Source organism: Vibrio nomapromontoriensis (genome assembly GCF_050337205.1).
GTDB classification, from domain to species: domain Bacteria; phylum Pseudomonadota; class Gammaproteobacteria; order Enterobacterales; family Vibrionaceae; genus Vibrio; species Vibrio nomapromontoriensis.
The window spans coordinates 1-115,343 of record NZ_JAKJSS010000013.1 but is presented as its reverse complement, the minus strand read 5'-3'; the positions used below and the strand labels follow the sequence as shown (position 1 = coordinate 115,343).

Genomic DNA, 115,343 nt, shown 5'->3' with positions numbered 1-115,343 from the left:
GTTTTTGCATCGGTTTCTGTGGTGATTCTACCGAGGTAATGAAATTCTTTAGTGCTTTTATTTTAAAGTCTTCATGGCGCTGAGTGCTTAAGATGTTCCCATCCATGTCAGCGATAAATAGTCTTGGTCCACTAGAGTTCCGGTGGTTGTTTTTCCGTGTCGGGGGTTTATCAAAACGATAAATGATTTTTCCCAGATTTTTTTGACCATCGAAGCGCTTTTCGACGCTATCGCGTAATTTGTATAGCCGTTCAAGATGTTCACCTTGAACTTCACGGGCGACGCGTGGATCGAGGTGAGGTAAAGAGAGGACGGCGATGAGTACCAGCAACATGGTAAACCAGAAAATAGCAAAAATTCGCCCATATAAACTAGTAAAATTAGGAAGCTTCATCGTTACTCCTTAACAAACAGGTAGCCTCGGCCACGTAGCGTCTTGATTCGAGGTTTACCGTCTTGTTTTTCTGGTAATTTCTTTCTTAAGTTAGACACGTGCATGTCGACTGCGCGATCAAAGGCGGATAGCCGCTTTCCTAATACATCCAGGCTGAGAGCTTCTTTCGTCAGGGTTTCACCCGGCTTTAGAACGAAGTAATGCAGTAATGCAAATTCGGTACTGGTAAGTTCTATAGCTTGACCTTGGCATATGGCCTCCTGTTTGCCAGGGAAGACCTCAATGTCATCGAAGCGAACACAATCACGATTTGGCTCTGCTTGGGTTGATTGTGTGCGGCGTAAAATAGCTTTAATGCGTGCTAGAAGCTCTCGATCGCTAAAAGGTTTAGGCAGGTAATCATCGGCACCAAGTTCAAGGCCAATCACACGATCAATCTCTTCGCCTTTAGCGGTTAGCATTAACACTGGCGTTTGCCATTTTTCTCGAAGCTTTTTCAATGTGTCCATACCATTAAGACGTGGCATCATGACATCCATCAGCACGATATCGATATCGTGGTTCATCGCCTCCAATCCGGCTAAGCCGTCATTGGCTTCGCTGACCTGAAACCCTTCAAAGCTCAATATGTCTTTTAATAAGCTTGTGAGTTCGGTGTCGTCATCAATAATTAGAATATTCATCATGGGGCCATCTCTTAAATACGGACTACGTGGTAATAATAATGCGTTAATTATTGTAAATATCTATCTTTACGATTCTTTACGCTCTGCGTGCGTTGCTTTACGTAGCAAGTTCTATTCTATACTCAAGCGCTGCAAAGCAAATGGATGCAAACGCAGCTACCCTCACAAAACAAAGGTATTGATTATGAAACTGACTAAAAAATTGGTTCTTGCTGCAGCTATTCTTCCATTAACGTTCGCGACGGCGAGTGCATTGGCCTACGGTGGTAAAGGTGGTAGTCACCACGGTAAGGGGGGTGATGGTCAATGTGGTGGTTTCGACCGTAACATGTTTAGCCAACTTGATTTGACGGATGCGCAGAAAGAACAGATGAAAGAGATGCGCAAATCGATGAAGTCAGAGATGAAAGCTAAGCACAGTGGCAACATTGGTGTTAAAGCAACAGAGATGCAAGCTCGCCATCAAAAAATGCAAGATGTCGTCCTTGCTGATACATTTGATGCCACAGCAGCCAACGAACTCGCTTCTGAAATGGTAGCTCAACAAACTGAGCGTCGCGTTAAAATGATGGAAAAACAACATGAGATGCTCAGCATCTTGACGCCAGAGCAAAAAAACAAGCTTAAAGAAGTACAGCAAGAGCGCATGCAAAAGTGCGTAAGCAAAATGGAATCAAGAGCGGCAAAGTAACGCTGTTTCTACTAATAGACTTCACTTAGCTTCGCTGTGGATATATTTTAAAAGTGGCCAATTGGCCACTTTTTCTATTTTTGTCACTAATAATAAGTATACTTGCGTCATGTTGAGCTAAAACGTCACGGAAGATGAAAAACAGTTACGCAAAACTCGTCACAATGGCAGCTTGGGCTGCAACCATCATTGCCACCCTTCTATTGATTACCAAAATTATCGTGTGGTGGACTACGGGCTCGGTGAGTTTGTTAGCCTCTGTGATCGATTCCTTACTTGATATTGCTGCCTCAGCGGTCAATTTAGTCGTCGTGCGGTATGCACTTCAACCCGCAGATAAAGAACATACTTTTGGCCATGGTAAGGCGGAGTCTCTTGCTGCGTTGGCGCAAGCGATGTTTATTTCCGGTTCTGCTTGCTTCCTTATCCTTAACGGGATTGACCATTTTTTCAGGCCAACCGAACTTCGTTCGCCAGAATTAGGTATTTATGTCAGCCTCTTTGCTTTAGTGGTGACATCTGGGTTGGTTGCTTTTCAGCGCTACGTAGTTAGAAAAACGGGCAGTCAGGCCATTGCTGCTGATTCGTTACATTATCAAACTGATATTTACATGAATGCCGCTATCATGTTGGCACTTGCTTTGAGTTGGTATGGAATTGGTCAAGCTGACTCCGTCTTCGCGATCGGAATTGGTGTGTTTATTTTGATTAGTGCCTTTAAAATGGCGTACACCGCCGTTCAATCTCTATTAGACAGGCAGCTTCCTGAGGAAGAATTACAGCAAATTCGACAAGTGTGTACTGAAGTGGAAGGGGTATTAGGTGTTCATCAGCTAAGAACACGCATGTCTGGCCCTGTTCGTTTTATTCAGTTACATCTTGAGTTAGATGATTTAATGCCATTAATTGAGGCGCATCGAATTGCCGATGAAGTTGAAGAAAAATTGATGGTAGCGTTTCCTGAATCGGATGTACTTATTCATCAAGACCCTTACTCTGTGGTGATCAAAGACGAAAAACAGCAGTTAGAAGCGGATTGGTAGGATGGGGAAAAAGGGTGATAGATTGCAGTTGTGGCATAACGAAAATTGATTGTCTATTGTTGGGGCTCGTGATAAAAAAGTGCGATTCTGATGTGAATCAACACAATTTAGCCTATAAACTGTAATACTCTTACATAAGTAATAAAGTTACGTCGTCAATGTTTTGGGGAACAAGACAATTTTACGAAGCTGATGCGATGAAAAAGCAGCAGAAGCGATGTAAACGTAGCGAAAACAATAAGAATTCCGTATGTCGCGAAGTGCGCCATACTTAAATTGAAATTAGATTGCTAAATCGAGGGTGAGCATGATTAAGAAAATCGGTGTTTTGACAAGTGGTGGTGACGCACCTGGTATGAATGCTGCGGTACGCGGTGTGGTTCGTACGGCTTTGTCAGAAGGCGTAGAAGTATACGGTGTTTACGACGGTTATTTAGGTCTCTATGAAGATCGCATTAAGAAACTAGATCGTTCTAGTGTTTCTGATGTTATTAACCGTGGTGGTACATTTCTAGGCTCTGCACGTTTCCCAGAATTTAAAGAAGTCGAAGTTCGCGAGAAAGCGATTGAAAACTTGAAGAAGCACGGTATTGAAGCGCTAGTGGTTGTGGGTGGTGACGGCTCTTACATGGGCGCGAAAAAACTGACTGAAATGGGCTACCCATGTATCGGTTTACCGGGCACGATTGATAATGATATCGCTGGCACAGATTACACTATCGGTTACCTGACAGCACTTAACACGGTTATTGATGCGATTGACCGTCTACGTGATACATCGTCTTCTCACCAACGTATCTCTATTGTAGAAATCATGGGTCGTCACTGTGGTGATCTGACACTGATGTCTGCTATTGCAGGCGGCTGTGAGTACATCATTACACCAGAAACTGGCCTTAATAAAGAGCAACTGATTAGCAATATTCAAGATGGTATTGCCAAAGGTAAGAAGCACGCCATTATTGCGTTAACAGAGCTTATGATGGACGCCAATGATCTTGCTAAAGAAATCGAAGATGCAACAGGTCGTGAGACTCGTGCAACGGTTCTTGGCCATATTCAGCGTGGTGGTCGTCCTACAGCGTTTGACCGAGTACTGGCATCTCGCATGGGTAACTACGCGGTACACCTATTGATGGAAGGTCATGGTGGACGTTGTGTTGGTATTCAGAAAGAGATTCTTGTTCATCACGATATTATTGATGCGATCGAGAACATGAAGCGCCCTGTACGCGATGATTTGTACAAAGTTGCTGAAGAGTTGTTCTAATAGTTATATCAACCAATGAGTCATGTTCACTTCTACTTTTGGAGTGAACATACCGTTGGAGAGCATTGTTCAGACATAAAAAAAACCGCTGATAAGTCAGCGGTTTTTTTTATGTCTGATTCAATAGGTGGCGTCGTTGCTGACGCTCACCTATTGAGCAATAAGCTTATGCTTTTGCTTTTGCCGCTGCTTTTGCGATAGCTGCAAAGCTTTTCGCGTCTAGTGCAGCGCCGCCAACTAGAGCACCATCGATGTCTGGTTGTGCGAAGTAAGCTTCAGCATTTTCAGGCTTAACAGAACCGCCGTATTGGATAACAACGTTCTTCGCCACTTCTTCGCTCTTTGCTGCGATGTGTGCACGGATAGAAGCGTGGATGCGTTGAGCATCATCAGCTGTTGCTGCTTTACCAGTACCGATAGCCCAGATTGGTTCGTATGCGATGATTGCACCGTTAAGTGCTTCAACACCTGAGTTGTTGATTACTGCGTCGATTTGACGAGCACATACCGCTTCCGTTTCGCCCGCTTCGTTTTGAGCTTCAGACTCACCGATACAGAAAACAGGTGTTAGGCCATTTTCTTTTAGGAATGCAAATTTCTGAGCGATGAACTCGTCAGATTCGTTGTGGTATTGACGACGCTCAGAGTGACCAATGATGATGTGAGTTGCGCCAAAATCTTTCAGCATTTCTGGAGACATATCACCAGTGAAAGCACCACTGTTGTTCACGTCAGTGTTTTGAGCACCAAGGATGATTGCGCTACCCGCGTCAGTTAGCGTACGCTCTGCAAGGTCAACGTAAAGTGCTGGTGGAGCAACGGCTACATCAACGCCAGTTACGCCTTCAAGTTCCGCATTAAGTGCAGTAAGCAGATCCGTGACCATTGCTTTGCTGCCATTGAGTTTCCAGTTACCCATAACTACAGGTTGACGCATAAGATTTTCTCCAAAATCAATGTTTTTAAAAGTACGAATGTAAAAAACAAACGTGAATACGAAAGAATATAACAGATTAATTCATGTAGATCATGATTGGAGTCATGACTTTCTCGCTTTCATGAATCGTTGTGAGTATGCCCATCATCGTGACTTGGTAAACAGAATAGTAGATTAGTTCTCGGAATTTTCCTTTTAGCTTGCTATACCTTGTCGCTTAGCTCTCAATTCAAAGGAAAGATGATGCCAAATCTGGTAATGGAATATTCAAATACGGCTGATCAACGCTTGAATATACAAGGCTTACTGGAGGACTTGCATCAAGTTACGCTACACTGTGGCTTGTTTGAAATGGACTCAGTTAAGTCTCGCTCTCTACGGTGCCACAATTGGCTCATTGGCGAGCATGGTGACAGCGAAGATTTTGTGCATATTAGTTTCGAGCTTTTATCGGGTCGAACGGAAGAGCAAAAGCGAGAACTGTCGAGGAAGTTAATGGATGTCCTCAAGCAGCAAGCCGGGCATTTGAAAAGCTTGACGGTGAACATACGGGACATGGATAAGTCGTGTTTCCAAAAAATCAGTCAGTAAAGTGAGAATAGGTAATGTCGTTTAAATCACTGCTATTTTCGTCACAAGGGCGAGTTGGCCGTAAAACGTTTTGGGTATGGAACGTTTGTTATTATTTGAGTATTGTGGGTTTTGCACAGGGCATGAACGTGTTAGCGCCTGGGGCTATCCATATTTTGTTGCCTGCGTTCTTATTGGTTATTTTGATCCCGGATTTGCTAATTACCGCAAAGCGATGGCATGACCGTAATAAATCGAGTTGGTGGTTGCTACTGAATATTCCTTTGGTGATAGGGCGTTTAAGTCTACCTACTCTGGACCCGGCTACCGCAGCGCAACCTTCATTACTGCAGAACATGATTTCTTTAGCAGCGATTGGCTGTGGACTGTGGATCTTAGTCGAGTGTGGTTTTTTAAAAGGCACGTCTGGCGATAATCAATTTGGTAAAGACCCAGTCTAAATACTGCATTTGTTTAAATACTAAAAAGGAAGCGAGTGCTTCCTTTTTTATCGCCAATCTTCTTTTTTGTTGAACGGTAAAATGGTCGCTTTTGGTTGACCGTCGCCCAGTTCGCCATTGAGTGCTTGTGAGAACTTCATAAATTGTCGATGCAGCTCTTGTCGCAATAATACGTTGGCATGAATAGGGTTGTTGGCACGTTTAAGCACTCGTTCAATGTGTGATTGTTGTGCTTGCAGGCGAGGTTGCATTTCTGTTGAGCAAGACTCTATCAGCTGCTGACACAGGTTTTGACGTAAGCGACTAAGTTGCTCGGGATTGTGCTTTGCCATTGCCGCAAGCTCATCGAAAGAAGGCAGCATAAGTGGATCAGCCATGATTCGTCCTCATCTAACATTGCTCCATGCATGTACAATGAGGTTAGGAGTTATTGATCAAAGTCACAGTTTAATTGTGTGCTGTCTCAATAATAAGACACTGAGAGCTGAGAGCTGAGAGCTGAGAGCTGAGAGCTGAGAGGTTATTGCTGAGTGAAACGATAGACGCAGCGTCGTGCACCAGAGACGATATGTTCATCTCGTTCGACACGGGTGTTTTCGCCAACAAGAGACTGAAAGACATTGAGTTCAGATTGGCATAGGGCTTTGCATCGGCTCGCTGCTTTACAAATAGGGCAGTGGTTTTCAATCAGAATAAAGCTTGAATGATCTTTTTGATATTCTGCCATATAGCCATCCTTCTCACGTAATTCGGTGAGTTTGATGATTTTACTTTCGAGGTCGCTGAGCCCTGTCAATTGCTCGGCATAGTTAGCGAGAGTGTTTAATTCGCGCTCTTTTGCCACTTTTTCTAGCCCTTCTGAACCAAACACCGTTTCAATAGCATCAATAAATTGAACCGTGAGGTCGGCATGTCGATCGGAGAAGTTCGCGTGACCTTTGTCAGTTAAAGACCAATGGCGGTTAGGGCGACCCACTTTGACCTTCACATCTTCGATGTGTAGTAAGCCGTCATTTTCAAGAGACTGAAGGTGTTGTCTAGCCCCCATGGTGGTGATATTTAGCCTGAGTGCAACGTGCTTTGCCGTGACCGCACCTTCGCGCTTGATGATATCGATGATGTGATCAGTAGCTTTCATGTCGTGGTCCGGTTGCTCGATAGTGTAGTGATAATCAATAACTGATGCTATTATGGCCGATACGCTTTATAAAGCAAATTATTTACTATCAACTAGATAGCAATAAAAAACGCTGCCGTTGCAGCGCTTTTTCGTTAATACGTCGACACTACAGAATAATGCCTCGGATCTCAGGATCTTTTCGCTCTAGGTAGTGAATCGATTTAATGCGACGAATGGTACGACAGCGACCACGAATCAGTAGCGTTTCAGTGGTAGCAATATTGCCTTGGCGTGTAATTCCCTCTAACAGATCACCTTTGGTAATTCCTGTCGCAGAGAAAACCACATTATCACTACGAGCCATATCTTCCATTCTTAGTAAGACATTCGCTTCAACACCCATTTCTTTACAACGCTCCAACTCAAGCTCACCTGCTTTACGGTTTTCTTCGTTGTCGCCTTTTACTTCGTGGCGAGGTAGTAAGCGAGCGTGCATGTCGCCATCCAGTGCGCGAATAACCGCAGCCGATACTACACCTTCAGGTGCGCCGCCAATGCAGTACATTACATCGACTTCACTGTCTGGCATACAGGTTAGGATTGAAGCGGCCACATCACCATCTGGCACCGCAAAAACACGAACTCCCATGGCTTGCATTTCAGCAATAACGCTATCGTGTCTTGGTTTAGCGAGTGTGGTCACGACCAGCGTATCTAACGGCTTACCTAGTGCTGCAGCAATATTCGTTAAATTATCGGTTAGTGATAGGTTTAGATCGATAGCCCCTTTAGCGCCAGGGCCGACAACCAGTTTCTCCATGTACATGTCAGGTGCTTTTAAAAAGCTGCCTTTTTCTCCAGCTGCAAGCACAGCCAAGGCATTTGACTGTCCCATTGCTGTCATGCGCGTACCTTCAATTGGATCTACCGCGATGTCAACGGCATCGCCACCAATGCCAACCTGCTCACCAATGTACAGCATTGGTGCATCATCAATCTCACCTTCACCGATAACGATTTCACCACTGATGTCGGTTTTGTTCAGTAGGGTACGCATTACTTCAACGGCAGCACCGTCAGCGGCGTTTTTATCGCCACGTCCTAACCATTTATAACCAGCCAGAGCGGCACCTTCGGTAACTCGTGAAAAAGCCATCGCTAAATCGCGCTTCATATTGACTCCAATAGATGAAAGTTGACAAAAGAATTTACGGCGCGAATTTTAACATACCAAGAAGGAAACGTTTGCTTTTTTGTTTGATACTGCGCAAAGCTGAGTGTGGTTAGTGGATTATTTATCGAAATAGACGTAGGAGACATTGAACGATAAGGGTTAGTTACGATCAGTCGGTATGGTTTAATTACCTCTTTTGTTAGTTTGCGTTGTTTTTTTGACCGAATAGTGAAAAATCTGCAATATAGGGCGTGTCTATCTTCTCGAGGCTGAGTAGAATGGGGCAACGTAGAATGAAGCTATTTCATTACATAGAATTTAACAAGGTAGGCCGAGATGTCTTTTGAAGTACTGGAACAACTAGAAGCAAAAATTCAAACTGCAGTTGACACTATCGCTCTTCTTCAAATGGAAGTTGAAGAGTTGAAGGAAGAGAAAGTTCAACTGGCTAGTCAAGCAGACGAGCTGCGTAGCAGTCGCGAAGAACTTGAACAAAAGGCTGAAGTTATGCAGCGTGAGCACACCCAATGGCAAGAACGCATTCGTAACCTACTTGGTAAAATGGACGAAGTAGAATAAATCGTCAGTCTCTTAGATTTGTGAAAAGCACTCCTTGTGAGTGCTTTTTTTCTATTTAGTTGGTCGAACCAGTCAGACTATTGCGATCTCACGCTTTCGCTCACAAGTTGAACACGTATACTAGCGCAAAACAGGCAAAGGATAATTGAGAATGAAAACGCGTGATAAAATAGTGCATGCCGCCCTTGAGTTATTCAACTCAGACGGTGAACGTAACGTGACGACCAACCATATCGCTGCTTATATCGAGATCAGTCCCGGTAACCTGTATTATCATTTCAGCAACAAGCAAGAAATTGTTCGCGATATTTTCACGCTTTATTCTCAGGAGTTGATCGAGCGGTTTACGCCTGTTCAAGGGCAGCAAGAAAGCTTAGCGTTGCTGAAGCATTACCTCAATTCGATTTTTACCCTGATGTGGAAGTACCGTTTTTTCTACGCTAACTTGCCAGAGATCTTACAGCGAGACGAAAAGCTGCATGAAGAATACATCGTCGTGCAAGAGAGATTACAAGGAAACTTAGTCAATATACTGCGTGCCTTTGTTGAGCTTGAATTACTTTGCTTAAACGAGAAAGAGCTAAAGTCCATGGTGACGACATTACATATGATGGCCGTGGGTTGGTTGAGCTATCAATCTGCTATGTCTCCCAAGACTAAAATCACGGAAGAGGTGATTCAACAAGGGATGCTGCACATGATTAATGTGGTTAAGCCAGTAGCGACATCAAAAGGCCAAGAGCAGCTCGCGCTGCTTGAAGATGGCGTAAAAATGATGGGTGGCGCGAGCGCTTAGTTAGCAGCGACACACTGTTCGCTCATGTCATATAGCCAATTCGTATTTCAATAAACCCTGCTGCCAAAGTAGGGTTTATTGTTATTCAGTCGCAACTATTTCCGATGAAAGGACGCAAGATGCACTACGATGTTTTTAATGGCGACGCGGATGGAATATTGTCGCTATTGCAACTGAGGTTGTCAGATCCCAAACCGGCTAAACTCATCTCCGGTATTAAGCGTGATATTGCGTTGCTTGAGCGCGTACCTCTTCAAGAGGTTAGCTCGGTAACGGTACTTGATATCTCGATGGATAAGAACAGAGCGGCACTCAATGCTCTGTTAGCTCATCAGGTCCCCGTCACCTATATCGATCATCACAAGGCAACACAGCCACCAGAGTCGGCGTATTTGACCCGCCATATCGATCTCGATGCGAACACTTGTACGGCCTTAATCGTCAATGACCAACTTGCAGGGCAACATCGATTATGGGCAATCACTGCGGCGTATGGAGACAATATGATTGCCAGCGCGGAGTCACTGGCGGATAAAGCAAATCTCAGTGATGTTGATAGGCATTTTTTGCGTCAACTAGGCACCTTGGTTAACTACAATGGCTACGGAGAAAAGCTGGAGGATTTGCATGTTTCTCCGGTCGATTTATACCAACAGCTATTACGCTATCGAACGCCCTTTGCATGCAGAGAAGATGCCCATTCCCCGTATTACGTATTATTAGCAGCATTTGAAAAAGATCAGTCGGCACTGAGTCAAGCGACGACGCTTTTTGATTCTGACACGCTCCAAGTGGTGTCGCTACCTGCGACGGCGGCGGCAAGACGTATGTCAGGGACGTATATCAATGAACTCGCCAACCGACACCCTTCGCGTGCGCATATTACGTTAGTAGAACGAGAGCAAAGAGGGAGTGATGGACAGGTCTGTTATACCGTGTCGGTACGTGCGCCATTGAACAATAAGCAAGGCGCCGCTGCAATCTGTAGTCAATTTGATACAGGGGGAGGGAGAGAAGCCGCGGGTGGGATTAATCAGTTACCGCGAGCTTGCATCCAGCGACTTATTGATACGGCATTGGCTTATTACCAGCAATAAACTATCAGTAACAAGCTACCAGTAAGGCTTACCTGTAAGGCTGTGCTTGATTAGCGTTTTAGCCAGCTTTTCGGGTTTTGAACTTTACTGTTGCGACGAATCTCAAAATAGAGCGAGGCTCTTGATTGCCCACCCGTGTCACCAGCCAGTGCGATGGTTTCTCCAGCGGCGACTTTGTCCCCTTCTTTTTTGAGTAGCGTTTGGTTGTAGCCATAGAGTGTCATGTCACCTTTGCCGTGATCGAGCAACACTACCAGCCCATATCCCCGTAAGTAATCAGCAAATACGACCGTGCCCGAGTAGACAGACTTGATGGGCGTGCCGTATTTGGCGGAAATAACCATGCCTTTCCAGCTTGCTTGGCCTGTTTGCTTGGTACCAAAGTTATGTAAAACGCTGCCTTTGATTGGCCATGGCAGTTTGCCTTTTTGTCTGGCGAGTCCATCCATGGGGACTTGATTACGTTTGGCGGCTTTGACAATCTCGGCTTTTAGGCGGGTTTCATTACGCTGCAATTCAGTTAAGTAGGTTTTATCACTGGAGATGCTTTTCTTGATCTTGCCGAGTGTGCTTTTCCGGCTACGTTGATTTTTTGCCAATGTATCGCGTTTGTCTTTTTGTTGTTGAAGCAGCTGCGCGATTTGGTTGCGCTCTAATTCAAGGGCTCTTTCACTTTCAACAAGTTGTTGTTCCGTGGTGGACAGTTGTTCTAATGTGTCGGCCCGAGCGGCAGCAAGGTGCTGATAGTATTGACTGATGCGATCATCGTTGGAGTTGTTATTAAACATACTAGAGGTATTACGGTTCTGCTTGGTGATGTAATACGTCTGTACGAGCTCAGCTAATATTTTTTGCTGAATCTTTTTTTGTTCAGTGAGGGCAATAACACGCTGATGTAGGTTATCAATATTTTGATTAGCCGTGGCCAGTTGGGAGGTGGTGGATTGAATATTCTTTTCAATGTTCGAGATGCCAATCTCTTGCTCACGTAACGACTTTTGCAGCTTATCTAGCTCTTTTTGTTGCTGGCTTAATCCCTGCTGTTGACGCTTTATCTCACTTTTTACACCAGAAAGCTCATTTTGGCTCGCGGCGCTGTTTAGTGGTGCAATGGCCGTAGCAACACCAATAATGAGGGTCGTGAGAGCAACAAGGAAGTGCGTCTTGTGATTAGAGTGCATGTCGTATCCGCTGAGAGAAGAGGGCAAGTCCGTCTTAGGTCACTACTTTATTGAAAAGCGATAATAGGTGCAAGCATACAAAAACGCCGACGCATAAGCATCGGCGTTTTATCAGACTTGTGTCATTACTTTACAAGAATGTCGCCTGACATTTCAGCAGGAATGCTCATGCCTGTCATTGATAGCATGGTTGGTGCTAGGTCTGACAGTTTACCGCCTTCTTTGAACTCGATGTCCTTGTTACCAATATAGATAAGAGGAACAGGAAGATTGGTGTGAGCCGTATGAGTGCCACCGGTGACTGGGTCAACCATCATTTCCGCATTACCATGGTCAGCCGTGATCAGCATTTGACCATCCACTTCTTTGATGGCTTCAACGATTTTCGCAACGCTTGCATCCAAAGCTTCAATCGCTTGTTCTGCGGCTTCGTAAACGCCAGTGTGACCAACCATATCTGCGTTTGGATAGTTACAGATGATAGTGTCGTATTTGCCTGACTTAATAGCCGCAACCATTTTCTCTGTCAGCTCTTCAGAGCTCATTTCTGGCTGTAGGTCATACGTCGCCACTTTTGGAGAAGCAACAAGCTGACGCTCTTCGCCGTCAAATTCGTTCTCAACACCACCATTGAAGAAGAAAGTCACGTGTGCGTACTTCTCTGTTTCAGAGATACGTAGTTGAGTCTTACCTTCTTTAGATAGCCACTCACCGTAGGTGTTTTCTAGAGATGCTGGTGGGAATGCGCAAAGCAGAGGGATATCTGCTGCGTATTGCGTTAGCATAACAAAGTCGACTGCTGGGAATACTTTACGCTCAAAGCCTTCAAATGCAGGAACGAATGCACGAGTGATTTCACGAGCACGGTCAGCACGGTAGTTCATAAAGATAACTGCATCGCCATCAACGATAGCAGCAGACTCTTGACCTTCAGCACGTAGCTCAGTTGGCGCAACAAACTCATCGTTTTCTTCACGAGCGTAAGCCGCTTCTAGACCAGCAACAGCCGAGTCAAACGTGTAGGCACCTTCTGCTTGAGTAAGCAGGTCGTAGGCTTTTTCAACGCGATCCCAGTTGTTGTCTCGATCCATTGCGTAGTAACGACCAACAAGAGAAGCCACACGGCCTTTACCAAGCTCAGTAAAGAGCGCTTCAAAGCGTTTTAGTGAACCTTCAGCACTGCGTGGTGGCGTATCACGACCATCTAGGAAGCAGTGTAGGTAGATTTTTTCAGCGCCACGCTCAGCAGCCATTTTAACGGCAGCGTAAATGTGGTCCTCGTGAGAGTGAACACCACCTGGAGACATTAGCCCCATAAGGTGAACCGCTTTACCTGCGGCGATGGCTTTATCCATTGCAGCAGCGAGTACTTCGTTTTGACCAAATTCACCGTCAGCGATAGATTTAGTAATACGAGTCAAGTCTTGGTAGACCACTCGGCCGGCACCAATATTAGTGTGACCCACTTCAGAGTTACCCATTTGACCATCTGGAAGACCGACGTCCATACCAGAAGCTGAAATAAGTGTGCGTGGATTGTTTGCCCACAAGCCGTCCATTACTGGAGTTTTTGCGTTGTTGATTGCGTTGCTTGCGTTATCTTCACGGTATCCCCAACCGTCAAGAATGACTAGAGCCATAGGCTTCTTAGCTGACATAGTTATAACCTCGTCGAATCTAAAATAACTTTACTGAAAACAAATTAGCGTAATTTTACTACACTTTTTAACCAAAACAGTAGTGGCAGATCAAATATTGTTTGTGATTACCGTAGCTTGTTTTCAGTTTTTTGAAAGTTAATTGCACACATTAATTGTTGTAATGAGGTAATCATAGACACAATGCGTCGCTGATTCCTTAAATGCTTAGCCATTAATAGCGCAGATGTAGGAGACAGACCAATTGTTTTGCGCTATTGCTGCAATAGCGAAAGAGGGATCTCAATTATTTATTCGAAACAAGTTCCCCCCTCGCCAGAGGGCGGCGAAGCCGTTATACTCCTCGTCTGAATTTCATCTTCAACTAATTAAGAGCGCAAGCTATGCAAGAGTACTTAGATTTTTTACAACAAAATATGATCATGGCCGTGGTTTGGGCCGCACTTTTTGTTGCTCTGATTGCCAACTTCGTGAAGTCTGCCAATGCAGCGTACAAAGAGATTTCAGCCGCGCAGGTGACTCAAATGATGAACCATGACAGTGCACTTGTTGTGGATATTCGTTCAAAAGACGATTTCAAACGTGGTCACATTACTGACGCTGTTAACGTACTTCCTTCTGATATCAAAGCTGAATCTACGCCTAGCCTTGAAAACAAAAAATCAGACCCAATCATTGTGGTATGTAAGACGGGTCAGACTGCACAAGAGAGTGCAAACTTGCTTGCTAAATCAGGTTTTGAACAGGTTTACGTGCTTAAAGGCGGCCTGTCAGCTTGGAGTGAAGCAAACCTGCCGCTGATTAAAGGTAAGAAGTAACCCTAGTAATTGAGTGTTTTCGCGGCATTTCTTACCTAGGGATGTGATAAATGCCACGGAATTAGCGGTTCGCCTAGTCATAAAACATCGGCTCGGCTAGTCTGCCAGACAACTCAAAAACGGTTTCGTTAATTTTAGACGTATTATAAAGGATATTCATCATGGCTGAAGCAGCACCTCAAGAAGCACAACAGAATTTCACAATTCAACGTATCTTTCTAAAAGATCTTTCTTTTGAAGCGCCGAACTCTCCGGACATGTTTCAAAAAGAATGGAACCCAGACGTTAAGCTAGACCTAGACACGCAAAGCCGTGAACTAGGACAAGGCGTTTACGAAGTGGTACTTCGTCTAACGGTTACGGTTAAGAATGCAGAAGACACAGCATTCCTTTGTGAAGTTCAGCAAGGTGGTATTTTCACAGCTGAGCAAATGGAAGCAGGTCAATTGGCACATTGCCTTGGCGCTTTCTGCCCGAACATTTTGTTCCCTTATGCTCGTGAAACAATCTCTAGCCTAACGATGAAAGGTACGTTCCCACAATTGAACCTAGCACCAGTTAACTTTGATGCATTGTTCATGAACTACCTTCAGCAGCAAGCTCAAACAGAAGATCAAGCTGAAGCGTAATTCGCTGTGTATTGCAGGGCTATCGCTTTGCAAGAACGAGTAATCTTTTTGAAAATGCACAGCGCCTAGCGATGTGCATTTTTTATTTTTACGGTTAAGGTTAAGCTTTTAGAAGACGCAAGTCTGAGAGACTAAACTGTTAGCTGTGGCTTTCAAATTATGACGTGGTGGTGTTATGAGTAACGCATACGGGAAAGAAATTTCAATGACAGTCATTGGCGCGGGCTCCTATGGGACATCGCTGGCCATTTCTCTGGCACGAAACGGTGCAAATGTAGTCATCTGGGGACATGATCCTGAGCATATGGCTCGCCTAGAGGCAGATCGAGCGAACCATGACTTTTTGCCAGGAATAGACTTTCCTGAGTCACTCATTGTTGAATCCGATCTTCAAAAAGCGGTGCAAGCCAGCCAGGATTTACTGATTGTTGTTCCGAGCCATGTATTTGGTGTTGTGCTAGAGAGCATGAAGCCGCACTTACGTGAAGACAGTCGTATTTGTTGGGCAACCAAAGGGCTCGAGCCTGAAAGCGGTCGCCTTCTAAAAGATGTCGCCAGCGATATTATTGGTGATGGCTACCCTTTAGCGGTACTTTCTGGTCCGACGTTCGCAAAAGAGCTAGCGGCTGGAATGCCAACAGCTATTGCCGTTGCGTCGACCAATACTCAGTTTGTGACTGAATTGCAGGACAAAATCCATTGCAGTAAAACGTTCCGCGTTTATGCCAACGATGATTTCATCGGCATGCAACTAGGCGGAGCAGTTAAAAACGTGATTGCGATTGGTGCTGGTATGTCGGATGGTATTGGCTTTGGTGCCAATGCACGTACGGCACTAATCACCCGAGGTTTAGCTGAAATGACTCGCTTAGGTGTCGCTATCGGAGCGAAACCTGATACCTTTATGGGAATGGCAGGACTTGGCGACTTAGTGCTGACATGTACTGATAACCAGTCTCGTAACCGTCGCTTTGGCTTAGCATTAGGTCAGGGTAAAGATGTCGATTCTGCGCAAACGGAAATTGGCCAAGTGGTTGAAGGTTATCGTAATACTAAAGAGGTTTGGTTATTGTCACAAAGAGTCGGTGTAGAGATGCCAATTGTTGACCAAATCTATCAAGTATTGTATCAAGGAAAGGATGCGATGCTTGCTGCGCAAGATCTACTAGCAAGGGATAAAAAAGCAGAGAAGCAATAAGCGTTGTAAAATAAGCGCTGAAGCATATGCGTCATCGCTTTGTGTGTTACGTTTACATTGATGTTACGCAAACTAGTGAAGTTACGACGCACGGCTTTTAAGGCTAGATACTACTCTTAGGACAGAACATGAAACACTGTGAAAAACAAAAAGTATGGCAGTGCATTATAAAAGAAGCGCGTAAGCAGTCGGAAGAAGAGCCGATGTTGGCGAGCTTTTATCATGCCACAATCATTAATCATGAAAGCTTAGGGGCGGCATTAAGTTATATTCTCGCGAATAAACTTAAGACCGCGTCTATGCCAGCAATGGCGGTACGTGAAGTGGTAGAGCAAGCATTTGCAGCCGACCCTTCGATTACCGATGCTGCGGCTTGTGATATTTGTGCCACAGTGAATCGTGACCCCGCTGTCTCTATGTATTCGATGCCGCTTTTGTATCTAAAGGGATTTCATGCCCTGCAGGGTTATCGCGTCGCCAACTGGTTGTGGAAGCAAGGGCGAGTTGCATTAGCCACGTATTTACAAAACCAGATCTCAGTGGCGTGCCAAGTGGACATTCATCCTGCGGCATGTATTGGTAAAGGTATCATGCTCGATCACGCGACAGGTATCGTCGTCGGTGAGACGGCGGTGGTCGAGAATGACGTGTCGATACTTCAAGATGTGACCTTAGGTGGTACAGGAAAAGAGGGTGGTGACCGTCACCCTAAAATTCGCGAAGGCGTGATGATAGGCGCTGGTGCCAAGATTCTTGGTAACATTGAAGTTGGCGTAGGTGCAAAAATTGGTTCGTGTTCAGTGGTACTGCAGGCCGTCCCTGCGCATACCACTGTCGCTGGGGTGCCTGCTAAAATCGTTGGTAAGCCTAAAACGGATATGCCTTCTTTAGATATGGACCAGCAATTTAATGGTAAGTCACAAACTTTTGTCGGTGGTGATGGTATCTAAACCTTAGTCAAACCCGCGATATCTTAATGGAACGTCTCAGAGGAAAAAGCTCAGTGTAAGCACTGGGCTTTTCGTATTTTTACCGCGTATAAATACGCCAGTATGCCGCCCACAACGTTACCCACCGCTACGCCAATGAAGAGCCCTTCCAACGAATACCAGTAATTGCCAATCGCCGCGGCGGGGAGTGTGAATATGAACAAACGCATCGCACTCCACATAAAGGCCTTATTCGGTAAGTGAAGCGCATTGAGTCCGCTGCCTAACATCATGATAATCCCCTGGAACCCGTAGCTAAATGGAACAACGAGCAAGTAATGCCACAGGATTTCCCGTACCGCCGCTTCTTGAGAAAACATGGCTGAAATCGGAATACTGAGTGGCACCATCATAATAAATACCATCAGCTGAAATAGGATTGAAAAACGCATGCTGAGGAATAACCCTGAGAAACTTCGCTCCGGTTGTTTGGCACCAAAGTTCTGCGACATAAAAGGCGTTAAGGCTGAGCTTAAAGAAATGAGGACCAGAATGAGTAAAGACTCCACTCGTTGCGCTGCGCCATAAGCGGCGATGGCAGCCGTGCCGTGAACGGAGAGCATCTTCATTAAGATAGCGCCAGAAATAGGCGACATCGCAGTGGATAAAGCAGACGGAGTGCCAATTTTCAAAATAGCTGCCCAGTCTTTTAGTAGAGCGGCGGGGTTAATTTTCCCCAGCAGTTTTTCGCGTTTAGTTAAGACGAAAAGCGAACCCAGCAAAGCGCCAAACCAAGCAAAACCACTGGCAATGGCGGCACCTTGAATACCGAGTTCAGGGAACGGACCTATGCCAAAGATGAACAGTGGATCCAAAATACCGTTTAATACTCCAGAGAGCATCATGATTTTAGCTGGCGTTTTGGTATCGCCTGTGGCTCGAATGGCACTATTACCTGCCATCGGGATAACCAACAGTGGGATAGTAAAATACCAAATCACCATGTATTGGTCGATGAGTGGAATGATATCGTCGCTGGCACCTAGCATGCGAAACAGCGGATCAATGGTAAATAGCCCAAGCGTAGAGGCGAGGGTGACCAAGATAACCGCAAGAATGAGACCATGAGTGGTAAATTGTGCGGCATTGCGAGTATTACCTTGTCCCAGTAGTCGACCAATGATCGTAGAAAGGCCAACACCAATGCCCATGGTGATGCAATTCACCCCAAATGTGACGGGAAAAGTAAAACTGACCGCGGCGAGTGACTGGGTACCCAGTAAAGCAATGAAGAAGGTATCAACGAGGTTGAAAGCTAAGATTGCCACCATGCCAAACACCATGGGAACCGTCATTTGCTTGAGCACTGTGGGGATAGGGGCAGAGAGCAGCCCGTGCTTATCTTGCATAGAATTCATCGTTGATGAAACAGGGGCTTAGGATACAGGAATTCCATAAATCGTGCGAGAATCACATGGATCCTTATCTCTTGATGGTGGCAAAGCTCAATTTCGTTATTTTTGTCACAAATTTTTGACGTCTGCCCCTTGGGATCAACCCAATCGCCCCCAACATAATTATCACAAGCCGAATTAAGGCATTCTCAAGCTAACATATTAATTAATTCAGGAGACACGACCGATGAATATCCGTCCTCTACACGACCGCGTGATCGTTGAGCGCAAAGAAGTTGAATCTAAATCTGCTGGTGGCATCGTTCTTACGGGTTCTGCTGCAGAAAAATCAACACGTGGTACGGTGCTGGCTGTAGGTAATGGCCGCATTTTAGAAAACGGGTCAGTTCAAGCATTGGACGTTAAAGTGGGTGACACGGTTATCTTCGCTGAAGGCTACGGCACGAAAACAGAAAAAATCGACGGTAAAGAAGTCTTGATTATGTCTGAAAATGACATCATGGCTATCGTAGAATAATTAAGTAGACGTTGAGTAATTTTTTACTCTAAACAAGCTATCCACTGAATTTAGATAAGGAAATAAACAATGGCTGCTAAAGACGTTAAGTTTGGCAACGACGCACGAATCAAAATGCTAGAAGGTGTTAACGTTCTAGCTGACGCGGTAAAAGTAACACTTGGTCCTAAAGGCCGTAACGTGGTACTAGACAAATCTTTCGGTGCACCAACGATTACTAAAGATGGTGTTTCTGTTGCGCGTGAAATTGAGTTGGAAGACAAATTCCAGAACATGGGCGCACAAATGGTGAAAGAAGTCGCTTCTCAAGCTAATGATGCGGCGGGTGACGGAACCACGACAGCAACCGTACTGGCTCAATCTATCATTTCAGAAGGTTTGAAAGCCGTTGCTGCTGGCATGAACCCAATGGATCTTAAGCGCGGTATCGACAAAGCAGTATTGGCTGCGGTTGAAGAGCTAAAAGCGCTGTCTGTTGAGTGTAAAGATACCAAAGCTATTGCTCAGGTGGGTACGATTTCTGCAAACTCTGACGCGACAGTGGGTAACATCATTGCTGAAGCGATGGAAAAAGTAGGCCGTGATGGCGTTATTACCGTTGAAGAAGGTCAGGCTCTACAAGATGAGCTAGACGTAGTAGAAGGTATGCAATTTGATCGCGGTTACCTATCTCCTTACTTCATCAACAACCAAGAAGCTGGCAGTGTTGATCTAGAGAGCCCGTTCATTCTTCTTATCGATAAGAAAGTATCGAACATCCGTGAACTGCTACCAACACTAGAAGCGGTTGCTAAAGCATCTCGTCCACTGCTAATCATTGCAGAAGACGTAGAAGGTGAAGCACTAGCAACGTTAGTTGTGAACAACATGCGCGGCATCGTGAAAGTGGCTGCTGTTAAAGCTCCGGGTTTCGGTGATCGTCGTAAGTCTATGCTACAAGATATCGCAATCCTAACTGGCGGTACGGTGATTTCTGAAGAAATCGGCCTAGACCTTGAGAAAGTAACATTAGAAGACCTAGGTCAAGCTAAGCGCGTAACGATCACTAAAGAAAACTCCACCATCATTGATGGCGCGGGTGATGAAGTGATGATTCAGGGTCGTGTAACACAGATTCGTCAGCAAGTTGAAGACGCGACATCTGATTACGACAAAGAAAAACTTCAAGAGCGCGTAGCGAAATTGGCTGGCGGTGTAGCGGTGATTAAAGTAGGCGCTGCAACAGAAGTTGAAATGAAAGAGAAGAAAGACCGTGTTGAAGATGCACTTCATGCAACACGTGCTGCTGTTGAAGAGGGTGTTGTTGCTGGTGGTGGTGTTGCACTTATCCGCGCGGCATCGAAAGTTGCTGGCCTTGAAGGCGACAATGAAGAGCAAACAGTGGGTATCCGCGTAGCACTTCGCGCAATGGAAGCACCAATTCGTCAAATCACAGCAAACGCAGGTGATGAAGAGTCTGTGGTAGCTAACAACGTGAAAGCGGGCGAAGGTAACTACGGTTACAACGCGGCAACAGGTGAATACGGCGATATGATTGCAATGGGTATCCTTGACCCAACAAAAGTAACGCGTAGCGCACTACAATTTGCCGCATCGGTTGCGGGTCTTATGATCACAACTGAAGCAATGGTGACTGACGCACCACAAAAAGACGCACCAGCGATGCCTGACATGGGCGGAATGGGCGGCATGCCAGGTATGATGTAATTCATCAGAAAGTGCCTACAGAGCCAGGGGGAGACCTCTGGCTTTTTTTGTGCCTGCTTCAATAATAATCAATATCATCGCTAACATGTTACAGGATATGACAATATACTGACATTACCTATGGTTACCAACCATAGCATCGTCTATAGTTATGAAAGACAAACGATAATGTCAGTGGAGACAAAATAATGAAAAAAGTCGTATCAGCCATCGCAGTGGCAGCAGCACTATCTATTTCCCCGATGGCGCTAGCAGATAGCACGCCAGTTATGTTTTCATCTTTAAATGGATTTAATGCACCCGATGCCAATGCAGTTGGTGGTGTTCGTTTATCTGTTCTTCACGGTCAAGTGAATGAAGTGAAAGGTGTCGACTTCTCTGTGTTAGGTATGTCTGAAACACAGCGTACAACCGGTGTAAACTTTGGCCTTTTCTTTGGTGCTTCTAAAGTGACTCAAGAAATGAAAGGTGCGTCACTTGGTATCTTTAACTGGAATACAGGTTCAACAACAGGTGTTAACCTTGGTATGGTCAACGTAACGAACGACGTAAAAGGCCTGAACTGGAGTGCGGTGAACTACTCTGAAGGTAACACTATGGCTGATATTGGTATCGCCAGTTTCTCTAAGAAATCTAATTTCCAATTGGGTATTTTTAACAAAACGAATACTATCGACGGTGTTCAGATTGGTCTAATTAACTGTGCAGACAACGGTTTCTTCAAGTGCTTCCCAATTGTTAACTTCGCTAAATAGTTTTGATTCACTCGGTGTAATAACACGGAGTTAATTGCCAAAGCGTGAGATAAAAGCCCCGAATACTCGATGTTTCGGGGCTTTTTTATGCCTATATTTTTACTTTCTACGTTTTGAGCGTCGTTGGAAGGTTTGGTGGACACCGCGGCGTAAGCTTTGAAAGCTGCTCTCTGCTTTATCGACACCAAGTAGTATAGTAAGTGCCAGTAAAGTTAGGATGATGGAGGCCTTGTAATGCCCTAGCCCAATCATCATGCCCAGACCAGCAAGCAGCCAGATGACAGCAGCAGAAGTCACACCGTGGATTTTGCCATTTTCAGACATCATGACTCCAGCGCCTAAAAAGCCGACACCAGTAATGATTTGTCCTAATACTCGGGCTTGATCAAGGGTATTTGGGGATAAGGATATCGCCATTGACATGAAGAGGTAGGTGCCAGAGAGCACTAAAATGGATGTTCGGATGCCAACGGGTTTACCACGTGTTTGCCTTTCAAGGCCAATAAGTGTGCCATTGAGCATACAGCATGTCAGTGCCTGCCATGAGAATGGACCTAAATCGAAAAACGCTGCTAATTCCACAAATATGCTCCCCTCAAAAAAAGCAGTATCTGTTTATTAGACCGGGCAGGCGAACAAATAAATTTTGTCGAGACGAAAAACGTTATTCAAGATGAAGATCGAGTGGCGTCTTGCTGGTTTTGCCTCCCTCTTCACGAGTCAGTTTGGGAACTAAATAGCCGGAGACACGCTCGATTAATCCATGCATTAGCTGTTTCGCTTGATGATCGTCGACAAAGTAATGCGCTGCGCCTTGCACTTTATCAAGCACGTGCAGGTAGTAGGGCAGTATTCCGCTATTAAATAGGGCATGACTCAGCGCAACTTGGCTTTCAACACTGTCATTGATGCCTTTTAGTAACACGCTTTGATTAAGTATTGTGACGCCCGCTCGCTTGATGTGCTGTATTGCTAGTGATAGGGCGGGATTAATTTCGTTAGCATGGTTGATGTGTGTAACCAGAACGGTATTTAATCGAGTCTGTTGTAGCATCTCACACAGTGATTCTGTGATGCGATCCGGAATTACCACTGGCAAACGAGAGTGAATACGCAGTGTGTTAATGTGCGGGATAGATTCTATATGCTTGATAAGCCATTCGATATCTTTGTCCTTCGCCATTAATGGGTCGCCACCAGAGAGAATGACTTCGTTGATTTCTGGTTGGTTGGCAATATAGTCCAGCGCTAACTGCCAGTTTGCTTTGTTGCCCTTATTTTCTTCATAGGGAAAGTGGCGTCGGAAGCAATAGCGGCAGTTAACCGCACAGCCACCTTTGACTATCATTAGGGCGCGACTTTGGTACTTGTGCAGTAATCCGGGTACCACTGACCCTTGCTCCTCTAACGGGTCTTCGGAATACCCAGCGTGGACCTCAAACTCTTGGCTCAATGGCAGCACTTGTTGTAAGAGTGGGTCGTACGGGTTGCCTTTTTCCATTCGCTCGACAAAGCTTTGAGGGACACGCATCGGAAATAGTTTCCTTGCACGTAGGCCGCTTTCCCATGGCGCCGTATCAATTTCTAGTTGTTTAAGCAACTGATACGGGTCTGAGATCGCATTGGATAGCTGTTTGAGCCAGTTTTGCTCAACAGAAACAAGATTTCGGGTTATGATAGGCGACATTAAATTTTAACTCGAAGAATACTAAGAGGATACAATGGCTACTGTTAGCACTAATGAATTTAAAGGCGGTTTGAAATTAATGCTGGATAACGAGCCTTGCGTGATTCTAGAAAATGAATACGTGAAGCCAGGTAAAGGTCAAGCATTTAACCGTGTTAAAATTCGTAAACTACTGTCTGGTAAGGTGTTAGAGAAAACATTTAAGTCAGGCGAGAGCTTTGAAGTCGCTGACGTCATGGATATCGATCTAGATTACCTATACTCAGACGGTGAATTCTACCACTTTATGAACAATGAAACATTCGAACAAATCGCTGCAGACGTAAAAGCGGTAGGTGACAATGCGAAATGGTTGGTAGAAAACAACCCTTGTATGATTACACTTTGGAACGGCACGCCGATTTCTGTTACGCCAGCTAACTTTGTTGAGCTAGAAGTAACAGAAACCGATCCTGGTCTAAAAGGTGATACACAAGGTACAGGTGGTAAGCCTGCAACACTAACAACGGGTGCCGTTGTACGTGTTCCACTATTTATTCAAATCGGTGAAGTGGTAAAAGTTGACACTCGTACTGCAGAATATGTAGGCCGTGTTAAGTAATATTACTTTCGAGATTAAAAAGGTCGCTTAGGCGACCTTTTTTTATGTTTGGGGCATATTCATGCTGAGTACATATTTATGTTGGAGATATAGAAGGCGCTATTCTTGCGGGCGCCAACTTAATGCACTCGCAACCGTACCGAGCGCAAGGGTGTTCATTTCTGCATCGGGTAGGTTGGCTAGTGTTTGAAGTGTTATCGCGCCATTGGTTTGCGCGGCGGCAATTTCTTGGCTGCCTCTGCTAAAACTATAACCAAGCGGATTATCGACACTCATCAGTAGCCCTTCACCCTCGTGAATAGATTCAACGTTAAAGTGTGTACTGCCGAGTCGAATGAAGCCGATTTCTTTCTTCGCCGTTGATAAGCTGATGGCTTCGGACTTTCTTGCCATCTCATACTCACCAATCGCTTGACCCGCTTCACTGATCTGACAAATGTACGGCCCGTTACCACCAAACGAAAAGCTGCCGAGATCGACGCTCGTGCCACCGCCACTACAAACAAGTGTCCAAGTTTCCCCGCTGTCAGTGCGCGTGACTTCTGCAACCATGTCTCCTTCTTTACTATTAATGGTATTAAACCAAGAACTAGTGGAAGCACTACGTGAGTATTTTCCGTGATAGAGACCCGCTATATCAAATGAACCTTCGGGGCCGAATCCCCAAAAAGTACCATCGGTTTTTAGCGTGAGTTCTGGCTGTGTTGAAACCGCGTCTGATTTTTTCATATCAACGGTGCTACCACACCCAAAAAGAGCACTGGAAATAACCAGTGCGCAAATAGACTTTTTCATTGTTACATCTCTTTTTTATTATAAATCGGCGCGGATTGTATAGGGGGAGGAAATGAAGGAATGTAAGAGATTGTCTGAATGGATGATGGCTCACACAGTGATAGATAGTAAAAAGGGTAGCGAATTCGCTACCCTTTTCTGGCATTTTGAGCGTTAAATCATAAAGATAAAGATCACTGCTAATGCGCTAATAAGACCTGCAAAGAAATAGCACGCAATCTTACCTGCCACACCTGCGTGAATTTTTAGATCATGCATACCATGGTGAAGGCGGTGCATTGCATGCCACATTGGTAGGGCGAGTGTCGCGATGACAAAGAGAGCACCGATAAAGCTAGTGGCAAATCCAGCCACGCGCTCATAGCTTAATGCTTCTGCGTCGATGATGCCCATGGGCACAAGGATACCAAGAACAAGAATAGTAACAGGAGTAATCATGGCAAACCATGAGCCGCCTGCACCAAATAGTCCCCACCATACGGGTTCGTCTGAACGTTTAGGGTTTTGGTTAATCACAGTGGTCTCCTTAGACGATAATCAGCACAATAAGAGAAATCGCTGCAACGGCAGCCCATTGTGCGAGCACGATGGTTTTCTTTTCTACCGCTTTACCTTTTAATTTAATCGGCATGACTTGCGGCATCATGCTAAAAAAGGTTTGAGCGTGGAATAAGCTGCCCGCTAGTGCAACAATGTTGATGGCAATCACGATTGGATTGGCCATAAATGCTAGCCAGCCTTGCCAGGCCTCTGGTCCTTTCACCAGCGCCCCTAAACCAAAGGTTAGGAAAATTGTGAATAGAATCAGTGGCAATACCGTGGCTTCACGCAGCATGTAGAAACGGTAGAAAGGGTGATTTTTCCACCAAGTGCGTTTTATTTCACGAACGTACGGTTTTCTATTGCTCATGGTTATGCCTCCACATTCTTTGGTGAGCCATCAGGCTTAAGCATGGCAATAACAAAGTCTTTTGAAGATTCAATTTTGCCTTGGTTTACCGCAGCAGCCGGATCGACATTTTTAGGGCAAACATCCGAGCAATAGCCGACAAAGGTACAACCCCATGCGCCATTTTCACCGTTAATTAGCGCCATGCGCTCGCTCTTGCCATTGTCACGGCTATCGAGGTTATAGCGATGGGCAAGTGTCAGAGCGGCAGGGCCAATAAACTCAGGGTTTAGTCCGAATTGAGGGCAAGCCGCGTAACAAAGGCCACAGTTGATACAGCCAGCAAACTGTTTGTATTTGGCCATTTGCTCTGGCGTTTGCAGGTTTGCGCCATCTTCTGGGGTACGGTCATTGCCAATGATATAAGGTTTAATGGCTTCTAGGCGCTCAATAAACGGCGTCATGTCGACAATCAAATCTTTTTCGATTGGGAAGTTTGCTAATGGCTCGATGGTGACGCCACCCGTGTAGTCTCGTAAGAAGCTTTTACAAGCTAATTTAGGCACACCATTTACCATGATGCCGCAAGATCCACAAATCGCCATGCGACAAGACCAACGGTAAGATAAGTCTTTGTCTAGGTTATCTTTGATATAGCCAATAGCGTCAAGTACAGACATGGTTTCATCAAATGGGACATCAAACATCTGCATGCGAGGCTCAGAGTCTTTCTCCGGGTCGTAACGCATGATTTCTACTTTTTGAATGCGATTTGCTGACATTATGCTTGCTCCTCTGCATTGTTTTCTTGAGCAGCTTTTGCTTCGGCAGCGGCAGCTTTCTCAGCAGCTTCACCGTAAAGGCGCGCTTTAGGTTGGGATTTGGTGATTTTCACGTCGCTATAATCAATGCTCGGCGCGTTGTCTTCTTGGAAGAAAGCGAGAGAGTGTTTTAGGAAGTTTTCATCATCACGTTCTGTGCAGCCATCGTCTAAACGTTGGTGCGCGCCACGGGATTCTTTACGCAGAATGGCGGAGTGCACCATTGCTTCTGCTACTTCAAGACCGTAACCGACCTCGATGGCATAAAGTAAATCTGTGTTGAAGACTTTTCCTTTATCTTTAATGCCAATATTTTTATAACGCTGCTTAAGCTCAGCAATCTTGTCAAGTGTCGCTTGCATGAGATCTTCTTGACGATAGATGCCACAACCCGCTTCCATGGTATGACCCATCTCAGTGCGGATATCTGCCCAGTTTTCGTCACCATCTTGGTTGAGTAGGGCGGCAATGCGCGCTTCAACGGCTTCCACTTGTTTCGCAATTGCTGCGTCATCCCAGCCTTTAAAGGCTTGTGCACGTTCAACGGCTTGTTCACCTGCAACACGACCAAATACAACAAACTCAGCCAGTGAGTTGGAGCCTAGTCGGTTAGCACCGTGAAGGCCAACAGATGCACATTCACCGACTGCGAATAGACCTTGTATACGCGTTTCACATTGACCATTGGTCTCGATACCACCCATGGTGTAATGGACAGTTGGTCTAATTGGGATTGGCTCTTTGGCTGGATCAACGTTGACGTAAGCTTTGGCAAGTTCACAGATAAACGGTAGACGTTCTTGTAAGTACTCTTCGCCAAGGTGACGCAAGTCTAGGTGAACCACATCACCCAGTGGGTGTTTGATGGTATTGCCTTTTTGCTGCTCATGCCAAAATGCTTGAGAAACTTTGTCACGAGGACCCAGTTCCATGTATTTGTTTTTCGGCTCGCCTACTGGTGTCTCAGGGCCCATGCCGTAATCTTGTAGGTAACGGTAGCCGTTCTTGTTGACGATAATACCACCTTCACCACGACAACCTTCGGTCATCAGGATACCAGTGCCCGGAAGCCCTGTTGGGTGGTATTGCACGAATTCCATATCACGTAGTGGCACACCATGACGATAAGCCATTGCCATACCATCGCCAGTCACAATGCCGCCGTTAGTGTTACAGTGATAAACACGACCAGCGCCACCCGTTGCGAGTACAACAGACTTCGCTTTAATGGTCACGAGTTCGCCTTCCGACATATGAATGGCAATCAGACCTTGGACTTCGCCTTCCACAACAAGTAGATCAACCACAAAGTACTCATCAAATCGTTTGATTTGGTCATATTTCATTGAGGTCTGAAAAAGCGTATGTAGCATATGGAAGCCGGTTTTATCTGCAGCAAACCAGGTTCGTTCCACCTTCATGCCACCAAAACGACGAACGTTGACTTCGCCATTTTCTTTACGACTCCAAGGGCAGCCCCATTGCTCCATTTGGATCATTTCTTTGGTTGCGCTTTTGACGAAATACTCAACAACATCCTGTTCACAAAGCCAGTCACCACCGCCAACGGTATCGTTGAAGTGATTGTCTAGGCTATCTTCATCCTTGATTACAGCGGCAGAGCCACCCTCAGCCGCGACCGTGTGCGATCGCATCGGGTAAACTTTCGAGATAAGAGCAACTTCCATGTCAGGATTTGCTTCAGCGGCTGCAATAGCAGTTCGAAGACCAGCGCCACCAGCGCCGATGACTGCGATATCTGTGGTAATTGTCTTCACAGTTATCCTCCAGTGTGAGAGCGAGTTGAACTCGCGGGTGATAATTAGCGCTTAAATAAGCAGATAAAAACTAAGGGCTATAGTAGATAAGGCGCAGGGTAAAAAAATTGATTGAGTTAGGTTTTTTCATCGGAAATGCAAAGAGAGGCATAGTATTTATATGATGTGTGATTAACGTCACTTATAATTGTGGGGTATCTTTAAATTTGTACAATTATCAATAACTACAGCTAATGAGTTTGATTATGATTTACAACGACTGGCAACCTACAGCATCAATAGCTTTGCTAAAAAAACGAGCAGAGATTATTCACAACATGCGTCAATTTTTCTTATCAAGAGATGTCATGGAAGTGGAGACGCCAGCCATGAGCCATGCCACGGTCACGGATGTGCACTTGCAAACGTTTGACACTGAATTTGTTGGGCCAGGTTATGCAGACGGCAGGCGCTTGTATTTCATGACTAGCCCTGAATTTCATATGAAGCGACTGCTGGCGGCGGGGAGTGGCTGTATCTATCAGATAGCGAAGGCTTTTCGCAATGAAGAGAGCGGCCGTTACCATAATCCAGAGTTTACTATGTTGGAGTGGTACCGCGTTGGGTTTGATCATCATAAGCTGATGGATGAAATGGATGAACTATTGATGTTGGTATTAAAGGGAGAGAAAGCGGAGCGAATGACGTATCAACAAGCGTTTATTCAAGCACTATCCGTTTGTCCACTTACCGCTTCTATGTCTGAGCTTCGCGCCGCTGCCGGGACATTAGGCTTGTCTGATATTGCTGACAGTGAAGAGGACCGTGACACCTTATTGCAACTGCTATTTAGTATGGGCGTCGAAAGCCAAATTGGCTTGAACTCTCCCGCTTTTGTTTATGATTTCCCTGCTTCACAAGCGGCATTGGCGAAAGTGAATGCTAATGACCCAAGGGTGGCCGATCGCTTTGAGGTGTATTTCAAGGGAATCGAACTTGCCAACGGCTTTCATGAGTTGGATAACCCTAAAGAGCAACTCGCTCGCTTTGAGCAAGATAACCAAAAGAGGGTAGCAATGGGCTTACCTGTTCAACCGATTGATCATCATCTGATTGCTGCATTAGAGGCAGGGTTACCGCAATGTGCGGGCGTAGCGCTAGGGATTGACCGGCTGATTATGCTGGCTATCGGTGCTGAACATATCGATCAAGTGACGGCCTTTCCATTTCCGATAGCGTAATGTTCCTTAGCATCATTCGTTCCACTATTTTTAGCTTAACTGACGAGTATACCTGTACCAGTAACGGCGAGTAATGCACCTAGCCACGCGTAGCGGTTAGGTCGTTGCTTGGTGTATAACCAAAGTAGTGGTAATACCATAATAGGTGTTGTCGAAGAAAGCAGCGCCACCATGCCAACATTACCCGTTTGCAGTGCAAAGAGAATGAGCGTCATGCCAACAGCCATGGCAAGAAACCCGTTTAATGCAGTAATGCCGAAGATGGGCAGGGTAATTGGGTTGATACTTTTGGCAAGTCTCGCCCCAGTTAACCAAAATAGGCTATGGGCAATAAATGCTGTAATCATACGAATCGCAGATGCGGCAATAGGGTCGATAGCTGTTTGCATCACGGGTTTTGCTATAATCCCCCCAAGCGCCTGACACAGTGCCGCAGTAATACCGAGTGCGACACCCACCCAAACCTTTCCCTGAATCTCCTCTAAGCGACTTGCTGACGGCTTGGCCTGTTTACGACCAAAAAAGATAGCGGTGGCGACCCCAGAAAACACTAAAACCGAACCCATCAGTTCAATGGTATTCATGGTTTCAGAAAAAAGAAAGTAACCGAGTATGGCGGAGAAAACAGCGTGACAAGAGAACAGCAAACCCGCTTGGCGTGGTCCCATTCGATTTAAGCAAGCAAATAAGGCGGTATCGCCAATAAAGATCCCGATAAGGCCCGATAGTGCCATGGGGGTAATATGCGTATAGGCAACGCTTCCCCAGCCATTGGTGAGCAGTGCCATGGTGGTCAGTATGCAGGCAGTGCACCCCATTCTCCATCGACTATAGGTAAAAGAGCCGAGGTGGCGCGCTGGCGTGACAGAAATAATACTGGAAACCGCCCACAAAAAGGCGGCAATAAGCGCAAACCACTCAAACCCCATGAGTTTCCCTATTCAATTCGAAATCCTATCGCTAAACAGGTTGTACTATGCGGTGTAGTAAAGTGCAATGAAATCCCCCCGTTAGGATGGATTTCATTGCTGCCAAAGTGCTCGACTAAGTGCGATATCGTGCTTAGGTTAGGATCCAAGCTGCGAGATAGACGATGAGTAGGCCAACAACGCCTAGGATAAGCCCCATTTTTGCCATGTCTTTGCTTTCAATTAGACCAGTAGAGTAGGCAAGCGAGTTTGGAGGGGTGGAAACAGGAAGAATCATCCCTAAAGAGGCTGAAAATGCGACAACGACGAGCAGACCTTGTAAACCACCAATAGTGGCCAGGCTTTCCATTGAGGCGCCAATGGCGGCAGCGATAGGCATGAGTAAGTTTGCTGTGGCAGTATTCGACATGAAGTTAGCCATTAACCAACATACGACAGAAAGTGTTAGCACTACAGCCATTGGCGATAGTGATTCATAGTCGATAGCGTGGGCGAGTGCTACGGCGAGTCCGGTTTTATCTAAGCCAATGCCAATAGCAATCCCCCCTGCCACTAACCAAAGCACATCCCAGTTAATGAGCTTAAGTTCTTCTTTACCCATGATCCCTGTCAGAGTAAATACAGCAAGAGGAATAATGGAAACCACATAGGTATTCATACCGTGTAGCTTGGTCGTCATCCAAAGCAAAATGGTGGTGGCGAACGTAGCGTATACCACGATAGCTCGCCAGTTCTTTTGGAATGACCCATTTAGCTTTAACACCATCTTATCCTGTGAGGATGGGAAAAAGCGTTGTAATAAAAACCAAGCAATGGTCAGTTGAATGATGACAAAAGGCAGCCCCATCATCATCCACTGCAGGAAGTCGATAGTGTTCTCCCCTGTGAGGTATTGCAATGCTATCGCATTGGGTGGCGTGCCGATTGGTGTCGCGATCCCCCCTGTATTCGCGGCAATAGGAATACATAACACTAAGGCTTTGATGCCAATGTCACCTTTAGGGGCAGAAGCGACAATGGGACCAAGCAATGCCAGCATCATCACGGTGGTGGCGGTATTAGACATAAACATCGAAAAGACAGCGGTGATCAGCATTAAACCCAGCATGATAAATTTCGGCTGCTTACCAAAAGGCTTAAGTAAGACGCGTGCGAGGTTGTTGTCGAGTTCGTATTTAGACGCGGCAATTGCTAAGGCAAAGCCACCCATAAATAAAATAATAATCGGCGATGAAAAAGCGCTAAAGATGTCGGTATATTTCATCAACTCACCTAAGTCGTGTCCCGCTGGTGGCGTGCGAAATAGGTGCAGTCCTTTATCTGAAATCATCACCAGTTCTAAGGCGATGATAAGAATTGAGGTGGCAAAAACAGGAACAGGTTCTAGAACCCAGAGTAGCGCTGCAAGCAAGAAAATAGCGAGTAGTCGATGTTGAATAAGCGTGAGATCGTCGATGGGGATGGCATCAATAGGCATCATTAACACACCAAGGGGAACCATGAAGCAGATCAGGAGCCGGATCAAAACCCCGTTATTTATCTTGGGCATAGGCAATATCATCTCAAATCAAAAATTCATCTAACAAATAGATTAAAAGATAATCGCCATAGGGTCTTCGACTGAGGTTAGAGTTTTGAAAACATAGAGGATTTTTTAGTGAGATTATTGTCTTACGTCAACAATTCGTATCAAGCAGAATCGTTAAGAAAACTGAGAATAAGGCAATAAAAAACGGCGCAAATTTGCACCGTTTCTTTTGATTGGCCTAGTTATTTACATACTTAGCTAGTTAGCTGTCGCTACGTTCTGCCGCATGAGCATAAGGTGTGCCCATAACGGTAGGGGTGGTATTCGCCATCGTCTCATCAAAACGGATGCGATTGTGGGCAAACAAGTTAATGACTGTTGAGCCCAGCTTAAAGCGACCCATCTCTTCACCCTTTTTCAATACAACTGACTTATTACCTTCAGCAGGGTAGTCCCAAGTGTGAACCGAACTTCCTGTTGGCGGTGTTACAGTACCTGCCCAGATCAGCTCAATGCTGCCGACAATCGTTGCACCGACAAGAACCTGCGCCATTGGGCCAAACTCAGTATCAAAGATACATACCACTCGTTCGTTGCGGGCAAACAGGTTTGGCACATTCTCTGCTGTGAGCGGGTTGACCGAAAACAGGTCACCAGGCACATAAATCATTTGGCGTAATGTACCGTCGCATGGCATGTGTACGCGGTGGTAGTCGCGAGGAGAAAGGTACAGCGTCGCGAATTCACCATCGGTAAACTCTTTAGCGAGCTCTTCACTTCCGCCCAATAGTTCTTGTGCCGTGTAGTGATGGTTTTTAGCTTGGATTAGCTTACCATCTTTAATTGGACCAAATTGGCTCACACACGCATCTGCGGGGTGGGTGATGACAGACTCACCTTCTGCAATTGGTCGAGTACCAGGTTTAAGTTCACGAACGAAAAACTCGTTAAAAGTTTCGAAGTGAGCCGGGTCTGAGTACAAAGCCTCATCTAAATTGACGTTATATTGTTTTACAAACCAACGAATGATAGCTGTCGTTAGACCACCAGCTTTTGCTGATGCTAGTTTACCGACTAAACGGGTTAAACCGTGTTTTGGTATCCAATATTGAAGTCCAACTTTAATCTTATCCATTGCTTACTATTCCAACATTAATTGAGTATTTCTAATTCAGGGCGCGAGATATTAATGTAAATCTCACAAAATGTCAGTACTTAGTCCAATTCCAGTGCTGACGTTGTGCGTGATGGCAAACTCGCTGCATGAAGACAAACGTAGATTCTTAATCAACCAAGATCCGCTTTCTTGTTGCGCGAGTATTGTCGATTGGCTTTGTTTTCACCCATGCTTTCCAAAATTCGGTGATAGTTATCAAAGCGACCTTTATCGATGTTACCGTTTTCAACCGCTTCCCTTAGAATGCAGCCAGGATCGTCTAAGTGTTTGCAATCTCTAAACTTACAGCCACCTAGGTAAGGGCGAAATTCGACGAACGCTTCGGTAATTTCATGAGGCTCTAAGTGCCACAGTCCAAATTCACGAACCCCTGGAGAGTCAATAAGATCGCCCCCTGACGGGAAGTGATAAAGCCTGGCGGCCGTGGTTGTGTGTTGGCCTAACCCTGAGTTCTCAGAGATCGCGCCTTCTTCAATTTCTAATTCAGGCATGAGTGCATTGACTAAGCTTGATTTGCCTACACCAGACTGCCCAACAAAGATGTTCACTTTATCTTTGAGGTAGCTTTCCAGTTCTTGGATTCCTTCGCCGGTTTCTTTACTGACAAAGGCAACGTCATAGCCAATGCGCTTATAAGCGTTCAAAGAGGCATAAATATCAGCCTTGTCGTCTTCTGAAATCAGGTCAACTTTGTTTAAAACCAGCAGAGGCGCAATTTGCAACGTTTCCGATGCAACAAGATAGCGGTCAATGATGTTAAACGATAAATCCGGCGCAATGGCAGAGACAATAACCATTTGGTCAACGTTGGCTGCAACGGGCTTTAGACCATCGTAATAGTCTGGACGGGTGAGTATTGAGCTGCGCGGCTCAACGGCCTCTACAACACCAGAAATACCATGCATCGATTCAATGCCTACACGCCATTTTACATGATCGCCAGAGACGAGAGACTCAATGCCACGTCGTAAATTACAACGATGAACCTCTTGAGTTTCAAGATCTTCAATGTCGGCATGTTGGCCAAAGCGAGTAATCACTAAACCTTGTTTGACCGCTCCTAGCATGGTTTCATCCCATTGAACGGTTTCTTCTTGTTTAAGTTTTTTGCTTTGGTTGCTGCGTACTCGACGCACTTGACCTTTGGTTAGTTTTTTCTTTTTCGCCACGATATTCTATGATGCCAATGCATCAAACCATTTGGGTTACTGAAATTTATTTCGGTATAGTACCTCTTTTAGCGGAAAACAAATAGACGAGGGCGTTATGTCTTTTAGCGATCAGAATTTAATCTGGGTTGATCTCGAGATGACAGGACTCGATCCTGAGCAACATAAAATCATCGAAATAGCGAGTATAGTGACAGACAGTCAATTAAATATTCTTGCTGAAGGTCCAGTGATTGCGATTCATCAGCCTGAGGCTGAGTTAGCAAAAATGGATGACTGGTGCACGAATACTCATACTGCGAGCGGGCTCGTTGCTCGTGTGACAGAGAGTACGTACACAGAGCAGCAGGCAATTGCAGAGACGATAGCGTTTTTAGAGCAGTGGGTACCAAAAGGGGTATCACCTATTTGTGGCAACAGCATTGGGCAAGATCGTCGTTTCTTATACAAGCACATGCCAGAGCTTGAGGAGTATTTCCACTATCGTTACATCGACGTGAGTACCTTAAAAGAACTAACTCGTCGTTGGAAGCCAGAGATTTTAGATGGCTTTAGCAAACAAGGTACGCATTTGGCACTTGACGATATTCGTGAGTCGATCGCTGAACTAAAATACTACCGTGGAACTGTTTTCTCCATTTAGTTGAATCTTTATTGGAATCGTAGCGGGGTTGATTTGCTCTAGTTTCTAGAAAAATAAGGTGTTTTTGTGTGCTTTTTCATCAAACAGAAAAAAAATGAATGTTTTTTATCGATAGGACTTGCATCACAAAAAAATGCTCTTATAATTCGCAGCCCTGAACGACGAAACACGTTCAATGCGATACTAGCTCAGTTGGTAGAGCGCAACCTTGCCAAGGTTGAGGTCATCGGTTCGAACCCGATGTATCGCTCCACTTTCTCTTGGTAGAAAGTGACAGTTCTCATCGTACTTAACGGTGACTACAACTCGGACGCGGGATGGAGCAGTTTGGTAGCTCGTCGGGCTCATAACCCGAAGGTCGTTGGTTCAAATCCGGCTCCCGCAACCATATTTAATCAATAGCGTTTGCTGTTGATATGCGATACTAGCTCAGTTGGTAGAGCGCAACCTTGCCAAGGTTGAGGTCATCGGTTCGAACCCGATGTATCGCTCCATTTTCTCTTAGCAGAAAATRACAGTTCTCATCGTACTTAACGATGACTACAATTCGGACGCGGGATGGAGCAGTTTGGTAGCTCGTCGGGCTCATAACCCGAAGGTCGTTGGTTCAAATCCGGCTCCCGCAACCACATTTARTCAATAGCGTTTGCTGTTGATATGCGATACTAGCTCAGTTGGTAGAGCGCAACCTTGCCAAGGTTGAGGTCATCGGTTCGAACCCGATGTATCGCTCCATTTTCTCTTAGCAGAAAGTGACAGTTCTCATCGTACTTAACGGTGACTACAATTCGGACGCGGGATGGAGCAGTTTGGTAGCTCGTCGGGCTCATAACCCGAAGGTCGTTGGTTCAAATCCGGCTCCCGCAACCACATTTAATCAATAGCATTTGCTGTTGATATGCGATACTAGCTCAGTTGGTAGAGCGCAACCTTGCCAAGGTTGAGGTCATCGGTTCGAACCCGATGTATCGCTCCATTTTCTCTTAGCAGAAAGTGACAGTTCTCATCGTACTTAACGGTGACTACAATTCGGACGCGGGGTGGAGCAGTTTGGTAGCTCGTCGGGCTCATAACCCGAAGGTCGTCGGTTCAAATCCGGCCCCCGCAACCATATTTAGTCAATAGCGTTTGCTGTTGATATGCGATACTAGCTCAGTTGGTAGAGCGCAACCTTGCCAAGGTTGAGGTCATCGGTTCGAACCCGATGTATCGCTCCATTTTAGCGCAGTTTAACCCTATAGAGGTTTAGACCTTGCTCTTCTTTTGGTAGAGCAAGTGTTGTTAGTCGCTATGCTTTCTTGTTTATAGAAAGCCTAAAGCAGCATTCCATATAAGCAAAGTTGAGAAACTTAGTCCTTTCGCTGCCGCTCTTTCCTAATGCTGAGAAGCATCACTCCAAAACAATTTAGTTAGTTTGTAACGTTATTTTTAAATAGGCGGCTTTGCCTATTTAATACGTCTACGCTGCTATTCCTGTAGTTATTCAACCCTGTGGATGTAGGTTAGCGCCTTTTTCTACGGCACACTTACATTTAAATTAACAGACTTATCCACACCTTATCGTATGTGGATAACTTGGTTGATAAATTGTTTTTACTCGATATGTTAGCTAAGTGCTTGAAAGATCTTTACAGTAATTAGTCTGCAGGCAAGTGCGATCTGACCGTTTAAGTTATTGTTTATAAAGTGGTTTTGTCGGTTTTTACGTCGAGAGATACTGTATTTAAATGATCAACAAGTGACATTTATTTGATCCTAGTCATATATTGCGTCTGTGTTTAACCTGTTTTCACAAGCACATAGCACGAATGAAATTTTTGTTTTTCCACAAATTCAAATTTGAGATGTTAGTCAAGAAAATTTATTTGATTTCTTGTCAATGCCGATATGAGACTGCTTGATGTTATGAATCGCGTGGTAGACCTTTTTGTATGATTCGAATAAGACGTTGGTTTCTGCTATCAATTTTGTTTAGTGACAATTTATCTTCTTGAGAACGTAACTTTTCTAGTGCCCAGTCGATGTGAGTATCCAGCAGCGTACTTTCCCCCTTAAGGTTTTCGAGTAGGGCAATGTAATCTGCTTGGAAGGGAGCATTGCCAATCGCAATAATGATATTTCTTCGCCACTGCTCATGTCCTATCCGCCTAATAGCCGATCCTTCCATGTTTTTTAAAAACGTAAGTTCATCCCAAGCTATTAGCGACTTTAAGTCAGGCTTATCGAAGATTGGACGGCGCTGGAAGTCGACTTGCTTACTGATGTCTGAGAATCGATTCCACGGACAGACCAATTGGCAATCATCACATCCGTATATTCTGTTGCCAATCGCATCTCGGAATTCTTCTGGGATAATGCCATCATACTCAATAGTTAAGTACGAAATACATCGCCTAGCATCAACGACGCCATTGTCTAAAATCGCGTTAGTTGGACAAGAGGTCACGCATGCTGTGCATTTGCCACACTGGTTTTCGACGGGTTTATCGATAGGTAGTGGTAGGTCGATAAATAACTCGCCAAGGAAAAACCAAGAGCCGGAGTCTTTGTCGAGAATTAAAGAGTGTTTACCCGTCCATCCCAATCCGGCCTTTTCTGCTAGGGGGCGTTCGAGCACGGGAGCGGAATCGACAAATGGTCGGTAACCTAAGGCGCCGACTTCGCTTTCAATCTTTTGGCCTAATTTTTTTAATTTGTTACGAATGAGTTTGTGATAATCCCGACCCAATGCATAGCGACTGATATAACCAGTATGCTTGTCTTGCAGATTACTGGCAAAGTGTGCATCTTCAGGTAGGTAGTTCATACGCACACTAATGATACGGCATGTATTGGGGTGAAGCTGGTCGGGATGGAGACGCAAATCTTGGTTTGACTCCATCCAGGCCATTTCACCATGATAGCCTGCAGCCACCCAGTGGCTAAGCGATGCTTCTTGATCTTCTAAGCAGATATCACTAATGCCTGCTTTTTGAAAACCCAGCTCTTTCGCCCACTGTTTGATGTCGTTGGCAAGCTTATCTAAATCCATCACGATCACTCTATTTAAAAAGGACGCGTATTCTATACTCAAATCTGTTTGTATCCAAAGTATGAGTAGAAAAAAGACATATATCCAAATTTGTCGGGGAGTTGATGGGTAATTACCATCACTTTGTAGGGATTCACCGCTTTTAATGGTAAATTTTCTAATTACTTACACAACAATGCTTGTCTACAAAAAGCGACACAGTTTACTATTTCACCTCGCAACCGACGTATTCAGAGAAAAATGTGATGAACACTAAAAAATTTGCCTTAGCTGATGAAGCAGCCACTGTTTTAATTGGAACTAAACTCGCTAATCTCTGCTCAAAACAAACAACCATTTATTTACATGGTGATCTTGGGGCGGGGAAAACAACGTTTAGCCGAGGGTTTATTCAAAGCCAAGGGCATCAAGGTAATGTGAAAAGCCCGACTTATACGTTAGTGGAACCTTATCAACTCAAACAGTGGAATATTTATCATTTTGATTTGTATCGTTTGGCGGATCCTGAAGAACTGGAGTTTATGGGCATTCGTGACTACTTCTCTGACGATGCAATTTGTCTAGTGGAGTGGCCAGAAAAAGGCGAGGGTGTATTGCCTGCCGCTGATCTTGATATTGACTTGAGATACGTAGGAGAAGCGCGTGAAATCACATTTACCGCAAACTCTGAATATGGAATTCAGCTAATTAGTCAATTGGAGTTAAATTGATCAATCGTTTGTTTAGCCGCATGAAAATGTTCATGCTGGCCATCGTCATTCTTTCCCCTACGGTTGTGTGGGCGAATACGCTTGAAGGGATACGGGTTTGGCCATCTCCGGATGAAACTCGAGTCGTTATTGACCTTAAGTCAAAGGCTGATTTTAGCTATTTCTCTTTATCTGGCCCAAGCCGTATTGTGGTGGACCTTAACAATACGACGCTAAATACTACGTTGCCACTTAATGTGACAGATAGTCCAGTACTGAGCAAAGTAAGAAAAAGTTCTCCTCCAAAGAAGGGTACTTATCGTCTTGTTTTTGAATTAAAGCAGGCACTAACTCCTCAGTTATTTACCCTGAACCCAACACCTGGCGGACAATATGGACACCGTCTTGTTATCGATCTTCCTCATGGAAAAGCGACTCAGGCGAAACCTACTGCCGTTGCAAACAGTAAGACAGCCGTCAGTCGTGATGCGTCACAATTACGCGGCACGGCCGATATTGTTGTTGCAATCGACGCCGGACACGGTGGTGAAGATCCTGGCTCTATTGGGCCGACAAAAAAATATGAAAAGCACGTGACGTTGAGTGTCTCCAAAAAACTCGCGGCGCAAATTGATGCGATTCCGGGTATGAAGGCGGTACTGACTCGACGTGGCGATTATTTCGTTAATTTGAATAAACGTTCGGATATTGCTCGTAAAAATAAAGCACACCTGTTGGTCTCTATACACGCCGATGCTTTTCGAACGCCACAGCCTAGAGGGGCATCAGTATTTGTCCTGAATACCAGAAGAGCGAATACGGAAATTGCCCGTTGGGTAGAAAACCATGAGCAGCAGTCAGAATTACTCGGTGGTGCGGGTGAAGCGTTAGCGAAGAATTCAAATGACAAAAATGTCAGTCAAACTTTGCTTGATTTACAATTTAGTCACTCTCAAAAAGAGGGCTATAAAGTCGCGACTAAAATACTAAAAGAGATGGGGAAAGTGGCTCACTTACACAAAAAAGAGCCGGTCAATGCTAGTCTTGCTGTGTTGAAGTCACCAGATATACCATCAGTATTAGTTGAAACTGGCTTTATTTCCAATCCAGGTGAAGAACGTTTGCTTACGACGCGTAGTCACCAAGATAAGCTAGCTCGAGCATTAGCGAAGGCGTTAGTTCAGTATTTTGAAGCGAATCCGCCAGAAGGCACCTTGTTTGCGAATAAAGGCCAGCAACGTAAGCACTCGGTGAAACGTGGCGAGTCGTTATCAGTGATTGCCCAGCAATACGGTTCTTCTGTTACGGCGATTAAATCGGCGAATAAACTGAAGAGTAATGGATTGGCTGTGGGGCAAGTTTTGACTATTCCAGGGAATAGCACACCAGTAAAAGTCAGCAGCAAAGTGAATACCGTAGAGACAAAAGTGATTACACATACGGTGGCTAAAGGGGAGTACCTTGGTAAAATTGCAAGCAAGTACAAAGTGTCAGTTGCAGATATCAAGCGCGAGAATAACCTAAAGTCGGATACGTTACGACTCGGGCAAAAACTGAAAGTATCGGTCAGCCTCAAAGACTTGCCAGTCAGAAAGCATACCGTTAAGCGGGGGGAGTTTTTAGGTAAGATTGCTTCACGCTATGACGTGACGATACAAAGCATACGAGAGGCGAATAAGTTACGTTCAGATCAGCTCGCTGTTGGGCAGGTTTTGATTATTCCTAATAGGTAACGTGCAGCGTTGACTATGTTTATATTTTGATGACTCGGAGTAGTGGTGTGACAATAAAAATTCTCCCAGCTAGATTAGCAAACCAGATTGCTGCCGGAGAGGTCGTAGAAAGACCTGCTTCGGTGATAAAAGAGTTAGTGGAGAATAGTATTGATTCTGGTGCGACTCGCATTGATATCGACATTGAAAAAGGTGGCGCAAAGCTCATTCGAGTTCGCGACAATGGCAAAGGCATTGTGAAGGATGAGCTACAATTAGCTCTCAGTCGTCACGCGACATCAAAGATCCATACTTTAGATGACCTAGAGGCAATTGTTAGCTTAGGCTTCCGTGGTGAGGCCCTAGCCAGTATCAGTTCAGTATCACGACTGACATTAACTTCAAGACCTGCCGCTCAGGAGCAAGCGTGGAGTGCCTACGCTGAAGGGCGAGACATGGCGGTGAGTTTGAAGCCAACAGCCCACCCTATTGGCACAACGGTAGAGGTGCTGGATCTTTTTTTCAATACGCCAGCAAGACGTAAGTTTTTGCGTACCGAAAAAACGGAATTTACCCATATTGATGAGTTATTAAAACGCATCGCACTAAGCCGTTTTGATGTGTCTATTAACGTTAAGCATAACGGTAAGTTAGTCCGGCAATATCGAGCGGCAAAAAATGAAGCTCAGGCTGAAAAGAGAATTGCATCGGTGTGCGGCGCGGCGTTTGTTCGTCATATGCTCAGAATTGAGCTAGAACATCACGACCTAAAGCTTCATGGTTGGATTACCACACCAGAAGGCGGGCGGGCGCAAAACGATCTTCAATATTGTTATGTCAATGGACGGATGATGCGGGATAAGCTGATTAATCATGCTATCCGGCAAAGTTACGAGTCGAGTTTGTCTGCGGAGCAATATGCCGCCTTCGTATTGTTTATTGAAATTGATCCCCATCAGGTAGATGTTAACGTGCATCCCGCTAAGCATGAAGTTAGATTTCATCAAGCAAGACTGGTGCATGACTTTATTTATCAAGCGCTAAGTGATGCGTTAGTCCAAGCAAAATCAATAGATCTACCTCAAGTATCCACTTCTGGGTTTACCCAAGATGTGAGTGAAGCTAGCTCAGATGAAGCATTGATCGAGCAGACAAATGAAGATGTGCGGAAAAATCGCTTAAGCGCAGATTCTGTTGCTGAGACGGTGATTAATGCAGTGACCAGTACTCCCGCTTACCCTGGGCGGAGTGATTATCGCCCTAGTATTGAGCCCCAAACCGATTCTTTATCTAAAACTAGGCCCCAGCATGGAATTTCAGAGCGCTCGCCATCTAGCCCGTGGGCATCAGAAAGGTCATCGGGTAGTGCTTCAGGCCGTTCTGGCTCAAGGAACGTTGAGAGTCCACCAAGTATTGCAGAGGCAAAAGTGTATCAAGCACTATTGCAAACCCCTGATTTTCCGGAGATATCTAACGACTCAGTGATTGAAACAAAGAGTACGCCGACGACCGTTGAGCATATTGGTAAAGCGGTATCGGTTATTGGGTCGCGTTACCTCTTGGTTAAGGCGGAGCCTGACTGTGCCCTTATTTCATTGCCTCGAGCTGAATTTTATAAGCTGTTTGCGCAGCTGGATCCGAAAAGGGCTTCGTTAACGATGCAGCCTTTGCTTGTTCCGTTGTCATTAAAAGTGAATGATAGCCAGTTGAAGTTTGTTGAGTCTCAAGTGGAATTTTTGTCATCTTTTGCGATTGATATTAAAGTTAGAAACAAGCAAACCGTGATGGTAATGGGCGTTCCTTCTCCTCTTCGACAGCAAAATTTGCAATTGTTAATTGATGAAATGCTGTCATACTTGGCAACCCTTGAGCAGCATGACCTCAGCCCAAATGGACTGAGTCTTTGGTTAGCAAAGAAAGTGCTGCAAGTGAAAAGTAGTTACACATTATCGGAATCCGTCCAATTACTCAGTAATTTGGAGCAGTTATACGACGGTAAGCTACCTTTGAGCGATACTAAGTTTGTTCGTCCTGTCGATTTTACGGCCACAATTGCAGCGTTTTCATCATGAGTCAGAAATTACCGTTAGTTTTATTTTTAATGGGTCCTACCGCATCTGGTAAGACCGATCTTGCGATACGTCTTCGTCAGCAATACCCCGTTGAGATTATCAGCGTGGATTCCGCCCTAATTTACAAAGGCATGGATATAGGTACTGCTAAGCCTGATGCTGATGAATTATCGGCAGCGCCTCACCGTCTTATTGACATACTCGACCCAAGTGAAGCTTATTCTGCAGCGGATTTTCGACGCGATGCATTGGCAGAGATCGCCAAAATACACGCGGAAGGAAAGATCCCCCTTCTTGTCGGCGGCACAATGCTTTATTTTAAGGCGTTACTGCAAGGGCTATCTCCCTTGCCAGCTGCCGACCCTGAGATACGTAAGCAATTAGAGCAAGAAGCACAAGATAAGGGTTGGCAAGCTCTCCATGATGAACTTAGGACGATTGACCCTGTCTCAGCTGATAGGATTCATCCTAATGATCCGCAGCGTCTTTCTCGTGCGTTAGAGGTATATCGAATATCAGGTAAGTCTCTGACTGAGTTAACAGAAGTGAAAGGGGATCCTTTACCATTTCGAGTGAAACAATTTGCTGTCGCGCCCAAAGATCGCGCTTTGTTACATAAACGAATTGAATTGCGTTTCGATAAAATGATACAAGCAGGTTTTGAAGATGAAGTAAAAGCATTATATGCTCGAAAAGATCTTCATCCCGATCTACCATCTATTCGTTGTGTCGGATACCGACAGATGTGGGAATATTTAGATGGGGACTGTAGTTTTGATGATGCGATATTCCGCGGAATCTGCGCTACTCGTCAATTGGCTAAACGTCAGATTACCTGGTTAAGGAGTTGGGAAGATCTGGTTTGGCTAGATAGCGAACACATTGAGAGTTCAATGAAAACTCTCACAGACGCCATAGCATCCGATGGCATTAACTGTGTATAATGTAGTCGCTTTTGTATATTTGTACCCAAAAAGGAACTGAGTTTTGTTTTCAAAGTGAATTGTTGTTCTATGATTATAAAACTAACGGGTATTTCATTGGTTTAGCTCAGATGCAAAGGCCACACAACTCGTAGTGTACCAATAGCTAAATAATTAAAACTAAAAATATTAATATAAGGAAAATAAAAATGGCTAAGGGGCAATCTCTTCAAGACCCATTCCTGAATGCGCTTCGTCGCGAACGCATTCCTGTTTCGATCTATCTTGTAAACGGAATCAAATTACAAGGTCAAATCGAGTCTTTCGATCAATTTGTGATCCTATTGAAAAATACCGTCAACCAAATGGTATATAAGCATGCGATTTCGACTGTTGTACCTGCACGTGCGGTGAGTCACCATACGGGCGAGCGTCCAACAAATGATCGCCAACAAGAGAAATCTGAAGATTAATACTCTATCTCGTACAGTAAACATCATAAATAGGAGTTGGTAGCTTGTTTGACCGTTATGAATCGGGGGAGCAGGCTGTTCTTGTTCATATCAACTTCACGCAAGAAGGTGAGTGGGAAGATCTCAACGAGTTTGAGATGCTGGTGTCTTCAGCTGGCGTTAACAACCTGCAGGTTGTGACAGGTAGTCGTCAGTCTCCTCACCCGAAATACTATGTTGGCGAAGGAAAGGCTCAGGAGATTGCACAAGTTGTACAATTAACTGGTGCTGACGTGGTGATTTTTAACCATGCACTTTCGCCGGCCCAAGAGCGTAATTTAGAAGGTTTGTGTAAATGTCGAGTATTGGACCGAACGGGTCTGATTCTGGATATTTTCGCTCAACGTGCGCGAACCCATGAGGGTAAGTTGCAAGTTGAGCTCGCGCAGTTGCGTCACATATCCACACGATTAATTCGCGGTTGGACGCACCTTGAAAGACAAAAAGGTGGTATTGGCTTACGTGGTCCAGGTGAGACTCAACTTGAGACTGACCGACGACTACTGCGTGACCGAATCAAAACGATTTTGCGTCGTTTAGAGAAGGTCGCGAAACAGCGTGAACAAGGCAGACGAGCCAGAAACCGAGCAGAGATCCCGACGATTTCTTTGGTGGGTTATACCAACGCAGGAAAGTCGACACTGTTCAACTGTATTACTGAAGCGGGCGTGTACGCGGCGGATCAGTTATTCGCAACGTTGGATCCAACACTCAGAAAAATTGAATTGGCCGATGTAGGTACTTCAATTCTTGCTGACACAGTTGGATTTATTCGTCATCTTCCGCACGATTTGGTCGCGGCATTTAAAGCCACACTGCAAGAAACGCAAGAAGCAGACATTTTGTTACATGTTGTTGATGCAAGTGACGACCGTTTTCGTGAGAACATGCAAGCTGTTCATGACGTGCTAGAAGAGATTGATGCTGGTGATGTACCGGCTCTAGTCGTGATGAATAAAATAGACAATCTAGAAGGCCAACGTCCTCGTATTGAGCGAGATGACGAAGGACTACCGAGAACCGTTTGGGTTTCTGCCATGGAAGGGCAAGGAATTGAACTGTTGTTCGAAGCGCTGACTGAGCGTTTAGTGAGCCAAATGGTTCAGTATCAATTGAGAATTCCGCCACAGTATCAAGGCCGCATTCGTAGTACATTTTTTGATATGAAATGTATTCAGCGGGAAGAATATGATACAGATGGTAACTTGTTGATTGATATTCGGATGCAACAAATAGATTGGTCTAGACTTGAGAAGAGAGAAGGGGCAGTTTTGAGTGACTTTATCGTTACTTAAAGGACTGCTACAGTATAACGTCATAATAATGATGGAGCTTCCTAATGGCGTGGAATGAGCCTGGTAATAATAATGGAAACAACGGCCGCGATAATGACCCTTGGGGCAATAATAATCGCGATGGCCGTAAGTCCGGCGACCGTAATCAAGGTCCGCCTGACTTAGACGAAGTTTTCAATAAGCTAAGTCAAAAGATTGGTGGTAAGTTTGGCAAGAAAGGTGGCGGTGGCCCATCAATAGGCGGTGGCGGAAGCGCAATCGGCTTTGGTGTTATTGCATTGATTGCCGTTGTCATTTGGTTCTCCTCTGGTTTCTATACCATTGGTGAAGCTGAGCGTGGTGTTGTTCTTCGCCTTGGTAAATACGATCGTATCGTTGAGCCTGGCCTGAACTGGCGCCCACGTTTTATTGATGATTATCAAGCCGTTAACGTTCAAGCTATTCGCTCTTTAAGAGCATCAGGTACGATGCTGACACGCGACGAGAACGTCGTTAGTGTTGGTATGGATGTACAATACCGAGTATCTGACCCATATAAATATCTCTATGTGGTAACCGATGCTGACGACAGTTTGAGCCAAGCAACGGATTCGGCGCTTCGTGCCGTGATTGGTGATTCATTGATGGACAGCATTCTTACGAGTGGTCGTCAGTTAATTCGTCAAACGACACAAGATACGCTGAACAACATCATTGATAATTACGATATGGGCCTAACGGTAGTTGATGTCAACTTCCAGTCTGCTCGTCCACCAACACAGGTACAAGATGCGTTTGATGATGCAATTTCTGCCCGTGAGGACCAAGAACGATTTATTCGTGAAGCTGAAGCTTATAAGAATGAAATCATTCCTAAAGCAACGGGTCGTTCTGAGCGTTTGAAGAAAGAAGCTTTAGGTTATTCAGAGCGTATAATCAATTCTGCACAAGGTCAGGTTGCTCAGTTTGAGAAACTCCTTCCTGAGTATTTGGCGGCACCTGAAGTGACTCGTAATCGTCTCTATTTAGATACGATGGAGCAAGTCTACTCGAATACGTCGAAAGTGATTATTGATTCTGAATCAAGCGGTAACTTATTGTATTTACCTATTGATAAGTTGGCAGGACAAGAGTCTTCAAGTAAGACGAAGAAGTCGCAGTCAGCGTACGATGAGATACAGTTAGATGCACCAACAACAGAAAAGCCGAATAACACGACGACCTCGCGTGATTCGAACGCACGTCAAGGGAGATACTAATAATGCGTAAATTAGCAATACCAGTATTAGTGGTCACGTTGGCGTTAATGCTAATGTCCCTGTTTGTTATCCCTGAAGGAGAAAGAGGCATTGTGATTCGTTTTGGACGTGTTCTAAGCGATGACAACAATGTATCTCGTATCTACGAGCCGGGCTTACACTTTAAAATGCCGTTGTTTGACCGTGTACAAACGCTAGATGCACGTATTCAAACAATGGATGGTCGTGGTGACCGTTTTGTAACGTCTGAGAAAAAAGACGTGATTATTAACACCTACGTTAAGTGGAAAATCGAAGATTTTCGTCAGTACTACTTGGCAACAGGTGGCGGCAACGCGTTGACGGCAGAAGCACTACTTGAGCGAAAAGTGACAGATGTGCTTCGTTCAGAAATCGGTTCTCGAGATATCAAGCAAGTGGTATCCGGTCCGAGAGATGCAACGAATGTACTGCCTGATAGCATCGACAGTGAAGAAGTGACGACGGAAGCGGCAAAACAAGCGTTAGAGATTGATGGTGAACGTGACCAAATTATGGAAAACGTTCTAAGTGATACTCGTGAAAGTGCGATGAAGGATCTTGGGGTTCGAGTGGTTGATTTTCGTATTAAGAAAATTAACTTACCAGATGAGATCAGTGAGTCAATCTACCGCCGTATGAGAGCTGAGCGTGAATCAGTGGCTCGTAAGTTCCGTTCTCAAGGACGTGAAAAAGCAGAAATCATTCGAGCACAAGCAGAGCTTGAAGTGGCGACTATGCTAGCCGAAGCGGATAAAACAGCGCGTGTAACGCGAGGTAGTGCCGACGCAAAAGCGGCAACAATCTATGCAGAAGCGTATAGTAAAGATGCTGAGTTCTATGGCTTCATTCGTTCTTTAGAAGCCTACCGTACCTCGTTTGCGGACAAGAGCGATATCCTTGTTCTTGATCCTAAGAGTGAGTTCTTCCGTTACATGAATGACGCTAATGGTGCGCCAGTTAAGTAACTGAAACGGTAAAATTTGCTACGATAAAAGGCCTGTCTCAGACGGGCCTTTTTCTTACTTGGAGAAAAACATGACCACATCATTTTGGTTGGCGATTGGCTTGGTATTAATTTTTGAAGGGCTTGGGCCATTATTGGTACCTAAGGGGTGGAGAACTATGATAGGCCAGTTAGTGTCCCAGCCAGATAACCAACTGCGGCGTGTAGGCGGTTGCCTAGTTGTTGCTGGCGCAGTGATCGTATTTATGCTGTCTTAAGCTGAGTCAGGCAAACAAATTACAGATAGATTTTATTTATAAAAGACAGATATTTAGAACTGTGTTAGCTATTAATGTCCAAAAAATGACTGCACAAAGTCACATTTCGATGCTAGAATCCTTTTTTAACTAGCAATCAGATTGGAAAGATGGGAAATAACGTAGTCGTTCTGGGCACCCAATGGGGTGACGAAGGTAAAGGTAAAATCGTAGACCTTTTAACTGAAGATGCAAAATACGTGGTTCGCTATCAAGGCGGTCACAATGCAGGTCACACTCTAGTCATTGACGGTGAAAAAACCGTTCTTCATTTAATTCCATCAGGTATCCTTCGCAATAACGTTAAATGCGTTATTGGTAATGGTGTTGTTCTGTCTCCAGATGCACTTTTAAAAGAAATGAAGCCGTTAGAAGAACGTGGTATTCCAGTACGTGAGCGTCTTTTCATCTCTGAAGCTTGTCCTCTAATTCTTCCTTACCATATCGCTATTGACCAAGCGCGTGAAATCGCTCTAGGTAAAAAAGCAATTGGTACTACGGGTCGTGGTATCGGTCCTGCTTACGAAGATAAAGTGGCTCGTCGCGGTCTTCGCGTTGGCGATCTTTTCGATAAAGAAATGTTTGCAGAAAAGCTTAAGAAAGTAATGGAATTCCATAACTTCCAACTAGAGCATTTCTACAAAGTTGAAGCTGTAAGCTACGATGAAGTTCTTGAGCAATGCATGGCTTATGCAGACCTACTAACCTCAATGGTTATTGATGTTACTGACGAACTAGATGCAGCGCGTAAGCGTGGCGACAAGATCATGTTTGAAGGTGCACAAGGTACGCTTCTAGATATCGACCACGGTACTTACCCGTACGTAACGTCTTCAAACACGACTGCTGGCGGTGTTGCTGCTGGTTCTGGTTTTGGTCCTCGTCACATCGGTTACATCCTTGGTATTACTAAGGCTTACTGCACTCGTGTTGGTTCAGGTCCATTCCCGACGGAATTGTATGACGGCCTAGATAAGCAAGACCCTGTTGGTAAGCACCTAGGCGATGTTGGTCATGAATTTGGCGCAACGACAGGTCGTTTACGTCGTACTGGTTGGTTTGATGCAGTTGCTATGCGTCGTGCGGTACAAATTAACTCTATCTCTGGTTTCTGTCTAACGAAGCTAGATGTACTAGATGGCCTAGAAGAACTGAAAATCTGTACTGGTTACAAGATGAAAAATGGTTCTATCCTAGAAGTTTCCCCAATGGCTGCTGAAGCGTTTGAAGAAGCAACGCCAATTTACGAAACGATGCCTGGTTGGTCTGAAACTACATTTGGTGCAACGTCTATCGAGCAGCTTCCACAAGCCGCTCTGGATTACATCAAGCGCATTGAAGAGCTAACTGGTGTTTCAGTTGATATCATCTCTACAGGTCCTGATCGTAACGAAACTATCGTTAAGGTTCACCCTTTCGAAGTATAATTCGAAGACTGAATTGATGAATAGAAACCAGCGCTTGCGCTGGTTTTTTTATGTCTACAAGTTTGCTCTAACTGTGATCTTCTGCCATTTTTTTGACATCGTTACGCTTATTGGGTGCTCAAGTGGCAAAATTTTGCCGTTTTTTTGTGGTTTCCATTAAAGTGAACTCGATGTTTGCCGATAAAATGGGAACAGCGGCTTATTGAAGCCGGCGTGGTCTTTGGGATATGAGGAAATGATATAGTGATGAGGCGACACAAAATAACAGCGTTGATTTGTCTGTCGTTACTTGGCACTTGGAAATCGGCTCAAGCTGAAAGCGTCGGTGCACCAGTCCCAATCTATTCTGAAGATCAGCTGATTAAACTGATTAGTGAGAACCGCCACCTTGCGAGAGTGAAAGCGGATAACTGTCAACTTGTTGAAGATATTATGGCGCGCGCCACCCGCATTAACCTGCCTTCTTATGAGTTCTTATATGGCGATATGTTAGCATGGGGCGTTTGTGTTCCTCAGGATGTTGAGCTTGGACTTTACTATATGGAAAATGCAGCTCATCAAGGATTGCCTGTCGCGTTAGAGCAGTTAGGGCGTTATTATTCTCGAGGGACATTTGTTCAAGAGGATAAAGAGCGAGCGATCCCTTATTTCCGTGAAGCGGCATCCATGGGCAACATAGACGCAAGGATTCAACTCGCCGAGTTGTTGTTGCGTGATTATGGTAGCCCAAGAGATTACGAAGATGCCTACCGCTGGCTTTATAACTCAGTAACCCCCGATAATTTGAAGCATAAGCGAATCTCGATGCTACGTCGGGGCTTAGAGTCACGCATGCCACAGAATATTATTGCTCGAGCGAAGCGTCGTAGCGATTTTTGGTAAACCCTGCTGTACGTTTTAGCTAGAGAATGATAAACGATTTCTGTAGCTTATCCCCCCAGTCAGTTATAATCGACCTATACCTCCCCTCAAAATAGGTCTGACTATGTCGAATAAGCCTAGCGAAAATCGTGTCGACGATCCCTTTGCCGAAAGAGAATCCCAAAACTACGAAAACCCCGTTCCGAGCAGAGAGTTCATTGTTGATTTCTTAAAAGGTGTCAACGTCCCAATGAACCGTAACGATCTGTTTGAATCGTTAGGCTTGTCTGGTGAAGAACAATATGAAGGGTTACGTCGTCGCCTGCGTGCAATGGAAAGAGATGGACAGCTAGTCTTTACGCGTCGTCAGTGTTATGCCTTGCCGGATAAGCTTGAAATGATCAAGGGTATCGTGATTGGGCACAAGGATGGACACGGTTGGGTAAGGCCAGAAGGCAGCCTTAACAAAGATCAGGATGTATTATTACCTCATCATCAGATGCGCACTTTACTGCATGGTGACTTTGTACTTGTTCAGCCTACAGGTAAGGATAAGCGAGGGCGTAAAGAAGGTCGATTAGTTCGAGTACTTGAAGAGCGTAAAGACCATATCGTAGGACGCTTTTTCTTGGAATACGGCTACGCTTACGTGGTTTCCGATGACTCCCGTATTAGTCATGATATTCTTATTCCTAATGAACATCGTAACGGCGCTCGTATGGGTAACGTTGTGGTTATTGAAGTGACCGATCGTGGCGCTAAGTCTCGGAAAATGGCTGGGCAAGTGGTTGAAGTTCTTGGTGAAAATATGGCGCCAGGTATGGAAACACAAATTGCTATCCGCGCCCACCAGATCCCGCATGTTTGGCCTGTAGAAGTCGATAAGTATGTCGCACAGTTTGGTGAGTCAGTGCCGGAAGAGGCCAAAGAAGGCCGGGTGGATCTGCGTGAATTACCATTAGTCACGATTGATGGGGAAGATGCTCGAGATTTCGATGATGCAGTATATTGTGAACGTAAAAAAAGTGGTGGTTGGCGTTTATGGGTAGCCATCGCCGACGTTAGTTACTACGTTCGCACAGATTCTGCGCTTGATAAGGAAGCAATAAAGCGCGGCAACTCGGTGTATTTCCCTTCTCAAGTTGTTCCTATGCTACCGGAAGTACTTTCTAATGGACTTTGTTCACTGAACCCGCAGGTTGATCGCTTGTGTATGGTGTGTGAGATGACCATTTCGGATACTGGTAAGCTATCGGGTTATAAGCATTACGAAGCGGTGATGAACTCCCACGCGCGACTGACCTACAATAAAGTGAGTGATATTCTAGAAGGTGATACGGAGCTCAGAGAGCGTTACGATCCAGTCGTCCCTCACCTTGAAGAGCTACATCGCATGTATCAGGTGCTGAAAACTGCCCGAGATCAACGTGGTGCTATTGAATTTGAAACAGTAGAAACCAAGTTTATTTTCAATGCGGAAAGAAAAATTGACCGTATTGAGCCTGTCATTCGCAACGATGCCCATAAGATCATCGAAGAGTGCATGATCTTGGCTAATATTGCGTCTGCTTCATTAGTGGAGAAGGCGAAAGAGGCCGCGTTATATCGAATTCACGAATCTCCAGGAGAAGAACGACTTACCGGCTTCCGAGATTTCCTAGGCGAACTAGGTCTGAATTTGACGGGTGGGCTAGAGCCTTCACCTACCGATTACGCAGACTTAATCAAACAAATCCGTGAACGTCAGGATAAAGAGCTGATCCAGACCATGCTACTTCGCTCAATGAAGCAAGCGGTCTATAACGCTGATAATTGTGGCCACTTTGGTTTGGCGTTGAAGCGCTATGCGCACTTTACTTCACCGATTCGTCGTTATCCTGATTTGTTGCTTCATCGTGCGATTAAGTATCTGATTGCCAAAGAAGCTGGGCGTAACCAAGATCGTTGGACGCCGACAGGCGGCTATCATTATTCGTTTGATGATATGGATTACTACGGTGAGCAGTGTTCGATGACGGAGCGTCGTGCCGATGACGCCACGCGAGATGTATCGGATTGGCTCAAATGTGAATATATGCAGGACCATGTCGGAGAAGAATTAGATGGCGTTATCGCCAATGTAACGGGCTTCGGTTTCTTTGTTCGCCTAACAGAATTACATATTGATGGATTGGTCCATATTTCCAATCTCGCTAACGATTACTATCAATTTGATGCAGTAGGGCAGCGATTAATTGGTGAAAGTTTCGGTGCGATTTATCGACTAGGTGATGCGGTTAAAGTGAAAGTTTTAGCGGTAAATTTAAACGATAAGCAAATCGACTTTGAATTAGTCGGTACAAATCGTAAAGTACGTGGTAAAGGAAAAACGGCGAAGAAGCGCGTTGCGGAAGCACAAAGCAAAGCCAAAGCGAAGAAGCAAGGTGTCGCGAAAAGCAGACGCTCCGGCAAAGCAACGCCACTAGTCGAGCCAACGAAGCGCCCGGACGGCAAAGAACAAAAGTCGCCCTCTAAGGGTTCCAAAGCAAAACCTGGGAAAGCTCGAAGTAAGAAACCTCGAGTGAAAACCGGCGGCGCGAAAAAGAAATAATATTTCAAGGTTAAAACCATGAGTAATGAATTTATTTACGGCATTCATGCTGTAAAAGCAGTATTAGAGAAAGACCCTGCACGCTTTATTGAAGCTTTTGTTCTAAAAGGCCGTCAAGACGATCGCTTGCTACCTTTGCTAAATGAACTAGGCCAAATTGGCTGCTCGATTCAGCAAATGGGGCGGAAAGTACTTGATGACAAAGCAAGCGGTGCGAACCACCAAGGTATTATTGCCAAGGTGAAACCCGCGAAGCAGTTAAATGAAAACGACTTAGATACCATCTTAGCCAGTCATGACCAGCCATTATTTTTAATTTTGGATGGCGTAACAGACCCGCATAATTTGGGTGCTTGTTTACGTAATGCGGATGCAGCAGGTGTTGCGGCTGTGATTGTGCCAAAAGATAAATCTGCGCCATTAACGGCAACAGTAAGCAAAGTAGCTTGTGGGGCGGCGGAGACTGTGCCGTTGGTTCGAGTCACCAACCTTGCAAGAACAATGCGCGCACTGCAAGAACACGGTGTGTGGATCGCGGGTACGGCTGGAGAGGCGACGCACGATGTCTATCAAGCTAAACTGACAGGCCCTCTAGCCATCGTTATGGGCGCGGAAGGGGATGGAATGAGACGACTTACGCGTGAAACGTGCGACGATCTTATTAAGATCCCGATGGCTGGCTCTGTATCGAGCTTGAACGTATCGGTGGCATCTGGCATCTGTCTGTTCGAAGCGGTGAGACAGCGTTCACTTACGAAGTAAGCGACCGTTATAAAAATAAAAGGTCAGCGTATGCTGACCTTTTTAGTAATGCGGAGGAGGGGTTTCTTCCGATGGATCAGCAAGATTCGGCGAATCCATATTCTTCACTTTACCAACGACATATTTCATTTGGTCTTGCATCTTACTGATCAACAGCTGCTGTTGAGTCAGCGCATCATTGAGCTCTTCAATCGTTTGTTCTTGAAATGCAATTTTGCACTCCATATCGTTGATTCTTTCTTCTAGTATTTCGTAACGCTCTTTAGTCATTTGATCACTCGTTAAGGGACCACGCCTGCACGACACCAGCAGAGGAGGCGGAGAGTACCTGTTGGTTATCTTTGAAGGCTGCATCATACACTACCCCTCTTGGAGGGCGCACATCTTTTAGCATCTCTACATCATAGCTATTAATTTTTTCTCCAGAATCCGTGTCCCAAACAATTAAGCGTGATGACGGTGAACCTGTTGCTAGTCGCTGCCCGTCATCAGAAAATCGTGCTGCTGAAAAAATCAGTTGTCGTGACCAACTGCTGAGTTGACTTTTTTGTGTGCCCGTCTTTAAGTTCCAAATAATGGCGTTGTTTCCGGTGTCAGCGGTCAGTGCGTAAAGACCATCACGTTGCAATTCCACCGTCCCTACACGCTGCTCATGAGGGAAGTGATGCAGAATCTGCCCTGATTCAGTACTCCAAAAATAAGCATTATGATCGTTTCCGCCTGTGAGGGCATATTTTGCATTTGGAGATAAGGCCACAGAATTCACTTTTTCTACGTGAGCAAGGAACTCTAATCGTCTTCCGGTGACTAAATCGATGAAAATTGCTTTACCATTACTTAACCCAAGTAAAACTTCTTCGCCATTGTTACCAATGGCGATATCTTGGATTAAACCATCAGCAATAGACCAAAGCCCGGTTGATTGAGACCAAGCAAGGTCCCAAATAGCAAAGTTGGTTTGAGTCGCGGTGACAGCAAAACGTCCATTGTCAGAAAAGCGAATGAGTGAAATGATGTTTTCGTCTGGATCTTGGATACCAAGTTTAGCAAGTAGCTGATTCTCTTGAAGATCCCAAAGCTGCAAATGTTGTTGTTTAGAGTACAAGAGGGCAAATCGCGCATCTTGGCTAAGTGCAAGGCTAGTTGAACCTTCTAACGCAAGATCCCAACGTTTCTCAGCTTTATTGGAGAAAAAGCAGCCATTTAACAGACTGATGACAATTAAGTACACTACAGAATGAGATATTATTCGCATCATTACCGATATTCCACATTGAGTCTTGAGCCTAAGCGAGTATATTTATAGTTCTTGTAAGATTTAAATAGTGACTAGATTTAAATAGTTACGCATAGCGTCTCGAAAAACAAGGCGAATTGCTTCGACTAGCTGCTAAATCTATAGCGTGTCCATAAATTGGAGAAAAGAATGAAATCAATATTTAAAGTGTCGCTACTTGCAGCGACGGTTATGTTGGCAGTAGGCTGTCAAAAAGAAGAGCCGAAAGCAGAGCCAGCAGCACAAGAGCAAGTGCAAGCGGAAACAGGCAAAGCGGTTCACTTTAAAACGGAAGATGACAAAGCCGCGTATGCAATCGGTGTATCTTTCGCAACCTACCTAAGTACAAGCATTGAAAAGCCAGCAGAATTTGGTATTGAGCTTAAAAAAGAGTTGGTCCTTAAAGGCATCGAAGAATCATTTGCTGGTAAAGAGACATTGTCAGAAGATGAAATCCGAGCAGCATTGGAAGGTCTAGATAAGCGCGTTGCAGAAACGATGCAGCAACAGGCTGTAGAAAAAGCAGCGGCTGCACAAAAAGCAGGTGATGACTTCCGTGCTGAATTTGAGAAGCAAGAAGGCGTAACAAAAACTGAGTCGGGTCTTCTTTATCAGGTAGAAACAGCGGCAACAGGCGATCAGCCGAAAGAGACGGATACCGTTGAAGTACACTACAAAGGTACGTTGATTGACGGTACTCAATTTGACAGCTCTTATGAGCGTGGCCAGCCTGCAACGTTCCCTCTAAATCGCGTTATTCCGGGTTGGACGGAAGGTGTGCAACTGATGCAAGTCGGTTCAAAATACAAGTTTGTTATTCCACCTGAGCTTGCGTATGGCGAACAAGACACACCGACTATTCCAGCAAACTCGACACTTGTGTTCGAAGTGGAATTATTGAAAATTGATGGCGAGAGCGCTGAAGCCGCTCAATAATTGGCCATGAAAAGTATATTAAGGCTCACATTGGTGAGCCTTTTTTTTCTTTTTAATTTCCCTAAGGGCAAAAAGACTGCACTTTTTTTGCCCTAAATCACTTGTTGAAGACTTACTTAGGTGAGTACTTCAAATTATCTGATAAACTTACATCAATTTTTTTAGTATCGAAGGTCAAAGCACTGTGACTGACATGGTTAACGCCGATATGCTGCTTGAAATGGAATCCGTCGATGTGGCGCCATTCACTGAGCATGACAAAATTATTCTTAAATCTTACGAAGCGGTGGTTGATGGGCTGGCAAGTCTCATTGGCCCTTTTTGTGAAATTGTTTTGCACTCGTTGGAAGACTTGAATACCTCTGCGATTAAAATTGCTAATGGGGAAAACACAGGGCGCCAAGTAGGCTCACCAATCACTGATCTTGCGCTGAAAATGCTAAAAGACATCGAGGGTTCAGAACGAAACTTCTCACGGTCGTACTTTACTCGAGCAAAGGGCGGTGTTTTCATGAAATCCATCACCATTGCTATTCGTAATGGTGATAACCGTGTTATTGGTTTACTGTGTATTAACGTTAACCTAGATGCGCCATTTTCTCAGGTTCTACAGTCATTCATGCCAACGCAAGAAGCAAAAGACGCGGCTTCATCGGTTAACTTTGCCAGTGATGTAGAAGAGTTGGTCGACCAGACGGTAGAGCGCACCATCGAAGATATTAACGCCGATAAGTCAGTATCGAATAATACCAAAAATCGTCAAATTGTTATGGAACTCTATGACAAAGGCATATTTGATATTAAAGACGCTATCAACCGTGTCGCCGACCGTCTCAATATCTCGAAACACACGGTTTACCTGTACATCCGTCAGCGTAAAACTGAGGATGAAGAATCGTGACCCGCTTAACCTACACCTTGGTAGTGAATGGCTCGGTTTATGGAGAGCAGTCCGCGCGTAGTGCGTACTTATTTGCGTCAGCATTGATCGAGAAGGGCCATCGACTTACCAGTGTCTTCTTTTATCAAGAAGGGGTGCACAACGCGTCTCGCTTAACCGTGCCAGCGAATGATGAATTTGATTTAGTCTCTGCGTGGCAAGCTCTAGCTCAAAAGCACCAGGTGCGTCTAGAGACTTGCGTTGCCGCTTCATTGAGGCGGGGTGTGGTTGGTAGCCAAGAGGCGACACAGCATCAGCTTGATGGAGATAATCTTGCTGATGGCTTTGAGTTGGCAGGATTAGGGAGTCTAGCGGAAGTCATGCTGACGCAAGATAGAGTGGTACAATTTTGACTATATTAGGTTTTGTATTCGCCTCTATGCCCCACACTAGCGCTCGGGGTAGGGAAGGTTTAGATGCGCTGCTCGCAGCTTCTGCCTATTGCGATGACATCAAGGTGTTTTTCGTTGCTGACGGTGTCAATCAACTGCGTAGTAAGCAAGAACCAAAACAAGTGCTATCAAGGGACTATATCAGCGCGTTTAAGCTGTTAGAGCTCTATGATATCGAGCAAGTTTACGTGTGCCAACAAAGTGTGAACCGTTTCGGAATAAGCCGTGAGGATCTGATCACCGATTGCCATGTCGTTGCGCCCGACGTTATCTCAGCCGAATTGGCATCGTGTAACAAAATACTGACTTACTGAGGCCATTTATGCTGCATATTATTAAGAATGAAGTGGGCTTTAGGCGAGCGCAAGAATACGCATCATCTCAAGATGCGATGATATTACTCCAAGATGCGACTTATTTAGCCAGTTTGCTTACTCAGGCTCCCAATCATGCCATCTTTGTTTTACGTGAAGATTTACAAGCAAGAGGGCTGGATGGAAGCTCGACAAAAGTAGTGCAAGTTACCGATTTTAAAGGATTTGTTTCTCTAACTGAACAGTATGAGACAAGTGTTACTTGGGACTAATGTGCTTTTTTTGCTTGTTTTGATGAAAATTTTTACACCCGCCACATAAAAAAGATCTGTATATTTCTTGACACACATCCCACTGCTGCATAGAATTTTGCGTCCCTAATTGCCATTGGCGGTTAGGGCTAGATTTTTCACAAAGCTTACTTTCAAGTAAATCAGGAGCTAGTTAATGGCAACTATTAACCAGTTGGTACGCAAGCCTCGTGCAAAGCAAGTTGTTAAAAGCAACGTGCCTGCACTAGAAGCGTGCCCACAAAAACGTGGTGTTTGTACTCGTGTTTACACTACTACACCTAAAAAACCTAACTCAGCACTTCGTAAAGTATGTCGTGTTCGTCTAACGAACGGCTTCGAAGTGACTTCGTACATCGGCGGTGAAGGCCACAACCTTCAAGAGCACAGTGTTGTACTAATCCGTGGCGGTCGTGTAAAAGACCTTCCGGGTGTTCGTTACCACACTGTTCGCGGCGCACTTGACTGTGCTGGCGTAAACGACCGTAAGAAAGGTCGTTCTAAGTACGGTGTGAAGCGTCCTAAGTCTTAATGGATTCCGTTAAGTAAGGCCAAACACTAAATTATTTTTAATTTTTGAAGAAACTGAAAAGTTTTGGATAACCTGAAGAAGACAACGGAGAATATCCATGCCACGTCGTCGCGTAATTGGTCAGCGTAAGATCCTTCCAGATCCTAAGTTCAAATCTGAATTGCTGGCAAAGTTCGTTAACATCCTTATGGTTGACGGAAAAAAATCTACTGCAGAGAAAATTGTTTACACTGCACTAGAAACTATGGCTGAGAAATCTGGTAAAGATCACTTAGCTGTATTTGAAGAAGCTCTTGAAAATGTTCGTCCATCGGTAGAAGTTAAATCTCGCCGTGTGGGTGGTTCAACTTACCAAGTACCTGTAGAAGTTCGTCCGGTTCGCCGTAACGCTCTTGCTATGCGTTGGGTAGTTGAAGCTGCGCGTAAGCGTGGTGAAAAATCTATGGCTCAACGTCTTGCTGCAGAAATGCTAGATGCGTCTGAGAACAAAGGTACTGCGGTTAAGAAACGTGAAGACGTTCACCGCATGGCTGATGCTAACAAAGCATTCGCTCATTACCGCTGGTAATACCTTTACAGTGCTGCGAGTCTCCCTCGCAGCGCTTTTCTTTACTCTAAGGTTAACCTTAGTAAGAGGATACAATCGTGGCTCGTAAAACTCCTATTGAGCGCTATCGTAATATCGGTATCGTGGCTCACGTAGATGCAGGTAAAACAACCACAAGTGAGCGTATTCTGTTCTACACTGGCCTATCTCACAAAATCGGCGAAGTGCACGATGGTGCTGCTACCATGGACTGGATGGAGCAGGAGCAAGAGCGTGGTATTACTATCACATCTGCTGCTACGACTACCTTCTGGCGTGGTATGGAAGCACAATTCCAAGATCATCGCGTTAATATCATTGATACCCCAGGACACGTTGACTTTACTATCGAAGTAGAGCGTTCTTTGCGTGTGCTTGATGGTGCCGTAGTTGTATTCTGTGGATCGTCAGGTGTTGAACCGCAATCTGAAACTGTATGGCGTCAAGCCGATAAATACGGTGTTCCTCGTATGGTATTCGTCAATAAGATGGACCGTGCCGGGGCAGACTTCCTACGCGTTGTGGACCAAATTAAAAATCGTCTTGGTGCAAATCCGGTTCCTATCCAACTTAACATTGGTGCGGAAGAAGATTTTAAAGGTGTTATCGACCTTATCAAGATGAAAGCAATTAACTGGAATGAAGCCGATCAAGGCATGACGTTCTCATACGAGGACATTCCGGCTGATATGCTAGAAGAAGCGGAAGAGTGGCGTAACAACTTAGTTGAAGCTGCTGCCGAAGCAAATGAAGAACTCATGGACAAATATCTTGAGGAAGGCGAACTTACAGAAGCCGAAATCAAGCTTGGTCTACGTACTCGTACACTAAATAATGAAATTGTACTCGCAACTTGCGGTAGTGCATTTAAAAACAAAGGTGTGCAAGCGGTACTAGATGCAGTTGTTGAGTACCTTCCTTCTCCGATTGATGTACCAGCAATTAAAGGTCTTGATGAAGAAGAGAATGAAGTTGAGCGTCATGCAGACGACAACGAACCATTCGCAGCATTGGCCTTTAAAATTGCGACTGACCCATTCGTGGGTACTCTGACGTTTATGCGTGTCTACTCGGGTGTTGTGAACTCCGGTGATGCGGTTTATAACGCAGTGAAACAGAAACGTGAACGCTTCGGACGAATCGTTCAAATGCACTCGAATAAACGCGAAGAAGTGAAAGAAATTCGTGCGGGTGACATTGCAGCTGCAATTGGTCTTAAAGACGTAACGACTGGTGACACCCTTTGTGATCAAAACCATAAAGTGGTTCTTGAACGCATGGAGTTCCCAGATCCGGTTATTCAGATTGCTGTAGAGCCTCGCTCTCAAGCTGACCAAGAAAAAATGGGTATTGCGCTGGGTAAGCTCGCAGCGGAAGATCCATCGTTCCGTGTGGAAACCGATGACGAAACAGGCCAAACGCTTATTTCAGGTATGGGTGAGCTTCACCTAGACATCATCGTTGACCGTATGAAACGTGAATTCAGTGTTGATTGTAACGTGGGTAAACCTCAAGTTGCTTACCGCGAAACTATTCGTGGCAACACAGAAGTTGAAGGCAAATTCATTCGCCAATCTGGTGGTCGTGGTCAATATGGTCACGTATGGCTTAAGCTCGAGCCGTCAGAACTTGGAGAAGGGTTTGTATTCGTAGACGAAATCGTTGGTGGTGTAGTTCCGAAGGAATTCATCAGTTCGGTATCGAAAGGTATCGAAGAACAAATGAACAACGGTGTGCTAGCTGGATATCCTATGCTGGATGTTAAAGCAACACTGTTCGATGGTTCGTACCACGATGTCGACTCAAGCGAGATGGCGTTTAAGATCGCCGGCTCGATGGCCTTCAGGAAGGGTGCGCTTGAAGCGCAGCCAGTCCTTCTTGAGCCTATGATGAAAGTTGAAGTAACGACTCCAGAAGACTGGATGGGTGATGTTGTTGGCGATATTAACCGTCGTCGCGGCATGATCGAAGGTATGGATGATGGCCACGCTGGTCTTAAAATTGTTCGTGCTCAAGTCCCACTTTCTGTGATGTTTGGCTACGCAACTGATCTACGTTCTGCAACACAAGGCCGAGCATCATATTCGATGGAATTTAGCGAATACGCTGAAGTTCCGAAGAATGTAGCAGACGCTATTATTGCACAGCGTAGCTAATCAGCTATTGTTTAATAACGAATCTATTGCGTTGACGAAAATTGACGCATAAAATAGCAATTTCTGGCGCGCCTCGAATTTAATTCGTTCTCGAGGCGAATCATAACTAGGAAGGAACACGATCGTGTCTAAAGAAAAATTTGAACGTACGAAACCGCACGTAAACGTTGGTACAATCGGCCACGTTGACCACGGTAAAACAACTCTAACTGCAGCTATCTGTACTACTCTTGCTAAAGTTTACGGCGGTGTAGCTAAAGACTTCGCATCTATCGATAACGCTCCAGAAGAGCGTGAGCGCGGTATCACAATCGCTACTTCTCACGTAGAGTACGACACTCCAGCGCGTCACTACGCACACGTTGACTGCCCAGGACACGCGGATTATGTTAAAAACATGATCACTGGTGCTGCACAAATGGATGGTGGTATCCTTGTTGTTGCTGCAACAGATGGCCCTATGCCTCAAACTCGTGAGCACATCCTACTAGGCCGTCAGGTTGGTATCCCTTACATCATCGTRTTCATGAACAAATGTGACATGGTTGATGACGAAGAGCTACTAGAACTAGTAGAAATGGAAGTTCGTGAACTTCTTTCTGAGTACGAATTCCCAGGTGATGACCTACCAGTTATCCAAGGTTCTGCACTTGGCGCTCTAAACGGCGAGAAGCAGTGGGAAGACAAGATCGTTGAGCTTGCAGAAGCACTAGATTCTTACATCCCAGAACCAGAGCGTGCTGTTGACCAACCGTTCCTACTACCTATTGAAGATGTATTCTCAATCCAAGGTCGTGGTACTGTTGTTACTGGTCGTATCGAGCGYGGTATCCTACGCGTAGGTGACGAAGTAGAAATCGTTGGTATCAAAGAWACWACRACTACTACTTGTACTGGTGTTGAAATGTTCCGTAAACTGCTTGACGAAGGTCGTGCTGGTGAGAACGTTGGTGCACTTCTACGTGGTACTAAGCGTGATGACGTTGAACGTGGCCAAGTACTTGCTGCTAAAGGTTCTATCAACCCACACACTAAGTTCGAGTCTGAAGTATACGTACTTTCTAAAGACGAAGGCGGCCGTCATACTCCGTTCTTCAAAGGCTACCGTCCACAGTTCTACTTCCGTACAACTGACGTAACTGGTGATATCTCTCTACCAGAAGGCGTAGAAATGGTAATGCCTGGCGACAACATCCAAATGGTTGTTGAGCTAATCGCTCCAATCGCAATGGACGAAGGTCTACGTTTCGCTATCCGTGAAGGTGGCCGTACAGTAGGCGCTGGTGTTGTTGCTAAGATCTTTGCTTAATTTTTAGCAAAATCTTGACGAAGCACTAGTAAAAAGGGCATCATTTGATGCCCTTTTTATGCGCTACTATTTATAGAGGCGCAATATTCGCCAATTTGGTGAATAATTAAAGGATTTTGAAGGCTGAGTAAGTGTTTAAACACTTGCTGAGCTTTTTGTAGGGTGTTGGTTTGACTCATATTTCACCAGCACAAAGGAATAAGCCCTGCAGCAGCGGGGTTGTTGTCGTCTAATAAAGACTTGTCACAGGTTGGTTTTATGAAAGCAAACGCTGAAGCTCCTGAAAGCTCAAATGCAGCAGATGTAATGAAGTGGATTGTCGCTTTTGCTCTGTTGGCCGCCGCTGTTGTGGGTAATTACCTGTATGGAGAGCTTTCAGTAGTACTCCGTGCTGCAGGTGTCGTTGTATTGATTGCAGTAGCACTAGGTGTTGCCGCTACAACAACAAAAGGTAAAGCTGCGATTTTGTTTGCTCGTGAAGCGCGAGTAGAAGTGCGCAAAGTGGTATGGCCAACGCGCCAAGAAACGACGCAAACTACGTTAATCGTCCTAGCTGTAAGTGTTGTGATGGCACTAGCGCTATGGGGTATTGACGGCATTATGGTTCGCCTAGTGGCTTTAGTAACCGGGATATAGAGGGTCTTAATTCATGAGTGAAGCTCCGAAAAAACGCTGGTACGTTGTTCAAGCCTTCTCAGGTTTTGAAGGACGTGTGGCTCAGTCTCTTCGCGAACATATTAAAATGCACGCGATGGAAGACTACTTTGGCGAAGTGCTAGTACCAACTGAAGAAGTTGTGGAAATCCGCGCTGGTCAACGTCGTAAAAGTGAGCGTAAGTTCTTCCCAGGCTATGTTCTTGTTCAGATGTTGATGAACGATGAATCTTGGCACTTAGTGCGCAGTGTGCCACGTGTCATGGGCTTCATTGGTGGAACCTCTGACCGTCCTGCACCTATCACAGATAAAGAAGCGGATGCTATTCTTAACCGTTTAGAGAAAGCAAGTGAAGCACCTCGTCCAAGAACGATGTTCGAAGCGGGTGAAGTGGTACGTGTGAACGATGGTCCATTCGCAGACTTCAACGGTACCGTTGAAGAAGTGGATTACGACAAGAGCCGCATTAAAGTGTCTGTATCGATCTTTGGTCGTGCAACACCAGTTGAGCTTGAGTTTGGTCAAGTTGAAAAACTTGATTAAAAAAACACCTTTATAGGGTTGTTTAAGGCGCGAATTATGATTATAATTTCGCGCCTTTTTGCAGGTCTTGCTGCAAAAAGTATTTATTGAAAACTGGGGAGCTGATCGAATGGTTAGCGTCTGAACCCAAAAATTAGGAAATATCATGGCTAAGAAAGTTGAAGCTTATATCAAGTTGCAAGTTGCAGCAGGTATGGCGAACCCTAGTCCACCGGTTGGTCCTGCTCTAGGTCAACACGGTGTGAACATCATGGAATTCTGTAAAGCGTTTAACGCAAAAACAGAATCTGTTGAGAAAGGTCTACCAACTCCAGTAGTAATCACTGTTTACAGTGACCGCTCTTTCACATTCGTAACTAAAACTCCACCTGCTGCTGTTCTTCTTAAGAAAGCTGCTGGCGTTAAGTCTGGCTCTGGCCGTCCTAACACTGAAAAAGTGGGTACAGTTACTGATGCTCAAATCCAAGAAATCGCAGAAACTAAAGCTGCTGATATGACTGGTGCTGATATTGAAGCGATGAAGCGTTCTATTGCGGGTACTGCTCGTTCAATGGGCCTAGTGGTAGAGGGTTAAGATCATGGCAAAACTTACTAAGCGTATGCGCGTAATCCGCGACAAAGTTGAAGTAACTAAAGAATACGACATCAACGAAGCTGTAGCTCTTCTTAAAGAACTAGCAACAGCTAAATTCGTAGAGTCTGTAGACGTTGCTGTTAACCTAGGCATCGATGCTCGTAAATCTGACCAGAACGTACGTGGTGCAACTGTACTACCTCACGGTACTGGCCGCGAAATCCGCGTAGCAGTGTTCACTCAAGGTGCAAACGCTGAAGCAGCTAAAGCAGCTGGCGCAGACATCGTTGGTATGGAAGATCTTGCTGAGCAAGTGAAGAAGGGCGAAATGAACTTCGACGTAGTTGTTGCTTCTCCAGATGCAATGCGCGTTGTTGGTCAACTAGGTACTATCCTAGGTCCACGCGGCCTTATGCCAAACCCTAAAGTTGGTACTGTAACTCCTAACGTTGCTGAAGCTGTTAAGAACGCTAAAGCTGGTCAGGTTCGTTACCGTAACGACAAAAACGGCATCATCCACACTACAATCGGTAAAGTATCTTTCGAAGCTAACCAGCTTCAAGAGAACCTAGAGACTCTTCTAGTTGCTCTTAAGAAAGCTAAGCCGTCTTCAGCGAAAGGTGTTTTCCTGAAGAAAGTGAGCATCTCTACTACTATGGGTGCTGGCGTTACTGTGGATCAGGGTACCCTGAACACTCAAGCTTAATAGCCTAATCGCTTAAAAGCTTGCATAGGCGTAAAAATTATGTATAATTTTGCGCCTATCAAAATTTGTGGTTGAGGCTGATAATCCACTTGTGGAATGTCAGTCTCCGTCCAAGACCGTAGGCGTTCATTTTTCGATTTGAACTTAATTAAACCTACGTAGACGGTGCCCGACTTAAAGCGGGTTGATTTTTCGAAATCAATTGGCTTATGGGAATGCACCGTATTAGCTCTCGGCATCATTATGATGCTGGGTGGTGTAATAACAACCAGGAGTAAATCCCAAATGGCTTTAAACCTTCAAGACAAAAAAGCAATTGTTGCTGAAGTCAACGAAGCAGCCAGTGGTGCACTTTCTGCAGTTGTAGCTGACTCTCGTGGCGTTACTGTTGGCGCGATGACTTCTCTACGTAAACAAGCGCGTGAAGCGGGTGTTTACATGAGAGTTGTTCGTAACACACTAGCACGCCGTGCAGTAGAAGGTACTGAGTATGAGTGTCTACAAGACACATTTACTGGTCCTAGCCTACTTGCGTTCTCTAATGAGCACCCTGGTGCTGCAGCGCGTCTTTTCAAAGACTTCGCTAAAGAGAACAAAACATTCGAGATCAAAGCTGCTGCATTTGAAGGCGCAGTTACTGATGCTGATGTACTAGCGACACTACCAACTTACGACGAAGCAATTGCACGCCTAATGATGTGCATGAAAGAAGCTTCTGCTGGCAAGCTGGTTCGTACTATCGCTGCTGTTCGCGACCAAAAAGAAGAAGCTGCGGCTTAAGCCTTGCTTTTTACTGGTTGCTAAATAAACTTATTGTTGACTTAAAAGAGAATTGTTATGTCTATTACTAACGAGCAAATCCTAGACGCAGTTGCAGAAATGTCTGTAATGCAAGTTGTTGAGCTTATCGAAGCTATGGAAGAGAAATTCGGTGTTACTGCTGCTGCTGCAGTTGTAGCTGGTGGCGCAGCTGGCGGTGACGCTGCTGCTGAGCAAACTGAATTCGACGTAGTTCTTACTGCTGTTGGCGGTAACAAAGTATCTGTTATCAAAGCAGTACGTGGCGCAACTGGCCTAGGTCTTAAAGAAGCTAAAGCTCTTGTAGACGGCGCTCCTGCACCTCTTAAAGAAGGCGTAGAGAAAGCTGAAGCTGAAGCTCTTAAAGCTCAGCTAGAAGAAGCTGGTGCTACTGTTGAAATTAAGTAATTATTACTTAGTTTCATAGCCGACAGGCTAATGGCTGGTGGTTTATTAACCACCGGCCTTTTTGCGCTGTAGGGCATAGGTGAATTTTCCCGCTGTTTAAGCACCTATGTACCATGCAAAAAACGTTGCTCGACGCTTGAGTCAACGTCACTACAGTAAACAGTTGTTAGTCACTGTCCCATTACCCACCTTAAGTAACTAGGCTTGGGCGGACAGTTTGGGTCACTTATCAGCGAGCTGAGGAACCCCATGGTTTACTCTTATACCGAGAAAAAGCGCATCCGTAAGGACTTTGGTACTCGTCCACAAGTTTTGGACATTCCATACCTGCTATCGATCCAGCTTGATTCTTTCGACAAGTTTATCGAACAGGATCCTGAAGGACAATATGGACTTGAAGCTGCTTTTCGTTCTGTGTTTCCAATTCAGAGCTATAACGGCAATTCTGAGCTGCAATACGTTAGCTACCGTCTTGGCGAGCCAGTATTTGATGTTAAAGAATGTCAAATTCGTGGCGTAACTTATTCAAAACCACTTCGCGTAAAATTGCGCCTGGTTGTTTTTGATAAAGACGCACCAGCGGGTACTGTAAAAGATATTAAAGAACAAGAAGTCTACATGGGCGAAATTCCGCTTATGACAGACAATGGTACCTTCGTAATCAATGGTACCGAGAGGGTTATCGTATCCCAGCTGCACCGAAGCCCAGGCGTGTTCTTCGACAGCGATAAGGGTAAGACCCACTCTTCAGGTAAAGTTCTTTATAACGCACGTGTTATTCCTTACCGTGGTTCATGGCTCGACTTCGAGTTTGATCCTAAGGATAACTTGTACGTTCGAATCGACCGCCGTCGTAAACTACCTGCATCGATCATTCTTCGTGCACTAGGTAAAACGTCGGAAGAGATCCTCGATATCTTCTTCGATAAGATTAACTTCGAAGTAAAAGACCAAACTCTATTAATGGAGTTGGTACCGGAACGCCTACGTGGCGAGACCGCTTCTTTTGATATCGAAGCAAACGGCAAGACTTATGTTGAGACTGGCCGTCGCGTAACTGCGCGTCATATCCGTCAACTTGAGAAAGATGGCGTTGATTTCATTGAAGTACCTGTCGAGTACATCGTAGGGAAAGTAGCGTCTAAAGACTACATCAATGAAGCGACTGGCGAGATCATTGTTGGTGCAAACCACGAGATCAGCCTAGAAGCACTTGCGAACCTTTCGCAGGCTGGCCACAAGCAACTAGAAGTTCTATTTACGAACGATCTAGACCACGGTCCGTTCATGTCAGACACACTACGTGTCGACAGCACGGTAGACCGCATCTCTGCATTGGTAGAAATCTACCGCATGATGCGCCCGGGTGAGCCGCCAACAAAAGAAGCTGCAGAATCGCTATTCGAAAGCCTATTCTTCGCTGAAGAGCGTTATGACCTATCGACTGTTGGTCGTATGAAGTTTAACAGCTCTATCGGTCGTGAAGACGCACTAGAGCAAGGCACACTTGACGAAACAGATATCGTTGAAGTGATGAAGAAACTGATTGCTATCCGTAACGGCATTGGCGAAGTGGACGATATCGACCACCTTGGCAACCGTCGTATCCGTAGCGTTGGTGAAATGGCTGAAAACCAATTCCGTGTTGGTCTAGTTCGTGTAGAACGCGCAGTGAAAGAACGCCTAAGCCTTGGTGACCTTGACGCTATCATGCCTCAAGATCTTATCAATGCTAAGCCAATTTCTGCAGCCGTTAAAGAATTCTTTGGCTCTTCACAGCTGTCTCAGTTTATGGACCAAAACAACCCGTTATCAGAAGTGACGCACAAACGTCGTATTTCTGCATTGGGTCCTGGCGGTCTTACTCGTGAGCGTGCTGGCTTTGAAGTACGTGACGTACACGTTACGCACTACGGTCGTCTATGTCCGATCGAAACGCCAGAAGGTCCAAACATCGGTTTGATTAACTCATTGTCAGCGTTTGCACGTTGTAACGAGTACGGTTTCCTAGAAACACCGTACCGTCGTGTTGTTGATGGTGTAGTTACTGACGAAGTTGATTACTTATCAGCTATCGAAGAAGGTCAATTCGTTATCGCACAGGCAAATGCCGCGTTAACAGCAGAAGGGACATTCGACGATGAACTGATCACAGCTCGTCAAAAAGGTGAATCTGGTCTTCACCCACGTGACCATGTTAACTACATGGACGTTGCAACAAACCAAGTAGTATCTATCGCTGCCTCGCTTATCCCGTTCCTAGAACACGATGATGCGAACCGTGCATTGATGGGTGCGAACATGCAACGTCAAGCCGTACCAACACTGAAGGCTGATAAGCCACTTGTTGGTACTGGTATTGAGCGTAACGTAGCCGTTGACTCGGGCGTTACAGCGGTAGCGAAACGTGGCGGTATGGTGCAGTCTGTTGACGCATCTCGTATCGTAGTTAAGGTTAATGAAGATGAGCTGATTCCTGGTGAAGCAGGCATCGACATTTACAACCTGACTAAGTACACGCGTTCGAACCAGAACACTTGTATTAACCAACGTCCAACGGTACTTCCTGGTGAGCCTGTTGCTCGCGGTGATGTATTGGCTGATGGTCCTTCAACGGATCTCGGTGAATTGGCACTTGGTCAAAACATGCGTATCGCGTTTATGCCTTGGAACGGTTACAACTTCGAAGACTCGATCTTAGTATCTGAGCGCGTAGTTCAAGAAGACCGTTTCACGACTATTCACATTCAAGAACTATCTTGTGTGGCTCGTGATACTAAGCTGGGTTCTGAAGAGATCACAGCGGATATTCCAAACGTAGGTGAATCTGCTCTGTCTAAACTAGACGAGTCAGGTATCGTTTACATTGGTGCTGAAGTTAAGGGTGGCGACATCCTAGTTGGTAAAGTAACCCCTAAAGGTGAAACGCAACTAACGCCTGAAGAGAAGCTACTACGTGCGATCTTCGGTGAAAAAGCATCAGATGTTAAAGATACATCACTACGTGTACCAAACTCTGTTTCTGGTACCATCATTGACGTTCAAGTCTTTACTCGCGATGGCGTAGAAAAAGACAAACGTGCTCTAGAAATAGAGCAGATGCAGCTTAAAGAAGCGAAGAAAGACCTTACTGAAGAGTTCCAAATTCTTGAAGGTGGTCTACTAGCGCGTGTAAGAGCTGTACTTCTTCAAGGTGGTTACTCTGAAGAGAAGCTTGACACTATCGGTCGTAAGAGATGGCTAGAGCTAACGCTAGAAGATGATGCGCTGCAAACTCAACTTGAGCAACTTGCAGAGCAAAACGACGAGCTAAAAGCAGACTTCGATAAGAAGTTTGAAACTAAGCGTCGTAAGATCACTCAAGGTGATGATCTAGCGCCTGGCGTTCTTAAGATTGTTAAAGTTTACCTAGCGGTTAAACGTCGTATCCAGCCAGGTGATAAGATGGCCGGTCGTCACGGTAACAAGGGTGTAATCTCTAAGATCAACCCTGTTGAAGACATGCCATATGATGGCAAAGGTCAGCCTGTTGACATCGTACTTAACCCACTGGGTGTACCTTCGCGTATGAACATCGGTCAGATCCTAGAAGTTCACTTAGGTCTGGCGGCGAAAGGTATCGGTGACAAGATTAACCAGATGGTTAAAGAGCAACAAGAACTCGCGAAATTCCGTGAATTCTTGCAAAAAGTTTACGATCTTGGTGAAACTCGCCAGAACGTTGACATTGCTGAATTGTCCGACGACGAAGTTCGTACATTGGTGAAAAACCTACGTGGTGGTCTACCGATTGCGACACCAGTATTTGATGGTGCTACTGAAGGCTCTATTAAAGAACTATTGAAACTTGGTGACCTACCTGAATCAGGTCAGTTAACCTTGTTTGATGGTCGTACTGGTGACCAGTTTGAGCGTCCTGTAACTGTTGGTTACATGTACATGCTGAAACTGAACCACTTGGTTGACGACAAGATGCACGCTCGTTCTACTGGTTCGTACAGCCTAGTAACTCAGCAACCACTTGGTGGTAAAGCTCAGTTCGGTGGTCAGCGTTTCGGTGAGATGGAAGTATGGGCACTAGAAGCATACGGTGCTGCTTACACTCTACAAGAAATGCTAACGGTTAAGTCTGATGACGTTAACGGTCGTACGAAGATGTATAAGAACATCGTCGACGGCAACCACAGCATGGAACCTGGCATGCCAGAATCGTTCAACGTATTGTTGAAAGAGATCCGCTCGCTAGGTATCAACATCGAGCTAGAAGACGAATAATCCTTTATTAGGATTATCTGGTAGGAAGGTGCTCGCTCTATAGTTTAAGAGCGGGCCCCTTTTAACTCCTCACAGGAGCTGATTGTGAAAGACTTATTAAACTTTCTAAAAGCACAGCATAAGACCGAAGAATTTGATGCAATCAAAATCGGTCTATCTTCACCTGACATGATTCGTTCATGGTCTTTTGGTGAAGTTAAGAAACCAGAAACGATCAACTATCGTACGTTCAAGCCTGAGCGTGATGGTCTATTCTGTGCGCGTATTTTTGGTCCAGTTAAAGACTACGAATGTCTTTGTGGCAAATACAAGCGTTTGAAACACCGCGGTGTTATCTGTGAAAAGTGTGGCGTTGAAGTAACGCAAACTAAAGTTCGTCGTGACCGTATGGGCCACATCGAGCTTGCTTCACCTGTTGCTCACATCTGGTTCCTAAAATCACTGCCGTCTCGTATCGGTTTGTTGATGGATATCCCTCTACGTGATATCGAACGCGTACTGTACTTTGAAATGTACGTCGTGACAGAACCAGGCATGACTGATCTAGAAAAATCACAGATGCTTACTGAAGATGAGTATCTTGATCGCCTAGAAGAGTGGGGTGATGAGTTCACAGCTAAGATGGGTGCAGAAGCGATCAAAGATCTGCTGTCTACTATGGACATGCACGCAGAAGCGGAACAAATGCGCGAAGAGTTGGAAACGACTAACTCTGAAACTAAGCGTAAAAAAATCACTAAGCGCCTGAAGCTAGTTGAAGCCTTCATTCAATCGGGTAACAACCCAGAGTGGATGATCTTAACTGTTCTTCCGGTTCTACCGCCAGATCTACGTCCTCTAGTTCCACTAGACGGCGGTCGCTTTGCGACATCTGATCTGAACGACCTTTACCGTCGTGTGATTAACCGTAACAACCGTTTGAAGCGTCTTCTAGAGCTAGCGGCTCCAGACATCATCGTACGTAACGAAAAGCGTATGCTGCAAGAGTCTGTTGATGCCCTTCTAGATAACGGTCGTCGCGGTCGTGCGATCACAGGTTCGAACAAGCGTCCTCTGAAATCTCTTGCTGATATGATCAAGGGTAAACAAGGTCGTTTCCGTCAGAACCTTCTAGGTAAACGTGTAGACTACTCTGGCCGTTCTGTAATCACAGTAGGTCCATACCTTCGTCTGCACCAGTGTGGTCTTCCTAAGAAGATGGCACTAGAGCTATTTAAACCATTCATCTACAGCAAGCTAGAAACTCGTGGCATGGCGACGACAATCAAAGCTGCTAAGAAAATGGTAGAGCGTGAAGAAGCGATCGTTTGGGATATCCTAGACGAAGTTATCCGCGAACACCCAGTACTGCTTAACCGTGCACCTACACTTCACCGTCTAGGTATCCAAGCGTTTGAACCAGTACTAATCGAAGGTAAAGCGATTCAGCTTCACCCACTAGTGTGTGCGGCATATAACGCCGACTTCGATGGTGACCAAATGGCGGTTCACGTGCCTCTAACTCTAGAAGCACAGCTTGAAGCACGTACACTGATGATGTCGACGAATAACATTCTGTCTCCAGCATCAGGTGATCCGATCATCGTACCTTCTCAGGACGTTGTATTGGGTCTTTACTACATGACGCGTGACAAGATCAACGTTAAAGGTGAAGGTATGTACCTTGCTGGCCCTGAAGAGGCTGAGAAGGCATACCGTACTAAGAGCGCAGAGCTTCACGCTCGCGTAAAAGTACGTATCACTGAGACAGTGGTTGACGAAGATGGTAACAGCACAACAAGCACAGACATGGTAGATACTACTGTGGGTCGTGCAATGTTGTGGCAAATCGTACCAAAAGGTCTTCCATACAGCTTGGTAAACCAAAAGCTAGGTAAGAAGCAAATCTCTAACCTACTGAATGAGTGTTACCGTAAGCTTGGTCTTAAAGACACAGTAATTTTTGCTGACCAAATCATGTACGCTGGTTTCGCTTACGCGGCACTATCGGGCGTTTCAGTTGGTATCGATGACATGGTTGTACCTCAAGCGAAGTACGACGAAATTGAATCAGCAGAAGAAGAAGTTCGCGAAATTCAAGACCAGTTCCAATCAGGTCTTGTAACAGCGGGTGAGCGCTACAACAAAGTGATCGATATTTGGGCTTCGACCAATGATCGCGTAGCGAAAGCGATGATGGACAACCTTTCATCTGAAACGGTAATTAACCGTGACGGTGAAGAAGAGCAACAAGAGTCGTTTAACAGCATCTACATGATGGCTGACTCGGGCGCTCGTGGTTCTGCAGCTCAGATTCGTCAGCTTGCTGGTATGCGTGGTCTGATGGCACGTCCAGATGGTTCAATCATCGAGACACCAATCACCGCGAACTTTAAAGAAGGTCTAAACGTCCTTCAGTACTTTATCTCAACGCACGGTGCTCGTAAGGGTCTTGCGGATACAGCACTGAAAACGGCAAACTCGGGTTACCTAACTCGTCGTCTAGTAGACGTTGCTCAAGACGTTGTAGTTCACGAACATGACTGTGGCACCCATGAAGGTGTTGACATGATGCCTCACATCGAAGGTGGTGACGTTAAAGTTGCACTTTCTGAGTTGGCTCTTGGTCGTGTAGTGGCTGAAGACGTTCTTAAGCCGGGTACTGAAGATGTTCTGATTCCACGTAATACTCTGATTGATGAGAAGTGGTGTCAAATCATGGAAGATAACTCTGTAGATAGCATGAAAGTGCGCTCAGTAGTTACCTGTGATGCAGACTTCGGTTGTTGTGCACAGTGTTACGGTCGTGACCTAGCACGTGGTCACCTAGTAAACCAAGGTGAAGCAGTTGGCGTTATCGCTGCTCAGTCTATCGGTGAACCGGGTACACAGCTAACGATGCGTACGTTCCACATCGGTGGTGCAGCATCTACAGCGGCAGCAGAAAACAGCATCCAAGCTAAGACAACGGGTACTGTTAAACTTCATAACGCTAAGTTTGTTGTCAATAAAGATAAGAAACTGGTTATCACTTCTCGTGCATCTGAGATGACGATTATTGATGAGTTTGGCCGTACTAAAGAGAAGCACAAACTTCCTTACGGTTCGATCCTAAGCAAAGCAGACAACGACGCAGTACAAGCTGGTGACGTTGTGGCTAACTGGGAAGCGCACACATTGCCAATCATCACTGAAGTGGCAGGTCGCATCCAGTTTGTTGACATGATCGACGGCGTAACTGTTTCTCGTCAAACAGATGACCTAACTGGTCTATCTTCAAGTGAAGTAACTGAACCAGCTGCTCGTCCAGCTGCAGGTAAAGATATGCGTCCAGCTATCAAACTTGTAGATGAGCAAGGTAAAGACGTAATGATCGCCGGCACAGATATGCCAGCACTTTACTTCCTACCTGGTAAAGCGATCGTTAACATTGAAGATGGCGCAGAAGTTGGCGTTGGTGACACGTTATCTCGTATTCCTCAGAAATCTGGCGGAAACCGAGACATCACCGGTGGTCTACCTCGCGTAGCGGATCTATTTGAAGCTCGTAAGCCTAAAGAGCCAGCAATTCTTGCTGAGCACTCAGGTATGGTTTCATTTGGTAAAGAGACCAAGGGTAAACGTCGTCTAATCATCACTCGCGATGGCGGTGATAATTACGAAGAGATGATTCCTAAGCATCGTCAGTTGAACGTGTTCGAAGGTGAACGTGTTGAACGTGGTGACGTAATTGCTGATGGTCCAGAAACTCCACATGACATTCTACGTCTACGTGGCATTCACGCTGTGACACAATACATCGCGAACGAAGTTCAAGAAGTATACCGTCTACAAGGCGTTAAGATTAACGATAAGCACATCGAGACTATCGTTCGTCAAATGCTACGTAAGTGTACAATCACCCATGCTGGTGACTCTGAGTTCTTACCTGGTGAGCAAGTTGAATACCACAACGTTAAGATCGCTAACCGCGCTCTAGAAGCGGAAGGTAAAGAACTAGTACGTTTCGAACGTGACCTACTAGGTATTACCAAAGCCTCTCTTGCAACTGAGTCATTTATCTCAGCGGCATCGTTCCAAGAGACAACACGTGTACTAACAGAAGCGGCAGTTTCTGGTAAGCGTGATGATCTTCGTGGTCTGAAAGAGAACGTAATTGTTGGTCGTTTGATTCCAGCAGGTACAGGTTTTGCGTATCACCAAGACCGTCAAGCTAAGCGTAACGAAGTACAAGAAGGCCCGTCTGCTGAACAAGCAACGGATAACCTAGCGGCACTTCTAAATGCAGGCTTCTCTTCTGACGAGTAATCGTTGCTAGAAGAATGAAAAAAGGCGCCGAAAGGCGCCTTTTTTGTATTTGTCTGGTAGGGAATAAAGGATAATGGTTTCAGGGTACGCTTTTTGCCCCTTTCCTAGGAAAGAGGCAATTGTATTCTAATGTCGTCGGCTTAACTTTACGCCCCTGGCGGAATTGCTAAACTGTCCGCAATTAACTGTATCAACCGGTCTTCAACTTCAAAGCGCAGTTCTAAAATCTCGCCCACTTTCGACATGTCCGGTTCAAAACCTGGCAAATCATTGTCTTGTGAAAGCCCGACATACTTATCATTGAATTCAAGTAGTGGCTCAGTGGTCAGAACGATTTTCGCGTACGTCCCATCAATCTCTTCATTAGTCTTAAAGCCCGTCGCTTTCCACTTATCCATCACCATGTCGTAGATCTTGAAGTGACCTTCAGAGATATAGTCAACTAAGTGATTACAAAATGAACCAATGTCTGATGGAGTAGGAAGCTCAATGACATTCGATTGAGAAGAAGCGGGTTGTAGTGCGGCAAGCTTACAATATTCAACAATAAGCGCTTGTCTTGTTTCTAGCCAATGATCGATGACCTCACTAGAGCCACCCCATTGTTCTTGTGCGTTCTTAAATTTATTTAGCATGACCATGTCCTCATGATCGGGGCTACGATCAGCAGCCACACGTTTTGCAATAACCTTAAGTGTTGAAATAACACATGGTTAGTGAGAAATTGATTCCCTTGGTACCAGATTTAGAATTTCTAATTTTCCAGCTGGTATGAAATTAGATTGCCAGTAAAATGGATGAACTGCAAGCACTGAGGATTCAAGATGTTAAAAAAAAGTGAAGATGCTATTCATCCTGCCTATTGGTGTATTGTATCCGGAAGTGAGCTCTGGCTTCATGATGGTGTGCTTCCTTATGGGCCAGCGGAAGCATTTTCTCTTGCTGCATCAGAGGCGATCAAAGTCGGGGAATTCGAAGGTAGCCCAGTGATGTGGGTAAATGATGCCGATCTTGATGACCAACGAACACTGACTTCCTTACGTGAGTTGTTGTATTTACCAGAAGCACTGTTTTGTCTGGTATCGAAAGCGGTTCAATATGGGCATATGACTCAGACAATGCGCTTTTGTCCGCAGTGTGGTGGACGGGCGCACTTAAATCACAACCAGCTGGCAATGCAGTGCCAAGATTGTCGCACGTTACATTACCCACGTATTTTTCCTTGTATCATCGTTGCCGTGCGTAAAGGCTGCGAAATTTTACTGGCGCAGCACCAACGGCATGCGGGCGGTATGTATACCGTTATCGCTGGTTTTCTCGAAGTCGGGGAAACGTTGGAAACCTGTGTCGCTCGTGAAGTTTATGAAGAAACGGGCATAAACGTGAATAACATACGCTATGTAGGGAGCCAGCCTTGGGCGTTTCCGAGCAGCATGATGATGGCATTTTTAGCCGACTACAAAAGCGGTGAAGTGAAACCGGATTACCGTGAGCTAAAAGATGCGCAGTGGTTTGATACTAGCAAGTTACCCTTGGTTGCCCCAAAAGGAACCATTGCGAGGGCACTCATTGAAGAAACGGTGAGTCAGGTGAGCTGTGAGAAAAATGCGCCTAAAAAATAGCTAAAAAAAACCCTCCGCAAGCGGAGGGGGTAAGTAAGATGTCGTTATGAGATGCTGAGTATAACACTCAGTATATTATTGTAATTTTCGCTAGCAGGTTGATTTTTAACACCCCAGATAACGGGTTGCAAACACACTGAGTGTTTAGTTGTTAATTATATGATCTCGCCTGCAAAGTGTTGTCTTTTTGAGCGATGGCGCACGCAAACGGACGACACTCAAATTTTTGGTAAAAGAAATGTTATCTATGGCTGCAAACCGTCAATGAATAGCGTTAAACTATGACCTTTCGAATTGGAGAGAAATGAATGACGGAACTGAAGAACGATCGCTATCTTAGAGCGCTATTAAAAGAGCCTGTAGACCACACTCCTGTATGGATGATGCGTCAAGCAGGTCGTTATCTCCCAGAGTATCGTGAGACGCGCTCGGTTGCCGGTGATTTCATGTCTCTGTGTAAAAATGCTGAGTTGGCTTCTGAAGTGACTCTTCAACCGCTTCGTCGTTTTCCTCTTGATGCGGCGATTCTATTTTCCGACATTCTGACGATTCCAGATGCGATGGGACTTGGTCTTTACTTCGAAACTGGTGAAGGTCCTAAATTTGAACGTCCGATTACTTGTAAAGCTGATGTTGAAAAAATCGGTCTACCTGATCCTGAAGGTGAACTGCAATACGTCATGAATGCGGTTCGTCAGATCCGTAAGGATTTAAAAGGCGAAGTACCTCTAATTGGCTTCTCTGGTAGCCCATGGACGCTAGCGACTTACATGGTTGAAGGCGGCAGCTCAAAAGCCTTCACTAAAATCAAAAAAATGATGTACGCAGAGCCGAAAACGCTGCACTTGCTACTCGATAAGCTGGCTGACAGTGTGATTGAGTATTTGAACGCACAAATTAAAGCAGGCGCTCAATCTGTCATGGTATTTGATACTTGGGGTGGCGTGTTGACACCGCGAGATTACAACCTGTTCTCACTGCAGTACATGCACAAGATTGTTGATGGTCTAATTCGTGAAAACGAAGGTCGTCGTGTCCCAGTAACATTATTCACTAAAAATGGCGGAATGTGGCTAGAGCAAATCGCCGCAACAGGTTGTGACGCACTTGGCTTAGACTGGACGATCAATATCGCCGATGCTAAGAAACGAGTGGGGGATAAAGTCGCACTGCAAGGAAACATGGATCCTTCAATTCTTTACGCACAGCCAGAGCGTATTCGTGAAGAAGTCGCGACAATCCTTGAAGGCTTTGGTAACGATGGCACAGGGCATGTCTTCAACCTTGGCCATGGTATTCACTTGGATGTGCCGCCAGAAAATGCCGGTGTCTTTGTAGATGCGGTGCACGAGTTATCCAAGTCTTACCATAAGTAACCGACAATCGATCCAGTGTTTAGTTGGTGACGCATTAGCAAACGCTCAGAGTTTTCTCTGGGCGTTTTTTTCGCTAAAGGATCTTATTAGTGAGAAATATTGTCAAAGGGGAGGAACCTCAAGCGAACTTAGCTACGCTTATTTAAGTGACTACGAATTATGGTGACGGTATGACTCTACAACTTCCCCTCTTTTTCTCTATTGTCCTGGTGGTGGTGTCTGGCTGTGCGGCTGACGTAGCGACCGACTACGATGCTAATGCCAACTTTGCTTCGTTCAAAACCTATCAATATCAAGAAAATCCCGATGTTGCCGTAGGGCTTGATGCTGCGCGCATCAAAAAAGCGGTGGATAGGGAACTGGCAATCAAAGGCTTTCAACAAGTGGAAAGTAACAGTGATGTGCTAGTGCGCTACCGTATTTTAGAAGGGACAGAGTTACAAAGTAGCGGACCCACCTTCGGGTTTGGTGTGGGTGGAGGAAGCTATGGGGGCGGCGGTTATGGGGTAGGGGTACGAACGCCAGAACGAATTAAAGAGAAGAAATTTGGCAAATTGAATGTGGAACTGATTGACGCTAAAAATAATGAAGTGGTATGGAGTTCAGTGTCGCAAAGGCAGCTAACCGAAACCATGGAACCTGAGGATAGAGATGCGTTTGTGCAAGAGCAAGTGTATAAGATGTTTGAAGAGTATCCGAGGTAAGAGCGGTTAAAGGGCGGTGAAAGAGCGGTCCTCGGTCCTAGGGAAGAGGGGGTTAAGAGCCGCTCTTTGAACCTTGGGTTATCTTTTTTGACATGTAATCATGTTGGTTTTTTCTAGAACCACTAATACCCTTTATCAAAATCCACTAAATTCTGCAGCTGGAAGCCATCTCGCCAGCGTAGATAATTCTCTGCAAAGATATCGACGACTTGTTCCGGAAAACTCAGCGCGGCAATGTGCGGCGTAACGGTCACTTGGCTGTGGTGCCAGTAAGGGCATTCCTGCGAGATCGGTTCGTTGATGAAGACATCGAGAAAAGCATGGTCAATTTGGCCTGCTTCAAGTGCAGTGAGCAGCGATGGGGTGTCTACCGTGGCGCCACGACCAACATTAAAGAACAAAACTCCCCGGCAATGAGCAAAAAGGTCACCATTGAATAAGCCATGTGTTTCAGGGGTGTTTGGCAAAGTGGATACGATGATGTCCACCGAGGTCAGTAGCGTATTCACCTCATTGATGTGATACGTTTCTGCAAACGCAGACTGCCTTGGCGGAATACCCGTGCGATTAATACCAATTGGGATAATTCCTAACGCCTTAACCACATTGGCAAGGTGACTGCCAATCGCCCCGGTACCAAAAATCGCCATACGCTTACCATTTAAGGACTGATAGTGATGCTGTTGCCAGTCTCTGTTGGTTTGTTGCTGCTTATACAAGGCAAAGTGGCGATAGTGATTAATAGTATGACCGAGCACGTATTCACTGATTTGCTGACCAAATATACCCTTAACATTCGTGAGCTGAAAACGCGGTGTGTTCGCTTTTTCCAGTAAGGCATCCACCCCCGCGTAAGTGGATTGAATCCACTGCACTTCTGGGTAGCAATCTAGACTGTCAGCCAGCTTGGGTGGGGCGGCCAATACAATGGAAGCAGATTGACCTACGCCGCAGATCTCCAGATCGGGCAATTGTCGCTGTGTAAGCAGCGACAAGTATTTGTCATTGTCTTCGGTAACAAGCGCTAAGGTGTGCTTTTGCATCGTCATTACTGGCTATTCCTCATCCGTGGGGTTACACTTTCGCTGTCTTTATCTACCACAGCAGAGCGACCATGTTAAAGAACCCTATTCAGGTACGTATCGAAAAATTTGAGCCTTGGCAGCATATCACTTTTATGACCAGTTTGTGCGAGCGCATGTATCCAAACTTTGCGATGTTTTGCGAAAACACACAGTTTGCCGAAGCGCGAATATACCGAGATATCTTGGATAGCGTATGGGAATTGCTGACCGTGAAGACGGCCAAAATCAATTTTGAAAAACAGCTAGAAAAGCTAGAAGAAATTATCCCTAGCTCGGAAGATTTTGACTTTTACGGCGTGTACCCAGCGATCGATGCATGTGTTGCCCTATCGACATTGCTGCATGGCTTACTCGATAGAGATTACCTCTTAGAGTCATCGCTGAAAATCAGCCAGCAATCAGTCATGACGGTTGCTCAGCTTGTAGAAATGCAGCAAGAGATTGAAATCACCAACGACAATCAAAAAGACAACGAAGTGGTGTGTGAAGAGTGGGACGTACAATGGTCCATCTATCGCCCATTGCGTGAGTGTACGGAACGTGATGTCGAGCTGATTAAAGAGTTACGTCTTGAGCTCAAAGAGCAGGGCGTGAGTAATATTGGCATAGCGTTGTAATAATCGGTGCTGAACAATGCTGTGGAGCACTTCTACAGCATTGACGTCTTTTTCTAATATTATCTCTTAGCTATTATTATTTCTTCGCTAATATGGTCTCTTCGCTCAGTACCAACAGCGTTCAAGCTCGCCAGTACCGAGAGCTAGTATTTAATATCTAGCATTTAAACGCAGACTTATATCATCATTTAGCTACTTGCTATTAGGCTGAGTGTAGCTGATGGCATTAATAAACCATTCCTTTGTCCCTTCTGGGGTTTCTACGGCAAACTCATCATCCACTTCTTTTTTGAGTAGCGCTCGAGCCATCGGTGAATCAATAGAAATATAACCCTTTGCGTCACCATAGATTTCTTCAGGGCCGACAATTCGAAACAGCTTGGTATCGCCTGCGTCATTTTCTATTTCTATCCAAGCGCCAAAAAACACCTTGCCCTCTTGTTGAGGAGAATAGTCGACAATAGTGACGTCGGGTAAGTACTTACGTAGAAACCGAACTCGACGGTCGATTTGTCGTAGCAGCCGCTTGTTGAAGGTGTAATCTGCATTCTCAGAGCGATCACCTAAGCTGGCTGCCCACGTCACAATCTTGGTTACTTCAGGGCGTCTCTCATGCCATAAGTAATCGTGTTCCGCTTTTAGCTTATTGTAACCCTCGCGGGTAATGAGTTTGGTTTTCATCTTAAGTCATGGTCAAAATAACAGAGTAGCTAGTGTGCCATGAAATGAAAAAACCTCAATCTATGCTAGGCAGGAAGTTCTTGTCTCGGTATTGAACTCGCTAGCGACGCGCTTTTCACGCTGTACTTTTTGGTGGTGGCTCAGTAAGGAAACGGTTCGGCCATCAGCAAAGAGTTGCTCAAAGAAAGGGTTACTATTGAGAGTATCCACATTGCATTCAAATACCGTAATATCGCCATGGTGATATTTTACCGGGATATAAATATCGGAAAGCATAGTCTTAGCCAGGGGCAAATAGGTGGCAACTAACAGTGTTTTCCCTTTGTAGAGTTGGCAGATGTAGTTGTGTACTTCATGGTAGCGAGGCTTATCAATTGCGAGGTAGTTTAATAAACACTCTTGACCCAAAGCTGTAGTACCAAAGATAGCGTGACCGATAATGCTTTGATTATGCATGACCATGACAACACGAATGTCATTGACGGCGAGGCAGTCAATCAAGGTGGATAGGCTTAGGTGTCGGTACGTATCATGGGCGCGAGTAATTTGCTCGCGATAATCGCTGGGTAATTCTTCCCATCGGTAGTGTTTGAACGCATCGATGTGGTATGAATAAATAGGATCATGACCAATAAAAAAGTCATCGTATTTGTCGACACCTTGAATAATACGTTGCTCGTCGGGTTGAAATTGGTAGGGCTGAGAGAAATAAGTCGCGACTCCGATACGGCGCATGAGGGAGGGTTGGCCATTACCATGCTCCCACTTGCTCAGCATAGGCTGATTAATGCCTTGGAACGCTCTATGTGACAAGCTCAAAGCTTCGACGAGTTCGAGTTGTGACATACCGTGAAAATTGCGCCAATATTTTAGCGTTTGAGCGAAATTTATTTTGCTGAATCGATGATCGTTATCCTGGTTCAAATCCTTTTCCCTTATTGATAGTCTGACCTACCTCTAGTGTACTTCGAGAATGTGGCGGAGAAATTTATCTCTTCACAAATGCGCATTTCGAAATGTTACAAAGGGTTAGGTGAGGAAACGGAATTAGCGACGATGTTAATCAGGTTTCTGAGTTCGTTTATGCGGTAACACAAAAAAAACAAGTCAAATATGCATGGCTTTGTGACTGGGATAGCAATCATGAGCCATAATTAATAAACGTTAACAATTCTGTGCGCAAATTTTGCCCACGAAATGTTACATTTACCTTTGATATTGATGCCGCATATCGCAGGCATGGATATGGTGATAGCTTTATTTAGTGGTGGAATCAAATATGCAAGAAAATCACAAGATTTTAGTTGTTGATGACGATGCGCGTTTGCGTGCGTTGTTAGAGCGTTACTTATCAGAGCAAGGATTCCAAGTACGCAGTGTTGCTAACAGTGAGCAGATGGACCGCCTGTTAACCCGTGAAAACTTTCATCTAATGGTATTGGATTTAATGCTACCAGGTGAAGATGGCTTGTCGATTTGTCGTCGTTTACGTAACGCCAACAATATGTTGCCTATTTTGATGCTGACAGCGAAGGGCGATGAAGTTGATCGTATCGTTGGGCTAGAAGTTGGAGCCGATGACTATCTACCAAAACCGTTTAATCCGCGTGAATTGTTAGCGCGAATCAAAGCGGTCTTGCGTCGTCAAACCATAGAAGCCCCCGGCGCACCAAGCCAAGAAGAGTCTCAGGTAGAATTTGGTGAGTTTCGTTTGAATTTAGGGACGCGAGAAATGTTCCGTGGTGATGAGGCAATGCCTTTAACCTCTGGAGAATTTGCGGTACTTAAAGCGCTAGTGACTAACGCTCGTGAGCCAATGTCGCGTGACAAACTGATGAACATGGCTCGTGGTCGTGAATACTCGGCGATGGAACGATCCATTGATGTACAGATTTCTCGCTTGCGTCGCATGTTAGAAGTGGACCCAAGCAAACCTCGTTATATCCAAACCGTATGGGGATTGGGTTATGTCTTCGTACCCGATGGTAAAGAAGCATAACGAGAAATAACGCGAAGGCTCTGGATGAATTCAGAGCCTTTTGTTTATTATACGCCTCAACCTTTCACTTTCATGCCCCAAAGGAAGTTCTATGCGATTTCGCAGCTCATTCACGCAATCCATTCTATTGTTTTTTACTCTGCTGGTGGCGAGCCAAGTTTTTTCCTATTACGCCGTGTATAACTATGCCTTGGTGCCAAGCTTGCAGCAGTTTAATAAAATCCTCGCCCATGAATTGAATTTCATTTTGGAAGACCAAGAGGCAGTGGATGAAAAGCTAGAAATGGATGCACCGTTAAGGCGCCGCGTATTAGAGCAACTGGGCGTGACCATTCACGCTAAAGATAGTGCGATGGCAAATGAGTTTCATCATGCGATGTCTATCGACTTGATGAGTGAGGAAATGAGCGATGAATTAAACTCACCAACAGAAGTTCGGCTTATCCTCGGGTCGGAAAGCTATATTCTTTGGATGCAAATCGATGCACTGCCCAATTCACTGATCCGCATTCCTTTGTCTGAATTGCAAGAGGAAGACTTTGCGCCATTGTTTAGAAACAGTCTGATCATGGCTATCTTAGTGGTGATGGGAGGCTGGTTATTTATTCGTTTGCAAAATCGACCATTAATGGCGCTAGAACATGCGGCCAAGTTAGTGGGTAAAGGTGAGATCCCGCCACCACTGCCAGAAAAAGGCGCTTCTGAAATTCGCTCGGTGACAAGGGCGTTTAACCAAATGGCCAAGGGCATTCAGGAACTAGAAGAAGATCGAACCTTACTGATGGCGGGCATCAGTCATGACATCCGTACCCCGCTAACTCGAATTCGCCTTGCCACAGAAATGATGTCGCCTGAAGACAGTTATTTAGCCGAGGGTATTATTAGCGATACGGAAGAGTGTAATGAAATTATTGGTCAATTTATGGATTACCTCAAACCGGTGAACACGCAGAACTTTGAAGCTCTCAGCTTAAATGACATTTCATCGGACATTGTTTCTTCAGAAGGCGGCTATGAGATACAGATCGACTTTGAGCCAATGGAAGCGATTAAAGACATTAATGGCAGCCCGATAGCCATTAAGCGCGCCATCACCAACTTAGTCGTGAACTCAATTCGTTATGGGAATGGTTGGGTCAAAGTCAGTACCGGCATGACCGCGGATAAAAAGTTGGCGTGGGTGTGTATTGAAGATAACGGTCCGGGCATAGAGGCTGACCAAATTGGTCGTTTGTTTGAACCGTTTACTCGTGGTGATACGGCGAGAGGAAGCGAAGGCACAGGGCTTGGCTTAGCCATTGTTAAGCGCATCATCGGGCAGCATTACGGCACGGTGAGTATTTCAAACCGCAGTCAGGGCGGGCTCATGGCTCAGGTCAGTTTCCCAGTTGTTGGTAAGAACAGCTTAAGGTAAGCCCCATACTCCAATAAGATCCCCGCCTGTTATCAGTGTTACGTTATTGGTGTTGCAATACTGGTGTGGTGCAATATGGTGTCAGAGTCATTTGACTCTGACACCAAGTTTATTCATCTCGCCCCAGGAGCCAGGAGCCAGGAGCCAGGAACCACGCCTCTTAACCCTCTACGCCTTCGCGTACCATTCTCGATCCCCAAGCCACCTATCGATGATTTTCTTCGCATTGACGGGATATTGCTCATGCACATGCCGTGCGAGTCGTTGCACTTCAGGTACCAAACGTTGATCTCGGACTAAATCGGCTATCTTAAAATCTGCCAGCCCGGTTTGTTTGGTGCCAAGTAGTTCACCTGGGCCACGGATCTCCAAATCGCGCTGGGCAATTACAAAGCCATCATTACTTTCTCGTAGCACGCCTAAGCGTTTCTGAGCCGTTTTAGACAACGGAGAGTGATAGAGCAGGACACAGTGACTTGCGACCGTTCCACGCCCGACACGGCCTCTTAGCTGGTGAAGCTGAGCTAAGCCTAGGCGTTCTGGGTTTTCAATGATCATTAAACTGGAGTTGGGTACATCAACGCCAACTTCAATCACTGTAGTGGCGACGAGAAGATGGAGCTCATTGTCTTTAAACTGCTGCATCACAGCCTGCTTCTCGGCTGGCTTCATTCGACCATGCACCAGGCCGACTTTAACATCGGGCAGTTGACGTTGCAGGTCTTCAGCGGTATCGGCCGCTGCTTGTGCTTCCAGCACTTCCGATTCATCAATAAGCGTACAGACCCAATAGGCTTGCTTGCCTTCCGTTAGGCAGGCGTGTTTGACACGTTCGATAATCGCATCTCGTTTGGTGTCGGGCAGCGCCACCGTTTGTATTGGCGTGCGACCGGGCGGCAGTTCATCAATGACCGAGGTTTCTAAGTCAGCGTAGGCCGTCATCGCCAGCGTTCGCGGTATAGGGGTCGCCGTCATAATAAGTTGATGAGGGTAATAGCCTTGCTTTGCGCCTTTCTCTCTTAGCTCCAAACGCTGGTGGACCCCAAAGCGATGCTGTTCATCAATAATGACCAACGCGAGATTATTAAACGCGACCGATTCTTGAAATAGCGCGTGAGTCCCCACCACCATTTGCGCCTCACCACTGGCAATGCGTGCTAACTCAGCCTCTTTTGCCTTGCCTTTTTGCTTGCCAGAGAGCCAGCCAACGCTAATCCCCATGGATTCAAACCAGTTGGCAAAGTTGATGGCATGCTGCTCGGCGAGCAGTTCGGTAGGAGCCATCATCGCCACTTGGTAGCCGTGCTCAATAGCACGTAACGCCGCGAGAGCTGCAACGAGGGTTTTTCCTGAGCCAACATCACCTTGCACTAAGCGCATCATTGGCGCGGTTTTGAGTAGATCCTGCTCGATTTCATTAACCACACGATTTTGAGCATTGGTTGGCGAAAACGGTAACTGCCCGAGAAGTTGCTGTTTAAAGCGCCCCATTTCTGGCAGGGCAACCGCTTTGTCTTGTTGACCTTGACTGCGCACCGCAAGCATAGACAGGTTTTGTGCCATGAGCTCTTCAATGATCAGTCGCTGCTGAGCGGGGTGCTTGCCTTCGTCAAAATCGTCGATATTAATCGACGGTGGTGGACGATGGATGGTGTGCAGGGCTTGCGTTAGGGTGATTTGCTGGTTGTATAATCCGCTGGGCAGCAGTTCGTCAACGGCACTTTTATCCATGAGTTCGAGTGCTTGGTCGGTGAGACTGCGCAATGTCAGTTGGCGCAATCCATCTGTTGTCGGGTAGACCGGTGTTAGCGTTTGCTCAAGAGCAGGGCTTCGCTCTGAAGTTTGAAACTTGTAGTCAGGGTGGATGATTTCCAGCCCTAAATGCCCTCGTTTTACTTCACCATAGGCAACGATCACTTTGCCATCCGCAAAGTTGTTCTTCATGGCTGCGGTAAAATTAAAGAAACGCAACGTAATGGTGCCATTGCCATCACTGACCTTGACCGTCAGCATTTTTTTGCGCCCAAAGCTGACATCGCTGCTCATGATTTTACCTTGAACAGACCCCCACAATCCCGCGTGCAATTTTACAATTGGGTAAATACGCGTACGGTCTTCATAGCGATGGGGTAGATGGAACAGTAAGTCCTGAACATTATGCAGACCGACCTTCGCCAGTTTTTCAGCGACCTTTGCGCCGACACCGTTGAGGGAAGTGAGAGAAATTGCGGACAACAGCTGAGCCATATGACGAACCATTACTAAATGAGATATCGATATTCAAGCATTTTACTGTCTTTTTGTACAGGAGGGAATAAGAGCGGTTCTATGGCCCTGTGGATGAAAGGGCCCTATGGATGGAAATGTTTTCATCGTGGGTGCACCTCCTTGGATGTTTAAGGTCGCTGCATCCGAGAAGGTGGTTATAGAAGGTTGCTATAAGCCATTGGATCGTGTTGGCTAGAACCATAGAACCATAGAACCATAGAACCATAGAACCATAGAACCATAGAACCATAGAACCATAGAACCATAGAACCATAGAACCATAGAACCATGTCCTATTTCTGTTGCATCTCTGCCCACCATGCTTCATCAGCAACTATCTGTCCTTGGTCATCCAGTGGTGGATAGGGAAGACGTTTCTTCTTGGCGACTTTGGCTAGAACTGGGTGACCACGCTCAAATAAAATACGGTGGATCGTTTCAGGGGGAAGTGCACTGGTGTCTCGGTGGTACATGCCTGCAAGCTGACGTTGTCGTTGCGCTTCAAATAAAATGAGAGCACTGGCGACCGAGACATTGAGCGATTGCACCATGCCAACCATCGGGATGATGATGTCTTGATCGGCGCCGTTAAGCGCGTGACCGGATATGCCTTCTTTCTCACCGCCTAAAATAATCGCTGTCGGTTTGGTGTAGTCGATTTCGCGAAAATCAACCGCGTTTTCAGAAAGGTTGGTCGCCAACACTTGCATACCTTGCTGTTTGAGTTCGCCAATCGCGTCTGATACCGAGTGATGGGTTTCGACTTCAACCCAGTTACGAGCGCCCGCTGAAGTGTGGCTCAGCGTGCGCATTTTTTTGTTTGGCCAAACGGCATGCACTTTGTGAACGCCTGCTGCATCCGCGGTACGAATGACGGCGGAGACATTGTTAGGCTTGTGTACTTCTTCAAGTAACAGGGTTAGGTCGGTTTGGCGTGCGCGAAGTACGTCTTGAATTCGGTTGTATCGTTCAAGGTTCATGATTCTGTCCAAATAAAACGGGTTCGATATGACTATCGAACCCGTTGAAGTTAACTCATTAACAACTAGTTTTTACGTCGTCTGACTCGCAACGCATGTGGCATGACACGAATACGCTTCATGATACCAGCCAAGTGCACACGATCTTTTGTCGTGAGCAGCACTGTGACGGTATACAGGCGACCATCACGTTCCTCAGTAGAGATGCCGTGAATGTTGGAACCTGTTTTTGCAATGACGTTAGTCAGATCAGCCAGTGCGCCTTGGTGGTTATGCAAATCCACTTTGAGCTCAGCAGTAAATTCTTGCTCGTAGCTGTCACTCCATTCAACCGCCATATACTTATCGGGCTCTTTTTGATGACCCCTTACGTTAGGACAGGTTTCACGGTGTACCACTAACCCACGACCTGGCGAGACATGCGCAATGATGCTGTCGTCTGGAATTGGGTGGCAGCAGTTTGCAAATGTCAGCAAAATGCCTTCGGCACCACGGATTGGCAGTCGCTTACCTGATGACGGCACAGAACTGGTCTGGGTTAATTCATCGGTATCACCCAATAGGCGTCGTGCAATGACGATACTCATGAGCTCACCCAAGCCAATAGCCGCGAGTAAGTCATCGATATTATCTAGGCGCAGATCTTTCAACACTTCGTCGATATTCTCTGGATAGATGGTATCGATAGAGTGGCGACCTAATGCATGATTGAGCAAACGACGACCGAGAACGACGGATTCTTCGCGACGCATAGTTTTAAGAACCTGACGGATCTTAGTACGAGCTCGGGACGTCACCACATAGTTCAACCAAGCGGCATTCGGACGCGCGCCCGGCGCACTGATGATTTCCACCGTTTGGCCATTTTTCAGCGCTTTACTCAATGGGTAAGGCTGACGATCAACGCGAGCACCAACACAGGTATTACCCACATCAGTATGTACCGCGTAAGCAAAATCAACCGCAGTGGCCCCAAGCGGAAGCTCAACAATGCGACCTTTTGGTGTGAAGACGTAAATCTCATCTGGGAACAGATCGGATTTTACGTTTTCAATAAATTCAAAGGAGTTACCCGCACTTTGCTGCAGCTCAAGTAGGCTTTGCATCCAGCGCTGTGCTTTTACTTGCGCCGTTGTGCCTGAGCGATCCCCATTGCCTTTGTAAGCCCAATGCGCCGCGACACCTTTGTCAGCCATCTGGTTCATGTCTTCCGTACGAATTTGTACTTCAACAGGAACACCATGAGGGCCAACCATAGAGGTATGCAGGGATTGATAGCCATTGGCCTTCGGTACCGCAATGTAATCTTTCATGCGGGCTGGACGCGGCTTATACAAGCTGTGTACCTGGCCGAGAACGCGATAACAAGTATCCGCCGTGTCCACAATCACGCGGAAGGCGTAGATGTCCATAATGGTGTGAAAGCGCTGTTCTTTGGTTTTCATCTTGTTGTAGATGGAGAACAGATTCTTTTCACGACCCAGTACGCGAACCGTCAAGCCGACTTCTTCAAGGCGACCTTCAATTTCGCTGTGAATGCGCTGGATCATTTCTTTACGGTTACCACGCGCCGACTTAACCACTTCTTTCAGAACGCGGTATCGGTTGGGATACAAGGCTTCAAAGCCGAGCTCTTCTAGCTCAGTTTTAATGTTATGGATACCAAGACGGTGGGCGAGTGGGGCATAAATTTCGAGGGTTTCGCGGGCAATACGACGCTTTTTATCTGGGCGCAGGGCACCAAGCGTGCGCATGTTATGCGTGCGGTCGCTAAGCTTTATCAAGATCACGCGAATGTCTTGCACCATAGCAAGGACCATCTTACGAAAGTTCTCGGCTTGGGCTTCTTTGCGATCTCGGAATTTAAGCTTGTCGAGTTTGGAAACGCCATCGACGAGCTCGGCAACGGTCGTACCGAATTGTTCTTCTAGCTCTTCTTTGGTGACTTCAGTGTCTTCAATAACATCATGCAGCAGCGCCGCTTGCAGTGTTTCAATATCCAAGCGCATTTCTGCGAGAATACGAGCAACCGCGACGGGGTGAATGATGTATGGTTCTCCGCTTGAGCGGGTCTGCCCTTCATGGGCATCTCTTGCTACCACATAAGATTGACGCAGAGCCTCAAGGTGAGGCTCTGTTAGGTATTCTTGGGCAACGTCTTTAAGGCTATCGAATAGGTACAAATTGTAGGCCCGAAAGTCGATGGAACTCGAACAGTGTCATGGCTTAAAGGGCAGATAACGACGAGTGACGATCTAACCCTTTAGGCTTTAAACTATTCGGTTCGAATTAACGGTTGTGAGCGATGCTGCTAACAGCGGCTAGCTCAGCTGCTTCTTGCTCTTGCTGTTCTTGGCGCTCGCGAGCATCAAGAACTTCTTTCGTGATCAAACCTTCTTCGATTTCGCGTAGTGCGATAACCGTAGGCTTATCATTTTCTTCTGGCACTAATGCGTCTTTACCACCGATTTGCATTTGACGTGCGCGGCGAGACGAAATAAGAACTAGGTCGAAGCGGTTACCAACTTTTTCAACAGCGTCTTGAACAGTTACGCGTGCCATAAGAACTCCAATAATTAACTAAATTTTAGATGACGAGAAAGTATACAGGCTAATGGGAGTGGATACTAGATCACAAATGATCCCAAAATAGCCCGATGCCTATTCATTTACCCGTATGTTGTTGACGAGTATCGAGTACGTCGCTGACAAGTATATAGATAAATGAGGGTTTTATAACCTGATCATTACGTTATGAATGATCAAGGTAGGCTTAACTTGCTATTAAGATAGCAGCGCGTCGAGCATACCTTTGTACTTTATGGTCTGTTTATCTTGCTTCAAACGTTCAGCACGTAGAATGGCTTTGAAGTCGATCAGCGCAACATCAAAGTCGTCATTGATAATGACATAATCGTACTCAGCGTAGTGTGATATTTCTGACTTAGCTTCACTCATACGTTTGGCAATGACTTCATCACTGTCTTGACCACGAACGTTTAGACGACGCTCTAGCTCACCATTTGATGGTGGCAAAATAAAGACACTCTTCGCTGCTGGCATTTGCTCACGGATTTGACGTGCGCCTTGCCAATCAATATCTAAGAAGACATCAATCCCTTTATTTAAGGTTTCTTCAATCCAAATTCGCGAGGTGCCGTAGTAGTTACCAAACACTTCGGCGTGTTCGAGAAAGGCCCCTTGCTCAATCAGAGATTCAAAATCGCATTTTTCAACAAAGTGATAGTGAATGCCGTGCTCTTCACCTGGGCGCATGTCGCGAGTCGTGTGCGAGACCGATACCTTCATAGCATACGTCGGATTCGTCTCCAGCATCGCTGAAATCAAGCTTGATTTACCTGCTCCGCTCGGTGCGGAAACGATATATAAAGTGCCTTTGCCCATAGGTGTGAGTCCATAGTTCAGGATTAATAATAGAAACGTACCGTTAGCCACGCTTCACCATATAAATATAGTACCGACTGAAGTTGTTGAAAAATCAGTCAGAAAAATGGAGGCGAAGAGTAGCATAAGTTGGGGGTTTTCGACAAGTGACAGAGCTTGACTGCTCAATGAGCGGCTACATGGAAAAGCAAAAGAGATGATAAGGATAAAAGGTAAAAAAGGGTAAGGTTTGCGGCAAACGATTGCTTATTTATCAAGGTGTTGTTTTTTAAGAGATAAAAAAGATTACAAAAAAGAGCGAAATTGATTGAATTATTCACGCAGCTGATTAAAATCCGCGCCAACTTTTCAAGTTTAGTTGATGAACTGAACGACTTTTCTCAATCAAAGTAAGCAGGTTTTATCGTGAGTGTTGATGTAGCAGGCAAAAGCCCAGCGAAAACTTCGTTAATTGAAACAACGTTTAAAATTTCTGAGCGTAAATCCACTATTGGTACCGAAGTGTATGCCGGATTTATTACCTTCCTCGCGATGAGCTACATCCTCGCTGTTAACCCAGCGATTTTAGGTGACATACCGGGTATGGATAGAGGCTCTGTCTTTACTGCTACGGCATTGGCGGCAGGTATTGCGACTCTAATTATGGGCGTGTTTGGTAACTATCCAGTGATGCTAGCACCGGGCATGAGCATGAACGGCTTCTTTAAAGGCATGCTATTAAGTGGCTCTGTTGCACTGGTTTGGCATGAAGCGTTACTGGGGATTTTCTTTTCCGGCGTTATTTATCTGATTTTGTCGATGACAAAAATACGCAAAGCGATGATTGAGTCTATCCCAGAAGATTTAAAACTCGCGATTACCGTTTCTCTTGGTTTGTTTATTGCTTTCCTTGGTCTAAAGAATGCGGGAATTATCGTTTCAAACCCATTTATTTTGGTCAGTATGGGCGATATTTCAGACCCTAAAGTGATCATCGCTTACATCAGTATCTTTGTGGCGCTTGGCTGCATGGTGCGTGATATTAAGTTAGCGACCTTCATTTCGTTTATCTCCGCGATTGTTCTAACGGTATTAGCCGATACCTTCATGGGTACATCAAACGCCCCATTGCCAGATCAATTAGTGTCGATGCCGCCGAGTATGGCAGGCAGTTTTGGCGCCATTTTTGATATTTCGGGCTTAACGGCAGAAAAGATGTTCGATCTGCTGTTTATCGTCATTATCTTCCTGATTGTCGATTTCTTTGATGGATTGAGCACCATTGTTGGTGTCGGTAAAGACGCGGGCATCATCGATAAAGACGGCAAAGTGCCGAATGCACGCTCTGCACTCGTGGCTGATGCTGGTGGTACGGTAATTGGTTCTATTTTGGGCACCACGTCTATTACCGCATTTTCTGAATCGGGTATTGCTTCCTCTCAAGGCGCAAGAACGGGCTTAGCTGCCGTGGTTGTAGCGGGACTTTTCTTCCTATCCCTGTTCTTATACCCACTGTTCTCGGTATTCTCAGCAGCGATGGTTGCCCCTGCAATGGTGGTTGTGGGTATTTATATGATTGGTCGACTAGGGCAGATTGATTGGGAAAAGAAAGAATCCCGTATCGCGGCCTTCTTTACCATCATGTTCACCGTGTTGAGCTTCTCACCAGCCAACGGCATGGCGATGGGCTTTATTAGTTACGCCTTTACCATGGTTGTCGCCGGCAAGCGTAAAGAAGTACACCCAGTTATTTTTGTACTGTGCGCGCTGTTTATGACGTATTTGTTGTTGCTGTAGCGTGAGTTATAGCTTTAGCGCTAAACGTGACCCAATAAAAAAGCTGGCATCATAGATGCCAGCTTTTTCGTATTTACCAGATAACGGATTATTCAATGTTCTGAATTTGCTCACGCATTTGCTCGATAAGAACTTTAAGCTCAACGCCCGACGCAGTGATATCTGTGCTGATGGATTTTGATGCCAGCGTATTCGATTCACGGTTGAACTCTTGCATCATGAAGTCTAAACGACGGCCCCAAATCCCGCCTTTTTTCATGATTGAGTGCGTTTCTTTAACGAGAGAGTCTAGGCGGTCAAGTTCTTCATCGACATCAGATTTTGCGCCAGAAGAATCAGCTTTTGCTCAGCGCGAACCTTCACGATTTCTTCTGTGATAGCATCTAGTCGTGCTTTATTGATGGTATCCATGTCCTGCTCTGGAAAGCGGAAGTATGTTTCAAGATAACGTTGGTTCACAACGTGTTCCTGACAGGTTATCTAACATAACGAGCATCATATAAATAGGGCCTCTGTAAGTGAGTGCCGAGGCTCGTTGCGATGCGTCAACACAGTACTTTTGTGTGCACAAGCGTGCTATTATTCGTTAATCTAAACAACGTGAACATTTGGCTTGTTGTAAAATAATTGCAACTAGATTGGAGTTATCATATGAAGTTAATTAATAAACTTCTCCCGTCATCTAGGTTACGAGAAGATCCTGTACAGCATAAAGGAACGGAGCGCTATCAGCCTACACGACTGCATAATGTAAAATTGATCCCTCCCGTTAAAAATAGAATCTTGGCTTACCGTAAGAAGGCGGATTGTGAATTTAAGCTTGAGTCAGGGAAAAAACTATCTGTTATCGTACCGTACCGTGATAGAAAAGAGCATTTAATTAAGTTTGTTCCTGCCATTTCAAAAGTATTACAAGATCAAAGTATCGATTTTGAAATTATTATCGTAGAGCAGTATAACGATAAACCGTTTAATATCGGCTCACTTCGTAATATAGGTTGTTTGCATGCTGATGGAGATTATTTTGCTATTCATGATGTAGACTTCTTACCAAAAGGGATTGATTATCGCTGCCCTAGTCATCCGTTAAGACTACTCACACATACTTATGATGAGGAAGGAAGTAAGATAGATACATGGGGGGAAGACTATTTTAGTGGTGTAATGCTGATTACAAAAGAGCAAATGACACTGGTAAATGGTTATTCTAATTTATATATGGGTTGGGGATTTGAGGATGATGATTTTTTATTTCGTTTCTTGAATGTTGGATTGGTTCCTTTTTTCGACACCGAAGGAAAGTTTATATGCTTGCCCCACATATCAAATAACCCCCACCTTAGTGGTGTAGATGATAAGATTGCCAAATCTAGGTTGCAAGCAAATAAAGAACGATATAGTCGTGTTAAGCGAGATATAGACTCTTCGGATTGTGATGGACTAAGGCAGTTGGTTTATCAAATCATCGATGATACAGCTGAAAATATCGACGGGCTTCCTTATAGATTAATCAAAGTTGATTTTTAATCAGCAGATGAAATTAGCCTAGTGCTATATTATTACATAATAACATCACGAATTTAGGGTTGTTCTTTCAAACATTGAAATAACATCAGCGGCCTTTATGCGTTGCATCGCTTCTATATCTTTAACGCGAGCACGCCAGCACAGTTAGGCGCTTTGTTTGCCAGTTTCTGCTTGAATAGCTTCTTCATAGGTAGAAACCACAAAGTCTTGATAATTATGTGGGCCTGTTCGTTTGGGGTTATGATGGGCATACAACCCAATTACTGGGTTGTTCATCGCATTTGCCATACGAGTGGGCCCTGTATCAGGGGCGATTTGAATGTAAAATCAGAAACAGGTAAAGCGTAGCATCCAGCTTGCGCTACCTGATGCCTGAACCACTAGGTATAAGCCCTCGCCATCAGTATAGCGCTGTGTTTTCTTGCCACCAGTCTTAATGAGCGCTTCTACTTTCCTAACATCAACTTCCCCATAGCCCACCACATCAACCACCAGTTGGTGGTGGTTAATTGCGTATTATAGAATACCGTAGTGGAAATGCGCTTGGTGTAAGTTGTTGTATTTTAATTGCTTGAATGCAATAGGATACAATCTGAACTGTTATTCAATATTCTGGATCTGCTCACGCATTTGTTCGATAAGAACTTTAAGCTCAACGCCCGATGCAGTGATATCTGTGCTGATGGATTTTGATGCCAGCGTATTTGACTCACGGTTGAATTCTTGCATCATGAAGTCCAAACGGCGGCCACAAGCCCCGCCTTTTTTCATGATTGAGTGCGTTTCTTTAACGTGAGAGTCTAGGCGATCAAGTTCTTCTGCAACGTCAGATTTCTGCGCCAATAAAATCAGCTCTTGCTCAACACGGCCTGCGTCTAATTCTACTTTGGCATCTTCAAACTTACCTAGTAGGCGCTCACGTTGCCATTCAATGATTTCAGGCATACGAGTGCGCACTTTGACAACTTCGCTTGTGATGGCTTCTAGGCGTTGGTCAATGAGGGCTTTCATATTGCTGCCTTCGCTTGCACGCGCATCAATGAAGTCGCTTAATGCGGCTTCAAAGCCTGTGAGCAACTCTTTGTTGATGGTATCCATGTCTTGCTCAGGAGTTTCCATCACACCGGGCCAGTTCATGACTTGGAATGGGTTAAGACGGCTTTCTTCACCCGTTAGGCTCATCACTTGTTTTGCCGCATTGATAACCTGAGTGGCAAGTGCTTCGTTGATATTAAGCTCGGTCTTTGCAGCAGGGTTGGCTTCAAAACGTAGGTGACACTCAACTTTTCCACGTGCTAAGCGCTTACGGAAGCGCTCACGAAGTACAGGTTCAAGGCCTCTAAACTGCTCTGGAAGGCGGAAGTAGGTTTCGAGGTAACGTTGGTTTACTGAGCGGATTTCCCAAACGGCGCTGCCCCAGTCACCTTTAACTTCTTTACGAGCGTAAGCGGTCATGCTGTAGATCATGAAATGATTCCCTTGGATTCAATAAATGTGTTCAAACTGCACTCATGGTAGCACAGTTTAAAAAGATGGCTCTAGGTAAAAGACGGTCCTAGGCCCTTGGGGTCAAGCGAACTATCTTCTACCAAGGACCAAGGACCAAGGACCAAGGACCAAGGACCAAGGACCTAGACCCATACTCCCTTCTCCGCTATAATCTTCGCCCAACCAAATCCCTCCCTTACTGAAGGTAATGTCCATGCGTCCAAATGACCGCGCAGCAGAGCAAGTGCGCCCAATAAAAATTACTCGCAACTATACTGCTTATGCTGAAGGCTCTGTTCTTGTCGAGTTTGGCAATACCAAAGTGTTGTGTAATGCCACCGTGGAAGAAAATGTTCCGCGTTGGTTAAAAGGCAAAGGTAAGGGCTGGGTAACCGCTGAATACGGTATGTTGCCACGTTCAACGCATTCAAGAATGCGTCGTGAAGCAGCAAGCGGTAAGCAAGGCGGCCGTACCATGGAAATTCAACGCCTGATTGCTCGTAGCTTACGTGCAGTGGTTGATCTTGAATCAATGGGCGAAATCATGGTCACCGTTGACTGTGATGTTATTCAAGCGGACGGCGGCACTCGTACTGCGGCGATTTCTGGCGCAAGTGTGGCAATGGCGGATGCGTTTGCTCACTTGGTGAAGAAAGGCTCCCTGAAAGCGAACCCAATGAAGAGCCACGTAGCGGCAGTTTCGGTAGGCATTCTTGGTGAAAACATTTTTTGCGACCTAGAGTACGTTGAAGACTCAGCAGCCGATACCGATATGAATGTGGTGATGACTGAAGATGGTCGCATGATTGAAATTCAAGGTACCGCAGAAGGTGAACCGTTCTGCCATGAAGAGTTAATGGCGTTGCTGGAGTCGGCGAAAAACGGCATTGCCGAGATCGTCACCGCTCAGAAGGCGGCGTTAGAAGATTAGTATTTGAATGGCTCCCGTAAGGGGGCTATTTTTTTGTGCATAACGTACACTGAATAACTGTTAAAAAGATAACCGTCATCCTCACGAAAGTGAAGATCGTCCAAAGCGCATGACTCGCTTTGGACGATTCCCTTTTCACGGGGATGACGAACACAACAAAAGAGAGAAAACATGAAAGCATACCAGCGTGATTTTATTGAATTTGCCCTAGAAAAAGAAGTGCTAAAGTTTGGTGAGTTTACCCTTAAGTCAGGTCGTAAAAGTCCTTATTTCTTTAACGCTGGTCTTTTCAATACAGGTCGTGACCTTGCCCGGTTAGGCCGTTTCTATGCGGCAGCATTGGCTGACTCTGAAATTCAATATGACGTGCTATTTGGCCCTGCGTACAAAGGCATCCCTATTGCGACGACAACAGCCGTAGCGCTAGCCGATCACTACGATGTGGACACGCCTTACTGCTTTAACCGTAAAGAAGCGAAAACGCACGGTGAAGGCGGCAGTTTAGTGGGCAGCCCACTAGAAGGTCGTATTATGCTGGTGGATGACGTAATCACTGCAGGCACAGCGATTCGTGAGTCGATGGAAATCATTAAAGCCAACGGTGCTGATTTAGCGGGTGTATTGGTTGCGATTGACCGCCAAGAAAAAGGCAAAGGTGAGTTGTCTGCGATTCAAGAAGTAGAGCGTGACTTTGGTTGTGCGGTCATTTCGATTGTGAGCTTAACGGACCTAATCACTTACCTAGAAGACAAAGGCGACAACGCTGAGCATCTTGAAGCGGTGAAAGCGTATCGTGCTGAGTACGGTATTTAATCTGGCGCTACGGTTGAATCCGCTGTTATGGTTTAACCCATAGCTAAGGTTTAAGTGAGCGAAACAAAAAAGGTCTGAATAATCAGACCTTTTTTATGTGCGCGGTTTATTAGCGTCGTGCGTTACTCTGGAGTTTACAGAGAATAGCCACGCGGTCAAAGTTCTCTGCCACTATATCACTACATTGGTAGCGCTCTTGGTACGGTGCAAAATCACGCTCGGCACGTTCTTTATAAGTGATTAAGTAGAACTTGTTGTGCCCAACAAGCTGATCATCCGACTTCAACTGTTTGGCTTGTCCAAAGCTATAGAACTGACCGGAGTATGAGCGCGGTCGGAAGTAGAACGTCTTCACTTCTGGGTTGAGTTCAGCAATCAGGCCTTTATCGCTGTTATCGGCTACTTTACCCGTTGCGAGAAGGTAAGTTGCGGCAATCAGTGCAACAGGCACAATGAGAGCGGCGATAGACAACCAAAGCATATCTTTCTTTTTCCAGAAAATCGCGATAAGCAATGCCACACCAGAGGTACCCGGTAGTACATAGGTCGGTAGAATATTACTAGAAACCGTAAACAAAACTAATGGCGATAGTGCCCACCACAGCGCAAAACTACTAAAACCATGATTTTGCTTAGCTTGTTCAAGACCAAATTTGGCTCTAACCAACATTAATACTGGTAGAATAAGTGACCACGGCAGAACGGCTAACACCCAAAAGAACCAGATTTTTCCTTTAGGCTCTTGGTGGCCTGAGCCATAGAGATCGCCAGTCCAGCCTGGTTCAACAAAGCGTTTAAAGTGCTCACCAACAATAAAGTAATCAATAAAGCCAGGCGTTGCTTGCTCTGCCATTAGGTACCAAGGTAGGGCAATAGCTAGCATTAACAGCGTGCCTTTAATTAGCGGAAAGCGACGCCAAAGTTCAATAAATGCGCCAATAATACCGTGCTGAATCACCATCCAAGGGAAGACGGCGAGACCAAAGAGCACAATGGCAACCGGTCCTTTCGCGAGTAAGCCGACAGCAAGACCAATAAACCCGACGTAGCCCCACAAGGTTTCGCCACGCCAGCATTGGTAAAAACCAATCATCGCCATCGCAAGGCCTAAGGTCAGCGCCATGTCTGTCATGACGGCGCCAGCAGAAATAGAGAACACCAATGTAGTAGAGAGTACGACAGCCACAACTAGCGGGTTGTAGCCATTTTTCTTGGCAAACCAAGCGGTACCAATCACCACTAAGACACCCGCAATCCAATGAGGGAAGCGTAGGGTAAATTCAGATAAACCAAACAGCTCAACGCTGACAGCGCTCATCCAAGTAAAGAGTGGCGGTTTGCCCCAGAAAGGAACGCCGTAGTCGTAAAGTGGGGTGAGCCAATTACCGGTTTCCACCATTAAACGAGCCATTTCGCCATATCGAGACTCGGTGGTATCCATCAAAGGATAGAGACCTAGCGTCAACAAGCGAATGGCTAACGCGCCAATCAGCAAAATCCAAAGGGTGCGCCCTTTAGCCATGATTTTTTACTCCTACAACATCAAAAAACGGTCGGTTATTATTACCGCGGTCGCAAAGTGGTGAAGTCTCACACACTATGTTTACTATCGTCAACAACTTGTCTGGCAAACAGAGGTTAAGTTTGGCTCAAAATGTGTCAGTTGGAAAATAGCATATGGACAGATGAATTTAGTCAGACCACTTTTTTCGCGTTTAGTGCAGTTTCTACCAATTTTGGCACAAATTGACTGACATCACCGCCATGGATCGCGACTTCTCGTACCAAGGTTGAGGAAATAAAGGCATGCTCTTCTGCTGGAGTTAAGAAAACACTTTCTAAACCTGGCATTAATCGGCGATACATATTGGTGAGACCAAATTCGTATTCAAAATCGACCGTGGTTCGCAGGCCGCGAATCAGGACATTGGCTTGCTCGGTTTTAGCAAAATCCACCAACAACCCAGAAAAACCTTTTGTCGAAACGTTATCCAGATGCGCGGTTGTTGCTTGCGTAAAGTGTACACGTTCGTCTAGCGTAAACATGGTGTTTTTGCTTGGGCTGGCGGCGATGGCGATAATCACTTCATCAAACATCGTCGATGCACGTTCGATAAGGTCAAGGTGACCGTTAGTAATAGGATCAAAGGTACCTGGGTAGACCACTCGAGAAAGGCGTTTTTGTGTCACGATATCAGCTCTGTATAGGGGTTTTATTTAGTGTAACACTTTATCGCGCATTCCTTTTTATTGGCACGCGGTTTTCTTCGCTGATGAAGAGGTTTTTCATTACTGAGTATTGAACACATAATAAATACGATAAGGATAAGAGTTATCATGCGCGCCACGAGTTGCTATTATTCGACAGTCAGTTGGTGTTGTGCCGTTTGGTGTAATGTCGCCTAGAAAATAAAAAGAGATGCTTGATGAAAAATATACTCGTGGTTCGAAATGACAAAATCGGTGATTTTATGTTGGCTTGGCCAAGCTTTGCCATGCTAAAAGCGTCCTTGCCCGAGTGCCGAATCACCGCTCTAGTGCCGAGTTATACCGTGGCGCTTGCTAAGGCTTGCCCTTGGATAGATGAAGTGATTGTGGACACCGGGCCAAAAGCCGACAAGTTAACGCAGCAATCTTTAGTCTCGACCTTAAAAAACGCCAAGTTTGATGCCTCAATTAACTTGTTCTCTACCACTTATAATGCCTTATTGGTGTGGAAGGCGAAGATCCCTTACCGCTTAGCGCCAGCGACGAAACTTGCTCAAATTTTCTATAACAAACGGATTAAACAAAAACGTTCGCAAAGCGCTAAACCTGAGTTTGAATATAACCTCGATCTTGTTCGCGCATTCCTTGTTGATATTGGTCAGCCAGTCATAGAGCCCAAAGCCCCTTATTTTTCATTTTCACTAGATGCGCTGGCTAAGCAAAAGGAAAAACTATCCCAGCAGTATCAACTGAATAAAGCGCGCCCGTGGCTGTTTGTCCATGCGGGGAGCGGCGGGTCGGCCAATAACTTGTCTATTGAACAATACGCCGATCTTGTTGCCGGTATGACGAGTGATGTTGAAGTCGTGCTGACCGCAGGACCAGGCGAAGAAGAAAAAGCCAAGCAGCTTAAACACGCTTTAGAGCAACGAAGCGTTGCCAGCGTGGTGTACGATAAAAATGATGGGCTGATTGATTTTTCGTGCTCCATTGCCTGCGCCAGTGCCTTTATTGCCGGATCTACAGGTCCTTTGCATATTGCCGCTGCATTAGATGTCCCAACAGTGGGTTTCTTTCCTTCTAAACGTTCGGCAACACCATTACGTTGGAAGCCTATCAACTCTGAAGGGCGTCACTTAGCGTTTTGTCCACCGCAAGCTCAGGATAAGTCTTCGCAAGAAGATATGTCGCGTATTGACGTGAAATCACTACTACCGACACTTAATCAATGGATTGCTAACTACGCAAACTAGCGGTCCAGGTAAAGCGCATTCAATGAAAGCGCATTAAAAAAATCAGCCCTCAAGTGAGGGCTGATTTTGTATGATGAGTGATGCTATTGCGCTTGCTTTGCCTCCATCACGCGATAGTTAAGTTGCCATTGCAACATTTTCACGTAATCATCGACCTTTCTGTCTACGTCCTCTGGTACCGGTTGCTTTGCATTTGGGTCAAGGTAGAGCCCTGATTCTGGCCACGGATAAAAGCTACGCGGCTTCTCTAGCGATATCACCCCTTTTTCGGACAGCCATACCTTGGTATTGGCACCAAATGCCAGCGTTGGATCATCTTGCTCGGCGACGATATTACGTCCGCCCACATTTAAATAACGCGCATTAGACAGGCTAGCATGGTAGAGCGATGGCATGATGTCCTTGTGTGAGCCAATACGGTTTGCATCAAAAGTAATGTCTAAATGCGCTTGTATCGCTTCTGGGATATACAAATAGAACGGCACCCCTTTGTCGAGCAAAATCTCTTGTGGCATGGTCGCAGCGATACGTCGCATCTGGTGATCGCCAGTCGCAGCGATGACCGTTGGTCTTTTCGGAGACTGTTTTACGTGGCTAATGAACTGCCCCAAACTATCGGCGGAGTATTGAAATGTCGTTTGAATACCTTCCGGCGCAATCTGTCCTTGCCCGGCGCGAGTACGGTAGTCATCTGAAACATGAGTAGGATAAGGCGAATAATAGTCTGGCGTAACGTACGGCGGGTGATTGGTTACAGACAGCAAAATAATAAACAGCGGCTGCGCCTCTTCATTGAGCAGCTTTTCTACATAGTTAAAGGCCACGTCATCCGGTAACCCCCAATCGGTCATGTATTCTTCTGCTTCTGGGTATTGTGCCAGTAGCGTATTTTGGTCGACCACTCTATCCACGCCTTGTTTTGGCAGATAGCTCATATAATCGCGCCATGCCATATTGCCAGGCGAGACAAAAATGGTCTTGTAACCCGCTTGTTTGTAAGGCTGGAAGGCGCTACCAGATAGCGTTAAGTTTTGCGCTGACGACTGACTAATAGACTGAACCGGGCTACTAAACATGATTTGCGCCATCGATGGCGCGGTGCCGTTATCGGCAGATAAGAAGCGGGTAAACAAGAAATCTTGTTTGAAGTGTTGGCGTAGGCTGCCTAGCATATCGTTGGTTTTTGCATCGTCAAAAGCCAACATATTGGAACCCAAACTCTCCATCACTGCTAGAACCACATTTGGCTGGTTTTGTTCTAGGTATGGGTTATCTGCGGTGTGAATAAAGAGTTCATCACTCCCAACCACTTTTGAGAGCAACGCTTCGCCTTCTTGCAATGACACATCGACAAATTTGGTATCCGCTTTACGTGCTTTTATCGCCCAATCTATCGCCATAAAGCCATTCGGAGTCAGCTTATTCAATACTACAAGTTCAGACACTTGTGCATTGGCTTGGCGCAGGGGAAAAGTGCCGATAGAGCCGCGAGCGGCCACAAAGAATACAGCGATTGAAATGATCCCGTAAGCCATGACGACAGGGGTAAACCAGCGTGTAACGTGTTTTGATGTGGCAGTGAGTCGGTGACTCAGCCAAGCGCCAAGTACCGCTACCACTAGGGTAAGCAGGGTGCTTTGAATAATGGGGTAATCTTGCCACATATTCATCACAACGGCTTCGGTGTCATCTTCGAACAAGCCAAAGGCAAATAAGTCGTAGTGGTTATGGTACGTTTGGTAGTAGTAATAGTTGCCGACAGTGATGGCGGTGATAATAAATACAATAACCGCGCTATAGGTTATCGCGATAGGTCGGAACGCACGCCAAATAGTGCTGTGGGCAGCTAAGAACAAACCAATCAGATATAAGGGAGCAAAGCCGATCGCGCTAACGCGAAGATCGTAGCGAAGTCCAGTTATCACCATCCGCCAAATATCAGCAGATTTATCAGTCAGTTGATCGGGGTCGACAAAGTAAGCGAACATCACTGCTCGACCTACGCACATAATTAGGGTGACAAACAGCACCTGAAACCAAACCAGTTTGGTGAGCTGTCTAAAGTGTTTTTGATACATCATAAAAATTAACGACTACTTTTTATTCAGAGAGTTTTATTCCAGAGAACGTTATTCAGGTGAATGGTCTTTTTGAGACACCTGTGCAGGTTGAGTGCTGGTGCGAACCCAAAGATCAGCATATTTAACAAACGTCGAGTGAGCGGATAGTAGCGACAACAAAAAGCCCTGCTTACCATCTAAGAAGCCCGCTTTAACGATGTACATTTTCACGAAGCAAGCTATAGCATGAATGATGCCTTGAGAAATACTGGAGCGTTTGCCGCGTTTTTCACGTTGCTCTGCCCAAGCTTTCGCGTACCCTGCAGACTTCACCAAGTAATGATGCACATCATCATAGGTATAATGAATCAGATCGCCCGCTAGCGTCTCTACTTTCATCGATTTATTAGTTTGCACTTTTTCATGCACCAGTGAATCATCGTATTGGGTGAGATTCGTAGGATAGAGTCTAAGAACCTTATCGGGATACCAACCACAATGCTTAATGAAGCGGCCAAACACCCAGCTTAAGCGAGCAAACTGATAAATCGTCGAGGGCTGATTTTTCTCAACCGCTTGCAAAATACTTTGCTTAAGCTCTGGTGTGACACGCTCATCCGCATCCAGCCAGAAAACAAAGTCAGACTCGACATGGCTTTGTGCTAGTCGTCTTTGTGGACCAAATCCTGGCCATTCATGGTTAACATGAAATTTAGCGCCAAAATCATGGGCGATGGCTTCGGTATTATCTGTGCTGCCTGAGTCTAAAATAACGATTTCATCCACCCAGCCTTGAACGGTTTCAAGACAAGCACGTAAATGCTTGGATTCATTTTTTACAATAAGGGCAACAGCCAGTGTCGGTTTTGTCACAATATATACCTTGTAGGGCGCTACGTTGATCTAGGAGAGTGCTCCAAGTATCTTTATGCGCCGAGATTCTCTAATTTGATGACCTTATCAAACATAGCAATCACTGCTTGGGCGTCAATGCGCTGCATGGCTTGTTTGTCTTTGACTCGAGCTCGCCAATTAAGCTCGTGGCTCGCTTTGCTAGTTTCAGCTTGAATCGCCTCTTCATAAGCAGAAACCACATAATCTTGATAGTTATAAGGACCCGTTCGCGCTGGGTTATGGTGCGCATAAAGACCAATTACCGGTGTGCCCATGGCATTCGCCATATGGGTAGGGCCAGTATCCGGGGCGATCAGTAAGTCGGCATTATCAATGAGTGCCAGCATCTGCATTAAGCTGCTTTGGCCAATTAAATTCTTTACTGGTGTGGATAACGTAGATTCAATCGCTTTGCCAAGCTCTACCTCAATGCTCGCGGGACTACCAGCAAGCGTCACGGTCCAACCAAGTTTGGCCGCGTGTTCAATCACCGCCACATAGCCATCAACGGTCCAGTTTTTATAGCCTTTACTCGCCGCAGGGACGATAAGCAAATTTCGCTCACTGGCAAGCTGCAGCTTTGCCCAAGCTCTATCGTGGCTCGCGTAGTCTAGTGCCCACTTAGCTTGAGTCGCTGGCACACCTAACGTTTGGGTAAACGCCATCAAGCCATCAAGGACATGCATTTTAGCAGGCGAAGGCACTTTAACATTGGTAAACAGCCCCTGAAAATCTTGCGCACGTTCGCCATCAAAGCCCAGTTTATACTTAGCTTTGATTCCCAGAGTCGCAATACTCGCACGAAAGGCATACTGCATGTGTAACAGTGCGTCAAAGTTATGGTGTCTGAGTTGTTTCCAAAGCGTTCGGTAGCCTTGCCCGCCTGCTTTCTTATCGAAAACCACGACCTCGATGCCGTCGATACTTTTTAGCAATTGCTCTTCAAGTTTACCCGTTACCCAAGTGATTTTAGTCTCAGGCCAATGGTGTTGAATCGCTTGTACGGCAGCGATGGTGTTACAGACATCACCAATAGCAGAAAGCCTTAAAATACATACAGAGTGAGGAGCAGAATCGAAAAGTGCCATAAATACACAACGCCAGAAACAGATGTAAAGATTATGCAGGGGGGCGGTTTGAATGTAAAATCAGAAACAGTGGAAAAATAGAAAAGATGGTGCTGGGTCCTTGGTCCTAGTTCCTAGGGGTAGGACTTAAGCGTGAAAACAGTGAACAGTAACAACATCACCTATTGGTTTGATGAGGCTTTATTGCAAGAACCCGTAGAGCAAGTATTTTCACCTGAATTCTGGCAATCACAGAATAAGGTGATTGGTAGTGCGCAGGGGCGCGGAACCACATGGTTTGTGCAAACCCAAACTGGTGAAGCGGCGCTTAGGCACTATCGCCGTGGCGGACTGTTTGGAAAGCTGGTGAAAGATCAGTATTGGTTTACGGGCTGGGAGAAGACCCGCAGTTTCCAAGAGTTTCAGTTGCTCAATACCTTAATAGAAGCAGGCGTCAACGTGCCAAAACCAATGGCAGCGAGAGCGGTCAAGGTAGGGCCTTACTATCGGGCTGATTTATTGAGTAAAAAAATTGCCAATGCCCGTGATCTTGTCGCCATCTTACAAGACAGGCCGTTACCGAAAGAAACGTACCAAAAGATTGGTGCGGAAATTCGTAAAATGCACGACGCACAAGTGAATCATACTGATTTGAACATTCACAATATCTTGATTGATGATCAAGATAAGGTTTGGATTATTGATTTTGATAAGTGCTGTTTAGAGTCTGGGGATGACTGGAAGGAGTTAAACTATGCACGCTTAAAGCGCTCTTTTGAGAAAGAAGTAGTACGCTTTAACATACGGTATAGAGTGGAAAATTTCTCCGATATTATTAATATGAATACTAAGGTTTAGACCTTTATGAGTTGGAGGCAATACGATAACAACATCTAGATGTTGTTAGTTTGCTTTGATATCATAGGTAACGTTTTTTCCTGTCATTCTTAACTATTTCGCTAACAGAGAGCCGTATTTTGTCCAATATGCAAAAAGAAGTATTTAGTCACTCGATTTTTAGTTGGCTATTGGGCGGGCTTGCGTTATCCCTTGGGGTTTCAAAAGCGGGGCTAAGCATTTTTACTATTTTGCTGCTGCTTGTATTTATTGGTTTTAGTGTTAAATATCGAGCTGAATTGCGTTTTCATTCAATGAGTCGACTCTCTCAATGGCTACTGTTGCTATTTGCTAGTGGTTCGTTGCTTTCTTTACTTTCCTCTGGTGGTTTAGGTAGCATGAAAGACTTTATGAACAAAGGTAGCTTGTTATTAGTGTTACCCATTTGTCTTCACTTACTGCATGATGAAAAAAACAGACGTTTTGCCTTTTTCTCCTTGTTGCTAGGTGCCGTAATCGCATCGTTATATTCCTTATCTATGTGGGCAGAGACTCTAACTTCCACTGAGCCTACGGATCGTATTGCGAGCTTTTGGGATCTAGGACGCTGGGGAGAGTACGTCTGCTACGTGTTAGTTTTTTTATTGCCTTTATTGTCTATGCCACAATCCCGAAAGCAGAGATCCGCGATTATTCTGTGTTTTAGTTTAGTGCTGCTCGCGTTGCTGATCTCAGGAATGCGTGGCCCATTTTTAGCAATAGTAGTTTCATTTTTGGTCTACTTTTTAATTTTAAATCGTCGTTATCTTCTGCATTTTGCCGTGCTCTCTATATTGGGTACTGCGGTTGTTTTTATTGCCACACCAAGTGTGATTGAATTTGCTTGGTTGAGATTTATATCGATATTTGATGTGACGCAGAATTACTCTAATTTGGCTCGTCTTAATATGTGGTTCTATGCTGTAGACTTTTTTATGCATAACCTTACTAACGATGTTCAAGGGTTGTTGTGGGGAAGTGGTTTTGGGAACTTAGGACCAATATTTGGCAGCTACATGGAACAATCAAACCAACTGGATACCCTCATTCAAGTGACGGGAGGAGCGGCGTCAATAAATGACCACCACAACGCAGCGCTAAACGTCGTGAACCAAATAGGTGTCGTTTACACTTTGCTTCTTGGGGTTGGTGTGATAATGGTGCTAAAGCGGTTATGGGGAAGATATAGAATTACGCCGGCTAGTCATTGGTTACATTCAGCAATCTTGGTTGTTTTAGCGTATTTAGTGATGGGAATATTTTATAGCAACGAACTCAATTACCAAACCCTGATGGCGGCTTTCATGTGTTGCCTTGCTGTGCGTTTTCATGATACAGAGAATACGTTGTGTATCCGTAATACGGATGGGCTAGGAAGTGGTGATGCATAAAAATAAGATGAGTTATAAAGCCTCGGTGATCGTGGCATTCTATAATAATTTGGATGTGCTTTCGGTTGTTTTAAAAGCATTACAGAATCAAACTGAATCCGATTTTGAGGTGGTTATCGCCGATGATGGTTCTCGACCGGAAGTGGTTGAGCAGCTCAAAATAAAAATCGACAACTCGCCATTGTCCATACAACACATCTGGCATGAAGACGCAGGCTTTAGAAAAAACCGTTGCCTGAACCTTTGTGTAAAAGCCAGCCGTAGTGAGTATCTGATTTTTATTGACGGAGACTGCGTACCTCAATCTCATTTTGTTGAAGATCATTTGAGTGAAGCAAAGCTAAACCGAGTAGTGAATGGCAGGCGAGCGGATCTTTCCCCTCGTTGCAGCGAATTGCTGGTCGCGTCACCTTCTCCTGAGCATTTTGTCTCGAATCACTTTGGTAAAATGCTGATCGATGGTTTATGCAGCCAAGGGAAGAATGCTGAAAAGGGTTATCGCTTAAAAAATGACTGGCTAAGACAAAAGTTCCAAAACAAAAAGAAAGGGCTTGTCGGCTGCAATCTGTCTTTACATAAGGCCGATTTATTGCGCATTAACGGCTTTGATATGCGCTATGAAGCGGCGGGTACGGGGGAAGACAGTGATATTGATTTTCGACTGCAATTGTTAGGCGTCGAGATCCATAACTGCTTTTACAAAGCCACACAGGTTCATATTTATCACAAAGAGCTACCAAGGTTACCGGTAAATGATGTTTTATTTGCCAGAGTGAGAGAAGAAAAAATCGCTTACACCCCGTTTGGCTTAGATACCTTACCAGAATAGTCATTCAGCTCCGCTTTCGAAGTAGAACATGAGGCGACTCCCGTTAAGGGCCGAGCTCTTAAGTCCGAGAATCTTTAAATTGCGTCGAGGGTGCGAACGAGTGCCCCTTTGTTATCATCAACAACCTGCTGCGCACTGACCCCCATGTCTTTAAGCAACTCAGGTTGGCCAAGCCACTCTGCAAGTATGGTTGCCAACTCTTCTACGTTGGAAACAATAGCGCAGCCGTTTTGAGTCACAAGTTGTGCGGTGATGTCACTGAAATTGTAATAGCTCGGGCCTGTTATGGATGGGAGCCCGACAGCTGCAGGTTCTAATAAATTATGCCCACCGACTTTTTTCCCGACTAAGCTGCCACCCATAAAGCAGACATCGCTGGCAGCAAGTAGCGTCATCATCTCACCCATAGTATCCGCCAGATACACTGAGCATTCTGAGTTGATCCCCGTCTTTGCTTCAGTGCGACGTACCAAAGCAAACCCCTGCGTTTGACATATTTCAGCAACCAGATTAAAGCGTTCAGGGTGTCTAGGGACTAAAATTAACAAAGCATTGGGATGGGATTCTAGCAAAAGTTTATGAGCCGCAAGTACTTGCTCATCTTCGCCTTGGTGCGTGCTAGCTGCTATCCACACCGCTCTATTGCTACCTAGGTTTTCTCGTAAGGTTTTCCCTTTGGAGTGAACATCGGCATCAATTGAAATGTCGAATTTGATCGACCCTGTAACTTGCACTTTTTCTGAATTTATTCCCAATCTTAAAAAACGAGAAGCATCGTCTGCATGTTGACATAGTACATGGTCAAGCTTAGATGATAGCCAACGAAATATCGGTAGTACTTTTTGATAACGCAGGCATGAGCGCTCGGAAAGGCGTGCATTGATTACAGAAATAGGTATACCAGCATTAGCCACTTCATGCAGCGTATTAGGCCAAAGTTCGGTTTCAACAATAATTAATTGAGTAGGTTTAATGGCTGCAAGAAACCCCCGAACAGCAAAGGAGAAATCGAGCGGCATGTAGCGGTGGATAACCTCAGGAGCAAGCTTTTCAGCTTGCTCTGCACCAGTTGGTGTGGTGGTGGTCAGTAGCACTTGCTTGTCTGGATGCTGAGTGAGATAGCGCTTAATTAACGGGGTGACGGCAATCACTTCACCGACAGAAACCGCGTGAAACCATACGACAGACTTATTATTGTTACTTGCTGCTGTATTGTCTATAGCTGGCGTATAACCAAAATGCTCTTTCCAGCGTGCTCCCACCGCAGGTTTTCCTGGTTTATTTTTAAATAAGCCATAGAGGAACACTGGAGCGACGAGAGCAAGGAGTAGACTGTAGATTAAGCGCAGCATAGTGATGTTCTCTTGATAAAATAATACCGGACGACGAATTCAGCTAGGCGGTTGTTTTGTCTGAAAATGTCCAAACCTTATGAATGACATAAGTCACAATAGGTAGGATCACCACGACCATTACGACACGAACATAGCTATTGAGATCAGAAAACAGCTCACTGATCCCTTGAGAAACTAACAAGGCACCAAACTGCACCATGAAAAATCGCAGAGCATTGCCCCAATTCACCTTGTTCTTGAACACAATTAGCGTCTGGGCGAAATAAGAGAAAATAAAGGCCAAAGAGAAGCCTACGATATTGGCAAGCAGCACGTTGTCTTGCACCAAGTGTAGAAAGCTAAAAGCAACGGCGACATGAATTGCTGTTGCCATCCCTCCGGTGAGAGCAAAGCGGACAAGGCGAAATTTTAGCAGTCTATCCAAGAATGAATGCATTACTTGTCGTCCTGGCTAGGTTGCTGCTCAGCAAGACTGTCTTCTTCAATAATATAAGTGGGTCGGCGCTTTGATTCCATATAAAGACGGCCAATGTATTCGCCCATTACGCCAATACCAATCAGCTGTACGCCACCTAAAAACAGCATAACCGTAATCAAAGATGCATAACCAGGAGAATCAATACCATAGATCAGGGTTTTGATTATGGTTGCGCTACCATAAATAAAAGACAGGGCGGAGATAAACCCACCCACATATAGCCAAATACGTAGTGGTGCAGTGCTAAAGCTCGTGATGCCATCGAGTGCGAAGTTCCACAATTTCCAGCCATTGAAGCTGGTTTCGCCTGCTTCTCTTGCTTCTCGTTTATATTCAACCACGGCAGTTTTAAAGCCTACCCATGAGAAAATGCCTTTCATAAAGCGCTGGTTTTCTGGAAGTAGCTGAATAGCATTGACCACACGGCGGTTGATTAAACGAAAGTCGCCGACGTTTTCAGGAATTTCGACTTGAGCAACCGCGTTATGGAACTTGTAGAACAGCTCAGCTGAGAACTTTTTTGCCCAAGAATCAGTACTGCGATCGACTCGCTTTGCAACCACAACATCATAGCCCTCTTCCCACTTACGAAGAAAATCATGAATGAGCTCTGGTGGATCTTGCAGATCTGCATCAATAGGGATCAGTACTTCAGCACGCGCACTATCAATGCCAGCAGTGAGCGCCGCTTCTTTACCAAAGTTGCGGGACAAATTGATGATGCGAATTGCCGAGTATTGTTGCTGCAGCTGTCTTATGGTCGTTAATGTATTGTCTTTGCTGCCGTCGTTGATAAAGATAACTTCGTAGCTATATTGGGAATCAGCAAGGACCTTACTGATTCGCTCCATAAATAGCCCGACGACTTGTTCTTCGTTATAGCACGGGCACACAATGGAAATAGTCGGAGATGTCATACTGATAACCTTTCATCTTGTTGGTTAATGCCATTTTTGCACACGATATTGGCTGAATCTTTTTTTGCATTATACATATCAAGCGCTGCCTCACTGGGGGTTTTTTCTTGATGATAGAGGTGAAATAGGCTGCAACGACCAATAATAGAATGTGCTTGGTAGCCCTGTAATTTCAAGCGTCGCTCGACATCACTTTCTTCCATGCCATAACCAACAAAATCATTATCAAAGCCGTTGATGGCAAGGAGTGCTCGTTTCGGTATACCCATATTGGCCCCAAGGGCGGAACGTTGTCGTTTGTTAATACGGTTGAGCTCCCATACAGGGAAGCGAATCCCCACTTCTACCCGTTTAAGCTGCTTTTGGATCGCCTTTTTGAGTAGCCATAGTGGGCTGTCGAGCTTTTTAAGTGGTAATTTTTTTTGTCTGAACTTTTGGCTGACGTGTTCAAATAAGTCTACACGACGACCAAAAATTAACGTATTTAAGCTTAATCTTTGTTGATAGTCTTCAATAAAGTAGCGAGATGGAATGCAGTCATTATCCGTAAAAATGAGATAATCGGCATGTGAGGTTTTAATCGCTTTATTAAGAATCATTGCGCGGCGAAACCCAAGGTCTTCATGCCAAATATGTCGAACTTTCATCCCTTTTTGTTGGTAGCTATTGACGAGTTGAGCAATCTCAGGGCCTGAACCATCATCCGCGATACAAACCGAGAAGTCCTTTGAAGTTTGTTGCACGTAACCTTCCAGTACTAGCTGGGTATCTGTCACATTGTTGTACGTTGCAATTACAACTTCGATAGATGGGGGCATATCTTGCTCTTTTTGGGGATCATTCGCATGAATTCTCATGTCGTGTATTAAGGTTTTGGATGGTCACTTACCGAAAAAGTTCCCATCTTTCTATTCAAGTCATTACTTTGCAGGATGTTGATTTCAAAGCGTCAATGATTCGTTGAGGGGGCAGCTGTTTCAAGCAATTTAAGTGTCCTAAAGGACATTCCCGTTTAAAGCAAGGACGACATTCAATATCAGTATGAATGATGGACACGTCATCGCTAAGTGGTGGCGTATAATCGGGAGAGCTTGAGCCATAGACCGCAATAATTTTGCACCCCACGGCTGCCGATACATGCATTAAGCCAGAGTCGTTGCTGATGACGGTATCACACGCTGCCAGTAAGTCTACTGCTTCGGTCAATGAGGTATTACCAGCAAGGTTAAAACAATGCGCTTGGGCTTCTACGGTTAGGCTTTGTTTGATTTTTTCCGTGACTTCTCGGTCTTTTTCCGAGCCAAATAGCCAGACCTGCTGACCATTATTGATAATGTGCTGCGCTACTTCGGCGTAGTACTGATCTGGCCAGCGCTTTGCCGGACCAAACTCTGCCCCAGGGCACATGCCGATGGCCGTTCGCCCTGCTGTAAGCTGATTTGCTGTCTGGACGGTGAGTTGAAATTTTTCCAGAGCTTGTTGCTGAATGGCCTTATCAATCGAAAGCTGAGGACGAGGGCAAGTCTCCAGAGATACCTCATCCAGCATTTTGTCGCGTTTTGAGGCAAGCGCAACAAAACGCTCTACGTAATATTGGAAAATACGTTTGTCGGGACGTAAGTCATTTAATAGGCCATAACGCATTTCACCTTTCCAGCCGATACGTTTAGGAATGCTTGCAAATAAAGGGATCAGCGCAGATTTGGCCGAGTTTGGCAGCACGTAAGCGTGGGTATAACCTTCTTTTTTTAGGCGACGCCCAATCTTCCAACGGCCCATTAAGTTAAAGGCGCCGTGGCCAATCGGCATTTCAATGGCGTTAGCCACTTCCGGCATACGTTGTAAAATAGGCTTGCACCATGCTGGCGCTAAGACATCGATGGTTGCTGCTGGGTTACGGCGCTTTAGCTCTGTGTAAAGGCTTTGTGACATGACCATGTCACCGACCCAAGAGGGGCCTATTACGAGAATTTTCATAGTTAAATATCTTTATTATTAAGAATGAGCTGCGCCAACTTTTGTTCTACGTCTAGCCAGTCTAGGTCATTAATATCGGGCACAGCGCAATGCGTTGCCATGCTGGTAACCGCTAAATCTGAGTTAGGGTGCCACTGCTTAAAGTTGGCAGGGTCTGGGTTATAAAGTGCAAGCTGTGGAATGCGTAACCCAGATGCCATATGCACAATCGCAGTATCAACCGTGATCACAAACTCAGCTGCCGCAATGAGGCTTGCCACATCAAATATCGTGTTACTGACATTATAGTGAATCGCGTCTAATTGGTGCTCTTTAATCATTTGCTCAGTTTGTTCAAATGTGTCTGGTGCTGAAATCAATATAACGGATAGTTCAGGACTATTCTGTTTGACGAATGTGATCAGTTTTTCCACAGAGTGCGGATTAAGCTTACGTGAACGGCCGCTACCGTAGGCATTGATAACGCAAAAGTTTTGCAGGGAATGATCATTAATAAATGTCTGAGCGCAGAGCTTAGAGCCTTCGGTTTGTGGAATGACATAGTGCGTAGAGTGGGCTGGAACTCCAATTTTTTTCAGTAGCGCCCCAAAGCGGTCAGCAAAATGCAGGTTTTGTGTTTCAGCTCCTAGCTTGATGTCGACGATATCGAGAGAGTCGTCTAACCCCGCGATATGCGTTGCTCTGCATTGTTTAAGAAAGAACAGGTCTTTCATTTTCAGGTTAAGGTTAAGTGAGACCAATAAATCACACTCTCCAATCTCAATACATGCCTTGGTGATGTCTTTGTAGCTCGGTCTCTTTTTTAGCTCAATGACTGAATCTGCACCAAGGTGATTCAAGAATAAATCACGCATATTTGGTGCAGTGACCACTGTCAATTTTACCTTGGGGTAGTGCGCTTTTATGTCGTGAAAAACAAAAGAGGAGACAAAAGCATCGCCAAGTTTGGCGTCAGTGCGCAAAAAGACTATATGCTGCAATTTCTCTGTATCGAGAGGTAGTGAAGGCTTATATCTATCGAATAAGATAATGCCTAATTTTCGTCTTACTTGATCGCGCAGTAACTGCAATCGAGAAATGAGAGCCCTCATTACTATTTCACCTTTCTAAATAAATAATTGCCACGCACCTTACGCCACAACCCTAACACATCGGTTCTTGGAAAAATCGCAATACGGCGAATCTGATACGGGTCTTCATGAAAACGCAATGACCCAGAATTGGTTGCGACAGCGTATTGATAGCCGACTTCTTTCGCAATAGTTTTCGAAGCTTGATTGTGCTCACCAAACGGGTAAGCAAATGAGGTAAGCGGCTTGCCTAGCAAGGCTTCGAGCGTTTGTTTGTTCTCTAGAATTTCGACGCGCTGCGCGTCATCGCTGAGCGTATCTAATTTAGGGTGCGTTAGGGTATGGCCACCAATTTCAATATGTGGCGAGACCGCAAGCTGCTTTACTTGCTGAGCATTCATCAGTGGCACCGATTTTTCAGGGTTGTTTGGGTTTTCAACATCCCATCGGTTAAAGGTTTCCCCTGTGACCACATAAACCACCGCTTTAAAGCCGTATTTTTCCAGCATTGGCAGCATTAGCTCAAGGTTATCGGCGTAGCCATCATCCACCGTAATCATGATGTAGCGCTTGCCCGCTTCTAAGCGGCGGATAAGGCGGCCATCTTGCAAGTCTTCAAAGGTTAGGCTGTCAAAGCCCATGCGCTTGAGCAGTTTTAAGTGCTTTTCAAACATATCGATGTGTAGGTAAGTGCCATGTACACCTTTGCCACTGTCATCGCTAATAAAGCGGTGATACATGATCACCGGCATCTCACGGCGCAGCGTATCGACATACACATCTTGATAAATCCGCTCAACTTGATCGACGACCTTAGTGAGCGTGTAATGTTCGCGAATGATTTGGCTGGTGGCTTCATCGCAATGTGGCGTCGACAACCCTTGCTCGATCATGCTTGGAATCGCCGCAAAATCAATATCCAAATCGTTTGGACCAATATCGCCAAAATTGCTCGCCATCGCTTGGGAGACGTTAGTGGAATCGACAATACCGATGCACTGCGCTTCACCCACGGCAAGAGTAGGGCGACCACACAGCAAAGATTCCATCGCCACACGGCCCGCGCCAATAACCAAATCCGCTTCACTGAGCATTTTCGGCACATCATGGGTATAGCCAGTAAAGGTGACGCGATCTTTAAATGTTTCAAAGCGAGGCTCAAACGTCGAGCCCGATACCACTTGTACCTGATAGTGTTCCAAGTCCAAGCATTCATCTAATAGGCGATAACAAAGCTCACCTTTGGGCCCTGTTAACCGGCCAACAATAGTAATCACCGGCTTAGCTTGCACAGATTCAGCTTTCGAAGATTTAGTATTCGCAGGGGAAGGGCACCATTGAAAACGCTCAGTCTCAATGCCATTTCGGCTGACTTCCATCTGCTCTAAAGGCACATTAAGGTCATTGGCTAATTGGTCACGAATCGCTTCGCAAACCGGCAGCGCTTTATTGCCCATCGCATGAAACTTCTTACGTGACGCATGCACTGGTTGACGGCCATGAACCGTCGTCACCATTGGCGTACCAGTGAGCTTGCACGCTACATGACAGCTCCAGCTCGACGCGCGAGAATGGGCATGCACCAATTGGATATTGTGCTTCTTGATAAGGTAAATCAGATAGCCCACGTGCCAAAATCGACGCGGCACACTGCGTTTATTAAAGCGCAGTGAGAAAAACGGACCATCATGAGGCTTGGTCAGTGTATCCGACACATAAAACACATTATGGCCTCGGGCGGTTAATTCATTGCCAACCGTCGTGGCGTAGACCTCCGCTCCCGTGACTTCAAGTTGGGAGAGGGCCATAAGAATGTTCATGGTGGTATCCTTAAAAAGCGGTAAATAAAGGGTGGTTGTATGGTGGAAGGGTTAGAGCGGTCCTATGGTCCTGTGGCCCTATGGGGCGTAACTTTTCTTCTAAGTACTCGCCCTATAAAGCTATAGGCTTATTATTAACCATAGAACCATAGAACCATAGAACCATAGAACCATAGAACCATAGAACCATAGAACCATAGAACCATAGAACCATAGAACCATAGAACCAT

General features: G+C 45.4%; 108 protein-coding genes, 9 tRNA genes and 2 pseudogenes (1 of these 119 running past the window's edge). 71 read left to right on the top strand and 48 right to left on the bottom strand.

Annotation, left to right across the window (positions count from 1 at the left end; genetic code table 11):
- A protein-coding gene (gene cpxA / locus L4D05_RS17420; RefSeq protein WP_428794768.1) for an envelope stress sensor histidine kinase CpxA crosses the window boundary here: on the bottom strand, window positions 1-394 show its start. 995 nt of this gene lie to the left of the window's left edge; the window shows 394 of its 1,389 coding nt (coding positions 1-394); it begins with the start codon at window positions 392-394; its stop codon lies beyond the left edge, outside the window.
- Window positions 395-396: 2 nt separating this feature from the next.
- The gene (locus L4D05_RS17415) at window positions 397-1,080 is read right to left on the bottom strand and encodes a response regulator (RefSeq protein ID WP_428794767.1); all 684 of its coding nucleotides are present in this window, start codon (window positions 1,078-1,080) and stop codon (window positions 397-399) included.
- Window positions 1,081-1,264: 184 nt separating this feature from the next.
- Here L4D05_RS17415 and L4D05_RS17410 point away from each other — a divergent pair, with 184 nt between their 5' ends.
- The 3 genes from L4D05_RS17410 to pfkA all read left to right on the top strand — a co-directional run bounded on the left by L4D05_RS17410 (window position 1,265) and on the right by pfkA (window position 4,084).
- A complete protein-coding gene (locus tag L4D05_RS17410; RefSeq protein WP_428794766.1) occupies window positions 1,265-1,771 on the top strand; it encodes a CpxP family protein in 507 nt (168 codons plus the stop codon).
- Window positions 1,772-1,905: 134 nt separating this feature from the next.
- Complete coding sequence (gene fieF / locus L4D05_RS17405) at window positions 1,906-2,814, top strand: CDF family cation-efflux transporter FieF (protein ID WP_428754109.1); 909 nt, start codon at window positions 1,906-1,908, stop codon at window positions 2,812-2,814.
- Between the two features lie 307 nt (window positions 2,815-3,121).
- Window positions 3,122-4,084, top strand: a complete 963-nt coding sequence (gene pfkA, locus L4D05_RS17400; RefSeq protein ID WP_428754107.1) for a 6-phosphofructokinase — start codon at window positions 3,122-3,124, stop codon at window positions 4,082-4,084.
- A gap of 166 nt (window positions 4,085-4,250) precedes the next feature.
- Here pfkA and tpiA read toward each other — a convergent pair whose 3' ends face one another.
- Entirely contained in the window at window positions 4,251-5,021 is a 771-nt protein-coding gene (gene tpiA, locus L4D05_RS17395) for a triose-phosphate isomerase (RefSeq protein WP_250618694.1), read from the bottom strand.
- Window positions 5,022-5,264: 243 nt separating this feature from the next.
- On the opposite strand from tpiA, the gene L4D05_RS17390 reads away from it, so the two are divergent.
- Both L4D05_RS17390 and L4D05_RS17385 read left to right on the top strand, forming a co-directional pair.
- Window positions 5,265-5,612, top strand: coding sequence for a 5-carboxymethyl-2-hydroxymuconate Delta-isomerase (locus L4D05_RS17390; RefSeq protein WP_250618693.1), 348 nt, complete (start codon window positions 5,265-5,267; stop codon window positions 5,610-5,612).
- A gap of 14 nt (window positions 5,613-5,626) precedes the next feature.
- Window positions 5,627-6,052 carry a DUF805 domain-containing protein gene (locus L4D05_RS17385; protein WP_265674863.1) on the top strand — a complete coding sequence of 142 codons (426 nt, stop codon included), beginning with the start codon at window positions 5,627-5,629 and terminating at the stop codon, window positions 6,050-6,052.
- Between the two features lie 47 nt (window positions 6,053-6,099).
- On the opposite strand, the gene L4D05_RS17380 is transcribed toward L4D05_RS17385, so the two are convergent.
- From L4D05_RS17380 to glpX, 3 genes are all read right to left on the bottom strand, one after another.
- Window positions 6,100-6,429, bottom strand: coding sequence for a DUF3135 domain-containing protein (locus tag L4D05_RS17380; RefSeq protein ID WP_428794765.1), 330 nt, complete (start codon window positions 6,427-6,429; stop codon window positions 6,100-6,102).
- A gap of 143 nt (window positions 6,430-6,572) precedes the next feature.
- Window positions 6,573-7,190, bottom strand: a complete 618-nt coding sequence (locus L4D05_RS17375; RefSeq protein WP_428794764.1) for a helix-turn-helix transcriptional regulator — start codon at window positions 7,188-7,190, stop codon at window positions 6,573-6,575.
- Window positions 7,191-7,338: 148 nt separating this feature from the next.
- Window positions 7,339-8,346 carry a class II fructose-bisphosphatase gene (glpX, locus tag L4D05_RS17370; protein ID WP_428754103.1) on the bottom strand — a complete coding sequence of 336 codons (1,008 nt, stop codon included), beginning with the start codon at window positions 8,344-8,346 and terminating at the stop codon, window positions 7,339-7,341.
- A gap of 336 nt (window positions 8,347-8,682) precedes the next feature.
- Between glpX and zapB the strand changes: the two genes are divergently transcribed.
- The 3 genes from zapB (at window position 8,683) to L4D05_RS17355 (ending at window position 10,818) form a co-directional block, all read left to right on the top strand.
- Window positions 8,683-8,925, top strand: a complete 243-nt coding sequence (zapB, locus tag L4D05_RS17365; protein WP_428754102.1) for a cell division protein ZapB — start codon at window positions 8,683-8,685, stop codon at window positions 8,923-8,925.
- Window positions 8,926-9,076: 151 nt separating this feature from the next.
- A complete protein-coding gene (locus tag L4D05_RS17360) occupies window positions 9,077-9,721 on the top strand; it encodes a TetR/AcrR family transcriptional regulator (RefSeq protein ID WP_428754101.1) in 645 nt (214 codons plus the stop codon).
- A 119-nt stretch (window positions 9,722-9,840) separates the two neighbouring features.
- Complete coding sequence (locus tag L4D05_RS17355) at window positions 9,841-10,818, top strand: DHH family phosphoesterase (RefSeq protein ID WP_428794763.1); 978 nt, start codon at window positions 9,841-9,843, stop codon at window positions 10,816-10,818.
- A gap of 50 nt (window positions 10,819-10,868) precedes the next feature.
- On the opposite strand, the gene L4D05_RS17350 is transcribed toward L4D05_RS17355, so the two are convergent.
- Both L4D05_RS17350 and gpmM read right to left on the bottom strand, forming a co-directional pair.
- Window positions 10,869-11,999, bottom strand: coding sequence for a murein hydrolase activator EnvC family protein (locus tag L4D05_RS17350; protein WP_428754099.1), 1,131 nt, complete (start codon window positions 11,997-11,999; stop codon window positions 10,869-10,871).
- 125 nt (window positions 12,000-12,124) lie between these two features.
- The gene (gene gpmM, locus L4D05_RS17345; protein WP_428794762.1) at window positions 12,125-13,657 is read right to left on the bottom strand and encodes a 2,3-bisphosphoglycerate-independent phosphoglycerate mutase; all 1,533 of its coding nucleotides are present in this window, start codon (window positions 13,655-13,657) and stop codon (window positions 12,125-12,127) included.
- A gap of 383 nt (window positions 13,658-14,040) precedes the next feature.
- On the opposite strand from gpmM, the gene L4D05_RS17340 reads away from it, so the two are divergent.
- The 4 genes from L4D05_RS17340 to cysE all read left to right on the top strand — a co-directional run bounded on the left by L4D05_RS17340 (window position 14,041) and on the right by cysE (window position 17,252).
- The gene (locus tag L4D05_RS17340; RefSeq protein WP_250618684.1) at window positions 14,041-14,475 is read left to right on the top strand and encodes a rhodanese-like domain-containing protein; all 435 of its coding nucleotides are present in this window, start codon (window positions 14,041-14,043) and stop codon (window positions 14,473-14,475) included.
- A gap of 161 nt (window positions 14,476-14,636) precedes the next feature.
- Window positions 14,637-15,104 carry a protein-export chaperone SecB gene (secB, locus tag L4D05_RS17335; RefSeq protein ID WP_250618683.1) on the top strand — a complete coding sequence of 156 codons (468 nt, stop codon included), beginning with the start codon at window positions 14,637-14,639 and terminating at the stop codon, window positions 15,102-15,104.
- 175 nt (window positions 15,105-15,279) lie between these two features.
- Window positions 15,280-16,302 (top strand): NAD(P)H-dependent glycerol-3-phosphate dehydrogenase, encoded by a 1,023-nt coding sequence (gene gpsA / locus L4D05_RS17330; RefSeq protein ID WP_428794761.1) that lies wholly within the window; start codon window positions 15,280-15,282, stop codon window positions 16,300-16,302.
- A 128-nt stretch (window positions 16,303-16,430) separates the two neighbouring features.
- Window positions 16,431-17,252, top strand: a complete 822-nt coding sequence (cysE, locus tag L4D05_RS17325) for a serine O-acetyltransferase (RefSeq protein ID WP_428754094.1) — start codon at window positions 16,431-16,433, stop codon at window positions 17,250-17,252.
- Window positions 17,253-17,302: 50 nt separating this feature from the next.
- Here cysE and L4D05_RS17320 read toward each other — a convergent pair whose 3' ends face one another.
- A complete protein-coding gene (locus L4D05_RS17320; RefSeq protein WP_489686387.1) occupies window positions 17,303-18,640 on the bottom strand; it encodes an MATE family efflux transporter in 1,338 nt (445 codons plus the stop codon).
- Window positions 18,641-18,872: 232 nt separating this feature from the next.
- Between L4D05_RS17320 and L4D05_RS17315 the strand changes: the two genes are divergently transcribed.
- The 3 genes from L4D05_RS17315 (at window position 18,873) to L4D05_RS17305 (ending at window position 21,625) form a co-directional block, all read left to right on the top strand.
- Window positions 18,873-19,163, top strand: a complete 291-nt coding sequence (locus tag L4D05_RS17315) for a co-chaperone GroES (RefSeq protein WP_102471149.1) — start codon at window positions 18,873-18,875, stop codon at window positions 19,161-19,163.
- Window positions 19,164-19,232: 69 nt separating this feature from the next.
- Window positions 19,233-20,870, top strand: a complete 1,638-nt coding sequence (groL, locus tag L4D05_RS17310) for a chaperonin GroEL (protein WP_428794760.1) — start codon at window positions 19,233-19,235, stop codon at window positions 20,868-20,870.
- Window positions 20,871-21,058: 188 nt separating this feature from the next.
- Window positions 21,059-21,625, top strand: coding sequence for a VC2662 family protein (locus tag L4D05_RS17305; RefSeq protein ID WP_428794759.1), 567 nt, complete (start codon window positions 21,059-21,061; stop codon window positions 21,623-21,625).
- Between the two features lie 99 nt (window positions 21,626-21,724).
- Here L4D05_RS17305 and L4D05_RS17300 read toward each other — a convergent pair whose 3' ends face one another.
- Both L4D05_RS17300 and epmB read right to left on the bottom strand, forming a co-directional pair.
- A complete protein-coding gene (locus L4D05_RS17300) occupies window positions 21,725-22,207 on the bottom strand; it encodes an MgtC/SapB family protein (RefSeq protein ID WP_428754087.1) in 483 nt (160 codons plus the stop codon).
- 82 nt (window positions 22,208-22,289) lie between these two features.
- Window positions 22,290-23,312 carry an EF-P beta-lysylation protein EpmB gene (epmB, locus tag L4D05_RS17295; RefSeq protein ID WP_428794758.1) on the bottom strand — a complete coding sequence of 341 codons (1,023 nt, stop codon included), beginning with the start codon at window positions 23,310-23,312 and terminating at the stop codon, window positions 22,290-22,292.
- A gap of 34 nt (window positions 23,313-23,346) precedes the next feature.
- Here epmB and efp point away from each other — a divergent pair, with 34 nt between their 5' ends.
- Window positions 23,347-23,913: an elongation factor P gene (gene efp, locus L4D05_RS17290; RefSeq protein WP_250618675.1), complete on the top strand. Its 567-nt coding sequence runs from the start codon at window positions 23,347-23,349 to the stop codon at window positions 23,911-23,913.
- Window positions 23,914-24,012: 99 nt separating this feature from the next.
- Here the strand turns inward: efp and L4D05_RS17285 are convergent, their stop codons facing one another.
- The 5 genes from L4D05_RS17285 to frdA all read right to left on the bottom strand — a co-directional run bounded on the left by L4D05_RS17285 (window position 24,013) and on the right by frdA (window position 28,196).
- Window positions 24,013-24,708 (bottom strand): VV20781 family protein, encoded by a 696-nt coding sequence (locus L4D05_RS17285; protein WP_428794757.1) that lies wholly within the window; start codon window positions 24,706-24,708, stop codon window positions 24,013-24,015.
- A gap of 153 nt (window positions 24,709-24,861) precedes the next feature.
- Window positions 24,862-25,224 carry a fumarate reductase subunit FrdD gene (frdD, locus tag L4D05_RS17280; protein WP_250618673.1) on the bottom strand — a complete coding sequence of 121 codons (363 nt, stop codon included), beginning with the start codon at window positions 25,222-25,224 and terminating at the stop codon, window positions 24,862-24,864.
- Between the two features lie 10 nt (window positions 25,225-25,234).
- Window positions 25,235-25,618 (bottom strand): fumarate reductase subunit FrdC, encoded by a 384-nt coding sequence (gene frdC, locus L4D05_RS17275; protein WP_250618672.1) that lies wholly within the window; start codon window positions 25,616-25,618, stop codon window positions 25,235-25,237.
- 2 nt (window positions 25,619-25,620) lie between these two features.
- Entirely contained in the window at window positions 25,621-26,379 is a 759-nt protein-coding gene (locus L4D05_RS17270) for a succinate dehydrogenase/fumarate reductase iron-sulfur subunit (protein ID WP_428754081.1), read from the bottom strand.
- Window positions 26,379-28,196: a fumarate reductase (quinol) flavoprotein subunit gene (frdA, locus tag L4D05_RS17265; protein ID WP_428754080.1), complete on the bottom strand. Its 1,818-nt coding sequence runs from the start codon at window positions 28,194-28,196 to the stop codon at window positions 26,379-26,381. The genes L4D05_RS17270 and frdA overlap by 1 nt, the downstream gene beginning before the upstream one ends.
- Before the next feature lie 248 nt (window positions 28,197-28,444).
- On the opposite strand from frdA, the gene epmA reads away from it, so the two are divergent.
- Window positions 28,445-29,416: an elongation factor P--(R)-beta-lysine ligase gene (epmA, locus tag L4D05_RS17260; RefSeq protein ID WP_428754184.1), complete on the top strand. Its 972-nt coding sequence runs from the start codon at window positions 28,445-28,447 to the stop codon at window positions 29,414-29,416.
- Between the two features lie 35 nt (window positions 29,417-29,451).
- On the opposite strand, the gene L4D05_RS17255 is transcribed toward epmA, so the two are convergent.
- From L4D05_RS17255 to rsgA, 4 genes are all read right to left on the bottom strand, one after another.
- Window positions 29,452-30,345 carry a DMT family transporter gene (locus L4D05_RS17255; RefSeq protein ID WP_428794756.1) on the bottom strand — a complete coding sequence of 298 codons (894 nt, stop codon included), beginning with the start codon at window positions 30,343-30,345 and terminating at the stop codon, window positions 29,452-29,454.
- Window positions 30,346-30,478: 133 nt separating this feature from the next.
- Window positions 30,479-31,894 (bottom strand): SLC13 family permease, encoded by a 1,416-nt coding sequence (locus L4D05_RS17250; protein ID WP_428794755.1) that lies wholly within the window; start codon window positions 31,892-31,894, stop codon window positions 30,479-30,481.
- Between the two features lie 241 nt (window positions 31,895-32,135).
- A complete protein-coding gene (gene asd, locus L4D05_RS17245) occupies window positions 32,136-33,008 on the bottom strand; it encodes an archaetidylserine decarboxylase (RefSeq protein ID WP_428794754.1) in 873 nt (290 codons plus the stop codon).
- A 152-nt stretch (window positions 33,009-33,160) separates the two neighbouring features.
- A complete protein-coding gene (gene rsgA / locus L4D05_RS17240) occupies window positions 33,161-34,219 on the bottom strand; it encodes a small ribosomal subunit biogenesis GTPase RsgA (RefSeq protein ID WP_428754074.1) in 1,059 nt (352 codons plus the stop codon).
- 97 nt (window positions 34,220-34,316) lie between these two features.
- Between rsgA and orn the strand changes: the two genes are divergently transcribed.
- The 10 genes from orn to L4D05_RS17190 all read left to right on the top strand — a co-directional run bounded on the left by orn (window position 34,317) and on the right by L4D05_RS17190 (window position 36,079).
- Window positions 34,317-34,862 (top strand): oligoribonuclease, encoded by a 546-nt coding sequence (gene orn / locus L4D05_RS17235; RefSeq protein ID WP_428794753.1) that lies wholly within the window; start codon window positions 34,317-34,319, stop codon window positions 34,860-34,862.
- Between the two features lie 177 nt (window positions 34,863-35,039).
- Window positions 35,040-35,115: transfer RNA gene (locus L4D05_RS17230), tRNA-Gly, on the top strand.
- Window positions 35,116-35,173: 58 nt separating this feature from the next.
- Window positions 35,174-35,250: transfer RNA gene (locus L4D05_RS17225), tRNA-Met, on the top strand.
- Between the two features lie 30 nt (window positions 35,251-35,280).
- Window positions 35,281-35,356: transfer RNA gene (locus L4D05_RS17220), tRNA-Gly, on the top strand.
- 58 nt (window positions 35,357-35,414) lie between these two features.
- Window positions 35,415-35,491 (top strand) — tRNA-Met (locus L4D05_RS17215).
- 30 nt (window positions 35,492-35,521) lie between these two features.
- A tRNA-Gly gene (locus L4D05_RS17210) sits at window positions 35,522-35,597 on the top strand.
- Window positions 35,598-35,655: 58 nt separating this feature from the next.
- Window positions 35,656-35,732, top strand: a tRNA-Met gene (locus tag L4D05_RS17205).
- 30 nt (window positions 35,733-35,762) lie between these two features.
- Window positions 35,763-35,838, top strand: a tRNA-Gly gene (locus tag L4D05_RS17200).
- Between the two features lie 58 nt (window positions 35,839-35,896).
- A tRNA-Met gene (locus tag L4D05_RS17195) sits at window positions 35,897-35,973 on the top strand.
- Window positions 35,974-36,003: 30 nt separating this feature from the next.
- Window positions 36,004-36,079, top strand: a tRNA-Gly gene (locus L4D05_RS17190).
- Between the two features lie 686 nt (window positions 36,080-36,765).
- Here L4D05_RS17190 and queG read toward each other — a convergent pair.
- Window positions 36,766-37,893, bottom strand: coding sequence for a tRNA epoxyqueuosine(34) reductase QueG (gene queG / locus L4D05_RS17185; protein ID WP_428794752.1), 1,128 nt, complete (start codon window positions 37,891-37,893; stop codon window positions 36,766-36,768).
- Between the two features lie 245 nt (window positions 37,894-38,138).
- On the opposite strand from queG, the gene tsaE reads away from it, so the two are divergent.
- The 13 genes from tsaE (at window position 38,139) to rlmB (ending at window position 53,255) form a co-directional block, all read left to right on the top strand.
- A complete protein-coding gene (tsaE, locus tag L4D05_RS17180) occupies window positions 38,139-38,603 on the top strand; it encodes a tRNA (adenosine(37)-N6)-threonylcarbamoyltransferase complex ATPase subunit type 1 TsaE (protein ID WP_265674887.1) in 465 nt (154 codons plus the stop codon).
- 20 nt (window positions 38,604-38,623) lie between these two features.
- Window positions 38,624-40,315: a LysM peptidoglycan-binding domain-containing protein gene (locus L4D05_RS17175; protein ID WP_428794797.1), complete on the top strand. Its 1,692-nt coding sequence runs from the start codon at window positions 38,624-38,626 to the stop codon at window positions 40,313-40,315.
- Window positions 40,316-40,362: 47 nt separating this feature from the next.
- Window positions 40,363-42,366, top strand: a complete 2,004-nt coding sequence (gene mutL / locus L4D05_RS17170) for a DNA mismatch repair endonuclease MutL (RefSeq protein ID WP_428794751.1) — start codon at window positions 40,363-40,365, stop codon at window positions 42,364-42,366.
- Window positions 42,363-43,310: a tRNA (adenosine(37)-N6)-dimethylallyltransferase MiaA gene (miaA, locus tag L4D05_RS17165; protein WP_428754553.1), complete on the top strand. Its 948-nt coding sequence runs from the start codon at window positions 42,363-42,365 to the stop codon at window positions 43,308-43,310. Before mutL ends, miaA begins: the two co-directional genes overlap by 4 nt.
- A 188-nt stretch (window positions 43,311-43,498) precedes the next feature.
- On the top strand, window positions 43,499-43,762 hold the full coding sequence (gene hfq, locus L4D05_RS17160; RefSeq protein WP_428754552.1) for an RNA chaperone Hfq: 264 nt from the start codon (window positions 43,499-43,501) through the stop codon (window positions 43,760-43,762).
- A gap of 44 nt (window positions 43,763-43,806) precedes the next feature.
- A complete protein-coding gene (gene hflX / locus L4D05_RS17155; RefSeq protein WP_428754551.1) occupies window positions 43,807-45,096 on the top strand; it encodes a ribosome rescue GTPase HflX in 1,290 nt (429 codons plus the stop codon).
- Window positions 45,097-45,140: 44 nt separating this feature from the next.
- A complete protein-coding gene (gene hflK, locus L4D05_RS17150) occupies window positions 45,141-46,334 on the top strand; it encodes an FtsH protease activity modulator HflK (RefSeq protein ID WP_428754550.1) in 1,194 nt (397 codons plus the stop codon).
- 2 nt (window positions 46,335-46,336) lie between these two features.
- Window positions 46,337-47,320: a protease modulator HflC gene (gene hflC / locus L4D05_RS17145; protein WP_428754549.1), complete on the top strand. Its 984-nt coding sequence runs from the start codon at window positions 46,337-46,339 to the stop codon at window positions 47,318-47,320.
- Between the two features lie 70 nt (window positions 47,321-47,390).
- Window positions 47,391-47,576: a DUF2065 domain-containing protein gene (locus L4D05_RS17140; protein WP_428794750.1), complete on the top strand. Its 186-nt coding sequence runs from the start codon at window positions 47,391-47,393 to the stop codon at window positions 47,574-47,576.
- Between the two features lie 149 nt (window positions 47,577-47,725).
- Window positions 47,726-49,042: an adenylosuccinate synthase gene (locus tag L4D05_RS17135; protein ID WP_428794749.1), complete on the top strand. Its 1,317-nt coding sequence runs from the start codon at window positions 47,726-47,728 to the stop codon at window positions 49,040-49,042.
- A 243-nt stretch (window positions 49,043-49,285) separates the two neighbouring features.
- Window positions 49,286-49,924 carry a flagellar protein MotX gene (gene motX, locus L4D05_RS17130; RefSeq protein ID WP_428794748.1) on the top strand — a complete coding sequence of 213 codons (639 nt, stop codon included), beginning with the start codon at window positions 49,286-49,288 and terminating at the stop codon, window positions 49,922-49,924.
- A 103-nt stretch (window positions 49,925-50,027) separates the two neighbouring features.
- On the top strand, window positions 50,028-52,493 hold the full coding sequence (rnr, locus tag L4D05_RS17125) for a ribonuclease R (protein WP_428794747.1): 2,466 nt from the start codon (window positions 50,028-50,030) through the stop codon (window positions 52,491-52,493).
- Between the two features lie 18 nt (window positions 52,494-52,511).
- A complete protein-coding gene (rlmB, locus tag L4D05_RS17120; RefSeq protein ID WP_265674896.1) occupies window positions 52,512-53,255 on the top strand; it encodes a 23S rRNA (guanosine(2251)-2'-O)-methyltransferase RlmB in 744 nt (247 codons plus the stop codon).
- Between the two features lie 42 nt (window positions 53,256-53,297).
- Here rlmB and L4D05_RS17115 read toward each other — a convergent pair whose 3' ends face one another.
- Both L4D05_RS17115 and L4D05_RS17110 read right to left on the bottom strand, forming a co-directional pair.
- Entirely contained in the window at window positions 53,298-53,525 is a 228-nt protein-coding gene (locus tag L4D05_RS17115; protein ID WP_265674897.1) for a SlyX family protein, read from the bottom strand.
- A gap of 4 nt (window positions 53,526-53,529) precedes the next feature.
- A complete protein-coding gene (locus tag L4D05_RS17110; protein ID WP_428754546.1) occupies window positions 53,530-54,513 on the bottom strand; it encodes a WD40 repeat domain-containing protein in 984 nt (327 codons plus the stop codon).
- A 168-nt stretch (window positions 54,514-54,681) separates the two neighbouring features.
- Between L4D05_RS17110 and fkpA the strand changes: the two genes are divergently transcribed.
- From fkpA to rpoC, 17 genes are all read left to right on the top strand, one after another.
- The gene (gene fkpA / locus L4D05_RS17105) at window positions 54,682-55,467 is read left to right on the top strand and encodes an FKBP-type peptidyl-prolyl cis-trans isomerase (RefSeq protein ID WP_265674899.1); all 786 of its coding nucleotides are present in this window, start codon (window positions 54,682-54,684) and stop codon (window positions 55,465-55,467) included.
- Window positions 55,468-55,660: 193 nt separating this feature from the next.
- The gene (locus L4D05_RS17100) at window positions 55,661-56,368 is read left to right on the top strand and encodes a helix-turn-helix transcriptional regulator (protein WP_428754556.1); all 708 of its coding nucleotides are present in this window, start codon (window positions 55,661-55,663) and stop codon (window positions 56,366-56,368) included.
- Complete coding sequence (gene tusD, locus L4D05_RS17095) at window positions 56,365-56,760, top strand: sulfurtransferase complex subunit TusD (RefSeq protein ID WP_428794746.1); 396 nt, start codon at window positions 56,365-56,367, stop codon at window positions 56,758-56,760. The genes L4D05_RS17100 and tusD overlap by 4 nt, the downstream gene beginning before the upstream one ends.
- Window positions 56,757-57,113, top strand: coding sequence for a sulfurtransferase complex subunit TusC (gene tusC / locus L4D05_RS17090; RefSeq protein WP_428794745.1), 357 nt, complete (start codon window positions 56,757-56,759; stop codon window positions 57,111-57,113). Before tusD ends, tusC begins: the two co-directional genes overlap by 4 nt.
- 8 nt (window positions 57,114-57,121) lie before the next feature.
- Entirely contained in the window at window positions 57,122-57,385 is a 264-nt protein-coding gene (tusB, locus tag L4D05_RS17085; RefSeq protein WP_428794744.1) for a sulfurtransferase complex subunit TusB, read from the top strand.
- Between the two features lie 175 nt (window positions 57,386-57,560).
- Complete coding sequence (gene rpsL / locus L4D05_RS17080) at window positions 57,561-57,935, top strand: 30S ribosomal protein S12 (protein WP_005417208.1); 375 nt, start codon at window positions 57,561-57,563, stop codon at window positions 57,933-57,935.
- A 97-nt stretch (window positions 57,936-58,032) separates the two neighbouring features.
- Window positions 58,033-58,503 (top strand): 30S ribosomal protein S7, encoded by a 471-nt coding sequence (rpsG, locus tag L4D05_RS17075; RefSeq protein WP_102471084.1) that lies wholly within the window; start codon window positions 58,033-58,035, stop codon window positions 58,501-58,503.
- Between the two features lie 77 nt (window positions 58,504-58,580).
- Window positions 58,581-60,677 (top strand): elongation factor G, encoded by a 2,097-nt coding sequence (fusA, locus tag L4D05_RS17070; RefSeq protein WP_428754542.1) that lies wholly within the window; start codon window positions 58,581-58,583, stop codon window positions 60,675-60,677.
- 124 nt (window positions 60,678-60,801) lie between these two features.
- Entirely contained in the window at window positions 60,802-61,986 is a 1,185-nt protein-coding gene (gene tuf, locus L4D05_RS17065; protein WP_428754541.1) for an elongation factor Tu, read from the top strand.
- A gap of 258 nt (window positions 61,987-62,244) precedes the next feature.
- The gene (gene secE / locus L4D05_RS17060) at window positions 62,245-62,622 is read left to right on the top strand and encodes a preprotein translocase subunit SecE (protein ID WP_265676573.1); all 378 of its coding nucleotides are present in this window, start codon (window positions 62,245-62,247) and stop codon (window positions 62,620-62,622) included.
- 13 nt (window positions 62,623-62,635) lie between these two features.
- Window positions 62,636-63,184 (top strand): transcription termination/antitermination protein NusG, encoded by a 549-nt coding sequence (gene nusG, locus L4D05_RS17055; protein WP_250619767.1) that lies wholly within the window; start codon window positions 62,636-62,638, stop codon window positions 63,182-63,184.
- Between the two features lie 145 nt (window positions 63,185-63,329).
- Window positions 63,330-63,758, top strand: a complete 429-nt coding sequence (rplK, locus tag L4D05_RS17050) for a 50S ribosomal protein L11 (RefSeq protein ID WP_102471020.1) — start codon at window positions 63,330-63,332, stop codon at window positions 63,756-63,758.
- Window positions 63,759-63,762: 4 nt separating this feature from the next.
- Window positions 63,763-64,464: a 50S ribosomal protein L1 gene (gene rplA / locus L4D05_RS17045; RefSeq protein ID WP_250619766.1), complete on the top strand. Its 702-nt coding sequence runs from the start codon at window positions 63,763-63,765 to the stop codon at window positions 64,462-64,464.
- A gap of 285 nt (window positions 64,465-64,749) precedes the next feature.
- Window positions 64,750-65,244: a 50S ribosomal protein L10 gene (rplJ, locus tag L4D05_RS17040; protein ID WP_017077558.1), complete on the top strand. Its 495-nt coding sequence runs from the start codon at window positions 64,750-64,752 to the stop codon at window positions 65,242-65,244.
- A 57-nt stretch (window positions 65,245-65,301) separates the two neighbouring features.
- On the top strand, window positions 65,302-65,670 hold the full coding sequence (rplL, locus tag L4D05_RS17035) for a 50S ribosomal protein L7/L12 (RefSeq protein WP_265676586.1): 369 nt from the start codon (window positions 65,302-65,304) through the stop codon (window positions 65,668-65,670).
- A gap of 249 nt (window positions 65,671-65,919) precedes the next feature.
- On the top strand, window positions 65,920-69,945 hold the full coding sequence (gene rpoB / locus L4D05_RS17030) for a DNA-directed RNA polymerase subunit beta (RefSeq protein WP_428754540.1): 4,026 nt from the start codon (window positions 65,920-65,922) through the stop codon (window positions 69,943-69,945).
- An 84-nt stretch (window positions 69,946-70,029) separates the two neighbouring features.
- On the top strand, window positions 70,030-74,232 hold the full coding sequence (rpoC, locus tag L4D05_RS17025; protein WP_428794743.1) for a DNA-directed RNA polymerase subunit beta': 4,203 nt from the start codon (window positions 70,030-70,032) through the stop codon (window positions 74,230-74,232).
- A 146-nt stretch (window positions 74,233-74,378) separates the two neighbouring features.
- On the opposite strand, the gene rsd is transcribed toward rpoC, so the two are convergent.
- Window positions 74,379-74,873: a sigma D regulator gene (gene rsd / locus L4D05_RS17020; RefSeq protein WP_428794796.1), complete on the bottom strand. Its 495-nt coding sequence runs from the start codon at window positions 74,871-74,873 to the stop codon at window positions 74,379-74,381.
- 183 nt (window positions 74,874-75,056) lie between these two features.
- Between rsd and nudC the strand changes: the two genes are divergently transcribed.
- The 3 genes from nudC to L4D05_RS17005 all read left to right on the top strand — a co-directional run bounded on the left by nudC (window position 75,057) and on the right by L4D05_RS17005 (window position 77,934).
- Window positions 75,057-75,854: an NAD(+) diphosphatase gene (gene nudC, locus L4D05_RS17015; protein ID WP_428794742.1), complete on the top strand. Its 798-nt coding sequence runs from the start codon at window positions 75,057-75,059 to the stop codon at window positions 75,852-75,854.
- 308 nt (window positions 75,855-76,162) lie between these two features.
- Window positions 76,163-77,230 carry a uroporphyrinogen decarboxylase gene (gene hemE, locus L4D05_RS17010; protein ID WP_428794741.1) on the top strand — a complete coding sequence of 356 codons (1,068 nt, stop codon included), beginning with the start codon at window positions 76,163-76,165 and terminating at the stop codon, window positions 77,228-77,230.
- Between the two features lie 170 nt (window positions 77,231-77,400).
- A complete protein-coding gene (locus L4D05_RS17005; RefSeq protein ID WP_428794740.1) occupies window positions 77,401-77,934 on the top strand; it encodes a DUF4136 domain-containing protein in 534 nt (177 codons plus the stop codon).
- Between the two features lie 122 nt (window positions 77,935-78,056).
- On the opposite strand, the gene L4D05_RS17000 is transcribed toward L4D05_RS17005, so the two are convergent.
- A complete protein-coding gene (locus L4D05_RS17000) occupies window positions 78,057-78,983 on the bottom strand; it encodes a D-2-hydroxyacid dehydrogenase (protein ID WP_428794739.1) in 927 nt (308 codons plus the stop codon).
- Between the two features lie 65 nt (window positions 78,984-79,048).
- Here L4D05_RS17000 and L4D05_RS16995 point away from each other — a divergent pair, with 65 nt between their 5' ends.
- Entirely contained in the window at window positions 79,049-79,636 is a 588-nt protein-coding gene (locus L4D05_RS16995) for a YjaG family protein (RefSeq protein WP_428794738.1), read from the top strand.
- Between the two features lie 192 nt (window positions 79,637-79,828).
- On the opposite strand, the gene greB is transcribed toward L4D05_RS16995, so the two are convergent.
- Both greB and L4D05_RS16985 read right to left on the bottom strand, forming a co-directional pair.
- Window positions 79,829-80,317, bottom strand: a complete 489-nt coding sequence (gene greB / locus L4D05_RS16990) for a transcription elongation factor GreB (RefSeq protein ID WP_428754533.1) — start codon at window positions 80,315-80,317, stop codon at window positions 79,829-79,831.
- 60 nt (window positions 80,318-80,377) lie between these two features.
- A complete protein-coding gene (locus L4D05_RS16985; protein WP_428754532.1) occupies window positions 80,378-81,241 on the bottom strand; it encodes a helix-turn-helix domain-containing protein in 864 nt (287 codons plus the stop codon).
- 355 nt (window positions 81,242-81,596) lie between these two features.
- Between L4D05_RS16985 and ompR the strand changes: the two genes are divergently transcribed.
- A complete protein-coding gene (gene ompR, locus L4D05_RS16980; protein WP_428754531.1) occupies window positions 81,597-82,316 on the top strand; it encodes an osmolarity response regulator transcription factor OmpR in 720 nt (239 codons plus the stop codon).
- 91 nt (window positions 82,317-82,407) lie between these two features.
- Window positions 82,408-83,730: a two-component system sensor histidine kinase EnvZ gene (gene envZ / locus L4D05_RS16975; protein WP_428794737.1), complete on the top strand. Its 1,323-nt coding sequence runs from the start codon at window positions 82,408-82,410 to the stop codon at window positions 83,728-83,730.
- Between the two features lie 168 nt (window positions 83,731-83,898).
- Here envZ and recG read toward each other — a convergent pair whose 3' ends face one another.
- From recG to gmk, 5 genes are all read right to left on the bottom strand, one after another.
- On the bottom strand, window positions 83,899-85,977 hold the full coding sequence (gene recG, locus L4D05_RS16970; protein ID WP_428794736.1) for an ATP-dependent DNA helicase RecG: 2,079 nt from the start codon (window positions 85,975-85,977) through the stop codon (window positions 83,899-83,901).
- 314 nt (window positions 85,978-86,291) lie between these two features.
- Window positions 86,292-86,978, bottom strand: coding sequence for a tRNA (guanosine(18)-2'-O)-methyltransferase TrmH (trmH, locus tag L4D05_RS16965; RefSeq protein ID WP_428794735.1), 687 nt, complete (start codon window positions 86,976-86,978; stop codon window positions 86,292-86,294).
- 65 nt (window positions 86,979-87,043) lie between these two features.
- Window positions 87,044-89,161, bottom strand: a complete 2,118-nt coding sequence (gene spoT, locus L4D05_RS16960; RefSeq protein WP_428794734.1) for a bifunctional GTP diphosphokinase/guanosine-3',5'-bis pyrophosphate 3'-pyrophosphohydrolase — start codon at window positions 89,159-89,161, stop codon at window positions 87,044-87,046.
- A 106-nt stretch (window positions 89,162-89,267) separates the two neighbouring features.
- Entirely contained in the window at window positions 89,268-89,540 is a 273-nt protein-coding gene (rpoZ, locus tag L4D05_RS16955) for a DNA-directed RNA polymerase subunit omega (protein WP_250619773.1), read from the bottom strand.
- Between the two features lie 222 nt (window positions 89,541-89,762).
- Window positions 89,763-90,383, bottom strand: a complete 621-nt coding sequence (gene gmk, locus L4D05_RS16950; protein WP_265676614.1) for a guanylate kinase — start codon at window positions 90,381-90,383, stop codon at window positions 89,763-89,765.
- Window positions 90,384-90,788: 405 nt separating this feature from the next.
- On the opposite strand from gmk, the gene L4D05_RS16945 reads away from it, so the two are divergent.
- The gene (locus L4D05_RS16945) at window positions 90,789-92,159 is read left to right on the top strand and encodes an NCS2 family permease (protein ID WP_265676615.1); all 1,371 of its coding nucleotides are present in this window, start codon (window positions 90,789-90,791) and stop codon (window positions 92,157-92,159) included.
- An 88-nt stretch (window positions 92,160-92,247) separates the two neighbouring features.
- Here L4D05_RS16945 and L4D05_RS16940 read toward each other — a convergent pair.
- Window positions 92,248-92,582, bottom strand: a pseudogene (locus L4D05_RS16940) (endoribonuclease YicC domain-containing protein); the annotation flags it as partial.
- A 228-nt stretch (window positions 92,583-92,810) separates the two neighbouring features.
- On the opposite strand from L4D05_RS16940, the gene L4D05_RS16935 reads away from it, so the two are divergent.
- The gene (locus tag L4D05_RS16935; protein ID WP_428794733.1) at window positions 92,811-93,686 is read left to right on the top strand and encodes a galactosyltransferase-related protein; all 876 of its coding nucleotides are present in this window, start codon (window positions 92,811-92,813) and stop codon (window positions 93,684-93,686) included.
- A 45-nt stretch (window positions 93,687-93,731) separates the two neighbouring features.
- Here L4D05_RS16935 and L4D05_RS16930 read toward each other — a convergent pair.
- The 3 genes and pseudogenes from L4D05_RS16930 to L4D05_RS16920 all read right to left on the bottom strand — a co-directional run.
- Window positions 93,732-94,001, bottom strand: a pseudogene (locus tag L4D05_RS16930) (glycosyltransferase family 9 protein); the annotation flags it as partial.
- 12 nt (window positions 94,002-94,013) lie between these two features.
- Window positions 94,014-94,169, bottom strand: coding sequence for an Arm DNA-binding domain-containing protein (locus tag L4D05_RS16925; protein ID WP_428794732.1), 156 nt, complete (start codon window positions 94,167-94,169; stop codon window positions 94,014-94,016).
- Between the two features lie 117 nt (window positions 94,170-94,286).
- Window positions 94,287-95,153, bottom strand: a complete 867-nt coding sequence (locus tag L4D05_RS16920) for a YicC/YloC family endoribonuclease (protein ID WP_428794731.1) — start codon at window positions 95,151-95,153, stop codon at window positions 94,287-94,289.
- A 235-nt stretch (window positions 95,154-95,388) separates the two neighbouring features.
- Between L4D05_RS16920 and rph the strand changes: the two genes are divergently transcribed.
- Window positions 95,389-96,105, top strand: a complete 717-nt coding sequence (gene rph / locus L4D05_RS16915; RefSeq protein WP_428754524.1) for a ribonuclease PH — start codon at window positions 95,389-95,391, stop codon at window positions 96,103-96,105.
- 171 nt (window positions 96,106-96,276) lie between these two features.
- Window positions 96,277-96,918, top strand: a complete 642-nt coding sequence (gene pyrE, locus L4D05_RS16910; RefSeq protein ID WP_428754523.1) for an orotate phosphoribosyltransferase — start codon at window positions 96,277-96,279, stop codon at window positions 96,916-96,918.
- Between the two features lie 109 nt (window positions 96,919-97,027).
- On the opposite strand, the gene L4D05_RS16905 is transcribed toward pyrE, so the two are convergent.
- Both L4D05_RS16905 and coaD read right to left on the bottom strand, forming a co-directional pair.
- The gene (locus L4D05_RS16905) at window positions 97,028-98,440 is read right to left on the bottom strand and encodes an ArnT family glycosyltransferase (protein WP_428794730.1); all 1,413 of its coding nucleotides are present in this window, start codon (window positions 98,438-98,440) and stop codon (window positions 97,028-97,030) included.
- A 173-nt stretch (window positions 98,441-98,613) separates the two neighbouring features.
- The gene (coaD, locus tag L4D05_RS16900) at window positions 98,614-99,108 is read right to left on the bottom strand and encodes a pantetheine-phosphate adenylyltransferase (RefSeq protein ID WP_428754521.1); all 495 of its coding nucleotides are present in this window, start codon (window positions 99,106-99,108) and stop codon (window positions 98,614-98,616) included.
- A gap of 236 nt (window positions 99,109-99,344) precedes the next feature.
- On the opposite strand from coaD, the gene L4D05_RS16895 reads away from it, so the two are divergent.
- Entirely contained in the window at window positions 99,345-100,379 is a 1,035-nt protein-coding gene (locus tag L4D05_RS16895) for a glycosyltransferase family 9 protein (RefSeq protein ID WP_428794729.1), read from the top strand.
- Between the two features lie 83 nt (window positions 100,380-100,462).
- Here the strand turns inward: L4D05_RS16895 and L4D05_RS16890 are convergent, their stop codons facing one another.
- The 3 genes from L4D05_RS16890 to L4D05_RS16880 are packed head-to-tail and all read right to left on the bottom strand — an operon-like array spanning window position 100,463 to window position 104,421.
- Window positions 100,463-102,460 carry an LTA synthase family protein gene (locus L4D05_RS16890; RefSeq protein WP_428794728.1) on the bottom strand — a complete coding sequence of 666 codons (1,998 nt, stop codon included), beginning with the start codon at window positions 102,458-102,460 and terminating at the stop codon, window positions 100,463-100,465.
- A 48-nt stretch (window positions 102,461-102,508) separates the two neighbouring features.
- Complete coding sequence (locus L4D05_RS16885) at window positions 102,509-103,312, bottom strand: glycosyltransferase family 2 protein (RefSeq protein WP_428794727.1); 804 nt, start codon at window positions 103,310-103,312, stop codon at window positions 102,509-102,511.
- Between the two features lie 53 nt (window positions 103,313-103,365).
- Window positions 103,366-104,421 (bottom strand): glycosyltransferase family 9 protein, encoded by a 1,056-nt coding sequence (locus tag L4D05_RS16880; RefSeq protein ID WP_428794726.1) that lies wholly within the window; start codon window positions 104,419-104,421, stop codon window positions 103,366-103,368.
- 132 nt (window positions 104,422-104,553) lie between these two features.
- On the opposite strand from L4D05_RS16880, the gene L4D05_RS16875 reads away from it, so the two are divergent.
- The 3 genes from L4D05_RS16875 to L4D05_RS16865 all read left to right on the top strand — a co-directional run bounded on the left by L4D05_RS16875 (window position 104,554) and on the right by L4D05_RS16865 (window position 107,496).
- On the top strand, window positions 104,554-105,258 hold the full coding sequence (locus tag L4D05_RS16875) for a 3-deoxy-D-manno-octulosonic acid kinase (RefSeq protein WP_428794725.1): 705 nt from the start codon (window positions 104,554-104,556) through the stop codon (window positions 105,256-105,258).
- 119 nt (window positions 105,259-105,377) lie between these two features.
- On the top strand, window positions 105,378-106,667 hold the full coding sequence (locus L4D05_RS16870) for an O-antigen ligase family protein (RefSeq protein ID WP_428794724.1): 1,290 nt from the start codon (window positions 105,378-105,380) through the stop codon (window positions 106,665-106,667).
- Window positions 106,660-107,496 (top strand): glycosyltransferase, encoded by an 837-nt coding sequence (locus tag L4D05_RS16865; RefSeq protein WP_428794723.1) that lies wholly within the window; start codon window positions 106,660-106,662, stop codon window positions 107,494-107,496. Before L4D05_RS16870 ends, L4D05_RS16865 begins: the two co-directional genes overlap by 8 nt.
- A gap of 74 nt (window positions 107,497-107,570) precedes the next feature.
- Here the strand turns inward: L4D05_RS16865 and waaA are convergent, their stop codons facing one another.
- The 7 genes from waaA to L4D05_RS16830 all read right to left on the bottom strand — a co-directional run bounded on the left by waaA (window position 107,571) and on the right by L4D05_RS16830 (window position 115,113).
- Window positions 107,571-108,848 carry a lipid IV(A) 3-deoxy-D-manno-octulosonic acid transferase gene (gene waaA, locus L4D05_RS16860; RefSeq protein WP_428794722.1) on the bottom strand — a complete coding sequence of 426 codons (1,278 nt, stop codon included), beginning with the start codon at window positions 108,846-108,848 and terminating at the stop codon, window positions 107,571-107,573.
- Window positions 108,849-108,891: 43 nt separating this feature from the next.
- Complete coding sequence (locus L4D05_RS16855) at window positions 108,892-109,287, bottom strand: GtrA family protein (RefSeq protein ID WP_428794721.1); 396 nt, start codon at window positions 109,285-109,287, stop codon at window positions 108,892-108,894.
- Window positions 109,287-110,246, bottom strand: coding sequence for a glycosyltransferase family 2 protein (locus tag L4D05_RS16850; protein ID WP_428794720.1), 960 nt, complete (start codon window positions 110,244-110,246; stop codon window positions 109,287-109,289). The genes L4D05_RS16855 and L4D05_RS16850 overlap by 1 nt, the downstream gene beginning before the upstream one ends.
- Window positions 110,243-111,064, bottom strand: a complete 822-nt coding sequence (locus tag L4D05_RS16845; protein WP_428794719.1) for a glycosyltransferase — start codon at window positions 111,062-111,064, stop codon at window positions 110,243-110,245. The genes L4D05_RS16850 and L4D05_RS16845 overlap by 4 nt, the downstream gene beginning before the upstream one ends.
- 94 nt (window positions 111,065-111,158) lie before the next feature.
- Entirely contained in the window at window positions 111,159-112,223 is a 1,065-nt protein-coding gene (gene waaF, locus L4D05_RS16840) for a lipopolysaccharide heptosyltransferase II (RefSeq protein ID WP_428794718.1), read from the bottom strand.
- Between the two features lie 2 nt (window positions 112,224-112,225).
- Window positions 112,226-113,314, bottom strand: coding sequence for a glycosyltransferase family 9 protein (locus tag L4D05_RS16835; protein ID WP_428794717.1), 1,089 nt, complete (start codon window positions 113,312-113,314; stop codon window positions 112,226-112,228).
- Between the two features lie 2 nt (window positions 113,315-113,316).
- The gene (locus L4D05_RS16830) at window positions 113,317-115,113 is read right to left on the bottom strand and encodes a bifunctional glycosyltransferase family 4 protein/polysaccharide deacetylase (protein WP_428794716.1); all 1,797 of its coding nucleotides are present in this window, start codon (window positions 115,111-115,113) and stop codon (window positions 113,317-113,319) included.
- Window positions 115,114-115,343: the final 230 nt, after the last annotated feature.

Coding starts and splice junctions, on each gene's coding strand:
- L4D05_RS17415 (WP_428794767.1), bottom strand. CDS start 1,080: ATGATGAATATTCTAATTATTGATGACGACACCGAACTCACAAGCTTA.
- L4D05_RS17410 (WP_428794766.1), top strand. CDS start 1,265: ATGAAACTGACTAAAAAATTGGTTCTTGCTGCAGCTATTCTTCCATTA.
- fieF (WP_428754109.1), top strand. CDS start 1,906: ATGAAAAACAGTTACGCAAAACTCGTCACAATGGCAGCTTGGGCTGCA.
- pfkA (WP_428754107.1), top strand. CDS start 3,122: ATGATTAAGAAAATCGGTGTTTTGACAAGTGGTGGTGACGCACCTGGT.
- tpiA (WP_250618694.1), bottom strand. CDS start 5,021: ATGCGTCAACCTGTAGTTATGGGTAACTGGAAACTCAATGGCAGCAAA.
- L4D05_RS17390 (WP_250618693.1), top strand. CDS start 5,265: ATGCCAAATCTGGTAATGGAATATTCAAATACGGCTGATCAACGCTTG.
- L4D05_RS17385 (WP_265674863.1), top strand. CDS start 5,627: ATGTCGTTTAAATCACTGCTATTTTCGTCACAAGGGCGAGTTGGCCGT.
- L4D05_RS17380 (WP_428794765.1), bottom strand. CDS start 6,429: ATGGCTGATCCACTTATGCTGCCTTCTTTCGATGAGCTTGCGGCAATG.
- L4D05_RS17375 (WP_428794764.1), bottom strand. CDS start 7,190: ATGAAAGCTACTGATCACATCATCGATATCATCAAGCGCGAAGGTGCG.
- glpX (WP_428754103.1), bottom strand. CDS start 8,346: ATGAAGCGCGATTTAGCGATGGCTTTTTCACGAGTTACCGAAGGTGCC.
- zapB (WP_428754102.1), top strand. CDS start 8,683: ATGTCTTTTGAAGTACTGGAACAACTAGAAGCAAAAATTCAAACTGCA.
- L4D05_RS17360 (WP_428754101.1), top strand. CDS start 9,077: ATGAAAACGCGTGATAAAATAGTGCATGCCGCCCTTGAGTTATTCAAC.
- L4D05_RS17355 (WP_428794763.1), top strand. CDS start 9,841: ATGCACTACGATGTTTTTAATGGCGACGCGGATGGAATATTGTCGCTA.
- L4D05_RS17350 (WP_428754099.1), bottom strand. CDS start 11,999: ATGCACTCTAATCACAAGACGCACTTCCTTGTTGCTCTCACGACCCTC.
- gpmM (WP_428794762.1), bottom strand. CDS start 13,657: ATGTCAGCTAAGAAGCCTATGGCTCTAGTCATTCTTGACGGTTGGGGA.
- L4D05_RS17340 (WP_250618684.1), top strand. CDS start 14,041: ATGCAAGAGTACTTAGATTTTTTACAACAAAATATGATCATGGCCGTG.
- secB (WP_250618683.1), top strand. CDS start 14,637: ATGGCTGAAGCAGCACCTCAAGAAGCACAACAGAATTTCACAATTCAA.
- gpsA (WP_428794761.1), top strand. CDS start 15,280: ATGAGTAACGCATACGGGAAAGAAATTTCAATGACAGTCATTGGCGCG.
- cysE (WP_428754094.1), top strand. CDS start 16,431: ATGAAACACTGTGAAAAACAAAAAGTATGGCAGTGCATTATAAAAGAA.
- L4D05_RS17320 (WP_489686387.1), bottom strand. CDS start 18,640: ATGCAAGATAAGCACGGGCTGCTCTCTGCCCCTATCCCCACAGTGCTC.
- L4D05_RS17315 (WP_102471149.1), top strand. CDS start 18,873: ATGAATATCCGTCCTCTACACGACCGCGTGATCGTTGAGCGCAAAGAA.
- groL (WP_428794760.1), top strand. CDS start 19,233: ATGGCTGCTAAAGACGTTAAGTTTGGCAACGACGCACGAATCAAAATG.
- L4D05_RS17305 (WP_428794759.1), top strand. CDS start 21,059: ATGAAAAAAGTCGTATCAGCCATCGCAGTGGCAGCAGCACTATCTATT.
- epmB (WP_428794758.1), bottom strand. CDS start 23,312: ATGTCGCCTATCATAACCCGAAATCTTGTTTCTGTTGAGCAAAACTGG.
- efp (WP_250618675.1), top strand. CDS start 23,347: ATGGCTACTGTTAGCACTAATGAATTTAAAGGCGGTTTGAAATTAATG.
- L4D05_RS17285 (WP_428794757.1), bottom strand. CDS start 24,708: ATGAAAAAGTCTATTTGCGCACTGGTTATTTCCAGTGCTCTTTTTGGG.
- frdC (WP_250618672.1), bottom strand. CDS start 25,618: ATGAGCAATAGAAAACCGTACGTTCGTGAAATAAAACGCACTTGGTGG.
- L4D05_RS17270 (WP_428754081.1), bottom strand. CDS start 26,379: ATGTCAGCAAATCGCATTCAAAAAGTAGAAATCATGCGTTACGACCCG.
- L4D05_RS17255 (WP_428794756.1), bottom strand. CDS start 30,345: ATGGGGTTTGAGTGGTTTGCGCTTATTGCCGCCTTTTTGTGGGCGGTT.
- L4D05_RS17250 (WP_428794755.1), bottom strand. CDS start 31,894: ATGCCCAAGATAAATAACGGGGTTTTGATCCGGCTCCTGATCTGCTTC.
- asd (WP_428794754.1), bottom strand. CDS start 33,008: ATGGATAAGATTAAAGTTGGACTTCAATATTGGATACCAAAACACGGT.
- orn (WP_428794753.1), top strand. CDS start 34,317: ATGTCTTTTAGCGATCAGAATTTAATCTGGGTTGATCTCGAGATGACA.
- queG (WP_428794752.1), bottom strand. CDS start 37,893: ATGGATTTAGATAAGCTTGCCAACGACATCAAACAGTGGGCGAAAGAG.
- tsaE (WP_265674887.1), top strand. CDS start 38,139: ATGAACACTAAAAAATTTGCCTTAGCTGATGAAGCAGCCACTGTTTTA.
- L4D05_RS17175 (WP_428794797.1), top strand. CDS start 38,624: ATGAAAATGTTCATGCTGGCCATCGTCATTCTTTCCCCTACGGTTGTG.
- miaA (WP_428754553.1), top strand. CDS start 42,363: ATGAGTCAGAAATTACCGTTAGTTTTATTTTTAATGGGTCCTACCGCA.
- hfq (WP_428754552.1), top strand. CDS start 43,499: ATGGCTAAGGGGCAATCTCTTCAAGACCCATTCCTGAATGCGCTTCGT.
- hflK (WP_428754550.1), top strand. CDS start 45,141: ATGGCGTGGAATGAGCCTGGTAATAATAATGGAAACAACGGCCGCGAT.
- hflC (WP_428754549.1), top strand. CDS start 46,337: ATGCGTAAATTAGCAATACCAGTATTAGTGGTCACGTTGGCGTTAATG.
- L4D05_RS17140 (WP_428794750.1), top strand. CDS start 47,391: ATGACCACATCATTTTGGTTGGCGATTGGCTTGGTATTAATTTTTGAA.
- L4D05_RS17135 (WP_428794749.1), top strand. CDS start 47,726: ATGGGAAATAACGTAGTCGTTCTGGGCACCCAATGGGGTGACGAAGGT.
- rnr (WP_428794747.1), top strand. CDS start 50,028: ATGTCGAATAAGCCTAGCGAAAATCGTGTCGACGATCCCTTTGCCGAA.
- rlmB (WP_265674896.1), top strand. CDS start 52,512: ATGAGTAATGAATTTATTTACGGCATTCATGCTGTAAAAGCAGTATTA.
- L4D05_RS17115 (WP_265674897.1), bottom strand. CDS start 53,525: ATGACTAAAGAGCGTTACGAAATACTAGAAGAAAGAATCAACGATATG.
- L4D05_RS17110 (WP_428754546.1), bottom strand. CDS start 54,513: ATGATGCGAATAATATCTCATTCTGTAGTGTACTTAATTGTCATCAGT.
- fkpA (WP_265674899.1), top strand. CDS start 54,682: ATGAAATCAATATTTAAAGTGTCGCTACTTGCAGCGACGGTTATGTTG.
- L4D05_RS17100 (WP_428754556.1), top strand. CDS start 55,661: ATGGTTAACGCCGATATGCTGCTTGAAATGGAATCCGTCGATGTGGCG.
- tusB (WP_428794744.1), top strand. CDS start 57,122: ATGCTGCATATTATTAAGAATGAAGTGGGCTTTAGGCGAGCGCAAGAA.
- rpsL (WP_005417208.1), top strand. CDS start 57,561: ATGGCAACTATTAACCAGTTGGTACGCAAGCCTCGTGCAAAGCAAGTT.
- rpsG (WP_102471084.1), top strand. CDS start 58,033: ATGCCACGTCGTCGCGTAATTGGTCAGCGTAAGATCCTTCCAGATCCT.
- secE (WP_265676573.1), top strand. CDS start 62,245: ATGAAAGCAAACGCTGAAGCTCCTGAAAGCTCAAATGCAGCAGATGTA.
- nusG (WP_250619767.1), top strand. CDS start 62,636: ATGAGTGAAGCTCCGAAAAAACGCTGGTACGTTGTTCAAGCCTTCTCA.
- rplK (WP_102471020.1), top strand. CDS start 63,330: ATGGCTAAGAAAGTTGAAGCTTATATCAAGTTGCAAGTTGCAGCAGGT.
- rplA (WP_250619766.1), top strand. CDS start 63,763: ATGGCAAAACTTACTAAGCGTATGCGCGTAATCCGCGACAAAGTTGAA.
- rplJ (WP_017077558.1), top strand. CDS start 64,750: ATGGCTTTAAACCTTCAAGACAAAAAAGCAATTGTTGCTGAAGTCAAC.
- rplL (WP_265676586.1), top strand. CDS start 65,302: ATGTCTATTACTAACGAGCAAATCCTAGACGCAGTTGCAGAAATGTCT.
- rpoB (WP_428754540.1), top strand. CDS start 65,920: ATGGTTTACTCTTATACCGAGAAAAAGCGCATCCGTAAGGACTTTGGT.
- rsd (WP_428794796.1), bottom strand. CDS start 74,873: ATGGTCATGCTAAATAAATTTAAGAACGCACAAGAACAATGGGGTGGC.
- nudC (WP_428794742.1), top strand. CDS start 75,057: ATGTTAAAAAAAAGTGAAGATGCTATTCATCCTGCCTATTGGTGTATT.
- hemE (WP_428794741.1), top strand. CDS start 76,163: ATGACGGAACTGAAGAACGATCGCTATCTTAGAGCGCTATTAAAAGAG.
- L4D05_RS17005 (WP_428794740.1), top strand. CDS start 77,401: ATGACTCTACAACTTCCCCTCTTTTTCTCTATTGTCCTGGTGGTGGTG.
- L4D05_RS17000 (WP_428794739.1), bottom strand. CDS start 78,983: ATGACGATGCAAAAGCACACCTTAGCGCTTGTTACCGAAGACAATGAC.
- L4D05_RS16995 (WP_428794738.1), top strand. CDS start 79,049: ATGTTAAAGAACCCTATTCAGGTACGTATCGAAAAATTTGAGCCTTGG.
- greB (WP_428754533.1), bottom strand. CDS start 80,317: ATGAAAACCAAACTCATTACCCGCGAGGGTTACAATAAGCTAAAAGCG.
- ompR (WP_428754531.1), top strand. CDS start 81,597: ATGCAAGAAAATCACAAGATTTTAGTTGTTGATGACGATGCGCGTTTG.
- envZ (WP_428794737.1), top strand. CDS start 82,408: ATGCGATTTCGCAGCTCATTCACGCAATCCATTCTATTGTTTTTTACT.
- recG (WP_428794736.1), bottom strand. CDS start 85,977: ATGGCTCAGCTGTTGTCCGCAATTTCTCTCACTTCCCTCAACGGTGTC.
- trmH (WP_428794735.1), bottom strand. CDS start 86,978: ATGAACCTTGAACGATACAACCGAATTCAAGACGTACTTCGCGCACGC.
- rpoZ (WP_250619773.1), bottom strand. CDS start 89,540: ATGGCACGCGTAACTGTTCAAGACGCTGTTGAAAAAGTTGGTAACCGC.
- gmk (WP_265676614.1), bottom strand. CDS start 90,383: ATGGGCAAAGGCACTTTATATATCGTTTCCGCACCGAGCGGAGCAGGT.
- L4D05_RS16935 (WP_428794733.1), top strand. CDS start 92,811: ATGAAGTTAATTAATAAACTTCTCCCGTCATCTAGGTTACGAGAAGAT.
- L4D05_RS16920 (WP_428794731.1), bottom strand. CDS start 95,153: ATGATCTACAGCATGACCGCTTACGCTCGTAAAGAAGTTAAAGGTGAC.
- rph (WP_428754524.1), top strand. CDS start 95,389: ATGCGTCCAAATGACCGCGCAGCAGAGCAAGTGCGCCCAATAAAAATT.
- pyrE (WP_428754523.1), top strand. CDS start 96,277: ATGAAAGCATACCAGCGTGATTTTATTGAATTTGCCCTAGAAAAAGAA.
- L4D05_RS16905 (WP_428794730.1), bottom strand. CDS start 98,440: ATGGCTAAAGGGCGCACCCTTTGGATTTTGCTGATTGGCGCGTTAGCC.
- L4D05_RS16895 (WP_428794729.1), top strand. CDS start 99,345: ATGAAAAATATACTCGTGGTTCGAAATGACAAAATCGGTGATTTTATG.
- L4D05_RS16890 (WP_428794728.1), bottom strand. CDS start 102,460: ATGATGTATCAAAAACACTTTAGACAGCTCACCAAACTGGTTTGGTTT.
- L4D05_RS16880 (WP_428794726.1), bottom strand. CDS start 104,421: ATGGCACTTTTCGATTCTGCTCCTCACTCTGTATGTATTTTAAGGCTT.
- L4D05_RS16865 (WP_428794723.1), top strand. CDS start 106,660: ATGCATAAAAATAAGATGAGTTATAAAGCCTCGGTGATCGTGGCATTC.
- waaA (WP_428794722.1), bottom strand. CDS start 108,848: ATGCTGCGCTTAATCTACAGTCTACTCCTTGCTCTCGTCGCTCCAGTG.
- L4D05_RS16855 (WP_428794721.1), bottom strand. CDS start 109,287: ATGCATTCATTCTTGGATAGACTGCTAAAATTTCGCCTTGTCCGCTTT.
- L4D05_RS16850 (WP_428794720.1), bottom strand. CDS start 110,246: ATGACATCTCCGACTATTTCCATTGTGTGCCCGTGCTATAACGAAGAA.
- L4D05_RS16845 (WP_428794719.1), bottom strand. CDS start 111,064: ATGCCCCCATCTATCGAAGTTGTAATTGCAACGTACAACAATGTGACA.
- waaF (WP_428794718.1), bottom strand. CDS start 112,223: ATGAAAATTCTCGTAATAGGCCCCTCTTGGGTCGGTGACATGGTCATG.
- L4D05_RS16835 (WP_428794717.1), bottom strand. CDS start 113,314: ATGAGGGCTCTCATTTCTCGATTGCAGTTACTGCGCGATCAAGTAAGA.
- L4D05_RS16830 (WP_428794716.1), bottom strand. CDS start 115,113: ATGAACATTCTTATGGCCCTCTCCCAACTTGAAGTCACGGGAGCGGAG.